General features: G+C 71.8%; 100 protein-coding genes and 1 pseudogene (2 of these 101 only partly in view). 60 read left to right on the top strand and 41 right to left on the bottom strand.

Going from position 1 to position 113553, the window contains the following annotated elements:
* From rho to ACGFT1_RS20060, 19 genes are all read left to right on the top strand, one after another.
* A protein-coding gene (gene rho / locus ACGFT1_RS20150; protein WP_373910302.1) for a transcription termination factor Rho crosses the window boundary here: on the top strand, positions 1-783 show its end. 1281 nt of this gene lie to the left of the window's left edge; 783 of the gene's 2064 nt are visible here — the last part of the coding sequence; the start codon falls outside the window, past its left edge; it ends in the stop codon at positions 781-783.
* A 355-nt stretch (positions 784-1138) separates the two neighbouring features.
* Positions 1139-2272, top strand: coding sequence for an LCP family protein (locus ACGFT1_RS20145; RefSeq protein WP_373910301.1), 1134 nt, complete (start codon positions 1139-1141; stop codon positions 2270-2272).
* A gap of 165 nt (positions 2273-2437) precedes the next feature.
* Positions 2438-2662, top strand: coding sequence for a 50S ribosomal protein L31 (gene rpmE, locus ACGFT1_RS20140; RefSeq protein ID WP_189919687.1), 225 nt, complete (start codon positions 2438-2440; stop codon positions 2660-2662).
* Positions 2663-2768: 106 nt separating this feature from the next.
* Positions 2769-3845, top strand: a complete 1077-nt coding sequence (gene prfA, locus ACGFT1_RS20135; RefSeq protein WP_373910300.1) for a peptide chain release factor 1 — start codon at positions 2769-2771, stop codon at positions 3843-3845.
* A 39-nt stretch (positions 3846-3884) separates the two neighbouring features.
* Positions 3885-4730 (top strand): peptide chain release factor N(5)-glutamine methyltransferase, encoded by an 846-nt coding sequence (gene prmC / locus ACGFT1_RS20130; RefSeq protein WP_356820113.1) that lies wholly within the window; start codon positions 3885-3887, stop codon positions 4728-4730.
* Positions 4731-4782: 52 nt separating this feature from the next.
* Entirely contained in the window at positions 4783-5430 is a 648-nt protein-coding gene (locus ACGFT1_RS20125) for an L-threonylcarbamoyladenylate synthase (protein WP_356820115.1), read from the top strand.
* Entirely contained in the window at positions 5427-6104 is a 678-nt protein-coding gene (locus tag ACGFT1_RS20120) for a protein-tyrosine-phosphatase (protein ID WP_356820117.1), read from the top strand. Before ACGFT1_RS20125 ends, ACGFT1_RS20120 begins: the two co-directional genes overlap by 4 nt.
* Positions 6105-6371: 267 nt before the next feature.
* Complete coding sequence (glyA, locus tag ACGFT1_RS20115; protein ID WP_373910299.1) at positions 6372-7610, top strand: serine hydroxymethyltransferase; 1239 nt, start codon at positions 6372-6374, stop codon at positions 7608-7610.
* Between the two features lie 161 nt (positions 7611-7771).
* The gene (locus tag ACGFT1_RS20110) at positions 7772-9127 is read left to right on the top strand and encodes an MraY family glycosyltransferase (protein WP_373910298.1); all 1356 of its coding nucleotides are present in this window, start codon (positions 7772-7774) and stop codon (positions 9125-9127) included.
* Positions 9128-9428: 301 nt separating this feature from the next.
* A complete protein-coding gene (locus ACGFT1_RS20105) occupies positions 9429-9875 on the top strand; it encodes a hypothetical protein (protein WP_373910297.1) in 447 nt (148 codons plus the stop codon).
* A gap of 225 nt (positions 9876-10100) precedes the next feature.
* Positions 10101-10922 (top strand): F0F1 ATP synthase subunit A, encoded by an 822-nt coding sequence (gene atpB / locus ACGFT1_RS20100; protein ID WP_373910296.1) that lies wholly within the window; start codon positions 10101-10103, stop codon positions 10920-10922.
* Positions 10923-10994: 72 nt separating this feature from the next.
* On the top strand, positions 10995-11225 hold the full coding sequence (gene atpE / locus ACGFT1_RS20095) for an ATP synthase F0 subunit C (protein ID WP_250967599.1): 231 nt from the start codon (positions 10995-10997) through the stop codon (positions 11223-11225).
* Between the two features lie 41 nt (positions 11226-11266).
* Complete coding sequence (locus ACGFT1_RS20090; RefSeq protein WP_373910295.1) at positions 11267-11812, top strand: F0F1 ATP synthase subunit B; 546 nt, start codon at positions 11267-11269, stop codon at positions 11810-11812.
* The gene (locus ACGFT1_RS20085) at positions 11809-12624 is read left to right on the top strand and encodes a F0F1 ATP synthase subunit delta (RefSeq protein WP_373910294.1); all 816 of its coding nucleotides are present in this window, start codon (positions 11809-11811) and stop codon (positions 12622-12624) included. The genes ACGFT1_RS20090 and ACGFT1_RS20085 overlap by 4 nt, the downstream gene beginning before the upstream one ends.
* 142 nt (positions 12625-12766) lie before the next feature.
* Positions 12767-14359: a F0F1 ATP synthase subunit alpha gene (gene atpA, locus ACGFT1_RS20080; RefSeq protein ID WP_373910293.1), complete on the top strand. Its 1593-nt coding sequence runs from the start codon at positions 12767-12769 to the stop codon at positions 14357-14359.
* A 21-nt stretch (positions 14360-14380) separates the two neighbouring features.
* The gene (locus ACGFT1_RS20075; protein ID WP_373910292.1) at positions 14381-15298 is read left to right on the top strand and encodes a F0F1 ATP synthase subunit gamma; all 918 of its coding nucleotides are present in this window, start codon (positions 14381-14383) and stop codon (positions 15296-15298) included.
* Positions 15299-16735, top strand: a complete 1437-nt coding sequence (gene atpD / locus ACGFT1_RS20070; RefSeq protein ID WP_373910291.1) for a F0F1 ATP synthase subunit beta — start codon at positions 15299-15301, stop codon at positions 16733-16735.
* A 110-nt stretch (positions 16736-16845) separates the two neighbouring features.
* Entirely contained in the window at positions 16846-17220 is a 375-nt protein-coding gene (locus tag ACGFT1_RS20065) for a F0F1 ATP synthase subunit epsilon (RefSeq protein WP_121786871.1), read from the top strand.
* A gap of 154 nt (positions 17221-17374) precedes the next feature.
* A complete protein-coding gene (locus ACGFT1_RS20060; protein WP_373910290.1) occupies positions 17375-17821 on the top strand; it encodes a DUF2550 domain-containing protein in 447 nt (148 codons plus the stop codon).
* Between the two features lie 75 nt (positions 17822-17896).
* Here ACGFT1_RS20060 and ACGFT1_RS20055 read toward each other — a convergent pair whose 3' ends face one another.
* On the bottom strand, positions 17897-19720 hold the full coding sequence (locus ACGFT1_RS20055; RefSeq protein ID WP_373910289.1) for a glycosyl hydrolase family 18 protein: 1824 nt from the start codon (positions 19718-19720) through the stop codon (positions 17897-17899).
* Positions 19721-19890: 170 nt separating this feature from the next.
* Positions 19891-20037, bottom strand: coding sequence for a LuxR C-terminal-related transcriptional regulator (locus ACGFT1_RS20050; protein ID WP_373910288.1), 147 nt, complete (start codon positions 20035-20037; stop codon positions 19891-19893).
* A gap of 119 nt (positions 20038-20156) precedes the next feature.
* Between ACGFT1_RS20050 and ACGFT1_RS20045 the strand changes: the two genes are divergently transcribed.
* Complete coding sequence (locus tag ACGFT1_RS20045; RefSeq protein WP_373910287.1) at positions 20157-20660, top strand: DinB family protein; 504 nt, start codon at positions 20157-20159, stop codon at positions 20658-20660.
* Positions 20661-20691: 31 nt separating this feature from the next.
* On the opposite strand, the gene ACGFT1_RS20040 is transcribed toward ACGFT1_RS20045, so the two are convergent.
* The 3 genes from ACGFT1_RS20040 to ACGFT1_RS20030 are packed head-to-tail and all read right to left on the bottom strand — an operon-like array spanning position 20692 to position 22836.
* Complete coding sequence (locus ACGFT1_RS20040; protein WP_373910286.1) at positions 20692-21264, bottom strand: cob(I)yrinic acid a,c-diamide adenosyltransferase; 573 nt, start codon at positions 21262-21264, stop codon at positions 20692-20694.
* 13 nt (positions 21265-21277) lie between these two features.
* On the bottom strand, positions 21278-22027 hold the full coding sequence (locus ACGFT1_RS20035; RefSeq protein ID WP_373910285.1) for an ABC transporter permease: 750 nt from the start codon (positions 22025-22027) through the stop codon (positions 21278-21280).
* Between the two features lie 20 nt (positions 22028-22047).
* The gene (locus ACGFT1_RS20030) at positions 22048-22836 is read right to left on the bottom strand and encodes an ABC transporter ATP-binding protein (RefSeq protein WP_373910284.1); all 789 of its coding nucleotides are present in this window, start codon (positions 22834-22836) and stop codon (positions 22048-22050) included.
* A gap of 89 nt (positions 22837-22925) precedes the next feature.
* Here ACGFT1_RS20030 and ACGFT1_RS20025 point away from each other — a divergent pair, with 89 nt between their 5' ends.
* The 4 genes from ACGFT1_RS20025 to ACGFT1_RS20010 all read left to right on the top strand — a co-directional run bounded on the left by ACGFT1_RS20025 (position 22926) and on the right by ACGFT1_RS20010 (position 27906).
* Positions 22926-23567, top strand: a complete 642-nt coding sequence (locus ACGFT1_RS20025) for a TetR/AcrR family transcriptional regulator (protein ID WP_373910283.1) — start codon at positions 22926-22928, stop codon at positions 23565-23567.
* A 125-nt stretch (positions 23568-23692) separates the two neighbouring features.
* Entirely contained in the window at positions 23693-24541 is an 849-nt protein-coding gene (locus tag ACGFT1_RS20020; RefSeq protein WP_356820138.1) for a 3-hydroxyacyl-CoA dehydrogenase family protein, read from the top strand.
* A gap of 156 nt (positions 24542-24697) precedes the next feature.
* A complete protein-coding gene (locus ACGFT1_RS20015; RefSeq protein ID WP_373910282.1) occupies positions 24698-25021 on the top strand; it encodes an STAS domain-containing protein in 324 nt (107 codons plus the stop codon).
* A 266-nt stretch (positions 25022-25287) separates the two neighbouring features.
* The gene (locus ACGFT1_RS20010) at positions 25288-27906 is read left to right on the top strand and encodes an ATP-binding protein (protein WP_373910281.1); all 2619 of its coding nucleotides are present in this window, start codon (positions 25288-25290) and stop codon (positions 27904-27906) included.
* 75 nt (positions 27907-27981) lie between these two features.
* On the opposite strand, the gene nucS is transcribed toward ACGFT1_RS20010, so the two are convergent.
* A complete protein-coding gene (gene nucS / locus ACGFT1_RS20005) occupies positions 27982-28653 on the bottom strand; it encodes an endonuclease NucS (protein WP_373910280.1) in 672 nt (223 codons plus the stop codon).
* A 276-nt stretch (positions 28654-28929) separates the two neighbouring features.
* Between nucS and ACGFT1_RS20000 the strand changes: the two genes are divergently transcribed.
* On the top strand, positions 28930-29322 hold the full coding sequence (locus ACGFT1_RS20000) for an SCO5389 family protein (protein ID WP_121786857.1): 393 nt from the start codon (positions 28930-28932) through the stop codon (positions 29320-29322).
* A gap of 119 nt (positions 29323-29441) precedes the next feature.
* On the opposite strand, the gene ACGFT1_RS19995 is transcribed toward ACGFT1_RS20000, so the two are convergent.
* Positions 29442-30470 carry an LLM class flavin-dependent oxidoreductase gene (locus ACGFT1_RS19995; protein ID WP_373910279.1) on the bottom strand — a complete coding sequence of 343 codons (1029 nt, stop codon included), beginning with the start codon at positions 30468-30470 and terminating at the stop codon, positions 29442-29444.
* Positions 30471-30692: 222 nt separating this feature from the next.
* Between ACGFT1_RS19995 and ACGFT1_RS19990 the strand changes: the two genes are divergently transcribed.
* Positions 30693-31025, top strand: coding sequence for an ATP/GTP-binding protein (locus ACGFT1_RS19990; protein WP_373910278.1), 333 nt, complete (start codon positions 30693-30695; stop codon positions 31023-31025).
* Between the two features lie 67 nt (positions 31026-31092).
* Here the strand turns inward: ACGFT1_RS19990 and ACGFT1_RS19985 are convergent, their stop codons facing one another.
* The 6 genes from ACGFT1_RS19985 to mce form a co-directional block, all read right to left on the bottom strand.
* A complete protein-coding gene (locus tag ACGFT1_RS19985; RefSeq protein WP_373910277.1) occupies positions 31093-31977 on the bottom strand; it encodes an ABC transporter permease in 885 nt (294 codons plus the stop codon).
* Positions 31974-33311 carry an ABC transporter ATP-binding protein gene (locus ACGFT1_RS19980; RefSeq protein ID WP_373910276.1) on the bottom strand — a complete coding sequence of 446 codons (1338 nt, stop codon included), beginning with the start codon at positions 33309-33311 and terminating at the stop codon, positions 31974-31976. Before ACGFT1_RS19980 ends, ACGFT1_RS19985 begins: the two co-directional genes overlap by 4 nt.
* Before the next feature lie 200 nt (positions 33312-33511).
* Entirely contained in the window at positions 33512-33772 is a 261-nt protein-coding gene (locus tag ACGFT1_RS19975; protein WP_373910275.1) for a DUF3253 domain-containing protein, read from the bottom strand.
* A 136-nt stretch (positions 33773-33908) separates the two neighbouring features.
* Entirely contained in the window at positions 33909-34844 is a 936-nt protein-coding gene (locus ACGFT1_RS19970) for a cellulose-binding protein (protein WP_373910274.1), read from the bottom strand.
* A 183-nt stretch (positions 34845-35027) separates the two neighbouring features.
* Positions 35028-39008, bottom strand: coding sequence for a polarized growth protein Scy (gene scy, locus ACGFT1_RS19965; protein WP_373910273.1), 3981 nt, complete (start codon positions 39006-39008; stop codon positions 35028-35030).
* A 207-nt stretch (positions 39009-39215) separates the two neighbouring features.
* Positions 39216-39656 carry a methylmalonyl-CoA epimerase gene (gene mce, locus ACGFT1_RS19960; protein WP_356820155.1) on the bottom strand — a complete coding sequence of 147 codons (441 nt, stop codon included), beginning with the start codon at positions 39654-39656 and terminating at the stop codon, positions 39216-39218.
* Positions 39657-39806: 150 nt separating this feature from the next.
* Here mce and ACGFT1_RS19955 point away from each other — a divergent pair, with 150 nt between their 5' ends.
* From ACGFT1_RS19955 to ACGFT1_RS19945, 3 genes are all read left to right on the top strand, one after another.
* On the top strand, positions 39807-41006 hold the full coding sequence (locus ACGFT1_RS19955) for an acetyl-CoA C-acetyltransferase (RefSeq protein ID WP_373910272.1): 1200 nt from the start codon (positions 39807-39809) through the stop codon (positions 41004-41006).
* Positions 41007-41056: 50 nt separating this feature from the next.
* On the top strand, positions 41057-42013 hold the full coding sequence (gene meaB, locus ACGFT1_RS19950) for a methylmalonyl Co-A mutase-associated GTPase MeaB (protein ID WP_356820159.1): 957 nt from the start codon (positions 41057-41059) through the stop codon (positions 42011-42013).
* A 147-nt stretch (positions 42014-42160) separates the two neighbouring features.
* Positions 42161-43405, top strand: coding sequence for an MFS transporter (locus ACGFT1_RS19945; protein ID WP_373910271.1), 1245 nt, complete (start codon positions 42161-42163; stop codon positions 43403-43405).
* 352 nt (positions 43406-43757) lie between these two features.
* On the opposite strand, the gene ACGFT1_RS19940 is transcribed toward ACGFT1_RS19945, so the two are convergent.
* The 4 genes from ACGFT1_RS19940 to ACGFT1_RS19925 form a co-directional block, all read right to left on the bottom strand.
* Positions 43758-44234: a MarR family transcriptional regulator gene (locus ACGFT1_RS19940; RefSeq protein WP_361996424.1), complete on the bottom strand. Its 477-nt coding sequence runs from the start codon at positions 44232-44234 to the stop codon at positions 43758-43760.
* Positions 44235-44326: 92 nt separating this feature from the next.
* Positions 44327-45121 carry an AIM24 family protein gene (locus ACGFT1_RS19935; protein WP_373910446.1) on the bottom strand — a complete coding sequence of 265 codons (795 nt, stop codon included), beginning with the start codon at positions 45119-45121 and terminating at the stop codon, positions 44327-44329.
* A gap of 11 nt (positions 45122-45132) precedes the next feature.
* Positions 45133-45783, bottom strand: coding sequence for an AIM24 family protein (locus ACGFT1_RS19930; protein WP_373910270.1), 651 nt, complete (start codon positions 45781-45783; stop codon positions 45133-45135).
* 1 nt (position 45784) lies between these two features.
* Positions 45785-46417 (bottom strand): AIM24 family protein, encoded by a 633-nt coding sequence (locus tag ACGFT1_RS19925; protein ID WP_373910445.1) that lies wholly within the window; start codon positions 46415-46417, stop codon positions 45785-45787.
* Between the two features lie 154 nt (positions 46418-46571).
* Between ACGFT1_RS19925 and ACGFT1_RS19920 the strand changes: the two genes are divergently transcribed.
* The 8 genes from ACGFT1_RS19920 to ACGFT1_RS19885 all read left to right on the top strand — a co-directional run bounded on the left by ACGFT1_RS19920 (position 46572) and on the right by ACGFT1_RS19885 (position 52237).
* Entirely contained in the window at positions 46572-46916 is a 345-nt protein-coding gene (locus ACGFT1_RS19920) for a DUF3817 domain-containing protein (RefSeq protein WP_373910269.1), read from the top strand.
* Complete coding sequence (locus ACGFT1_RS19915) at positions 46913-47206, top strand: MTH1187 family thiamine-binding protein (protein WP_361996430.1); 294 nt, start codon at positions 46913-46915, stop codon at positions 47204-47206. The genes ACGFT1_RS19920 and ACGFT1_RS19915 overlap by 4 nt, the downstream gene beginning before the upstream one ends.
* Positions 47207-47356: 150 nt before the next feature.
* Positions 47357-48109 (top strand): hypothetical protein, encoded by a 753-nt coding sequence (locus ACGFT1_RS19910; protein ID WP_373910444.1) that lies wholly within the window; start codon positions 47357-47359, stop codon positions 48107-48109.
* On the top strand, positions 48106-48786 hold the full coding sequence (locus ACGFT1_RS19905) for a DUF4166 domain-containing protein (RefSeq protein WP_373910268.1): 681 nt from the start codon (positions 48106-48108) through the stop codon (positions 48784-48786). Before ACGFT1_RS19910 ends, ACGFT1_RS19905 begins: the two co-directional genes overlap by 4 nt.
* Complete coding sequence (locus ACGFT1_RS19900; protein WP_373910267.1) at positions 48783-49430, top strand: TetR/AcrR family transcriptional regulator; 648 nt, start codon at positions 48783-48785, stop codon at positions 49428-49430. Before ACGFT1_RS19905 ends, ACGFT1_RS19900 begins: the two co-directional genes overlap by 4 nt.
* Before the next feature lie 84 nt (positions 49431-49514).
* Positions 49515-50024: a MarR family transcriptional regulator gene (locus ACGFT1_RS19895; protein ID WP_356820173.1), complete on the top strand. Its 510-nt coding sequence runs from the start codon at positions 49515-49517 to the stop codon at positions 50022-50024.
* A 43-nt stretch (positions 50025-50067) separates the two neighbouring features.
* Positions 50068-50406 carry a DUF3817 domain-containing protein gene (locus ACGFT1_RS19890; protein ID WP_356820175.1) on the top strand — a complete coding sequence of 113 codons (339 nt, stop codon included), beginning with the start codon at positions 50068-50070 and terminating at the stop codon, positions 50404-50406.
* Positions 50407-50536: 130 nt separating this feature from the next.
* Positions 50537-52237, top strand: a complete 1701-nt coding sequence (locus ACGFT1_RS19885; RefSeq protein WP_373910266.1) for a methylmalonyl-CoA mutase — start codon at positions 50537-50539, stop codon at positions 52235-52237.
* An 87-nt stretch (positions 52238-52324) separates the two neighbouring features.
* Here the strand turns inward: ACGFT1_RS19885 and ACGFT1_RS19880 are convergent, their stop codons facing one another.
* Positions 52325-52954: a TetR/AcrR family transcriptional regulator gene (locus ACGFT1_RS19880; RefSeq protein ID WP_373910265.1), complete on the bottom strand. Its 630-nt coding sequence runs from the start codon at positions 52952-52954 to the stop codon at positions 52325-52327.
* Positions 52955-53164: 210 nt separating this feature from the next.
* Between ACGFT1_RS19880 and ACGFT1_RS19875 the strand changes: the two genes are divergently transcribed.
* The 6 genes from ACGFT1_RS19875 (at position 53165) to ACGFT1_RS19850 (ending at position 58906) form a co-directional block, all read left to right on the top strand.
* Positions 53165-54136: a tetratricopeptide repeat protein gene (locus tag ACGFT1_RS19875; RefSeq protein WP_373910264.1), complete on the top strand. Its 972-nt coding sequence runs from the start codon at positions 53165-53167 to the stop codon at positions 54134-54136.
* A gap of 623 nt (positions 54137-54759) precedes the next feature.
* Positions 54760-55413 (top strand): DUF6230 family protein, encoded by a 654-nt coding sequence (locus ACGFT1_RS19870; protein WP_373910263.1) that lies wholly within the window; start codon positions 54760-54762, stop codon positions 55411-55413.
* A 120-nt stretch (positions 55414-55533) separates the two neighbouring features.
* Positions 55534-56097 carry a DUF6114 domain-containing protein gene (locus ACGFT1_RS19865; RefSeq protein ID WP_373910262.1) on the top strand — a complete coding sequence of 188 codons (564 nt, stop codon included), beginning with the start codon at positions 55534-55536 and terminating at the stop codon, positions 56095-56097.
* Entirely contained in the window at positions 56087-57514 is a 1428-nt protein-coding gene (locus ACGFT1_RS19860; protein WP_373910261.1) for a hypothetical protein, read from the top strand. Before ACGFT1_RS19865 ends, ACGFT1_RS19860 begins: the two co-directional genes overlap by 11 nt.
* A gap of 437 nt (positions 57515-57951) precedes the next feature.
* Positions 57952-58128, top strand: coding sequence for a hypothetical protein (locus ACGFT1_RS19855; RefSeq protein WP_373910260.1), 177 nt, complete (start codon positions 57952-57954; stop codon positions 58126-58128).
* A 313-nt stretch (positions 58129-58441) separates the two neighbouring features.
* Complete coding sequence (locus ACGFT1_RS19850) at positions 58442-58906, top strand: hypothetical protein (RefSeq protein WP_373910259.1); 465 nt, start codon at positions 58442-58444, stop codon at positions 58904-58906.
* Between the two features lie 91 nt (positions 58907-58997).
* On the opposite strand, the gene pyk is transcribed toward ACGFT1_RS19850, so the two are convergent.
* The 3 genes from pyk to pta form a co-directional block, all read right to left on the bottom strand.
* Positions 58998-60422, bottom strand: coding sequence for a pyruvate kinase (pyk, locus tag ACGFT1_RS19845; protein ID WP_373910258.1), 1425 nt, complete (start codon positions 60420-60422; stop codon positions 58998-59000).
* 84 nt (positions 60423-60506) lie between these two features.
* Positions 60507-61718, bottom strand: coding sequence for an acetate kinase (locus ACGFT1_RS19840; RefSeq protein WP_373910257.1), 1212 nt, complete (start codon positions 61716-61718; stop codon positions 60507-60509).
* Positions 61715-63805 (bottom strand): phosphate acetyltransferase, encoded by a 2091-nt coding sequence (gene pta / locus ACGFT1_RS19835; protein ID WP_373910256.1) that lies wholly within the window; start codon positions 63803-63805, stop codon positions 61715-61717. The genes ACGFT1_RS19840 and pta overlap by 4 nt, the downstream gene beginning before the upstream one ends.
* Positions 63806-64030: 225 nt before the next feature.
* Between pta and ACGFT1_RS19830 the strand changes: the two genes are divergently transcribed.
* Positions 64031-65056: an ATP-dependent 6-phosphofructokinase gene (locus tag ACGFT1_RS19830; protein WP_361996453.1), complete on the top strand. Its 1026-nt coding sequence runs from the start codon at positions 64031-64033 to the stop codon at positions 65054-65056.
* 15 nt (positions 65057-65071) lie between these two features.
* Here ACGFT1_RS19830 and ACGFT1_RS19825 read toward each other — a convergent pair whose 3' ends face one another.
* The 3 genes from ACGFT1_RS19825 to ACGFT1_RS19815 all read right to left on the bottom strand — a co-directional run bounded on the left by ACGFT1_RS19825 (position 65072) and on the right by ACGFT1_RS19815 (position 68277).
* Entirely contained in the window at positions 65072-65791 is a 720-nt protein-coding gene (locus ACGFT1_RS19825; RefSeq protein WP_373910255.1) for a helix-turn-helix domain-containing protein, read from the bottom strand.
* Positions 65792-65953: 162 nt separating this feature from the next.
* The gene (locus tag ACGFT1_RS19820; RefSeq protein ID WP_373910254.1) at positions 65954-66646 is read right to left on the bottom strand and encodes a response regulator; all 693 of its coding nucleotides are present in this window, start codon (positions 66644-66646) and stop codon (positions 65954-65956) included.
* Complete coding sequence (locus tag ACGFT1_RS19815; RefSeq protein ID WP_373910253.1) at positions 66643-68277, bottom strand: ATP-binding protein; 1635 nt, start codon at positions 68275-68277, stop codon at positions 66643-66645. Before ACGFT1_RS19815 ends, ACGFT1_RS19820 begins: the two co-directional genes overlap by 4 nt.
* A gap of 179 nt (positions 68278-68456) precedes the next feature.
* Between ACGFT1_RS19815 and ACGFT1_RS19810 the strand changes: the two genes are divergently transcribed.
* Positions 68457-69845 (top strand): cation:dicarboxylate symporter family transporter, encoded by a 1389-nt coding sequence (locus tag ACGFT1_RS19810; RefSeq protein ID WP_373910252.1) that lies wholly within the window; start codon positions 68457-68459, stop codon positions 69843-69845.
* A 134-nt stretch (positions 69846-69979) separates the two neighbouring features.
* Here ACGFT1_RS19810 and ACGFT1_RS19805 read toward each other — a convergent pair whose 3' ends face one another.
* On the bottom strand, positions 69980-70594 hold the full coding sequence (locus ACGFT1_RS19805; protein WP_361996463.1) for a TetR/AcrR family transcriptional regulator: 615 nt from the start codon (positions 70592-70594) through the stop codon (positions 69980-69982).
* A 139-nt stretch (positions 70595-70733) separates the two neighbouring features.
* Here ACGFT1_RS19805 and ACGFT1_RS19800 point away from each other — a divergent pair, with 139 nt between their 5' ends.
* From ACGFT1_RS19800 to ACGFT1_RS19780, 5 genes are all read left to right on the top strand, one after another.
* The gene (locus tag ACGFT1_RS19800) at positions 70734-72407 is read left to right on the top strand and encodes an MFS transporter (protein ID WP_373910251.1); all 1674 of its coding nucleotides are present in this window, start codon (positions 70734-70736) and stop codon (positions 72405-72407) included.
* A gap of 97 nt (positions 72408-72504) precedes the next feature.
* Positions 72505-73275 carry a DUF2127 domain-containing protein gene (locus tag ACGFT1_RS19795; protein WP_373910250.1) on the top strand — a complete coding sequence of 257 codons (771 nt, stop codon included), beginning with the start codon at positions 72505-72507 and terminating at the stop codon, positions 73273-73275.
* A gap of 29 nt (positions 73276-73304) precedes the next feature.
* Positions 73305-73733 carry a MerR family transcriptional regulator gene (locus ACGFT1_RS19790; RefSeq protein WP_373910249.1) on the top strand — a complete coding sequence of 143 codons (429 nt, stop codon included), beginning with the start codon at positions 73305-73307 and terminating at the stop codon, positions 73731-73733.
* Positions 73730-74062, top strand: a complete 333-nt coding sequence (trxA, locus tag ACGFT1_RS19785; protein ID WP_373910248.1) for a thioredoxin — start codon at positions 73730-73732, stop codon at positions 74060-74062. Before ACGFT1_RS19790 ends, trxA begins: the two co-directional genes overlap by 4 nt.
* Positions 74063-74184: 122 nt before the next feature.
* Positions 74185-76479, top strand: a complete 2295-nt coding sequence (locus tag ACGFT1_RS19780; protein WP_373910247.1) for an ATP-dependent DNA helicase — start codon at positions 74185-74187, stop codon at positions 76477-76479.
* Positions 76480-76518: 39 nt separating this feature from the next.
* Here ACGFT1_RS19780 and glgB read toward each other — a convergent pair whose 3' ends face one another.
* From glgB to ACGFT1_RS19760, 4 genes are all read right to left on the bottom strand, one after another.
* Positions 76519-78831, bottom strand: coding sequence for a 1,4-alpha-glucan branching enzyme (gene glgB, locus ACGFT1_RS19775; RefSeq protein WP_373910246.1), 2313 nt, complete (start codon positions 78829-78831; stop codon positions 76519-76521).
* Positions 78832-78858: 27 nt separating this feature from the next.
* A complete protein-coding gene (locus tag ACGFT1_RS19770) occupies positions 78859-80244 on the bottom strand; it encodes a maltokinase (RefSeq protein ID WP_373910245.1) in 1386 nt (461 codons plus the stop codon).
* Between the two features lie 104 nt (positions 80245-80348).
* Positions 80349-82067, bottom strand: coding sequence for a maltose alpha-D-glucosyltransferase (gene treS, locus ACGFT1_RS19765; RefSeq protein WP_373910244.1), 1719 nt, complete (start codon positions 82065-82067; stop codon positions 80349-80351).
* Complete coding sequence (locus ACGFT1_RS19760) at positions 82064-84184, bottom strand: maltotransferase domain-containing protein (protein ID WP_373910243.1); 2121 nt, start codon at positions 84182-84184, stop codon at positions 82064-82066. Before ACGFT1_RS19760 ends, treS begins: the two co-directional genes overlap by 4 nt.
* Before the next feature lie 333 nt (positions 84185-84517).
* Between ACGFT1_RS19760 and ACGFT1_RS19755 the strand changes: the two genes are divergently transcribed.
* Positions 84518-87136: a glycosyltransferase family 1 protein gene (locus ACGFT1_RS19755; protein WP_373910242.1), complete on the top strand. Its 2619-nt coding sequence runs from the start codon at positions 84518-84520 to the stop codon at positions 87134-87136.
* Positions 87137-87139: 3 nt separating this feature from the next.
* Here ACGFT1_RS19755 and ACGFT1_RS19750 read toward each other — a convergent pair whose 3' ends face one another.
* The 5 genes from ACGFT1_RS19750 to ACGFT1_RS19730 form a co-directional block, all read right to left on the bottom strand.
* Positions 87140-87661, bottom strand: coding sequence for a DUF1990 domain-containing protein (locus tag ACGFT1_RS19750; protein ID WP_373910241.1), 522 nt, complete (start codon positions 87659-87661; stop codon positions 87140-87142).
* 71 nt (positions 87662-87732) lie between these two features.
* Positions 87733-89385 carry a M4 family metallopeptidase gene (locus ACGFT1_RS19745; protein ID WP_373910240.1) on the bottom strand — a complete coding sequence of 551 codons (1653 nt, stop codon included), beginning with the start codon at positions 89383-89385 and terminating at the stop codon, positions 87733-87735.
* A gap of 249 nt (positions 89386-89634) precedes the next feature.
* Positions 89635-91689, bottom strand: a complete 2055-nt coding sequence (locus tag ACGFT1_RS19740; protein WP_373910239.1) for a M4 family metallopeptidase — start codon at positions 91687-91689, stop codon at positions 89635-89637.
* Positions 91690-91960: 271 nt separating this feature from the next.
* On the bottom strand, positions 91961-93724 hold the full coding sequence (locus ACGFT1_RS19735) for an ABC transporter ATP-binding protein (protein ID WP_373910238.1): 1764 nt from the start codon (positions 93722-93724) through the stop codon (positions 91961-91963).
* Entirely contained in the window at positions 93721-95490 is a 1770-nt protein-coding gene (locus tag ACGFT1_RS19730; RefSeq protein WP_373910237.1) for an ABC transporter ATP-binding protein, read from the bottom strand. Before ACGFT1_RS19730 ends, ACGFT1_RS19735 begins: the two co-directional genes overlap by 4 nt.
* 177 nt (positions 95491-95667) lie before the next feature.
* On the opposite strand from ACGFT1_RS19730, the gene ACGFT1_RS19725 reads away from it, so the two are divergent.
* Both ACGFT1_RS19725 and ACGFT1_RS19720 read left to right on the top strand, forming a co-directional pair.
* On the top strand, positions 95668-97488 hold the full coding sequence (locus ACGFT1_RS19725) for an ABC transporter ATP-binding protein (RefSeq protein WP_373910236.1): 1821 nt from the start codon (positions 95668-95670) through the stop codon (positions 97486-97488).
* The gene (locus ACGFT1_RS19720; RefSeq protein WP_373910235.1) at positions 97485-99335 is read left to right on the top strand and encodes an ABC transporter ATP-binding protein; all 1851 of its coding nucleotides are present in this window, start codon (positions 97485-97487) and stop codon (positions 99333-99335) included. Before ACGFT1_RS19725 ends, ACGFT1_RS19720 begins: the two co-directional genes overlap by 4 nt.
* A 192-nt stretch (positions 99336-99527) precedes the next feature.
* Here ACGFT1_RS19720 and ACGFT1_RS19715 read toward each other — a convergent pair whose 3' ends face one another.
* Both ACGFT1_RS19715 and ACGFT1_RS19710 read right to left on the bottom strand, forming a co-directional pair.
* On the bottom strand, positions 99528-100478 hold the full coding sequence (locus ACGFT1_RS19715; RefSeq protein ID WP_373910234.1) for a PaaX family transcriptional regulator C-terminal domain-containing protein: 951 nt from the start codon (positions 100476-100478) through the stop codon (positions 99528-99530).
* Positions 100478-101092: a GNAT family N-acetyltransferase gene (locus tag ACGFT1_RS19710; RefSeq protein WP_373910233.1), complete on the bottom strand. Its 615-nt coding sequence runs from the start codon at positions 101090-101092 to the stop codon at positions 100478-100480. Before ACGFT1_RS19710 ends, ACGFT1_RS19715 begins: the two co-directional genes overlap by 1 nt.
* A 146-nt stretch (positions 101093-101238) precedes the next feature.
* Between ACGFT1_RS19710 and ACGFT1_RS19705 the strand changes: the two genes are divergently transcribed.
* A complete protein-coding gene (locus tag ACGFT1_RS19705) occupies positions 101239-102264 on the top strand; it encodes an alpha/beta hydrolase family protein (protein ID WP_393733665.1) in 1026 nt (341 codons plus the stop codon).
* Between the two features lie 116 nt (positions 102265-102380).
* Here ACGFT1_RS19705 and ACGFT1_RS19700 read toward each other — a convergent pair whose 3' ends face one another.
* From ACGFT1_RS19700 to glgX, 5 genes and pseudogenes are all read right to left on the bottom strand, one after another.
* Positions 102381-103619 (bottom strand): hypothetical protein, encoded by a 1239-nt coding sequence (locus ACGFT1_RS19700; protein ID WP_373910231.1) that lies wholly within the window; start codon positions 103617-103619, stop codon positions 102381-102383.
* 23 nt (positions 103620-103642) lie between these two features.
* Positions 103643-104392, bottom strand: a pseudogene (locus tag ACGFT1_RS19695) (dolichyl-phosphate beta-glucosyltransferase); the annotation flags it as partial.
* A gap of 99 nt (positions 104393-104491) precedes the next feature.
* A complete protein-coding gene (locus tag ACGFT1_RS19690) occupies positions 104492-105142 on the bottom strand; it encodes a hypothetical protein (protein ID WP_373910230.1) in 651 nt (216 codons plus the stop codon).
* A gap of 10 nt (positions 105143-105152) precedes the next feature.
* Positions 105153-105659, bottom strand: a complete 507-nt coding sequence (locus ACGFT1_RS19685) for a SigE family RNA polymerase sigma factor (RefSeq protein ID WP_373910229.1) — start codon at positions 105657-105659, stop codon at positions 105153-105155.
* A gap of 147 nt (positions 105660-105806) precedes the next feature.
* Positions 105807-108047, bottom strand: coding sequence for a glycogen debranching protein GlgX (gene glgX, locus ACGFT1_RS19680; RefSeq protein ID WP_373910228.1), 2241 nt, complete (start codon positions 108045-108047; stop codon positions 105807-105809).
* Between the two features lie 151 nt (positions 108048-108198).
* Between glgX and ACGFT1_RS19675 the strand changes: the two genes are divergently transcribed.
* The 6 genes from ACGFT1_RS19675 to ACGFT1_RS19650 form a co-directional block, all read left to right on the top strand.
* The gene (locus ACGFT1_RS19675) at positions 108199-109422 is read left to right on the top strand and encodes an Ig-like domain-containing protein (RefSeq protein WP_373910227.1); all 1224 of its coding nucleotides are present in this window, start codon (positions 108199-108201) and stop codon (positions 109420-109422) included.
* 155 nt (positions 109423-109577) lie between these two features.
* Positions 109578-110807, top strand: a complete 1230-nt coding sequence (locus ACGFT1_RS19670; protein WP_373910226.1) for an Ig-like domain-containing protein — start codon at positions 109578-109580, stop codon at positions 110805-110807.
* Between the two features lie 78 nt (positions 110808-110885).
* A complete protein-coding gene (locus tag ACGFT1_RS19665) occupies positions 110886-111653 on the top strand; it encodes an enoyl-CoA hydratase/isomerase family protein (RefSeq protein ID WP_373910225.1) in 768 nt (255 codons plus the stop codon).
* Positions 111654-111845: 192 nt separating this feature from the next.
* Complete coding sequence (locus ACGFT1_RS19660; protein WP_373910224.1) at positions 111846-112454, top strand: ATP-binding protein; 609 nt, start codon at positions 111846-111848, stop codon at positions 112452-112454.
* 77 nt (positions 112455-112531) lie between these two features.
* Positions 112532-113326, top strand: coding sequence for a polysaccharide deacetylase family protein (locus ACGFT1_RS19655; RefSeq protein ID WP_373910223.1), 795 nt, complete (start codon positions 112532-112534; stop codon positions 113324-113326).
* Positions 113326-113553 carry the beginning of a beta-propeller fold lactonase family protein gene (locus ACGFT1_RS19650; protein WP_373910222.1) on the top strand. The gene runs 957 nt beyond the window's last position, so only the first 228 of its 1185 coding nucleotides appear in the window; the start codon lies at positions 113326-113328; its stop codon lies off the right edge, out of view. The genes ACGFT1_RS19655 and ACGFT1_RS19650 overlap by 1 nt, the downstream gene beginning before the upstream one ends.

The following is a 113553-nucleotide window of genomic DNA, read 5'->3' as shown; positions in this document are numbered from 1 at the left end:
ATCGGCAAGGGCCAGCGCGGTCTGATCGTGGCCCCGCCGAAGACCGGCAAGACCATGATCATGCAGGCGATCGCCAACGCGATCACGCACAACAACCCCGAGTGCCACCTGATGGTCGTCCTGGTCGACGAGCGTCCCGAAGAGGTCACCGACATGCAGCGGTCGGTGAAGGGCGAGGTCATCTCCTCGACCTTCGACCGCCCGGCCGAGGACCACACCACGGTCGCCGAGCTGGCCATCGAGCGCGCCAAGCGCCTGGTGGAGCTGGGTCACGACGTCGTCGTGCTGCTCGACTCGATCACGCGTCTGGGCCGTGCCTACAACCTGGCGGCCCCGGCCTCCGGCCGCATCCTGTCCGGTGGTGTCGACTCGACCGCGCTGTACCCGCCGAAGCGCTTCTTCGGCGCGGCGCGGAACATCGAGGACGGCGGCTCGCTCACCATCCTCGCCACCGCGCTGGTGGACACCGGGTCCCGCATGGACGAGGTGATCTTCGAGGAGTTCAAGGGCACCGGCAACGCGGAGCTCAAGCTGGACCGCAAGCTCGCCGACAAGCGCATCTTCCCGGCGGTGGACGTCGACGCGTCCGGTACCCGCAAGGAAGAGATCCTGCTCGGCAGCGAGGAGCTGGCCGTCACCTGGAAGCTGCGCCGGGTGCTGCACGCGCTCGACCAGCAGCAGGCCATCGAGCTGCTGCTGGACAAGATGAAGCAGACCAAGTCGAACGGCGAGTTCCTGATGCAGATCCAGAAGACGACGCCGACGCCGGGAAACGGTGACTGAACGTCCCCGCGTCCCTGAACCGCACGAGCCCGCCCCCCGTCCCCTCGTGGACGGGGGGCGGGCTCGTTGTGCCGGGGGAGGGGAGGGCGGGCGACCCGAGATCTTTGCCACAGGGAACCGGCCGGGCACCGAAGTCCGGACGCACGGCCTCCAGCGCCGAAACCGCAGGTGAGCGCGGTCGGCCGGAAACGGTCGACTACCCATCGTGGCCGGTTCCGCACGCGGCGGGCACTCTGCGTCGTGCAACCCTTTTCCCGGTTTCTCCGTCTGACCCGGCGGAGCGACGATGGAGCGGTGAGAACCGCGCCTGACCCTGACAGCAGGGGGTAGCCGACCGACGAGACCGAGGAGCGCTGTGGCCGCCGAGAGCACGCCCGAGCCCGCCATAACCGGGCAGGGCACGACCGGACCCCGCCGCGGGGGCAGGGGCCGCCGCCGCAAGGGCCGTAGCACGCATCGCAAGGCCCTGCTCGTGACGGCCTGGACGGCCGCGGGCGTGGTCGTGCTGGGGGGCGCCGGCGCCGGGCTCGTGTACGTCAAGCTCAACGGCAACATCCGCAGTGTCGACATCAACCAGGCCCTCGGCAGCGACCGTCCCACGAAGATCGACAACGGCTCCGAGAACATCCTGGTCCTCGGCTCGGACACCCGGGCCGGCAAGAACAAGAAGCTCGGCGGCGGCGCCGACGACGGCAGCGCCCGTTCCGACACGGCGATGATCGTCCACGTGTACGAGGGCCACCAGCGGGCCAGCGTGGTCTCCATCCCCCGGGACACCCTCGTCGACCGGCCCGAGTGCACCGACACCAAGGGCACCGCCCACCCCGTAGCGTCCGGTGTGATGTTCAACGAGGCGTACTCCACCGGGGGCGCGGCCTGCGCGGTGAAGACCGTCGAGTCGATCAGCGGCATCCGCATGGACCACTACCTGGAGGTCGACTTCGAGGGCTTCCAGAGACTCATCGACGACCTCGGCGGGGTCCGGGTGACGACCACCAAGGCCATCGACGACCCGCAGAGCCACCTGCGTCTCAAGGCCGGCGCGCACACCTTGGACGGCGAGCAGGCCCTCGGCCTGGTCCGCACCCGGCACGGCGTGGGCGACGGCTCCGACCTGGGCCGCATCCAGCTCCAGCAGGCCTTCATCAAGGCACTGCTCGACCAGGTCGAGCACGTCGGCGTCTTCTCGAACCCCAAGAAGCTGTTCGACCTCGCCGACACCGCCACCAAGGCCGTCACCACCGACTCCGACCTCGGCTCGGTCAACTCCCTGATGGATTTCGCGAGCGGCCTGAAGGGCATCGGCTCGTCGCACCTGAAGATGGTCACGATGCCCGTGCGGTACGACCCGGCCAACCCCAACCGGGTCCTCCTGGAGCGGAGCAAGGCCGCGCTGGTGTGGAACGCCCTGAGGAACGACCGGCCGATCCCCGGGGCGGCCACGGAAGGCACGGCGACGGGCGAGGCCACGGGCGTGGTGACCGGCTAGGCGCAGCGCCGCGGGGGGCTGTGCGGCGGCCCCCGGGAATAGAACAACCGCACCCCCGGTTTGGGTGGATGGCCCCAGTCCTGGCAGACTGGTACGTCGGCTCCGGTTCACGCTCCCGCATCCCGTGGCGGCGACCCGGCGCCCTCCCGATACCTAGGAGACACCTTGAAGCGCGACATCCACCCCGAGTACGTCGAGACGCAGGTCAGCTGCACCTGTGGCGCGTCGTTCACGACCCGCAGCACCATCGAGTCCGGCAGCATCCGGGCCGATGTCTGCTCCGAGTGCCACCCGTTCTACACGGGCAAGCAGAAGATCCTCGACACCGGTGGCCGTGTGGCCCGCTTCGAGGCCCGCTTCGGCAAGGCTGCCGCCGGCTCCAAGAAGTAGCGAGCCCCATTTCGCCGGTCCACGGTCACGCCCCCTCGCGGGGTGTGCCCGGGACCGGCGTTTTTGGTCGCCCGCCCTTTCCTTCACCGCAGTACAGGAGCCCAGAATGTTCGAGGCCGTCGAGGAACTCGTCGTCGAGCACGCCGACCTGGAGAAGAAGCTCGCCGACCCGTCGGTCCACTCCGACCAGGCGAACGCGCGCAAGCTGAACAAGCGCTACGCCGAGCTGACCCCGATCGTCGCGACGTACCGTTCCTGGAAGCAGATCGGCGAGGACGTGGAGACCGCGCGCGAGTACGTGGCCGCCGAGCCCGAGTTCGCCGCCGAGGTCAAGGACCTGGAGAAGCAGCGCGAGGAGCTGACCGAGAAGCTGCGGCTGCTTCTCGTCCCGCGTGACCCCAGTGACGACAAGGACGTCATTCTGGAGATCAAGGCGGGCGCCGGCGGTGACGAGTCGGCCCTGTTCGCCGGCGACCTGCTGCGCATGTACCTGCGCTACGCCGAGCGCGTCGGCTGGAAGACCGAGATCATCGACGCCACCGAGTCGGAGCTGGGCGGCTACAAGGACGTCCAGGTCGCGGTGAAGACCAAGGGCGGCCAGGGCGCGACCGAGCCCGGTCAGGGCGTGTGGGCCCGGCTGAAGTACGAGGGCGGGGTGCACCGCGTGCAGCGGGTGCCGGCCACCGAGTCCCAGGGCCGCATCCACACGTCCGCCGCCGGTGTGCTCGTCACGCCGGAGGCCGAGGAGGTCGACGTCGAGATCAACCCCAACGACCTCCGCATCGACGTGTACCGGTCCTCCGGCCCGGGCGGCCAGTCCGTCAACACCACCGACTCCGCGGTGCGGATCACGCACCTGCCGACCGGAGTCGTCGCCTCCTGCCAGAACGAGAAGAGCCAGCTCCAGAACAAGGAGCAGGCGCTGCGTATCCTGCGTTCCAGGCTGCTCGCGGCGGCGCAGGAGGAGGCCGAGCGGGAGGCCGCCGACGCCCGCCGCAGCCAGGTCCGCACCGTCGACCGCTCCGAGAAGATCCGCACCTACAACTTCCCGGAGAACCGGATCTCCGACCATCGCGTCGGCTTCAAGGCGTACAACCTGGACCAGGTCCTGGACGGCGACCTCGACGCGGTCATCCAGGCCTGCGTCGACGCAGACTCGGCGGCGAAGCTCGCCGCCGCGTAAGACCCGTACGCCCGCACGAGTACGACACGGAGGACTCGCGTGAACCTGCTGCTCGCAGAGGTGGCCCAGGCCACCCAGCGGCTGGCCGACGCCGGCGTGCCCTCGCCGCGCAACGACGCGGAGGAGCTGGCCGCCTTCGTGCACGGCGTGAAGCGCGGCGGACTCCACTCCGTGAAGGACACCGACTTCGACGCCCGGTACTGGGAGGTCATCGCCCGGCGCGAGCAGCGTGAGCCGCTCCAGCACATCACCGGGCGGGCGTACTTCCGGTATCTGGAGCTCCAGGTCGGGCCCGGAGTGTTCGTGCCCCGGCCCGAGACGGAGTCCGTGGTCGGCTGGGCCATAGACGCCGTACGCGCCATGGACGTCGTGGAGCCGTGCATCGTCGACCTGTGCACCGGCTCCGGCGCCATCGCGCTGGCCCTCGCCCAGGAGGTGCCGCGCTCCCGCGTCCACGCCGTGGAACTGTCCGAGGACGCCCTGGTGTGGACGCGCAAGAACGTGTCCGGGTCGCGGGTCGACCTGCGCCAGGGTGACGCCCTCACGGCCTTCCCCGACCTCGACGGCCAGGTCGACCTGGTCATCTCCAACCCGCCGTACATCCCGCTCACCGAATGGGAGTACGTCGCCCCGGAGGCCCGGGACTACGACCCGGAACTGGCCCTGTTCTCCGGTGAGGACGGACTCGACCTCATCCGGGGCATCGAACGCACCGCGCACCGGCTGCTGCGCCCCGGCGGTGTCGTCGTCATCGAGCACGCCGACACCCAGGGCGGCCAGGTGCCGTGGATCTTCACCGAGGAGCGGGGCTGGGCCGACGCGGCCGACCACCCCGACCTCAACAACCGCCCCCGCTTCGCGACGGCCCGCAAGGCGCTGCCGTGAGCACCCCGCAGACCCCCACCCCGCAGTACGTGTACGAGGAGGCCAGTTAGTCATGGCACGGCGATACGACACCAACGACGCGACCGACCGCGTGACGGGTCTGCGCGAGGCGGCGTCCGCCGTCCGCCGGGGCGAGCTGGTGGTGCTGCCGACCGACACGGTGTACGGGATCGGTGCCGACGCGTTCTCCTCGGAGGCCGTCAGCGACCTGCTCGCCGCCAAGGGCCGGGGCCGCAACATGCCCACCCCCGTCCTCATCGGCTCCCCGAACACCCTGCACGGCCTCGTCACGGACTTCTCCGAGCTGGCCTGGGAACTGGTCGACGCGTTCTGGCCGGGCGCCCTGACGCTCGTCGCCAGGCACCAGCCGTCCCTCCAGTGGGACCTCGGCGACACCCGCGGCACGGTGGCCGTGCGCATGCCGCTGCACCCGGTCGCCATCGAGCTGCTCACCGAGGTGGGTCCGATGGCCGTGTCCTCCGCCAACCTCACCGGTCACCCGGCGCCGGAGAACTGCGACGCCGCCCAGCAGATGCTCGGCGACTCCGTCTCCGTCTACCTCGACGGCGGCCCCACCCCGGGCATCGTGCCGTCGTCCATCGTGGACGTCTCCCGCGAGGTGCCGCTGCTGCTGCGCGAGGGCGCGATCTCCCCGGACGAGCTGCGCAAGGTGGTACCCGATCTCGAGGTGGCGAATTGACGGCCCCTGAAGCGGGGCGTGGCATAGGCGGCGGGGGTTACAGCGCGGAGGAGACGACGACGTTCGGGTTTCCGCGCGACACGTTCCGCATTCTCCACGTCAGCACGGGCAACGTGTGCCGCTCACCCATCACCGAGCGGCTGACCCGGCACTTCGTCGCGGAGCGGCTCGGCGTACTGGGCGGCGGGCTCATCGTGGAGAGCGCCGGCACCTGGGGCCACGAGGGCGCGTCCATGGAGTCCCACGCGGAGACCGTGCTGGCCGAGTTCGGCGCGGACACCTCCGGCTTCGTCGGCCGGGAGCTGCTGGACGAGCACGTGATCATGGCCGACCTGGTCCTGACCGCCACCCGCGACCACCGCGCCCAGGTCATCTCCATGGGCCATTCCGCGGGGCTGCGCACCTTCACCCTCAAGGAGTTCACCCGCCTGGTCCGCGCCATAGACCCCACCACGCTGCCGCCGCTGGAGGACGGGGTGGTGATGCGGGCGCGGGCGTTGGTGCGGGCGGCGGCGGCGCTGCGGGGCTGGCTGCTGGCCCCGACGGCGGAGGCGGACGAGGTCTACGACCCCTACGGCGCGCCCCTGACGTTCTTCCGTTCGATCGGCGACGAGATACGGGACGCCCTGGACCCGGTCGTCACCGCGCTGACGGGGGTACCGGCGCGCGCGTGACGGCCACGTGCGGTGACCCGGCGGACGGAGTGCGCCGCAGCGTCCCGGAGCCGGCAGGCCCGCCAGGGCGCAGCGCGGGCGGGACGCGTCGGGGAGGGGTCCCGCCGGCGTCGTGCGGGCGGCGGCGGCGCGCGGCCGGCCACCGATTGCGCTGACGGGAGTATCCGCTCGTACGAGGGAGGACCGTGCGGGCGTGACGGTCGCGCGTTCGCCGGGGGGCGGGCCTACATTGGGGATACGTCACCGTCGACCCGCCCGGAGTCCGTCATGTCGGTCACCACCGTCCATGAGACCGATGCCCTGCGGCGACAGGATCCGGCGATGGCCGAGATCCTGCTGGGGGAGCTCCAGCGGCAGTCGACGACGCTCCAGCTGATCGCCGCCGAGAACTTCTGCTCGCCGGCCGTGCTGGCCGCCCTCGGCTCGCCGCTCGCCAACAAGTACGCCGAGGGGTATCCCGGGGCCCGGCACCACGGCGGCTGCGAGATCGTCGATGTCGCCGAACGCGCCGCCGTCGACCGGGCCAGGGCCCTGTTCGGTGCCGAGCACGCCAATGTGCAGTCCCACTCCGGCTCGTCGGCCGTACTGGCCGCCTACGCGGCCCTGCTGCGCCCCGGTGACACCGTCCTCGCCCTGGGCCTGCCCCACGGTGGCCACCTCACCCACGGCTCACCGGCGAACTTCTCCGGCCGCTGGTTCGACTTCGTCGGCTACGGCGTCGACGCCGAGACCGGTCTGATCGACCACGACCAGGTGCGCCACCTGGCACGCAACCACCGCCCCAAGGCCATCGTGTGCGGTTCCATCGCCTACCCCCGCCACATCGACTACGCCTTCTTCCGCGAGGTCGCCGACGAGGTCGGGTCCTATCTGATCGCTGACGCCGCGCATCCGATCGGGCTGGTCGCCGGGGGCGCGGCGCCGAACCCGGTGCCGTACGCGGACATCGTGTGCGCGACCACCCACAAGGTGCTGCGCGGCCCGCGCGGCGGGATGCTGCTGTGCGGTGCCGAGCTGGCCCAGCGCGTGGACCGGGCCGTCTTCCCTTTCACCCAGGGCGGTGCCCAGATGCACACCATCGCCGCCAAGGCCGTCGCGTTCGGTGAGGCGGCGACCCCGGCGTTCGCGGCGTACGCCCGTCAGGTCGTCGCCAACGCGCGCGTGCTCGCCGGGCACCTGGCCGCGGAGGGGCTGGCCGTCACCACCGGCGGCACGGACACCCACCTGATCACCGCGGACCCGGCCCCGCTCGGCGTGGACGGCCGCTCCGCGCGTGGCCGCCTGCTGGCCGCCGGCCTGGTCCTGGACTGCTGCGCGCTGCCGCACGGCGACGGCCGCGGGCTGCGCCTGGGGACGGCCGCCGTGACCACGCAGGGCATGGGCGAGCCGGAGATGGTGCGGATCGCGGCGCTGCTGGCGGCCGTGCTGCGGGGGGTCGCGGAGCCGGCCGCGGCCCGGGAGGAGGTGCGGGCCCTCACCGGTGAGTTCCCGCCGTATCCCGGTTGAACGGGGCCCGGCGCAGTCCCGTACCTCCCGGTGTGGACCCCTGTGGACCGCGGCGCACAGCCACCCGTGCAACCATCGTCGCTACCCGGAAGTCTTCAACCGTATGCGTCCGTCGCTAGGGTGTGAGGCTGTGATGGCCAGCGAGACCTGTGGGGAAGCCCGTGCGTGAATACCTGCTGACGCTCTGCATCACGGCCGCGGTGACGTATCTGCTGACAGGGCCGGTACGGAAGTTCGCGATCGTGGCCGGGGCGATGCCGGAGATCCGGGCCCGTGACGTGCACCGGGAACCCACTCCGCGGCTCGGCGGTATCGCCATGTTCTTCGGGCTGTGCGCGGGCCTGCTGGTCGCGGACCACCTGACCAACCTCAACGAGGTCTTCGCCAAGTCGAACGAGCCACGGGCGCTGCTCTCCGGTGCCGCCCTGATCTGGCTGATCGGCGTCCTGGACGACAAGTTCGAGATCGACGCGCTGATCAAGCTGGGCGGGCAGATGATCGCCGCGGGCGTGATGGTCATGCAGGGTCTGACGATCCTGTGGCTGCCCATCCCGGGCGTCGGCAACGTCGCCCTGACCCAGTGGCAGGGCACGCTCCTGACGGTCGCGCTGGTCGTGATCACGATCAACGCGGTGAACTTCGTGGACGGCCTCGACGGTCTCGCGGCCGGCATGGTGTGCATCGCGGCGGCGGCGTTCTTCCTGTACGCCTACCGGATCTGGTACTCGTACGGCATCGAGTCGGCGGCACCGGCGACCCTCTTCGCGGCGATCCTGATGGGCATGTGCCTGGGCTTCATGCCGCACAACATGCACCCGGCGCGGATCTTCATGGGCGACTCCGGCTCGATGCTGATCGGCCTGGTGCTGTCGGCGGGCGCGATCTCGATCACCGGTCAGGTGGACCCGGACGCGTTGGCGCTCTTCACGGGGTCGGAGAAGGCGGCGGTCCACCAGACGGTCCCGGTCTACATCCCGCTCCTGCTGCCGCTGACGATCATCGCGGTGCCGGCCGCCGACCTGGTCCTGGCGATCGTCCGGCGCACCTGGCGCGGCCAGTCCCCGTTCGCCGCCGACCGCGGCCATCTGCACCACCGGTTGCTGGAGATCGGCCACTCGCACAGCCGGGCCGTGCTGATCATGTACTTCTGGTCGGCCCTGATCGGCTTCGGCGCGCTGGGCTACTCGGTCAACTCGGCTTCGATGTGGATCGTGCTGGGTGTGGTGTTCCTCAGCGCGATCGGGCTGGTCCTGCTGCTCCTCCCGCGCTTCACCCCGCGGGTGCCGGTGTGGGCCCAGCGGTTCGTGCCCCCGCGGTACCGCAGGCGCCGCCCGAGCGTGGAGCCGGCCGTGTCCGGACAGGAGGCGGAGGCGTCGCACGAGGCGTCGCGGGGGTCCGGCGACCCTGTGCGGGAGCCCGGGGAATCCGCGGAGCGGGACCCCGTCGTGGCCGGTGCCGCGGGCGTCAACGGGGCGACCGCGCTCGGTTCGCGGTCCCGTTTCGCCCACCGTCGCTGAGACGGCCAAGGTAAGAATCTGACTAGAGCATTGCCAAGTCGTGGGGGAGCAAAAACCCCAATACCAGGCAAGTCGGCTCGATTTTTGCACAGAAGGGCGCTGTCACTCTCATGTGTGACAGCAAGCACACCAACCAGGTAAAGACCTCATCAAATAGTTTGTGATACGGTTCACGAGAACCCCGGAGAGAGCCGAAGGACCCAGTGCGTTGGTCCGTCGGTGTGAGGTCTCGACCCCCTCGGCCCGGGACTACGCTCGTCCATGACGACACCTGCCCCCCTGTGAAAGCGGAGTTGCCGCCATGCCGTCCAATGACGCCCGGATCCTGGCCCAGGCCGCCGTGCCCACGGTTGCCGTCGGCGCGATCGCCGCCGTCGTCAGCGGTGTGGTCGCCGGTGGCAAGGGGGCGATCGGGGCCGTCGTCGCGACGGTGATCGTGATCCTCTTCATGGGTATCGGTCTGTACGTACTCCAGCGCACCGCCAAATCGCTTCCGCATCTGTTCCAGGCCATGGGCCTGATGCTCTACGCGGCACAGATCCTGCTGTTGTTCGTGTTCATGGCCGCGTTCAAGCACACGACGCTGTTCAATCCCCGGGCTTTCGCGCTCACGCTCCTCGCCGGCACCCTCGCGTGGATCGCCGCGCAGACGCGTGCGCACATGAAGTCCAAGATCCTGTACGTCGAACCCGAATCGACCGCTTCCATGAGCGACGGAAAGTCCCACAAGTCGGGGCACTCGTCGTGAGGGGTAGGGCCGGGATAAAGGCGCACGAGATCTCCTGCTATCGTCCGGTGCCAACTGCGGCATCGCGGGCGCGGGCATCTGAGCTGACGCCTGCTCAATCGCGAGGCGAGATGCCCCCAAGCCGCCCCCACATCCGTAACACCAGTCCCGTGCCGACCCGCGGTCGTACGCCGCGCCGACACAACGAGGTTGCCGTACCTATGCGCCACGCTGAAGGAGCCCGCGGTGAGTGCTGATCCGACGCAGGTGCTCGCCTTCGAGACCGACTGCCACATCTTCGACGGCTGTGGCTTCCCGGCTCCCGGCCTGCACTCGTTCCTGTTCCAGCCCCTCTGGGGCGACGGCGACAGCAACGTGTACTTCAACAAGACGATGCTGCTGGCGCTGCTCGGCTCGATCATCATCGTCGGCTTCTTCTGGGCCGCCTTCCGCAAGCCGAAGGTCGTCCCCGGCAAGCTCCAGATGGTCGCCGAGTCCGGCTACGACTTCATCCGCCGCGGTGTCGTCTACGAGACCATCGGCAAGAAGGAAGGCGAGAAGTACGTCCCGCTGGTCGTCTCGCTGTTCTTCTTCATCTGGATGATGAACCTCTGGTCGATCATTCCGGTCGCCCAGTTCCCGGTGACGTCGATCATTTCCTACCCGCTGGTCCTGGCGCTGATCGTCTACATCCTCTGGGTCTCGCTGACCTTCAAGCGCCACGGGTTCGTCGGCTTCTTCAAGAACGTCACGGGCTACGACAAGTCGCTCGGTGCGGTGCTGCCGCTCGCCATGGTCATCGAGTTCTTCTCGAACCTGCTGGTGCGCCCCTTCACCCACGCGGTGCGACTCTTCGCGAACATGTTCGCGGGCCACACCCTGCTGCTGCTCTTCACGATCGCCAGCTGGTACCTGCTGAACGGCATCGGCATCGCCTACGCCGGCGTCAGCTTCATCATGACCATCGTGATGACGGCCTTCGAACTCTTCATCCAGGCTCTTCAGGCGTACGTCTTCGTTCTTCTGACGTGCACCTACATCCAGGGCGCCCTGGCCGAGCACCACTGAGCGCCTCGTCCCACACCCCCATCGTCCGGTGGCCAACCCCCACCGGTCCGTAAAGAAGAAGGAAGAACTGGCATGTCCCAGACCCTTGCCGCTGTTACCGGCTCGCTCGGCTCCATCGGTTACGGCCTCGCTGCCATCGGCCCCGGCGTCGGCGTCGGCATCATCTTCGGTAACGGCACCCAGGCCCTGGCCCGTCAGCCCGAGGCCGCCGGCCTGATCCGCGCCAACCAGATCCTCGGCTTCGCCTTCTGTGAGGCACTGGCACTGATCGGTCTGGTCATGCCGTTCGTCTACGGCCAGTGATCAACTGATCAGCGAACGCCACCTAGACGGAAGGCACTGACATGAGCCAGCTGCTCACACTGGCGGCCGAGAGCGGGGAGAACCCCCTCGTCCCGCCGGTCCCCGAGCTCGTCATCGGCCTGCTCGCCTTCGTCATCGTCTTCGGCTTCCTCGCCAAGAAGCTTCTCCCGAACATCAACAAGGTTCTGGAAGAGCGTCGCGAGGCCATCGAGGGCGGTATCGAAAAGGCTGAGGCCGCACAGACCGAGGCCAAGAGCGTCCTCGAGCAGTACAAGGCCCAGCTCGCGGAGGCCCGGCACGAGGCCGCGCGTCTGCGCCAGGAGGCGCAGGAGCAGGGTGCCGTGCTCATCGCCGAGATGCGGGCCGAGGGCCAGCGTCAGCGCGAGGAGATCGTCGCCGCCGGTCACGCGCAGATCGAGGCCGACCGCAAGGCCGCCGCGTCCGCGCTGCGCCAGGACGTCGGCAAGCTCGCCACTGACCTGGCCGGCAAGCTCGTCGGCGAGTCCCTCGAGGACCACGCCCGGCAGAGCCGTGTGATCGACCGCTTCCTCGACCAGCTCGAGGAGAAGGCCGAGGCCACGCGATGAACGGAGCGAGCCGCGAGGCCCTGGCAGCCGCCCGTGGGCGTCTCGACGCGCTGACGGACTCCACGGCCGTGGACGCCGCGCAGCTCGCCGACGAGCTGGCGGCCGTCACCGCGCTGCTCGACCGCGAGGCCGGCGTGCGCCGGGCCCTCACCGACCCGGGCAAGGCCGGCGAGGCGAAGGCGCAGCTGGTCCAGCGTCTGATCGGGGGCCAGGTCAGCGGCAGCACCGCCGACCTGGTGTCCGGGCTGGCCCGGTCCCGCTGGTCGCAGTCCCGCGACCTGGTGGACGCGGTCGAGGAGCTGGCGAACATCGCCGACCTCACTGCCGCGGAGAAGTCCGGCACCCTCGACGACGTCGAGGACGAGCTGTTCCGGTTCGGCCGGATCGTCTCCTCCGCCACCGGGCTGCGTGCCGCGCTCACCGACCGCGCTGCCGGCGCCCCGGCCAAGACCGAGCTGCTGCACCGGCTCCTCGGCGGCCGGGCCAAGCCGGTCACCGAGCGTCTGGTGACGCGCCTCGCCACCGCGCCGCGTGGACGTAGCCTGGAGGCGGGACTGGAGTCCCTGTCCAGGCTTGCCGCCGAGCGGCGGAACCGCATGGTCGCCGTCGTCACCTCGGCGGTGCCCCTGAGCGACGGCCAGAAGGAGCGCCTCGGCGCCGCCCTGACCAAGCTCTACGGGCGTCGGATGCACCTGAACCTCGACGTCGACCCCGAGGTCGTCGGAGGTATCCGGGTGCAGGTCGGTGACGAGCTCATCAACGGCTCGATCGCGGACCGGCTGGACGAGGCCGCCCGCCGCATGGCGAGCTAGCAGCACCTCGGCACCACGTCGAGAAAAACAGAACGTAATTACGGCCCTGGTTGGGCCGTGCAGAGGATTCACCTCCTGTCGGGGGGAGTCCCCACCCCCCAAAGTGAAACTTCGGGCCCAACAAGGAGAGCAGGGAACCCAGATGGCGGAGCTCACGATCCGGCCGGAGGAGATCCGGGACGCGCTGGAGAACTTCGTCCAGTCGTACAAGCCGGACGCGGCCTCGCGCGAGGAGGTCGGTACGGTCACCGTCGCCGGCGACGGCATCGCCAAGATCGAGGGCCTGCCCTCGGCCATGGCGAACGAACTGCTGAAGTTCGAGGACGGATCCCTCGGTCTCGCGCTGAACCTGGAAGAGCGCGAGATCGGTGCGGTCGTCCTCGGCGAGTTCAGCGGTATCGAGGAGGGTCAGCCGGTGCACCGCACCGGTGAGGTCCTCTCCGTGGCGGTCGGCGAGGGCTACCTCGGCCGCGTCGTCGACCCGCTCGGCAACCCGATCGACGGCCTCGGCGAGATCGAGACCGACGGCCGCCGCGCGCTCGAGCTGCAGGCCCCCACGGTCATGCAGCGCAAGTCGGTGCACGAGCCGATGGAGACGGGCTACAAGGCCGTCGACGCGATGACCCCGATCGGCCGTGGTCAGCGTCAGCTGATCATCGGCGACCGCCAGACCGGCAAGACCGCCCTGGCCGTCGACACGATCATCAACCAGCGCGACAACTGGCGCACGGGCGACCCGAAGAAGCAGGTCCGCTGCATCTACGTCGCCATCGGCCAGAAGGGCTCCACCATCGCCGGCGTGCGCCGCGCGCTGGAGGAGAACGGCGCGCTGGAGTACACGACCATCGTCGCCGCTCCGGCGTCCGACCCGGCCGGCTTCAAGTACCTGGCGCCGTACACCGGTTCGGCCATCGGCCAGCACTGGATGTACCAGGGCAAGCACGTCCTGATCATCTTCGACGACCTGTCGAAGCAGGCCGACGCCTACCGCGCCGTGTCGCTGCTGCTGCGCCGCCCGCCGGGCCGTGAGGCCTACCCGGGTGACGTCTTCTACCTGCACTCGCGTCTGCTGGAGCGCTGCGCCAAGCTCTCCGACGACGAGGGCGCCGGCTCGATGACCGGTCTGCCGATCGTCGAGACGAAGGCCAACGACGTCTCGGCGTTCATCCCGACCAACGTCATCTCCATCACCGACGGCCAGTGCTTCCTGGAGTCGGACCTCTTCAACGCCGGTCAGCGCCCCGCGCTGAACGTCGGTATCTCCGTCTCCCGAGTCGGTGGTTCCGCGCAGCACAAGGCGATGAGGCAGGTCTCCGGCCGACTGCGCGTCGACCTCGCCCAGTTCCGTGAGCTGGAGGCGTTCGCCGCCTTCGGTTCCGACCTGGACGCGGCCTCGAAGTCGCAGCTGGAGCGCGGCCAGCGCATGGTCGAGCTGCTGAAGCAGGACCAGTACCAGCCGATGTCCACCGAGGACCAGGTCGTCTCCGTGTGGGCCGGCACCACCGGCCGGATGGACGAGGTGCCGGTCGCCGACATCCGCCGCTTCGAGAAGGAGCTGCTGGAGTACCTGCACCGCAAGGAGCAGGGCCTCATGACCTCCATCCGCGAGGGCGCCAAGATGTCCGACGACACGCTCACGGCCATCGCGGACGCCATCGCCGAGTTCAAGAAGCAGTTCGAGACCTCGGACGGCAAGCTGCTCGGCGAGGACACTCCTGCCGCTGCCGCCAAGTGACGTAAGGAAGGGACCTGACTCATGGGAGCCCAGCTCCGGGTCTACAAGCGTCGCATCCGATCCGTCAGCGCGACCAAGAAGATCACCAAGGCGATGGAGATGATCGCCGCCTCGCGCGTCGTCAAGGCGCAGCGCAAGGTGGCGGCCTCCACGCCGTACGCGACCGAGCTGACGCGCGCGGTCACGGCGGTCGGTACGGGTTCGAACACCAGGCACCCGCTCACCACGGAGGCGGAGAACCCGGCCCGCGCCGCGGTCCTCCTCCTCACGAGTGACCGCGGTCTCGCCGGCGCCTTCAACTCCAACGCCATCAAGGCGGCGGAGCAGCTGACCGAGCGCCTGGAGCGCGAGGGCAAGCAGGTCGACACGTACATCGTCGGCCGGCGCGGTGCCGCCCACTACAACTTCCGTGAGCGCAAGATCGCGGAGTCGTGGAGCGGGTTCACCGACGAGCCGACGTACGCGGACGCCAAGAAGGTGGCGGCGCCTCTGATCGAGGCGATCGAGAAGGACACGGCCGAGGGTGGTGTGGACGAACTCCACATCGTCTTCACCGAGTTCGTCTCGATGATGACGCAGACGGCGCTCGACGCCCGGCTGCTGCCGCTGCGTCTCGACGAGGTCGCGCAGGAGAGCGCCCCCCAGGGCGAGATCCTGCCGCTGTACGACTTCGAGCCGTCGGCGGAGGACGTCCTCGACGCCCTGCTGCCGCGGTACGTCGAGAGCCGCATCTACAACGCGCTGCTCCAGTCGGCCGCTTCGAAGCACGCCGCCACGCGGCGCGCGATGAAGTCGGCCACCGACAACGCGGGCGAGCTGATCAACACGCTCTCCCGCCTTGCCAACGCGGCCCGCCAGGCCGAAATCACCCAGGAAATCAGCGAGATCGTCGGTGGCGCCAGTGCCCTGGCCGACGCGACCGCGGGGAGTGACCGATAAATGACCACCACTGTTGAGACCGCGACGGCTACGGGCCGCGTCGCCCGGGTCATCGGCCCGGTCGTCGACGTGGAGTTCCCCGTCGACGCGATGCCGGACATCTACCAGGCGCTGCACGTCGAGGTGGCCGACCCGGCCAACGCCGGCGAGAAGAAGACGCTGACCCTGGAGGTCGCCCAGCACCTGGGTGACGGCCTGGTCCGCACCATCTCCATGCAGCCGACCGACGGTCTGGTCCGCCAGGCCCCGGTCATCGACACCGGCGCCCCCATCTCGGTGCCGGTCGGCGACTTCACCAAGGGCAAGGTGTTCAACACCCTCGGTGAGGTGCTGAACGTCGACGAGACCTACACCGGCGAGCGCTGGCCGATCCACCGCAAGGCCCCGAACTTCGACGAGCTCGAGTCGAAGACCGAGATGTTCGAGACGGGCGTCAAGGTCATCGACCTGCTCACCCCGTACGTCAAGGGCGGCAAGATCGGCCTGTTCGGCGGTGCCGGCGTCGGCAAGACGGTGCTCATCCAGGAGATGATCTACCGCGTCGCCAACAACCACGACGGTGTCTCCGTGTTCGCCGGTGTCGGTGAGCGCACCCGTGAGGGCAACGACCTCATCGAGGAGATGTCCGACTCGGGCGTCATCGACAAGACCGCGCTGGTCTTCGGTCAGATGGACGAGCCCCCGGGCACCCGTCTGCGCGTCGCGCTGGCCGGCCTGACCATGGCCGAGTACTTCCGCGACGTCCAGAAGCAGGACGTGCTGTTCTTCATCGACAACATCTTCCGCTTCACGCAGGCCGGATCCGAGGTCTCCACGCTGCTCGGCCGCATGCCGTCCGCGGTGGGCTACCAGCCGAACCTGGCCGACGAGATGGGTCTCCTCCAGGAGCGCATCACCTCGACCCGCGGTCACTCGATCACCTCGATGCAGGCGATCTACGTCCCCGCGGACGACCTGACCGACCCGGCCCCGGCCACCACCTTCGCCCACCTCGACGCGACGACGGTTCTCTCCCGTCCGATCTCGGAGAAGGGCATCTACCCGGCCGTGGACCCGCTGGACTCCACGTCCCGGATCCTGGACCCGCGCTACATCACGGCGGATCACTACAACGCGGCCATGCGCGTGAAGACGATCCTCCAGAAGTACAAGGATCTCCAGGACATCATCGCGATCCTCGGTATCGACGAGCTGGGCGAGGAGGACAAGCTCGTCGTCCACCGTGCCCGTCGTGTGGAGCGCTTCCTGTCCCAGAACACCCACGTCGCCAAGCAGTTCACCGGCGTGGACGGCTCCGACGTGCCGCTCGACGAGTCGATCGCCGCGTTCAACGCGATCTGCGACGGCGATTACGACCACTTCCCCGAGCAGGCGTTCTTCATGTGCGGTGGCCTCGAGGACCTCAAGGCCAACGCCAAGGAGCTCGGCGTCTCCTGAGCCTCGTGCTCGGGTGAGGGGGCGGGCGCGTCCCGCCCCCTCACCCACGCCTACTAGAATTGACCCCAACACCCGGCACTACCGCCGGGTGGTGACCCGAGGAGCCACCCTTGGCTGCTGAGCTGCATGTCGAGCTGGTCGCCGCCGACCGCCAGGTCTGGTCCGGCGAGGCCACCCTGGTCGTCGCGCGCACCACGTCCGGCGACATCGGCGTCATGCCCGGTCACCAGCCGCTGCTCGGTGTGCTGGAATCGGGCCCGGTGACCATCCGTACGAGTGAAGGCGGAACGGTCGTCGCCGCGGTGCACGGCGGTTTCATCTCGTTCGCGGACGACAAGCTGTCGCTGCTGGCCGAGATCGCCGAGCTGTCGGACGAGATCGATGTCCAGCGCACGGAGCGGGAGCTGGAGCGCGCGAAGGCGGAGGGCGACGCCGGTGCCGAGCGCCGCGCGGACGTCCGACTGCGCGCGGCGGCGGCGCGCTGAACCAGCCGCGCTGTACGTTGACGTCACTCAGCCGCGGCCGGCCCGGAGCAATCCGGTGCCGGTCGCGGCTGAGGCAGATGTGGGTGTTTTTTCCGTTTCATTACTCAGTGACACCAGCGGTGCCACTGCCTGAGAGACGAGGAGGTCGGTGCCGATGGTCCTCGCTCTGACTGTGTGCGGAATCGTGGTCGCGCTCGTGGCGGTGGGACTGTTCCTGTTCGGGCTGCGCCGCAGGCTGATCCAGCGGTCCGGCGGTACGTTCGACTGTTCGCTGCGCTGGGGCGTACCCGAGAAACCGGACGGGGCCGGCAAGGGCTGGAGCTACGGAGTCGCCCGCTACAACGGTGACCGCATCGAGTGGTACCGGGTCTTCTCCTACGCGGTCCGCCCCCGTCGCGTCCTGGAGCGCGCGCAGATCGAGGTGGCCGGCCGCCGGCTGCCCGAGGGCGAGGAGGAACTGGCGCTGCTGTCCGACGCGGTGGTGCTGGCCTGTGCGCACCGGGACGCGCATCTCGAACTCGCCATGAGCGAAGACGCGCTGACCGGGTTCCTCGCGTGGCTGGAGGCCGCCCCGCCCGGACAGCGGGTGAACGTGGCGTAGCCGCGTCCACCCGCTCCCGGACGAGGTCCGGGGGAGGCTGAACGCGGCTTCGTGCGCGGTGCGCGGTCCTGCCGGTTACAGGTTGCTGCTGATGGCGCTCACCAGTTCACCGTCGCTGGTGTCGCCGCTGAACTCCCAGAAGAACGCGCCGCCGAGGCCCTGGCTGTTGGCCCAGGCCATCTTCGCCTTGATGGTGGCCGGGGTGTCGTACGACCACCAGTTGCTGCCGCAGTGGGCGTAGGCCGTGCCGGCGATGGTGCCGGTGGCGGGGCAGGACGACTTCAGGACCTTGTAGTCCTCGATGCCCTGCTCGTAGGTGCCGGCCGCCGGGCCCGTGGCCGTGCCGCCCGGGGCGTCCTGGGTGACGCCGGTCCAGCCGCGGCCGTAGAAGCCGATGCCGATGAGCAGTTTCTTCGCGGGCACGCCGATCGCCTTGAACTTGGCCAGCGCGTCGGCGGTGGTGAAGCCCTCCTTCGGGATGCCGTTGTACGAGGTGAGCGGGGAGTGCGGGGCGGTGGGGCCCTTGGCGTCCCAGGCACCGAAGAAGTCGTACGTCATCACGTTGTACCAGTCGACGTACTGGGCGGCGCCCGCGTAGTCGGCCGCCTCGATCTTGCCGCCGGCGGAACCGTCGGCGGTGGTGGCGGCGGTGATCAGGTTGTTCGAGCCGAACTTGGCGCGCAGGGCGGCCATCAGGTTCTTGTAGGCCGCCGCCCCGCTGGTGTCGCAGGTCAGACCGCAGGCGTTCGGGTACTCCCAGTCGATGTCGATGCCGTCGAAGACATCGGCCCAGCGCGGGTCCTCGACCAGGTCGTAGCAGGACTGGGCGAAGGCGGCCGGGTTCTTGGCCGCGTCCGCGAAGCCGCCGGACCAGGTCCAGCCGCCGAAGGACCACAGCACCTTGATGTTGGGGTACTTGGCCTTCAGCTCGCGCAGCTGGTTGAAGTTGCCGCGCAGCGGCTGGTCCCAGTTGTCGGCGACGCCGCTGACCGACTGGTCGGCGGTGAAGGCCTTGTCGTAGTCGGCGTAGGAGTCGCCGATCGCGCACTTGCCGCCGGTCACGTTGCCGAAGGCGTAGTTGATGTGCGTGATCTTGGACGCGGAGCCGGACGTCACCAGGTTCTTGACGTTGTAGTTCCGGCCGTAGATGCCCCACTCGGTGAAGTAGCCGAGCTTGACCTTGTCGCCGGTGGGCGGCGGGGGAGTGGTGCCGCCGCCGGTGGTGTGCACCTTGACGGCGCCGCTGACCGGACCGGTCTGGTTCGCGGTGTCGCGGGCCTGCACGGTGTAGGAGTAGTCGGTGCCGGCGGTCAGACCGGTGTCGGTGTACGACGTGGTGGTGACCGTGCCGACGACCTTGCCGTCGCGCAGGACGTCGTAGTTCTTGACGCCCTTGTCGTCGGTGGCCGCGCTCCATCCGAGCTTCACCGAGGTGTCGGTGACGGAGGAGGCGGTGGGGGTGCCGGGCGCGGAGGGTGCCGCGTCACCGGGGACCGTCGTGCCGTCGCAGCTGTCGCCGTTCAGCTTGCAGTTGGACGGCGAGCCGGAGCCCGCGCCGTTGAAGCCGAAGGAGAGCGACGCGCCGGGGGCGATGGTGCCGTTGTAGGACTTGTTCTTCGCGGTCCAGTGGGTTCCGGAGTTGGTGACGTCCGCGTCCCAGGAGGAGGTGACGGACGTACCGGAGGGGAAGTCCCACTCGACGGTCCAGGAGCTGATGCTGGAGCTGCCGGTGTTCTTGATGGTCCACTGACCACCGAAGCCGGTGCCCCAGTCGCTGGTTTTGGTGTAGGTGGCGGTGGCGTTGCTCGCGGCCTGGGCGGGGCTCGCGAGGCCGACCAGGCCGGCCAGCGGGAGCAACAGGGTCGCGAACCCTGCCGCGGCTCTGTGTCTGAAGCGCATGCTGCGCCTCCCTCGTCGTCGGGGGTGTCAGGGGCATGGCTGAGCCTCCATGCCCGAGTGCTGCGAGAGTAGAAAGGTCTGGACCACTCGTCAATAGGTCTGGACCATTCTGGAAATGTCCCGCTGGAGCCCCAACTCACCTGCCGGAACCGCCGCTTGCAACCGGCCGCTCAGCCCCGGTTCGCCGGCGACCGGCTGACGTGCGTCTTCACCGTGCCCTCCGCCATGTCGTGCCGGGCCCCGATCCAGGCGTTCGGCAGGCCCTCGCCGAGACGGCCCCGCACCTCCCGCTCCCGCCGGGTGAGCCCCGTCGGCACCGCGGGGTCGCCCCGGTCATCGCCGTCAGCCGTCCGTTTCTCCCGAAGCGGGAGCCCCGGGCCGGTGGCGCCGGAAACCCTGTCGACATGGACAAGGGCGCCGGTGGATCATTGCCGCGATGACACGCACCGACACGCCTCCCGCCTGGGACGAGCGCACCCAGCTGACCACCTTCCTCGACTACGTCCGCGCCACCGCGCGCGCCAAGTGCGAGGAACTCTCCGAGGAGGACGCGCGCACGGCTCCTCTCCCCGGCTCGCCGCTGATGACCGTGAGCGGGGTGATCAACCATCTGCGCTGGGTCGAGTACTACTGGTTCCGGGTCATCTTCCTCGGGGAGGAGGACGAGGGCCCCTGGACCGACGAGGACCCCGACCGCGAGATGCGCATCGCCGTCGACTTCCCGCTGTCCCGGCTGCTGGACGAGTACGCCGAGGAATCCGCGCGGCACAACGAGCTGATCGCCGCGCACGACCTGGGCGCCAAGGCGCGGCGCAAGCGGGACGACGGCAGCGTGTTCGACCTGCGCTGGATCGTGCTGCACCTCATCGAGGAGACGGCCCGGCACAACGGCCACCTCGACATCCTGCGCGAGCTGGCCGACGGCCGGACCGGCTCCTGACCGCACCGGCACGCGGCCGGGCCACGGGGGGCTAGCGCTCCCCGCCCGGCACCCACAGCACGTCGCCGACCTCCCGGTTGGCGCTGCGGGCCAGGATGAACAGCAGGTCCGAGAGCCGGTTCAGGTAGGTCGCGGTGAGCGGGTTCATCGTCTCGCCGTGCGCCTCCAGGGCCGCCCAGGTGGAGCGCTCGGCCCGCCGTACGACCGTGCACGCCTGGTGGAGCAGGGCGGCACCAGCGGTGCCTCCGGGGAGGATGAAGGACCGCAGCTTCTCCAGCCGCTCGTTGAAGCGGTCGCAGTCCGCCTCCAGCTTGTCGACGTAGAACTGCTCCACCCTGAGCGGCGGGAACGCGGGGTTCTCCACGACCGGTGTCGACAGGTCCGCGCCCACGTCGAACAGGTCGTTCTGGACACGGGTGAGGACGGTGACGATCTCCTCGTGCAGCCCGCCCAGTGCGATCGCGGTGCCGATGACCGCGTTGGCCTCGTTGGTGTCCGCGTACGCGGAGATGCGGAGGTCCGTCTTGGGCACCCGGCTCATGTCGCCGAGGCTGGTGGTGCCCTGGTCGCCGGTCCTGGTGTAGATGCGTGTCAGATTGACCATGCGGCCAGCGTAGTTACGCCCCCGCCGTCCGGAACACCCGTGTGCCCACCGTCACGGCCAGCACCGAGAACCCGACGGCGACCAGGACGCCGTAGAGCATGTGCGCGGTGCCGTACCGGCCGACGTAGGCGTCGCGGACCGCGTCCACCAGATAGCGGAACGGCATGAAGTGCGACAGCACGTCCAGCCAGCCGGGTGCCAGGGACATCGGGAGCATCAGCCCGGACAGCAGCATCGACGGCATCGACACCGCGTTGATCAGCGGCCCGAACTCCTGCGGGGTGCGGACCTTCATGCCGAGCGCGTACGACAGCGAGGCCAGCGAGACCGTCAGCAGGGCGACGAACGCGAAGCCGATCAGTACGCCGGCCAGCGGCGCGCGCAGGCCCATCACCAGCGCGGCCAGTACCAGCAGCACCGCCTGGAGGACGAAGACCGTGGCGTCGCGCAGCACCCGGCCGAGCAGCAGGGCGAGCCGGCTGACCGGGGTCACCCGCATCCGCTCCACCACCCCCTGCCCCTTCTCCAGGATGACCGCGAACCCTGCGAACAGGGCGCCGAACAAGCCGAGTTGCAGCAGCAGGCCGGGCACCAGCAGCTGCCAGGAGCTGCCTCGCCCGCCGAGCGGGAGTCCGGTGAGCAGCGGGCCGAAGAAGAGCAGGTAGAGCAAAGGGGTGAGCACGCCGAAGAGCAGGGCGAAGCGGGAGCGCAGCGACTGGCGCAGATAGCGGCCGTAGACGAGGGCCGTGTCGTGAAGGAGCATCGGGCGGGTCCCTGTCGGTCTCATACGGCTACGGGAGAGGTGCCGGCCGCCGGTGCGGGGCCGCGGCCGGTCACGGCGAGGAAGGTGTCCTGGAGCGTGGCGTCCACCGAACCGCCGTAGCGCAGCCTGAGCGCGCCCGGGGTGCCCTCGGCGGCGACCGTGCCCCGGTCGACGATCACCAGGCGGTCGGCGAGGGCGTCGGCCTCGTCCAGATAGTGCGTGGTCAGGAAGACGGTCGTGCCGTGCCGGTCGCGCAGCCGGCGGACCAGGTCCCACAGGTCGGCGCGGCTGCCGGGGTCCAGGCCGGTCGTCGGCTCGTCCAGGAAGAGCACCTCGGGGCGGTGGGTGAGGGCCATGGCGATGTCCAGGCGGCGCCGCTGGCCGCCCGAGAGTGTGCCGGTCCGCCGGTCCAGGAGCGCCGTGAGATCCAGCTCCGCGGCCAGTTCCCCGGCGCGCGCCACCGCCTCCGCCTTCGGCAGGCGGTACAGCCGGCCCTGGGTGACCAGTTCCTCCCGCACGGTGATCTGCGGGTCGACCCCGCCGGACTGGGCGACGTAACCGCTGGCCAGGCGCACCCCGGCCGGATCGGTCGCCAAGTCGTGCCCGGCGACGGCGGCGGCACCGCCGGTGGGTCTCAGGAGGGTGGTGAGCATCCGCAGGGTGGTGGTCTTCCCCGCGCCGTTGGGGCCGAGGAACCCGAGGATCTCGCCCGCGTGGACGGTGAGGTCGATGCCGCGGACGGCGTCGACGGGTCCGGCTTTCGTCCGGAAGGTGCGGGCGAGGCCCGCCGTACTGATGACTGCTGCCATGACCGAAGGAAAACAGACTCCCTCCAATTTTGCAACGTCACCAAAATTGTTGAATCCCCATGAACCTTCGGGCGTCCTACGATGACGGCATGGCAGAGGGGCTCAGGGAGCGGAAGAAGCGCGAGACCAGGCAGCGGATCTCGGACATCGCCACCGGACTGTTCGTGGAGCGCGGCTTCATGGCGGTGACCATGGCGGACGTGGCCGAGGCGGCCGACGTCTCCGTCAACACCGTCTACAACTACTTCCCCGCCAAGGAGGACCTCTTCTTCGACCGCTCCGCCGGCGTGGTCGACCGGCTGGCCCGCTGGGTGCGGGGCCGGGACGCGGGCGAGTCCGCCGCCCGGGCCGTGCTGCGCGAACTGCGCCAGGAGGTCGAGGCCGTCTCGCCGCGGGTCGGCCTGATGGAGGGCTACGACCGCTTCATGCGCGTCATCCAGGAGGCCCCGCCCCTGCGCTCCCGGCTGTGGAGCCTCCAGCAGGAGATCCACGACAATCTGGAGACGGTCCTGCGCGAGGAGACCGGCGCCGACGGCGACGACCCGCTGCCCGACCTGATCGCCGGTCAGATCTGCTGGATCCACCGGACGGTCTTCGAGGTGATCGGCCGCCGCATGGTCGCCGGTCACAAACCGGCCGAAGTGTCGCGAGACGTACTCGTCCTCCTGGGCGACATCGAGGACCTGTTGGGCGAGAAGGTCCTCAACTACGCCGTCCGTGGGCCGTCCTGACCCCTGCCGGTGTGATGTCCGTCAAATGAGACGTGACCCGCGTTACTTACTGGTCACACAGCGGCGTCGGAGCGCTATGGTCCGCCGGAGAGAGGCAGAACCACAGCGCGTTCGAAGGAGTCGGAGTGGCACGGAAGCTCGCCGTCATCGGGGCCGGTCTCATGGGATCGGGCATCGCTCAGGTCGCCGCACAGGCGGGCTGGGACGTCGTCCTGCGGGACGTCACCGACGAGGCACTGAGGCGTGGCACCGACGGCATCAAGGCCTCATACGACAAGTTCGTCGGCAAGGGCAAGCTGGCGGCACAGGACGCCGAGGCCGCCCTGGCCCGCATCACCGCGACCACCGACCTGGACGCCGCCGCCGACGCCGACATCGTCGTCGAGGCCGTCTTCGAGAAGCTGGAGGTCAAGCACGAGATCTTCCGCGCGCTCGACAAGATCGTGCGCGAGGACACCGTGCTCGCCTCCAACACCTCCGCCATCCCGATCACCAAGATCGCGGCGGCCACGGAGCACCCCGAGCGGGTCGTCGGCGTCCACTTCTTCTCGCCGGTGCCGATGATGCAGCTCGTCGAACTCGTCCGCGGCTACAAGACCAGCGACGAAACCCTGGCCACCGCCCGTGAGTTCGCCGAGTCCGTCGGCAAGACCTGCATCGTCGTCAACCGGGACGTCGCCGGCTTCGTCACCACCCGGCTGATCTCCGCCCTCGTCGTGGAGGCGACCAAGCTCTACGAGTCCGGCGTCGCCACCGCCGAGGACATCGACCTCGCCTGCAAGCTGGGCTTCGGTCACGCCATGGGCCCGCTCGCCACCGCCGACCTCACCGGTGTGGACATCCTGCTGCACGCCACGAGCAACATCTACACCGAGTCCCAGGACGAGAAGTTCGCCCCGCCGGAGCTGATGCGCCGGATGGTGGATGCCGGTGACATCGGCCGCAAGAGCGGGCAGGGCTTCTACACGTACTGATTCACCCGCCCACGCACAGCCGCCCGGGAGTATCACTCCCCGGGGTGAATTCGGTATCGGTTCGCTTACAAACAGCAACCGCACCGCCATCCACGCAGTCAGACGTTGCACAGCACCGTCACGAAGTACGCCAACCGCAGCCAACGGGGAGCGCATATGTTCATCAGGGGCGACCACGCCGAGCTGGTCGTCGGGGGCCGCCTCGACGTCCGCAGCGCGGCGGACGCCCGTACGGTCCTGCACTCGGCCGTCGACGACGGAGTCGGCGACCTGGTGCTCGACCTGTCCGAACTGGACTCCTGGGACGCCACCGGACTCGGGGTGATCATGGGCGCCCACCGGCGGGCCGGCCGCTGCGGGCGCCGCCTGGTGCTGCGGGAGGTACCTCCGCAGATGCAGCGCCTGCTGGTGGCCACCCGGCTGCACCGCATCCTCGCCATCGAGGGCGGCATCGGAGTGGAGTCGCTTCCCCGCGTGTGAGGCGCGCACGGGATTGAACCGGTCGACGGGGGACACCCGGACACAGCCGCCGCGGCACTCGTCGGGGGGCAATCCTCACGAGACCGTGACGTCTCGGACCGCACGGCACCCCGCCCTGTCTAAGACACCGGGTGACGGTTTAGGGTTCGGTCGCCCGCTGCCTCGCGACACTCGGCCGAGCGGGCCCGGACCAGAGCGACAGCGCGGTGTGCGACACGGCCGGGAGGGCCGGACACGTGCACGACGCTACTGGGGGGCTTGAACCCATGGACCCGACGAACCCCGGACCCGAGGAGCACGGACCGGCGCACAGCCGCCGCCCGCCCCGGGAATCCCTCACCGCCGACTTCGCCCCGGGCGCACCGGCACCCGCCCGGATGGCCCAACTCGTCACCGGCGACCTCCAGCTGACCGTCAACCCCGTCGACGGCAGTGAGATAGAGCCCTGCCCGCCGGCCGACCGGCCCGGCCGGCCCCGCAAACGCACCGCCGACGAGCGCGCCGGCACCGAACGCGCGGCCCGGCCGCCGGCCCCGCCCGGCCCCGCCGAGCCGCCCCTCTCCCTGCTGGAACGCCAGGACGAACGTGAACGCCTGGTCCGCCTCCTGGCCCGCGGCCGCTCCGTCCGCCTCACCGGCCCGGCCGGCTCCGGCCGCACCGCCCTGCTCGACCTGGTCGCAGAGGACTGCCTGGACCTCGCCCCTGACGGCGTGGTGCGCCTGAACGGCCACCACCGCACGGCCGGCGACCTTCTCCACGACCTGTTCCACGCCGTCCACCACGCCCCGCGCCACCGCCCCGACCAGGACGAACTGCTCGCCTGCATCGCTGAGATCGGCGCGGTCGTCGTCCTGGACGACCTCGAGTTCGGCGGCTCCGCCCTCGACGAACTGCTCGACGCCACCCCCGAGTGCGCGTTCCTGTTCGGCGCCACCCCGGACGTGCCCGCGCCCTCCGCCGAGTCGGACATCGAGGAGGTCTTCCTCACCGGCCTCGACCGCGCCGGCGGCGTGGAGATCCTCGAGCGGGCCGTCGGCCGTGTCCTCACCGAGGAGGAGGCCAACTGGGCCGGCGACCTCTGGTTCGAGTCCGAGGGGCTGCCCCTGCGCTTCGTGCAGGCGGGCGCCCTCCTCCGGCAGCGCGACCAGCTGCGGGCCGCCGCCGGAGCGGTCGACGAGTACGGCGTCTTCGAGGACGTACGGGCCACCGCCGACCCGGAGCCGGACACGGAGCGGGAGCACATACCCCTGCCGTCCCTCGGCGAGGCCGCGGCGCCCGCCCCGCTGCTCGCCTCCCGGCTCGGCACCTCCGCCCGCGCCGCCCTCCGCTTCGCCGTGGCCCTCGGCGGCGAGGTACCGCACCAGGCACACCTGCCCGCCCTGGTCGGTGACACCCACGCGGACGCCGCCCTCGCCGAACTGGCCGCCTGCGGCCTGGTCTCCCCGGCCGGCTCCCGCTACCGCCTCGCGGCCGGCGTACAGGCCCAGCTGGAAGCCGCCGGATACGCCGACGACGCCGCCGAGCGGGTCGTCACCGCCGCCCAGCACTACGCCTGGTGGGCCGGGCACCCCTCGGTCACCCCGGAGCGGGTGTGCGCGGAGGCCGACGCGGTGCTGGCCGCGCTCGCCGCCGTCGTACCCCAGACGTCCCCGCCCGCCGAGGAGGAGGAGAGCACCGCCGTACGGCTCGCCCGCACCGCCGCGCCCGCCTTCGCCGCCGGACTGCACTGGAGCGCCTGGGAACGGGCCCTGCGGTCCGGTGCGGAAGCCTCCCGGATGGCCGGCGAGGTGTCCGAACAAGCCTATTTCCACCACGAACTGGGCATCCTCGCGCTCTGCACCGGACAGTTCGACCGGGCCCGCGCCGAACTGGAGGCCTCCGGCGGGCTCCGCGGCGCCCTCGCCGACAAGCGGGGCGCGGTCGCCGGTCGCCGGGCGCTGGCGCTGCTCGCCGACCGCACGGGCGACGTGCCCGGACCGCCGGCGCCGGAGCCCTCGGAGACGGAGCACGGGGAGCCGGCCTGGCCGCCGTACGGCCCCGTCGGCGCCGCACCGGCCACCCAGCGGCTCGCGCTGCCCGCGCCGCTGCCCGCGCCGCTGCCCGCGCCGCTGCCCGCGCCGCAGCCCGCGCCGCGGGGCGGCCGTCTCAAGCGAGTGGCCCGCCGCAACATGGTCGCGGCCGGCTCCGGCGCACTCCTCGCCGCCGTCCTCGGCACGGTCGTCACCCTCGGCATGACGTCCCCCGACGACACCGGGCGCGACCCGGCCGGCAGGGGCGGTGCCAACCCGTCCGCGAGTCAGGGCGCCGACGACGGCGGGGTCGTCGCGGACCCGGTGGACACCGACGGGAACGGCGGCACCGGCCGCACCGGCTCGGCCGGCGGCCGGCCCACGTCACCGGGTCCCGACGGCACGTACGGCACCGCCGACGACCCCGCGCGGCCGGCGGACACTCCCCGGCCGTCGGAGAGCGCCGAGCCGACCGGCTCCGGCACCCCCTCCGGCACCCCGTCCAAGTCCCCCGGGCCGGGCGGCGGCTCGAGCGCCCCGTCCTCCGGCGGGACGACAGGGGGTACGACCGGCGGTACGACGGGGAGCACGTCCGGTGGCCCCACGGGCGGTACGTCCACGGGAGGCACGCCCACCGGCGGCTCGACCGGCTCGACCGGCACGACCGGCACGACCGGTTCCACCGGCACCGGAGGCTCCACCGGTACGACGGGCACCGACGGCGGTACGAGCAGCGGTGGCTCGACGGACGGGTCCACCGGGGGCGGCACGACGGGCGGCGACGGCGGCGGCACGACGGGCGGCTCCGCCGGGGGGACGCCGAGCAGCGCGTCGGCGCCGGAAAGCGCACCGGAAACGACCGGCACCATGATCTGACGCAGCGCGTTCCGGCGCGGTCGCCGTTACCCCCGCGGGGGTGCCCGGTGGCCCGCCGGTGCGGGCCGGGGCGGGTCAGAAGAGGCGGAGTTTGTCGTCCTCGATGCCGCGCAGGGCGTTGTAGTCCAGGATCTTGCAGTTGATGCCGCGGTCGGTGGCGAGGACGCGGGCCTGGGGCTTGATCTCCTGGGCGGCGAAGACACCGCGGACCGGGGCGAGGTGCGGGTCGCGGTTCAACAGCTCCAGGTACCGCGTGAGTTGCTCCACGCCGTCGATCTCGCCCCGCCGCTTGATCTCGACGGCGACGGTCTGCCCGTCCGCGTCCCGGCAGAGGATGTCCACCGGGCCGATCGCGGTCATGTACTCACGGCGGATGAGCGAATAGCCCTCGCCGAGCGTCTCGATGCGGTCGGCGAGCAGCTCCTGGAGGTGCGCTTCCACGCCGTCCTTGATCAGCCCCGGGTCCACGCCGAGTTCGTGCGAGGAGTCGTGGAGGATCTCCTCCATCGTGATGATCAGTTTCTCGCCCGCCTTGTTGACGACGGTCCACACGCCCTCGTCCTCGCCCTTCCCCTCCTTCAGGGCGCAGGGCGGCGACATCCAGTTGAGCGGCTTGTAGGCCCGGTCGTCGGCGTGGATGGAGACGCTGCCGTCCGCCTTGACCAGGATGAGTCGGGGCGCCGAGGGCAGATGGGCGGTGAGCCGGCCGGCGTAGTCGACCGAGCATCGGGCAATGACGAGACGCATGGTCGGCAACGCTACTCGACACCCGCGGGTGCTCGCGATCCACCCGCCCCGCTCCCTGTGGATCGCCCCCTTTGTCCCTGGAAACTCTTGTTCATCCCTGGCCGATTGTGGGCGCAACGGGACCGCTCCATATACGCATTCTGCTGGTGTGGTCACCGACCGTTGCCTACCGTAGGGAACGGGAGGTCGCGACGCATGCACTGAGCGTGTTCCGGATCGCGAGCTCCCTTACCTGTCCGGCAACCCCTGCTCTTCGGGGGTGCGAGAGGAGAACCCATGTCGCTCGACGTCTCACCGGCCCTACTCGAACAGGCCGAGCGAGGCGAGGTCGACGAAGCAGCATTCGTCGACTGCGTCCGGACCTCCCTGCCCTACGCATGGGAGATGATCAGCTCCCTGGTGGCCCAGCTGAAGGTGGACGGTGGCTCCTTCGCCGACAACCAGACGCCTCCGCCGGACGAGCGGGCACGCGGTCAGCTGCTGCGTGCGCTCGCGAGTGACGCCATACGCGGCGCGCTCCAGCGGCACTTCGGTGTGCGGCTGGCCTTCCAGAACTGCCACCGGGTGGCGGTGTTCCCGCTGGACGCCTCGGTGGACGAGACGTTGGCCCGCTTCACGTCGGTACGCAGCCAGTTGCTGAACCAGTCGCCGGAGTTCCGGGACTGCTGACGCACGACTCCGGTACGGCCGCGCCGGTGAGCCGTCCGCTTGCCGCTCCACCCGCGGGAGCACCCTTTCCGTCCCGGGGCGGCAAGCCCCCCAAGGTGGCCCGGCGCGTGCGAAGCGGCTCAGCGCACCTGGGGCAGCACCTCGGCACCGAGGCGCCGCAGGTTCTCCTCCGTGGCCGCGAGATCGCCGGAACCCTCCGTCAGGAGGGCGAAGCGGGAGATGCCGGTGCGTTCCGAGGTGGCCGCGAGCCGGTCGGCGGCGAGCCGGGGGGTGCCGACCGGGTGCAGCCCGCAGAGCAGTTCGGTGTAGGCGTGCGGGTCGCGCATCGCGCGCGCCCGTCCGTCCACCGTCACGTGCGCCTGGAGGCCCTGTCTCAGCCAGTCCGGCATCGCCTTCGTCAGGGTCTCCACCGCGTCCGTGCGCCGGTCGGCGAGCTGGCAGACGCCGGCCGACACATGGGCGGCGCCCGCGATCTCCTCGCCCGGCCGTCCGGCCGCGCGGGCGCAGCGCTGCCACAGGGCGACCATCTCGGCCTTCTCCTCGTCGCCGATGTGCATGCCGAGGAGCATCGGCAGCCCGCGCTCGGCGGCCAGCCGTACGCTCCCCGGTGAGGTGCAGGCGAGGACGACCTCGGGGCCGGGGGTGTCCGTCAGGGCCTCGCAGGGGCGGGGGACGACCGGCACCTCGCGGAAGGAGAACCGTGCGCCCGAGGCCCCGACCGACGGCTCGGCCAGCCAGCGCAGCAGCAGATCGAGGGACTCCGGGAACCCGTGTTCGTACGCCTGGAGACCCGTGCCGAACACCTCCAGGTCCACCCAGGGGCCGCCGCGTCCGACGCCGAGCGTGAACCGTCCGCCGCTCGTCAGGTGCAGCAGTGCCGTCTGTTCGCCGAGGGCGACGGGGTGGGCGGTGGGCAGTACGCTGACCGCCGTGCCGACCTGGATGCGGTGGGTGCGGCCGAGCAGCAGCGCGGCCAGGGTGACGGCGGACGGGCATGTGCCGTAGGGCACGAAGTGGTGCTCGGCCAGCCAGACCGCGTCCAGCCCGGCCTGCTCGGCGACCTCCGCGGAACGGACCGCCCGGTGCAGGGCCTCCCCGGGGCCCTGGCCCGGGAACTGGGCCGCCAGCACAAAACTTCCTACGCGCATCGCATTTCCTGCTTCCTTGGCTCCGACCCGGAGCTCCCCCGCCCGGCACAACCATCTGACACGTGCCCAGGACACGGCCTCGCGGAGAGATTTGCCGATTGTCTTGAGAATGGGTGGCCTCGGAGGGGGACTTGTACGGGTTGGTTCCCTACGCGTACCCGGCCCGGCGGCGCGTAGGCTGGAGGCGGCCCGTGCTTCCTGTATAGCCCCGAGAGGTGTCCTGTGTCTCCGCGTCGTAACCGACCGAACGCAGCCGGATCACCGGGCCGGAGCGCCGAGGAGGACCGCGCCGGCCGGTACGGCGGCTGGCAGTCCACCGAGGACTGGCAGGGCGAGCAGTGGAGCGTGCGGCATGTCGCCGGGGCGAGCGCGCAAGGCAAGACGTACCGCTGCCCGGGTTGTGACCAGCTGATCCCCTCCGCGGTACCGCATGTGGTGGCCTGGCCGGAGTACTCGGGCGTCGACGAACGCCGGCACTGGCACAAGGCGTGCTGGAACGCGAAGGACCGCCGCACCACGCGGGTGCAGCGGTCCCGTAACGCACCGAGGTTCTAGGCCGGGGCGCCGGCCGGGGATCTCGGACCCCCGAGTCCCGGACCCCTCGATCTCGGATACCGGCGGCTCACACGTCCCGGCTCCGCAGCAGCGCGTACGCGCCCGCGTACAGCACCGCGGTCAGGCCCAGCATGATCCACAGCGGGTCCCAGCCCGAGGGGCCGGAGTCGGTCAGGGAGTTGGCGTAGAAGACGCTCAGCTGGTTCGGGATCGAGTACTCGAAGAGCCACTCGCGCACCTTGCTGAGGGACTCCGTCGCCATGAACAGCGCGAGCACCAGCGGCGCGAGCAGCACGCCGAGCATCAGGGTGACGGCGCCCGCGGAGTGCCGGATGACCGAGCCGACGAGCAGCGAGAACAGCCCCAGCAGAGCGATGTAGAGGCTGATGCCGACGGTGGCCTTGAACCACTCGCCGCCGGAGGGGGACCGGGCGCCGGTGTCCGCCAGCATGGACGCCTGGACCATGGCCACGAAGCCGGACGACACCAGGGTGACGACGAACGCGACCGTGAAGAACACGATCGACTTGGCGGCGAGCACCCGGGCCCGGCTGGGGCAGGCGGTCATCGTCGTACGGATCATGCCGGTGCCGTACTCGGAGGCCGTGGTCAGCACGCCGAGCGTCATGATGCAGATGCTGCCGAGGAGCAGGCCGAAGAAGCCGAAGGACAACGGGTTCTCACCGGACATGCTCGAGGAGTCGGAGTGGGCGTCGACCAGGGCGCCGGCCAGCAGACCGACACCGAGGACGAGCAGCACGAAGACGCCGAGCGTCCACATGGTCGACCGCACCGACCTGATCTTCGTCCACTCGGAGGCCAGCGCGTGCCCGAGGTGGGTGCGCACGACCGGGATGGGCGAGGTGTAGCCGGGGTACGGCCCACCGGGCGCCGCCTGCCAGTGGGGCGCGGCGGCGGGGGCCTGTGGCATCGGGGGCTGCGGGGTGCTCATCGGGCGTCCTCGGGCTGGGTCGGGTCGGCGGTGACGGAGGCGGCCGGCGCGGCGGCGGGGGCCGCCTCCGCGGCCGGGGCCTGCGGGGTGGCCGGGGCGGCATCGGCGGGGGCCTGCCGGGGCGCGGGCGAGCCGGCCGGGGTCTGCGGGGCCGCCGGAGCCGGGACCGGCGCGGACGGCTGCGCCTGCGCCGCCTGCGGGGCCTGGGCGGGCTGCTGGGCGTAGGGGTTCGCGGTGCCCGGGCCCGGAGCGCCGTACGCGCCCGCCGACGCGCCGCCGTACGGTGCCTGCGCGAACGGCTGGCCGCCCTGCTGGGGCGGCGGCGGGGCGTACCAGCCGGGCTGGCCCTGGCCGGGGACCGGCATGGGCGGCTGGGCGCCGGGCGGCAGCGGCTGCTGGAGGCCCGCCTTCTGGTCGATGGTGGAGCGGTAGTCCACCGCGCCCTGCGTCATCCGCATGTACGCCTCCTCCAGCGAGGCCTGGTGCGGCGACAGCTCCCACAGCCGTACGTCCGTCTCGTGGGCCAGGTCGCTGATGCGGGGCAGCGGCAGCCCGGTGACGCGCAGCGCGCCGTCCTGCTCGGGCATGACGTGCCCGCCCGCCTCGGTGAGCGCGGAGGTCAGCTTCTCGCGCAACTGGGGGTCCGTGTCAGGGGTGCGTACGCGCGCGAAGTCGGCGGAATTGGCCGAGATGAAGTCCCGCACGCTCATGTCGGCGAGCAGCTGTCCGCGCCCGATGACGATGAGGTGATCGGCGGTCAGCGCCATCTCGCTCATCAGATGGGAGGAGACGAAGACCGTACGGCCCTCGGCGGCGAGCGCTCTCATCAGGTTGCGCACCCAGAGGATGCCCTCGGGGTCGAGGCCGTTGACCGGCTCGTCGAAGAGCAGCACCTGGGGGTCGCCGAGCAGTGCGGCGGCGATGCCGAGGCGCTGGCCCATGCCGAGCGAGAAGCCCTTGGAGCGCCGCTTGGCCACGTCCTGGAGGCCGACGACCCCGAGCACCTCGTCCACCCGGCGGGCCGGGATGCCCGACAGCTGGGCGAGGCTCAGCAGGTGGTTGCGGGCGCTGCGGCCACCGTGTACGGCCTTGGCGTCGAGCAGCGCGCCGACCTGCCGGGGGGCGTTGGGCAGCCTGCGGTAGGGATGGCCGCCGATCGTCACCGACCCGGACGTGGGGTTGTCCAGACCGAGGATCATCCGCATCGTCGTGGACTTGCCCGAGCCGTTGGGGCCGAGGAAGCCGGTGACGGCGCCGGGCCGCACCTGGAAGGAAAGGTTGTACACGGCGGTCTTGTCGCCGTAGCGCTTGGTCAGGCCGACAGCCTCGATCATGCTCCGCACCCATCAAAGGTTCAGGACAGCGGGGCACACGCCCCCGTAAGGGTTAGGAGGATATCGGGGCGCTGACGGTTCCGCTCAAGAGCGGGTAAAGCCGGGACGTCACGCCGGGTGCCTGTGCGTCCACCGGGAGTCCCGGCGGCCGGGGGGCGGCGCGGGGACGGAGGGGACGCGGAAGCCGTCCCCGAGTTCCGTCAGGCGGGACGGCGGATGCGGACGGGGCCGCGGGCGCGGGCGGGGTCGACGGGTGTGCCGTGCTGGGTGATCTCCACCTCTCCCCGGGCGGCGAGCCGGGCCGCGGCGCGGCGGACGGGCTCCATCAGCTCCCGCCATCCCTCGTCCGCGCGCGGGTGGACCGCGCGGGCCACGTCCGAGGGACATACGGACGCCCCCGGGGCCCTGCGGTCGAGGAGGCCGAGGACGGCGTCCTCGAGGTCGCGGTCACTGACCGCCATACCGCCGCCCCCTTCCGCGAGACCCGGTTCACATGCTCCAGGCTACGCGCGCGACGGCGCGTGGGAGGGCGAAAGGGGCGGTGGGATGGTCCCCACCGCCCCTCACGACCTCACTGTGCCGTACGGCACCCGGGACTCAACGGGACTGCTGCGCCGGCACACCCCGGGAGACCGGCTCGTCGTCGGTGGACGTGCCGGCCGCGGCCACCGCGGCGCCGGTCAGCGTGGCGAGCATCTCGCGGACGTTCGTCAGCTGGGCGTTGATGCTGTCGCGGCGGTTGGTGAGCGCCGCCAGCTCCCGCTCGGACTCCGAACGGATGCGGTCGGCCTTGGCGTTGGCGTCGGCCACGATGTCCTCGGCCTGGCGCTGGGCCGTCTCCACCGTCTGGCGGGCGCGGCGCTCGGCGTCGGTGCGCAGCTTCTCCGCCTCCAGGCGGAGCTGCTCGGCGCGGTGCTCGATCTCGGCGAGGCGCTTCTCGGCCTTCTGCTGACGGGAGGCCAGATCGCGCTCGGACTGCTCGCGGCGCTTGGCCAGGTTCGTCTCGAAGTCGGCGGCGGCCTGCGCGGCCTTGGCGCGGGTCTCCTCGAAGAGGGCGTCCGCCTCCTCCCGCTTGGACTGCGCGTCCTTCTGCGCGTCGGAACGCAGCTGGGAGGCGTCGGACTTGGCCTTCTCGACGATCCGGACGCCCTCGTCCTCGGCCTTGGCCTTGCGCTCGGAGGCGTAGGACTCGGCGTCGTTGCGGACCTGCTGGGCCGCCGACTCGGCGAGGTCGCGGTGCTGCTCGGCCGCGCGCCGGGCCTCCTCACGCAGCTCCTTGGCCTCTTCCTCGGCCAGGCGCAGGATCTTCTCGACCCGCGCGCCGAGACCCGCGTACGACGGCTCCGCGTCGCTGACCTGGGCCTGGGCGTTCTGCGTTTCGAGGTGGAGCTCCTCGATGCGCTTCTCCAGGGCGGTGATACGGGAGAGAGCGCTGTCACGGTCGGAGACGAGCTTGGAGATACGTTCGTCCACCTGAGCGCGGTCGTACCCACGCCGCACAAGCTCGAAGCCGTAGGGGGAAGTGTCGCTCATGGGGTTCCTGTCGAATGAGACCGGTGAGGTGATAAGGGGAATCCTAGGGGCCGAAGCGGTGTGTCATCGAGCGGATACGGTTTTGATCTGGAGAATGGCACCACTTTCGGGTGGCTGACCGGCGTACGGCCGGCCCGGGACCCGGGCAAAGCCGTTGGAAGACACCGGAATCCACCCTTCCCGCTAGCCGTCCGACGACTTGCCACCCGATCGGGGGGCACCCACGGTGGCGCCCGCCTTGACTCCGCCGTCCTTGCCGGCCACCGGGGCCTCGAAGGCCTCCAGCGCCTCCAGGACGTCCTGGACGCGGGAGATCTCGGTGTTGATGTCCTCGCGCCGGCGCACCAGGATCTCCAGCTCGCGCTTTCCCTCTTCCACCGTGCGCCGGGCCTCGCGGATCGCCTCCGCCTTCAGCTCCTCGGCCTCCTTGATGAGGCTGGCCTTCTTCTGCTCGGCCTCCTTGAGCAGCCCCTCCGCCTTCCTGACCGCGGCGATGCGCACCTTGCCCGCCTCGGAATCCGCGTCCGACACCAGCTGCTTGGCCTTCGCCTCGGCCTTCGCCAGCTGCTCCTCGGCGGCCTTGATGAGCGCGTCGCAGCGGTCGCCGGTCGACTTCATCGTCTCGGCGGCCTCGCGCCGGGCCCGCTCGTGCAGCTCCTCGATCTCGGTGGTGACGCGGTCGCGCAGCTCCTCCGCGCGCTCCCTGATCGCGGTGGCGTCCCGGCGGGCGCCGACCAGCAGCTCGTCCGCGTCCGTACGGGCCTTCTCCACCAGCGAGTTGCCCTCGACGGTCGCCGTGGAGACGATCCGCTCGGCCTCGCTGCGGGCCGCCCCGACCATCGTGTCGGCCTGCGACTCGGCGTCCGTGGTCGCCTTCAGCGCCTGCTGCTGCGCCTCGGTGAGCAGCTTGTCGGCCTCGGCCGCGGTCTCCGTGATGAGCGTGTCGACCTGCTCCGCCGCCTCCGAACGCCGCTTGTTGGCCTCCTTGCGGGCCTCGTCCAGGGTCCGTTCGGACTCCTGGCGCGCGGAGTTGACGAGCCGTTCGGCCTCGGTCTCCGCGTCCGCCCTGAGCCGCTCGGCCTCCGCCCGCAGCCGCTCGGCGTGCGCCTGCGCGGAACCGACGGTCTCGGCGGCCTCGGCGCGCAGCCGCTCGGCGTCGCCGGTGGCGTCCCCGACGAGCTGCTCGGCGCCCGCGACGGCCTCGGACCGGACCCGGTCGGCCTCGGCGAGGGCCTCGGCGCGCAGCCGCTCCGCCTCCGTGAGCGCCTCCGCGCGCACCCGCTCCGCCTCGGCTGCCGTCTCGGTGCGGAGCCGCTCGGCCTCGGTCAGCGCCTCGGTGCGCACCCGGTCGGCCTCGGCGGCCGTCTCGGTCTGGAGCCGTTCGGCCTCGCTGCGGACCTCGGTGATGAGCGTGTCCGCCTGGGTGGCCGCGTCCGAACGGATGCGGTTGGCGTCCTCGCGGGCGTCCGCCCGGGTACGGGCCGCCGCCTGGTCGGCCTCGGCCAGGGCGTCCGACGCCTCGGTGCGCGCCCGCTGGGCGTACTCGCCCGCGTCCGAGCGCAGCCGCTCGGCCTCCGCGATCGCCTCCGCGACCGTCCGCTCGGCCAGCGCCTTCGCGGCCTGGGTCTCCTCGTGCGCCTCGCGCCGCACCCGGGAGGCGTCCTCGCCGGCCCGCTCCCGCTCGGCGTAGGCGTCGGCGCGGACCCGGTCCGCCTCCTCCTCGGCCTCCCGCTTCGTACGGTCCGCCACGTGCTCGGCGGCCGAACGCAGCCCGGCGATCTCCTCCTGCGCCTGCTCGTGCAGCCCGGCGACGGAGTCCCGTACCTGCTGGGCGTGCTGTTCGGCGGCGGTGACCATCTCGGTGGCGCGCCGGTCGGCCTCCTCGACCAGCCGGATCGCCTCCGCCTGGGCCTCCTCGACCCGCGTGCGCGCCGACGCGAGCAGCTCCTCGCTCTGCTCGCGGGCCCGCTGCCGCTCCTGGCCGGCCTCCTCGCGGGCCGCGCCGAGGAGCTCCTCGGCCTCGCGGCGGCGCCGGGCGGCCTCCTCCTGGGCGGCGGCCAGCGTCTCGGACGCCTCGGTGCCGAGCCGCTCGGCGGCGGCCTGCGCCTCCGCGCGCACCCGGTCGGCGGTGTCCTGGGCCTCCACCTTCAGCCGCTCGGCCTCGGCGGCGGCCTCGGAACGCAGCCGAACGGCGATGGCCTCGCCCTCGGCGCGGGAGGCGGACGCGTCGGACGCGGCCTCGTCGCGCAGCCGGTCCGCCTCCGCCTCGGCCTGCTGCCGCAGCGTACGGATCCGCTCGGCGGACTCCGTACGCAGGCGCTCGGCCTCCTCGGCGGCCTCCCGGCGGATCCGGGCGGCCTCCTCGCGGGCGTCGGCCAGCGCCGTCTCGGCCGACGCCAGCCGCTCCTGCGCCTCCGTCTGGAGGCGGCCCAGCTCCTCGGCGGCCTCGGTACGGCGGGCCTCCAGGGCCTTCTCGGTCTCCTCGCGCAGCTCGCGGGCGGCCTTCTCGGCGTCCGCGCCGACCGTCTCGGCCTGCTCGGCGGCCTCGGCGCGCAGCCGCTCGGCCTCCTTGCGGGCACGCTCCAGCGTCTCCTCGGCCTGCCGGCGCAGTGCCGTGGCACGCTCGATGGCCTCGGTGCGGACCTTCTCGCTGTCCGCGGTCGCGGACTGCCGCAGCTCGTCGGCGTCCGCCTTGGCCTTGGCCAGCAGTTCCTCGGCGGTCCTGGCCGCCTCCTCGATCTGCGTGACCGCCTCGCGGCGGGCCTCGGCGCGGATCGACTCGCCCTCGGTCACCGCGTCGGCGCGCAGCTGCTCGGCCTCGCCGCGCAGCCGGCGGGCCTCCTCCTGGAGACCGACCGTCTTGGCGCGGTACTCCTTGGTGTCGTCCTTCGCCGCGCCCTTGAGCTGCTCGGCGATGTCGTGCGCCTCGGCGCGCAGCCGGTCCGCCTCGGCCTCGGCCTCGCCGCGGATCCGCTCGGCCTCCTCGGCGGCGGCCCTGGTGGTCCTCCGGGCGTCCTCCGAGGCCTTGTTCAGGACGTCCTCGGCGGTCCTGGCCGCCTTGGACAGCTGGGTGGCGGTCTCCTCGGCGGTGATCGAGCGGGCCTTCTCGGCGGCCTCGGCGACGAGCTTCTCGGCCTCGGCCCGCGCGTCGGCGACCAGCTGCTCGGCCTCGGACCGGGTGTGCTCGGCCTCCTTGGTGGCCTCCTCGACCAGCCGGGCGACCTGCTCCTTCGCGGTGCGCGTACGCGTCTCGTTGGCGGCCTCGGCGCTCGCCAGGGCCTTGGCGGCGGCCTCCTTCGCCTCCGTGACCACCTTGTCGGCCTCGGTCTGCGCCTTGCGCAGCGCCTCCTCGGCCGCCGTCATCCGCTCCTCGGCGGCCCGGCTCAGCTCGGCGGCCTGCCGGCGGGCGCTGTCCGACTCGGTGACCGTGGCGGTGCGCAGCTGCTCGGCGTGCTCGGTGGCCTCCTGGGCCTGGGTGGAGGCGGCGTTCAGCAGCCGCTCGGCGTCCGCGCGGGCGCGGCGCAGGATCTGCTCGGCCTCCGCCCGGGCGCTCTCGGCGTCGCTCTGGAGCCGCTCCCGGGCCTCCCGGGTCAGCCGTTCGGCCTCCGCGCGGGCGCTCGCCATGGCCTGCTCGGCCTCCGCGCGGGACTCGTCGAGCAGCCGGCGGGCCTGCGCCTCGGTCCGGGCCCGCAACTGCTCGGCCCAGGCCACGTTCTCGTTGACGTGCGACTCGACGGTGGCCCTGCGTTCGGCCAGCTCCTGGTCGAGCTGCTGGCGCCGGGTCACCGCCTCCTGGTGCAGCTCGGCCTGGAGCCGGGCGGCCTGCTCGGCGTGCTCCTGGAGGATGCGCTGGGTCTGCGCGCGGGCCTGGCTCAGCTCCCGCTCGGCGTCCTGGCGCAGCTGCTCGGCCTGCATCTGGGCATTGCGGAGCAACTGCTCGGCCTGGTAGCCGAGGTCGCCCGTGTCGTAGGCGGGCCGGGTCATGAGGGTGCGGCGCGCCTCATGCAGCTTGGCGCGCAGCACCTCGACCTGGTAGCCGAGGTCCTCGGCGTGCTGGATCGCCTTTTCCCGCTCGGTCCTCAGCCGCTTCATCTCGGCCTCGAACCGAGAGAGGTGGTCGACGTCAGCCGCCGGCTCTCGCTCCTGGCTCTCGTAGCCCCGCACTGCGCGGTCCCATCCGTCCCCTGGTCAGCTTCTGCAACGAGCCCCGTCCATCGGCCGGACGGGACCCCCGGGGAATGGTGTCAGATCAACGGCGGAGCACGGGCTGCCGCCCCGACGCTCGTCCCCCGAAACCCGGACCCCGGCATGCGGTCGCCCCCGGGTGCGGGGACGACCGCCCCCAACCCTACCGGCCCTTATGTACGGGGGTCAGTGCTCGGGCGACTCAACAGGGGCCGAAGTGACCAGTTCTGTCAGGACACCGTGGCAGTCCTTGGGGTGCAGGAAGGTGATCCGGGACCCCATGGAGCCGCGTCGTGGCTCCTCGTACAGCACGCGTACGCCCTTGCCGCGGATGTCGGCGGCGTCGCCGTCCACATCCGCCGTACCGAAAGCGATGTGGTGGACGCCCTCCCCGTTCTTGGCGAGCCACTTGCCGACCGCGGAGTCCTCGCGGGTCGGCTCCAGCAGCTGGAGGTAGGAGGCGCCGCCGTCGGACGTCTCGTTGATCTTGAGCATGGCCTCGCGCACGCCCTGCTCCTCGTTGACCTCGGTGTGGAACACCTCGAAGCCGTACGTGGCCCGGTAGAACTCGACAGTCGTGTCGAGGTCGTGGCAGGCGATCCCGATGTGGTCGATTCGCGTCAGCATGGATTCAGTGCAGCGCTCCCGGGGTGGTTACGCAACGTGCGCGCGATCACACCGACAGGCCGGTGACGGCGTGCTCACCGGCTCAGTACATTCGAAGTAAACCCTCGTTCACTCCTCGGCTGCTCGTCAGCTGGAAGGGGATCGCACCTCATGTCTTCTGGAACGACCAGCTCGGTGATCGTCGCGGGCGCACGTACGCCCATGGGGCGGCTGCTGGGCTCGCTGAAGTCCTTCTCCGGAGCCGACCTGGGCGGCTTCGCGATCAAGGCCGCCCTCGACCGTGCGGGGATCGGCGGCGACCAGGTGCAGTACGTGATCATGGGCCAGGTGCTGCAGGCCGGCGCGGGCCAGATCCCGGCCCGCCAGGCGGCGGTCAAGGCCGGCATCCCGATGAACGTCCCGGCGCTCACCATCAACAAGGTGTGCCTGTCCGGTCTCGACGCGATCGCGCTGGCCGACCAGCTGATCCGCGCCGGGGAGTTCGACATCGTGGTCGCCGGCGGCCAGGAGTCCATGACCAACGCCCCGCACCTGCTGCCGAACTCCCGCGAGGGCTTCAAGTACGGCGCCGTCGAGATGCTCGACGCGATGGCCCACGACGGTCTGACCGACTCCTTCGAGGGAATCGCCATGGGCGAGTCCACCGAGAAGCACAACACCCGGCTCGGCATCGGCCGCGCCGAACAGGACGAGATCGCCGCCCTGTCCCACCAGCGGGCCGCCGCCGCGCAGAAGAACGGCCTGTACGAGGCCGAGATCACACCGGTGGAGATCCCGCAGCGCAAGGGCGACCCGGTGCTGTTCAGCAAGGACGAGGGCATCCGCGGCGACACCACCGCGGAGTCCCTGGGCAGGCTGCGTCCGGCCTTCGCCAAGGACGGCACCATCACCGCCGGTTCCGCCTCGCAGATCTCCGACGGTGCGGCGGCCGTGGTCGTGATGAGCAAGGCCAAGGCCCAGGAGCTGGGCCTGACGTGGCTCGCCGAGATCGGCGCCCACGGCAACGTGGCCGGCCCGGACAACTCCCTGCAGTCCCAGCCGTCCAACGCCATCCGGCACGCCCTGAAGAAGGAGGGCCTGGACGTCTCCGACCTCGACCTCATCGAGATCAACGAGGCCTTCGCCGCGGTCGCCGTGCAGTCAATGAAGGACCTCGGCGTTTCCACGGAAAAGGTGAACGTCAACGGCGGCGCCATCGCGCTCGGTCACCCGATCGGCATGTCGGGCGCCCGTCTCGTGCTCCACTTGGCGCTGGAGCTGAAGCGCCGCGGCGGCGGCGTCGGCGCGGCGGCGCTGTGCGGCGGCGGCGGCCAGGGTGACGCGCTGATCGTGCGGGTACCGAGGGCCTGAGGTCCCGTAGGGCCGTGATCCGGTACGTCGGTGAAGTGAACGGAGCTGTGATGCAGGACGTCGCCACGCTGGTCGCCCAGGCGAGAGAGGGCCGGCCGCGGGCCGTGGCCCGGCTGATCTCGCTGGTGGAGGGGGCGTCCCCGCAGCTCAGGGAGGTCATGGCGGCCCTGGCGCCGCTGACCGGCAACGCCTATGTGGTGGGCCTGACGGGCTCACCGGGCGTCGGAAAGTCGACCTCCACCTCCGCGCTCGTCACCGCGTACCGCAAGCAGGGCAGGCGGGTCGGCGTCCTGGCCGTCGACCCGTCCTCGCCGTTCTCCGGCGGCGCGCTGCTCGGCGACCGGGTCCGCATGTCGGAGCACGCCTCCGACCCCGGCGTCTACATCCGCTCGATGGCGACCCGCGGCCATCTCGGCGGCCTGGCCTGGGCGGCGCCCCAGGCCATCCGGGTGCTGGACGCGGCGGGCTGCGACGTGGTCCTGGTCGAGACGGTCGGCGTCGGCCAGTCGGAGGTCGAGATCGCCTCCCAGGCGGACACCTCCGTCGTGCTGCTGGCGCCCGGCATGGGCGACGGCATCCAGGCGGCGAAGGCCGGCATCCTGGAGATCGGCGACGTGTACGTCGTCAACAAGGCCGACCGGGACGGCGCCGACGCCACCGCCCGCGAGCTCAACCACATGCTGGGCCTCGGCGAGTCCCGTGGCCCCGGCGACTGGCGCCCGCCGATCGTCAAGACGGTCGCGGCCCGCGCCGAGGGCGTCGACGAGGTCGTGCAGGCCCTGGAGAAGCACCGGGCGTGGATGGAGGAACGCGGTGTCCTCGGCGAGCGCCGCCGGGCCCGCGCGGCCCACGAGGTGGAGACCATCGCCGTCACGGCACTGCGGGAACGCATCGGCGACCTGCACGGCGACCGCCGCCTCAGTGCCCTCGCCGAGCGGATCGTCACCGGCGAACTGGACCCGTACCGGGCCGCGGACGAGCTGGTCGCGGGCCTGACGCAGGGCTGAGCCCTGCCGCTCCTGCCCCCGTACCGCTAGCCTGCTCCCCATGTCGTTCCTCTTCCTGGCGTAGAGCGCACCGGATGCGCGGTGACCGGCCACCGGTCACCGCCCCTTCGGTGTCCCCTCTTCCGCCTCTCCCAGAGGAACGTCAGCGTGTCCACGCACCCCCCGCGGCCCTCGTACGCCGCCGTCCTGCGCGTCCCCCATGCGCGCCGCGCCTTCACCGCCGCCCTGACCGCCCGCCTGTCCTACGGCACGGTCGGCCTGGCGCTCCTGCTGTCCGTCACCCGGGCCACCGGGTCCTACGCCGTCTCCGGCGCCGTGCTCTCCCTGTTCGGCGTCACGACCGTCTTCGTCATGCCGCTGCGGGCCGCGCTGATCGACCGCCACGGCCCGCGCCGGGCCCTGCTGCCCATGTCGGCGCTCTACTCCGCCCTGCTGTGCGTCCTCGCGGTCCTCACCTGGCGGCCCGGCGCACCGGCGTCCCTCATCGCCGTCTCCGTGGCCCTGGCGGGTGCGTGCGCGCCCCCGCTCGGTCCGACCATGCGCGCGCTGTGGTCCGGGCTGGTCGAGGACCGGGACCTGTTGCGGCGGGCCTACAGCCTCGACGGAGTGGCCGAGGAACTGCTGTTCGTCTCCGGCCCGGCACTGGTCGGCGTCCTCGTGGGCTTCGCCCCGCCGGCCGCCGGCATTCTGCTCAGCGCGGTGCTGAACGTGGCCGGCACCTGCGTCTTCGTCAGGTCCCCGGCCCTGCCGGGCCCACGTCCCGCTCCCGGCCGGCGCCGGCGTGGGGGTCTGCGCCAGGTGCGGCCCCCGGTCGTCGTCGCCCTGGGCACGGGTCTGTCCCTGAGCGCAGTGGAACTGCTGGTGATGGCCTTCGCCACGGAACGCTCGTACGACAGCGCACTCGTCCCCTGGGTGCTGGGCGCGCTCTCCGCGGGAAGCGCGCTGGGCGGACTGGCCCACGGGGCGGTGCGGTGGCGCGTGTCCACCCGTGCCCGCATGTGCCTGTTCGCGGCGGGCCTCGGCCTGGTGCTCGTCCCGGCCGGTTCGGCGCCGGGCCTGTGGACACTCACCGGGGCCATGTTCGTCGCGGGCGCGTTCGTCGCCCCGGCCCTGACGACGGCGTACCTCCTGGCCGACGAGTCGGCCCCCGAGGGCGCCCGCACCCAGGCCGGGGCATGGGTGAACATGGGTGTCAACGCCGGCAGTTCGGCGGGGGCGCTGGTGGCCGGACTGCTGGCCGGCCGGCTGTCCTCGCCAGTGTGCTTCGCCCTGGCGGGCGGCATCGCCCTCCTGTCCGCCCTGGCCGCGACCGGCCGCGCCACCTGGGCGGCGGGAGCGGGCGCGGACTGCGCGAAGGAGAGCCCGGTGGAGGAGAGCCCGGTAGGGGCGTAGACCGGTTCGGCCGGGACGCATCCGGCTGAGGCGGGTTCCACGGAAGCGGAACCCGTGGAAGCGTGCTGCGCAGGGGCGCCTCCGGCACGAGCGAGCCACGCGAAGGCGTCTACGGCGGGCGCGGGATCGGCGGGGCCGGGGTCAGCGCAGGCGCGTCCGGCCGGAACGGGATCGGCGGCAGCGGGTCCGGTGGAGTGAGCCGCACGGATACGCGTCCGGGGGAAGCGGGATCAGCGGGTGCGCCCGCGCCATCCGCGGGTGCGGCGGGAGCGGGTGCGACGGCACCGCGATAGGAACGGGCCGCGCGCCCCACCCTCTGCCCTGCTGTGCCCCCCTGAGTTCCCCGGGAGACTCAGGGGCGTCCCCGCTGCCCTCTCAGGTGCTCGGCGATCGGCCGGAGCGCCTTGTCCAGGTCGATCAGGGCATCCTGGGACAGCAGATCGATGAAGTGCCGCCGTACGGACGACACATGGTGCGGTGCGACCTTCTGCATCGTCTCCATGCCGTGCTCGGTCAGCACGGCGTACAGTCCCCGCCGGTCGGACTCGCAGTTCTCCCGGCGCACCAGATTCGCGTTCTCCATCCGCGTGATCTGGTGCGAGAGCCGGCTCTTGGACTGGAGGGTCGCGGAGGCGAGGTCGCTCATCCGCATCCGTACGTCTTCGGACTCGGACAGGTTCACGAGGATCTCGTAGTCGTTCATTGTCAGGCCGAACGGTTGGAGATCCTTCTCGAGCTGGTACGTCAACAGCCTGTTGACCTCCAGGTGGGTGCGCCAGGCGCACTGCTCCGCATCGGTCAGCCAGCGCGTGGCCGTCTCGGTCTCCATGAATGAAGTCTACCTAAGAAGTTGAATGGCGAACTAATTCCGGTGGTGTGACTGTGCGCACGCGTTCGATGTCACACTCCGCAGACTACCGCTCACAGCCCGAAGCGACGCTGGAGGTCTCCGAGCTGTCCGGGAAGGCGCGGTGCGACCGACGGTTGCGGACCGTGTCCGGACGGTGCCGCTGCGCCACCTCCGGGGACCCCCGGATCGGGCGGAACCGATCCCGTGGCCGCCTCCGCCATGAGGGTCTCCGTCGACTGCAGCAACACGGTCCCCGCGCCGGCGAACTCGAACTGGTGCTCCTCGCCGGAGACCCCGCCGAAGCCCGTCATCGCACGTAGACCGCCCAGTACGCCCGTCAGGTAGCCGTGGTCGTAGTGATGGCACGGAGACGGGCAGTCGGCCCACCCGACGAGCGCCTGAGGGTCGACCCGGATCGGAGGTTCCATGAACACCACCGGCCCGTTAGATGCGGCCACGAACTTGCCGGTTCCGATAAGGGTCAGAAAACCCGGCACGATCGATTGTTTGAGCGCGAGACTTGGCTGAAAAGCAAGCAGATTGCCCGCGCGAATGGTCAAGTTCCCGTCGTCCAGGTCGAAGGAGTTGACGTCGAAGGCCCGGTCGGCCAGCAGCATCTTCCCCGAGCCCGCCGCCACGACCCAGTCGCTCGCGTGCAGTGGCGAATGAAACGACGTACGGACAAGCCGGTCGAGTCGCCCGTGCCCGATGCCGTCGAACTCGATCGCCCCGTAGTAGGCGATCATCTTCCCCTTCTGGAGGAACCACCGGCCGCTCCTCAGCTCGACACAGAAGGTGTACGCGTTCACGTTGTCGTCGGCGGGCAGCGTCATCGGGTCGTACACGACCGGTCCGCCGCCCGCCATCGCGTGGGTGCTCACAGCTTCTCCTCCGACGCCTGGACGTAGACCGTGCCGCTGCCGCTCAGCTCCAGCTGGAAGGCCTCACCGGAACCACGGCCCACCATGTCGCGCCAGCCGAGCGCGGTGGACAGTCTGTTGCGGACCTCGCCGTGGTGGGCGACGTAGGCCTGCGGGTCCACATGGACCGGGTGCCCGGGGGTGACCGGGAGCGCGAAGACGCCGCCGTGCGCCATCACGGCCACCGAGCCGTGCCCCTGGAGGGTCGTCGTGAACAGGCCCTGCCCGGTGACCTGGCCGCGCACCAGGCCCATCACCCCGCCCTGCGCGCCCATGAACATCGTGCCCTGCCGCAGCGTGCCCTCGAAGGCGAGCAGCCGGTCGGCCTCCACGTACAGCGTGTCGCCGGTGAGGCCGATGACGTGCACGTGATGACCGCCATGCCCGAAGAACACCGTGCCGCTGCCCTCCACGGTCATCAGCGGGGTCGCCTCGCCGGCCACCCGGCGCCCGATCATGGACATCACCCCGCCCTGGCCGCCCTGGACGCTGGGCGTGAAGGCCACGTCCCCCTTGTAGGCGAGCATCGCCCCGCGCTGGCTGAACAGCCGCTGCCCCGGCAGCACGGTCGCCTCGACCATCTTTGAGTTGATCTCCCGGAACGTCATCTCACAGGTCCCCCGCGATCGTGTTCCGCTCGCTCGGCTGCACGTACACCAGGCCGTCGCCCTCGAAGCGGATCTGGAAGGCCTCGCCGCCGCCCTCCCCGACAAGGGTGCGGAACGTCACACCGGACTGGAAGGACTGCCGCACCTCACCCTGATGGGCGACGTAGGCGCCCGGGTCCACGGTGAGCGGGTACTGCGGGGTGACCCGGAGCACGACCGCCGGCCCGTCGGAGAGGATCGCCGCCTGGCCGTGCCCCTCCACGGTCGTCGTGAACAGCCCGGTGCCCTGCGAGGCGCCGCGCAGGCCCGTGAAGGTCGTGCCCGTCCGCAGCCGGCTGTCCGTCGCCAGCAGGTTGCCCGACTCGACGTACAGCTTGTCGCCCCGCAGGGCGACCAGGTTGATCTCGGCTGCCCGGTCCGCCAGCCAGCAGGTCCCGCGCCCTCTCACCTCCATCACCGTCATCTGCTCACCGGTGAGCCGACGGGTCACCATCCCGCGCAGCCCCTCGCCGCCACCACTCAGCTTCTTGAAGGTCATCCGCCCGTCGTACGCGACCATCGAGCCGTTCTTCGCCTTCACGGCGTCATCGGTCATGTCGACGGCGAGCACCTTGCTCCCCTGGAGCCGGAACATCGCCACGCTGCGAAAGTAGCCGCCGGGCGGGTGGACCGGACAGGGCCCACGGGTGGACACCCACCCTGGCCGGACCCCTAGGGGCGCCGTTTGCCACAATGGGGGGACGCTTGTGCGTGCGTTCACAAACGATTACTCCCATCGAAGGTGACCTGTGGACATCAAGACCGCCACCGCCCTCCGCCGTCTCCGCCTGGTCTCGGCCCCGGAGGCCGTGTCCTTCCTCGTCCTGCTCCTGTGCTCGGTGCTGAAGCGGACCACGGACTTCAACACGGTCCCCGTCATGGGCGCGATCCACGGCGTCCTCTTCGTGCTGTACGTCCTCTTCTGGGCGGACGCCTGGAACCGCGCCAAGTGGCCGCTCGGGACCGCTGCCCTCTACTTCGTCCTCTCGGTGCTGCCCACCGGCGGCTTCTTCGCCGAGCGCAAGCTGCGCCGCGAGGCCGAGGACGCCGTCATCGCCGCCCGCGCCCGCCGCGAAGGAGCCGTGAACGCATGATCGTCGCCTTCTCCGTGACGCCCCTCGGTGTCGGCGAGGACGTGGGGGAGTACGTCGCCGACGCCGTCCGCGTGGTCCGCGCCTCGGGCCTGCCCCATCGCACCGACGCCATGTTCACCTCCGTCGAGGGGGAGTGGGACGAGGTGATGGACGTCGTCAGGCGCGCCGTCGCCGCCGTCGAGCAGCGCGCGCCGCGCGTCTCGCTCGTCCTCAAGGCAGACATCCGGCCCGGTGTGACCGACGGGCTGACGTCCAAGGTCGAGACAGTCGAGCGGCACCTGGCGCAGTGAGCGCGCCGCTCCGGCGCACGCCCCACCCCGGCCCACCTCGGCCGGGGTTTTTTCGTGCACGGGGGTTTGAGCGATCGCTCAAAGAGCGGTACGTTCAGCGGCAGACGGTTTGAGCGTTCGCTCAAACACCATGCTGACGTGGGGGAACACATGGGTCTGTACGTGGAGACACACATCCGCGCCGATCTCGACGAGCTGTGGACCCGCACCCAGGACCCGGCGTGTCACCAGCGCTGGGACCTGCGCTTCACCGAGATCCACCACCTCCCGCGCGCGGAGGGCGAGCCGCAGCGCTTCCGCTACGCCACCCGCGTGCTGCCGTTCCTCACCGTCTTCGGCAGCGGGGTCGCGGCCGGCGAACGGGAACGCCCCGACGGCACCCGGACCTCCGCCCTGCGCTTCTCCTCCCCGCACCCCCTGTCACTCATCGCCGAGGGCAGCGGCTACTGGCGCTACGTGCCCGACGCCCACGGCGTCCGCTTCCTCACCGGCTACGACTACCGCCCCCGCTGGGGAGCGCTGGGCACTCTCGCCGACCGCCTGGTCCTGCGTCCGCTCATGGGCTGGGCGACCGCCTGGTCCTTCGACCGGCTCCGGCTCTGGCTGGAGCGGGGCATCACCCCCGAGCGCGCCCTCGTCCACTGGCTCTCCGAGCTGACCCTCCGCACGCTGCTGCTCGCCCTGTGCCTGACCGGACTCGGGCAGGGCGCCCTCCCCGGCCCGCTCGGCCCCCTCACGGACGCCATGGCCTACCTGTGCCCGCTGCTGCTGGTCGTCGGCGTCTCCCTCGCCCTGTTCAAGGCCCCGCTCGCCGGGACCCCGGCCGCCCGGCGCTGCCTGCGCGCCCCCGCCACCCGCACCCGGGCACCCCGTCTCCTGCGCACCCTGGAGAAGCACGGATGACATCGATCTTCCAGAGCGTGATGGGCGCCGACTTCGACCGCCTCCACCCCGCGCTGCGCCGCCGCTTCTCGGTGGGCCTGGCGAGCGGTGAGGCCTGCACGGGCCGGGGCGTGATGGATCGGATCTGGCACGGTCCGGCCTTCGTGCGGCCGTTCCTGGCCCTGGGCGCCGTACGCAACATCCTGGTCCCCCGGGCCGGCCGGAACATCCCGTTCGTCATCGAGAACGTGCCCTACGCCGACACCTTCGGCCGTGAGACGGTGAGCTTCGTGCGCACCTTCGACCTGCCCGGCCGCAGCCGCCGCTTCGACGCGCAGATGGTGCTGAGCCCCCGGGGCGACCGGATCCTCGACTACCTCGGCACGCACCAGCACCTCGCCAGCGACCTGCACCTGCGTGCCGAACCCGACGGCTCGCTGCTCATCCGCTCCGGCGAGCACCGGTTCCGGGAGGGGCCGGTGGACGTCCGCGTCCCCGAGTTCATCGGCGCCACGGCCGAGGTGCGGGAGTCCTACGACGAGGCGGCCGGCCGCTTCCGCATCCGGGTCCGGGTGGTGAACCGGTACGCCGGGCCGCTCTTCGGCTACGAGGGCTCCTTCACGGCGTCGTACACGGATGTACGCGTCCACGGGGTGCGGCCCGGGCTGCGGCCGGTGCGGGAGGAGGCACGCGCATGAGCCCGGAGACGGCGAAGGCCCAGGAGACCAAGACGAAGCTGCTGGAGGGCGCCCTGCGGACGCTCACCGAGCAGGGCATCGCCAGGACGTCGGCGCGGACGGTGGCGGCGGCGGCCGGAGTCAATCAGGCGCTGGTCTTCTACCACTTCGGATCGGTGGACGAGCTGCTCGCCGCGGCGTGCCGGTACGGGGCGGAGAAGGCCGTGGCCGGCTACCGGGAACGGCTCGCCGGTGTCTCCTCCCTGTCCGAGCTGCTCACTCTGGGGCGGGAGATCCACGAGCGGGAGCGGGCCGGGGGACATGTGGCCCTGCTCGGCCAGCTGCTGGCCGGGGCGCCGACGCACCCCGCGCTGGGGCCGGCCACCGCCGACGGGCTGCGGCTGTGGATCACCGAGATCGAGCGGGTGCTCACACGTCTGCTCGCTCCGACGCCGTTAGGCGAGTTCGTCGACCCGGCGGGGCTGGCGCGGGCGGTCGCGGCGTCCTTCGTCGGGATAGAGCTGTACGAGGGGGTCGACGACGAAGGCGCCCACGCGGCGCTCGGCGCGCTGGAGCAGCTCGGCGCGCTGGTGGCCGCGCTGGAGGACCTCGGGCCGGTGGCGCAGCGGGCGGTGCGGCACCGCCTGCGCCGGGCCGGACACTGAGGCGCGGGCGGCTTCGCGGGCCCGGGTGACCGAAAGCCGAGACGGAGCTGACCGGCATATGACCGGCCGGTAGGGTCTGAAAACGTGCCGAAGCCTCTCAGCCTTCCGTTCGACCCCATCGACCGCGCCGACCAGCTCTGGAAGCAGCGCTGGGGAAACGTGCCGTCCATGGCCGCGATCACCTCGATCATGCGGGCCCAGCAGATCCTGCTCGCCGAGGTGGACGCGGTGGTCAAGCCGTACGGGCTGACGTTCGCCCGGTACGAGGCGCTGGTGCTGCTCACCTTCTCCAAGGCCGGTGAGCTGCCGATGTCCAAGATCGGCGAGCGGCTGATGGTGCACCCCACGTCGGTGACGAACACCGTGGACCGGCTGGTGCGGTCGGGGCTGGTCGCCAAGCGGCCCAACCCCAACGACGGCCGCGGCACCCTCGCCGTCATCACCGACAAGGGCCGCGAGGTGGTCGACGCGGCCACCCGCGACCTGATGGCCATGGACTTCGGACTCGGCGTGTACGACGCCGAGGAGTGCCAGGAGATCTTCGCCATGCTCCGGCCGCTGCGGATCGCGGCGCGCGACTTCGACGAGGAGTGACCCGGGGCAAGATCTCCCGGAACGGGTGGTTACGCTCGGCTCCATGAAAAAGAGCGTGCTGACCCGCTACCGCGTCATGGCCTACACCACCGGCGTCCTGCTGGTGCTGCTGTGCCTGAGCATGATCGCGAAGTACGGGCTGGGCGTCGACGGTGCCGCCGACTTCACCCGGGTCGTCGCCATCGCCCACGGCTGGCTGTACGTCGTCTACCTGATCTTCGCCTTCGACCTGGGCTCCAAGGCGAAGTGGCCGGTCGGCAAGCAGCTGTGGGTGCTGCTCGCGGGCACCATTCCGACGGCCGCCTTCTTCGTCGAGCGGAAGATCAGCCGCGAGCTGGACGCGCAGGTCGGCGACCGCGCCCCGGCCGTCGCCAAGGCGTAGCGCACCGCGCGCCGAGGCGGGGTGCGACCCGCACCGGGACGCGGCGCACGCCGCCGTACGGCTGCCGTACCACTGCCGTACGGCGGCCGGCCATCGACATTTACTAGGACGTCCTAGTAAATTCAAGGGTATGGACGCTCACGCCATCGAGGAGGGCCGCCGTCGCTGGCAGGCCCGCTACGACGCCGCGCGCAAGCGCGACGCGGACTTCACCACGCTCTCCGGCGACCCCGTGGAGCCGGTGTACGGGCCGCGCCCGGGCGACACGTACGAGGGATTCGACCGGATCGGCTGGCCCGGGGAATACCCCTTCACGCGCGGGCTCCACCCGACCGGCTACCGCGGCCGTACGTGGACGATCCGCCAGTTCGCCGGGTTCGGCAACGCCGAGCAGACCAACGAGCGGTACAAGATGATCCTCGCCGCCGGCGGCGGGGGCCTGTCCGTCGCCTTCGACATGCCGACGCTGATGGGCCGCGACTCCGACGACCCGCGCTCGCTCGGCGAGGTCGGGCACTGCGGGGTCGCCATCGACTCGGCCGCCGACATGGAGGTGCTGTTCAAGGACATCCCGCTCGGGGACGTCACGACCTCCATGACCATCAGCGGGCCCGCCGTGCCCGTCTTCTGCATGTACCTGGTCGCCGCCGAGCGCCAGGGCGTCGATCCGGGCGTGCTCAACGGAACGCTCCAGACCGACATCTTCAAGGAGTACATCGCCCAGAAGGAGTGGCTCTTCCAGCCGGAGCCCCATCTGCGGCTGATCGGCGACCTGATGGAGCACTGCGCGGCGGGCATCCCGGCGTACAAGCCGCTGTCCGTCTCCGGCTACCACATCAGGGAGGCCGGGGCCACGGCCGCGCAGGAGCTGGCGTACACGCTCGCGGACGGCTTCGGGTACGTCGAACTGGGCCTCAGCCGCGGACTGGACGTCGACGTCTTCGCACCCGGCCTGTCCTTCTTCTTCGACGCGCACGTCGACTTCTTCGAGGAGATCGCCAAGTTCCGGGCCGCCCGGCGCATCTGGGCGCGATGGATGCGCGACGTGTACGGCGCGAAGAGCGACAAGGCGCAGTGGCTGCGCTTCCACACCCAGACCGCAGGGGTCTCGCTGACCGCGCAGCAGCCCTACAACAACGTGGTGCGTACGGCCGTGGAGGCGCTGGCCGCGGTGCTCGGCGGGACCAACTCGCTGCACACCAACGCCCTGGACGAGACCCTGGCCCTGCCCAGCGAGCAGGCGGCCGAGATCGCCCTGCGCACGCAGCAGGTGCTGATGGAGGAGACCGGGGTCGCGAATGTGGCCGACCCGCTGGGCGGCTCCTGGTACGTCGAGCAGCTGACCGACCGGATCGAGGCGGACGCGGAGAAGATCTTCGAGCAGATCAGGGAGCGCGGCCTGCGGGCCCACCCGGACGGGCGGCACCCGATCGGCCCGATCACCTCCGGCATCCTGCGCGGGATCGAGGACGGCTGGTTCACCGGTGAGATCGCCGAGTCGGCGTTCCGCTACCAGCAGTCCCTGGAGAAGGGCGACAAGCGGGTCGTCGGCGTCAACGTCGCCACCGGCTCGGTGACCGGAGACCTGGAGATCCTGCGCGTCAGCCACGAGGTGGAGCGGGAGCAGGTGCGGGCGCTCGCCGGACGCAAGGCCGCGCGCGACGAGGCTGCGGTGCGCGGCGCCCTGGACGGCATGCTGGCCGCCGCCCGCTCCGGGGCCAACATGATCGCGCCGATGCTGGACGCCGTACGCGCGGAGGCGACACTGGGCGAGATCTGCGGCGTGCTGCGCGACGAGTGGGGCGTGTACACGGAGCCCCCGGGCTTCTGACGAACCCCTTCCCGCCTCATCGCCCGCCGGCCCGGTAGCCGGCGGGCGATGTCGTCCCGCGGGAGCCGCCCGAGGCGACGGGAGGTCCTAGGGTCCTTCGTCCGGGGCTTCCGCCAGCCCGTGGAGCAGGACCCGGGTGAAGCTGTGGACCCATTCCCCGTCCGCCGGTTTGCCGCTCACCAGGGTGCGGTGGACGACCGCGCCGGCCACCACGTCGAAGATCAGGTCGACGGTGCGGGCGGACTCCTGCGGATCGGGTTCCGGGGGAAGTTCGCCGCGCCGCTGCGCCCGGGCGCGGCCCTCCAGGACCAGGCGCATCTGGCGGTCCACGATGGAGGCGCGGATGCGTTCGCGCAGGGCGTCGTCGCGGGTGGACTCGGCGATCACCGCCATCAGACCGCTCTTCGCCTCGGGCCGGGCGAGGATGGCCGCGAACTGGAGGACGACGCCCTCGATGTCGTCGGCGAGGCTGCCGCAGTCGGGCAGCCGCAGTTCGTCGAAGAGTTCCGCGACGGCGTCCACGACGAGTTCGTTCTTGCCGGCCCAGCGGCGGTAGAGCGTGGTCTTCGCGACCCCCGCGCGCGTGGCGACGTCCCCCAGGGTGAGCTTGGACCAGCCGAGATCGACGAGAGCCTCCCGGGTCGCGGCCAGGATCGCGGCGTCCGCGGTGGCGCTGCGCGGGCGTCCGGGACGGCCGGCGGGGATGCGGCTCTGCATGCCATCGACCATAACCGGCGGATCCTGTGGTGCCGTGAGGGAGATCACCGGGGCGGGGTGTCGCGGGCTGCCCCGATGGCATTACGCTACGGGTCGTAGCGAAAGCTCGTGCGGGACGTACACGGGCGACGACCACGGGCGTGGGGTGGGGACCCGGCGCCGCTACGACGCATTTTTCGTTCCGGCGCGGGATCGGGGGAGGATAGACGCATGCAGCCACGGAACATGTCCATGAGCGGAGTCGTCGACCTCGCCGCGGTGAAGGCGGCCCAAGAGGCCAAGGCCAAGGCCGAGCAGGCGCGCGCCGAAGCCGCCCGACGGGGCGGGACGGGGGCCGTCTCGCCGGCCGACCTCGTCATCGACGTCGATGAGGCGGGCTTCGAGCGCGACGTCCTCCAGCGCTCCGCCGAAGTACCCGTCGTCATCGACTTCTGGGCCGAGTGGTGTCAGCCCTGCAAGCAGCTGAGCCCGGTCCTGGAGCGGCTGGCCGTCGAGTACGACGGGCGCTTCCTCCTCGCCCGCATCGACGTCGACGCCAACCAGATGCTGATGCAGCAGTTCGGGATCCAGGGTGTCCCGGCCGTCTTCGCGGTCGTCGCCGGGCAGGCGCTGCCGCTGTTCCAGGGCGCGGCCGACGAGCAGCAGATCCGGCAGACGCTGGACCAGCTGGTGGCGGTCGCCGAGGAGCGCTTCGGCCTGACCGGTCTGACCGTCGACCCGGACGCCGAGCCGGGCGGTGCCCCGCAGACCGCTCCGGCGGCGGGGCCGTACGACGCGGCCCTGAACGCCGCCGCGCTGGCGCTGGACGCCGGCGACCTGGGCGGGGCCGTCCAGGCCTACCGCAACGTACTGGCCGACGACCCGGCCCACCCCGAGGCCCTGCTGGGTCTCGCGCAGGCCGAGTTGTTGCAGCGGGTGCAGGGTATGGATCCGCAGAAGGTGCGTCAGGAGGCGGCCGAGAAGCCGTCGGACGTACAGGCGCAGATCGCCGCCGCCGACCTGGACCTGGTCGGCGGACACGTCGAGGACGCCTTCGGCCGGCTGATCCAGACCGTGCAGCGCACGGCGGGTGACGACCGGGACGCGGTACGGGTCCGGCTGCTCGAGCTGTTCGAGGTGGTGGGCCCGGAGGACCCGCGGGTGATCGGGGCGCGCCGCGCGCTGGCGCGTGCGCTGTTCTGACCAGTCGCTAAACGCCACGGCGTGTGATGCCGGGGTCAAAGGTTCGCCGACGAGGCGCCACAGTGACCGTGCTTTGCCAAAACTTGGCAATCGCGGTCACTGTTACTCCGAGTAAATCAAAGCCGTTGATCTGTCTGGGTTCGTCCAGGGATCAACGGTTTTTCTCATCCCCCGGCCGCCACCGAGTGTCGCGGTCCGAGACCGGTCGGTCGTCCTCCGGTTATCCAGCCGTTACTAGCCGGTAACGAACCCCCTTGTGTCCGGGCCGAGAATGCACCACGATCAGCGACGCTCGGTCCATTCCCGCACCCCGGCATCCGGCCGGGACACGGGAGACTCTGGGTCCCCACCGAGCAGAGCCGGCGGCAGTGGCGCCGGCTCTCGGGCAGGGGGGTCTTCGCCGGCCGGCGAAGCCTGTCCAGCAGGGTTGTGCGTGATGCGTTTCAGGCGCGACCAGTGGTTGTCGCTCGGGGGTGATCGCCGGTGATTCGGGCGCGGTTCGCGCCTCCGAGTGCGGGCGCTCTCCTTCCCGAGGACGTAGCACTTCTCCCATCCCTGCCCGGCTGAGCCGCCGTCCGGGGGCGATTCCGGGCCAGGAGATGTACGTCCGAGAAGGAGGAAATATGGAGTCCCAGGTGCGTGGCGGGACCAGATGGAAGCGGTTCGCTGTGGTCATGGTGCCCAGCGTCGCCGCTACGGCAGCGATAGGCGTCGCCCTCGCGCAGGGTGCGCTGGCTGCGTCGTTCAGTGTGTCGGGCCAGGAATTCAAGGTGAGCGCCGGCAAGCTGGTCGGCCAGAACTTCACCCAGTACGGCTCGCTCGACACGGGCAAGGGCCTCGACGGCAAGGACGCGGCGCACCCGGTGGCGGTCTCGGCGTTCGAGACGGCGACCATCACCAAGATGTGCCAGTCCGTCGTCACCCCGGTGCCGTTCCTGAACAAGCAGATCACCCTCAAGCTGACCGCGGGTGACCAGGGTAAGGACGTCGAGGCGTCGAAGCTCTACATCGATGTCTCCAACCTCGACGCCAAGCAGGCCGTGTTCGACAACATGGACATCGGCGTCGCGGCGGGCAGCGTCAAGGGCCCGAAGCCCAGGGCCGAAGAGTACGACCAGAAGAAGGCCAGCCCCTTCGGGTTCGCGCAGCAGGCCGACACGGCCACGCTGACGGATGTGCACCAGACGGCGTGGGCGACCACCGCCGGCACCTTCAAGCTGGCCAACCTGCACATGGGACTGCAGTGGGGCAGCGGCGAAGGAATCGAGTGCTACTAGGCGCTTGACGACGGGCGGGGGAGCCACCGGTTTCCCCGCCCGGCTTCTGGGCCCGTACCACCGACCGCTCCACCCAGCACCACATCACCAGAGCAACGCCGCACCAGGGAGCTGTTTTCCATGAGCGCCGAGACTTCTGCCGCCCCCGGCCAGTTCACCCGCCGTAGGTCGCAGTTCCGCGCCTGGCGGGGCAACCGCCCGTTCTGGGCGGGCCTGTACGTCTTGCTCGGCGGCCTGCCGATCATGTACTTCCCGTACGCGCACCTCAAGCTGGGCGGGCTCACGGTGGCGATGTCCACCACCGCGGGAGCCGGGTCCCTGATCATCGGCGTGCTCCTTGTCGTCCTGGGTCTGACCCTGTGGTTCCAGCAGCACGTACGGGTGTTCGCCGGTGTCGCCGCGATCCTGCTGGCACTGGTGTCGCTCCCGGTCTCCAACTTCGGCGGTTTCATCGTCGGCTTCCTGCTCGCCCTGTTCGGCGGGGCCATGGCGGTGGCCTGGGCGCCGGCCAAGTCCGGGTCGCGGCCCACGGCGCAGGCCCTGGCGGACGACGACGCTCCCGTGGAGACGGCGCCGGAGGTGGCCCACGGGTCGCCCGAGACGGCCTACGGGTTCGGCGAGGCGAACGACCTGTCAGGAACGAGCCCGGCCAACGGGGCGAACGGGAGGCACAGTGCCGGCTGACGAGGTGATCCGCGGGACCGACGTGGACGGGCCCCGCGAGAGAACCGGGCCACGCCACGCGGCCCCCAGAAGGACGCTGTTCACCAGGTTCCACATGCCTGCCGGCAAGGCGATAGCGTCCGTGGCGATGCCGACCGCGGTGCTCATGGGATTCGGATACACGTCCTCGCTCGCCCTCGCCGCCAACGGCCATCCGTCCCCGTCCACCAGCCAGCAGGCCGAGGACTACAAGGACTGCCTGAAGGCCCTGGGCGACTCCAAGGACGCGTCCGCATCGCCGTCGCCGTCCGCGTCGCCGTCCGCATCGGCCTCGGAGAGTACGTCCGCGACGCCGTCCCCCACCGCGAGCGCCGACACCGGCAAGGCGGACACGAAGACGCCGGACGACACGAACGCCCCGGGCACGACCTCTTCGCCGGATTCAGGTTCCGGCGACAAGGCCACACCCGAGCCGACCGCGTCCTCCGGTTCCGGTACGGGTTCCGGGTCCGGTTCCGGCGCAGACACGGCCACGCCGAAGCCGACGCCGACCCCGTCGCAGACGCAGAGCGGCGTCGGCGGTGTCCTGGACACCATCGGCGACACGGTCGGTGACATCCTCACCGGCGGTCACAAGGACTCCGGCCCGTCGACCGCGACCGCGACCCCCGCGCCCTCCGCGTCACCGTCGTCGTCCGCGCCTTCCCCCTCGTCCGCCGCGGACACCCCTTCGTCGGGCTCCGGTTCGTCCTCCCGAGGCGGTACCGGCGTCTCCGACACGGTGAAGGGCGCGGCCGACAAGGCCACCGACACGGTCAAGGGCACGGTCGACAAGGCCACCGAGAAGGCCGGGGACACCGCCGAGAAGACCACGGACAAGGCCGGGGAGACCGCTGAGAAGGCCGCAGACGCCACGCCGTCGGCCACGCCCAGCCCGTCCGCCAGCTCCAGCGCGTCCCCGGATGACTGCCCGGCGGCCACCGACAAGGTCGGCGGTGTCGACAACGGCACTCTGGTGGCGGACGATCCCTGGTACCTGGAGGCCAGTTCCCTGACGCTGAACGGTGCCGACTACCAGGGCGTCGTGGAGGTGAAGACGGCGAGCGGCACCACGAAGAAGGTGCTCAAGTACGTCATCTCCGGCGGCACCAAGATCGTGGACCTTCACCAGATCGTGAAGGACAAGCAGTCGGGCAAGACGTACCACGTGCAGAGTGCCAAGGGTGGCGAGTCCACCATCGAGGGCGGCAAGACCACGATGTACACCGAGAGCATCTCGGGGAACCTGCTCGGCCTGATCCCCGTGACGTTCACCCCCGACAACCCGCCGCCGCTGAACATCCCGTGGATCCTCTTCACCCACGTCAAGGTGGTCCAGGCGGCCCAGTTCGGCGGCACCCTGACCATCCCGGGCATGCGCCAGTACACGACCGACTGACCGTCGTCGTACCCCACGAACCCTTCCGGGAGCCGCGACCGTGCCCCGCCGGATGTCTCACCCGGCGGGGCACGGTCCTGTGCGGCTCCCGCCCTTGAGGCAAGGGCGATTGAGGGATCGTAAAGATTGCGACCCTGTCATGATGATCGACGTCCCATGGGACCGCACGCGGCACAGACGGGGATCTTCTTCACTTCCTGGTAACTCGCCGACGCTTCAGCCTGCCTTCCTTCCGTGCGGACGACGACCGACCGTCCGGACTGACCATCCAGGTAAGCATTCACATGCGAGCGACACGAAGAAGAAGCAGGCGTGGGCGGCCTGTGACAGCGCCAATCCGATCGACCACTACCGCGCGCTGTCCGGGGTGGTCGTACAGGAGTACGGGGAGTGGGAGGCCGAGTACGCCGGCCAGGCCGAGCAGCGCAAGCAGATCCTTGTCGCCGCAGGACAAGGCCCACCAGGCCCGTACGGAGGCGGAGACCGCGGGTTCGACGGCCGCCACCGAGCTCGCAGCGGCCGAGGACGCCGAACTCCGTGCGTACAAGGCGCGCAACGAAGCGGTGAAGGCGATCAGGAGAAGAACGCCACCGCGTCCCGGGCGGCGGCCCTGAGGTCCGCGGCAGCCGCCGCAGAGGGGAACGAGGCCGCGGCCGAGACCCGGCAGGCGGCCACCGACGCTCGTGCGGCGGCAGACGACGCGGCGGGAGCGCCGACCGAGCCCATGCGGCGGCCGATGACCCGACCACGGCGGCGGTCGGTGCCCGGGCGGCGGCGACCCGTGCGGAAGGCGCGGCCAAACGTTCCCGTGCCGCCGCCGACTCGGCCGAGTCCGCGGCCGGAACGGAATTCGTCTCGTCGTCGACGCGAATGGCAACCTTGACACTGCCATGCCCAAGAACGTCTGGTAGTTGGAGCGCGATACCGGTGATCGACTTCTCTTTCGAGCCCCGCCCGGACGACGACTCGTGGTCGTCGGACTGGCGGCCGGAGCGTCCGGATCTGAACTCCTCGGACTTCTGCCTCAAGTACTTCAAGGCGGATCTGCGGCTCGTCATCCACGGCGTGGACCTCAGTGTGCGCCTGCTGGGAGAGCCTGTGGTCGACATCGCGTTGATGCTGGAGTTCGCGAAGAACGAGCTGGAGACCGCGAGTGACGTCACGGTTGAGGCCAGCCTCACCCAACACGCGTACTGCTTCCGCCGCGAAGGAACCACGGTCACCCTCGCAACGCAGTGGCCGCCGGCCAGAGCCGAGCTGACCTGGTCCGAGCTTCAGCGGCTCACCGACCGGGCCAAGGCCGAGGCGTTCCGGTTGATCACCGCCGCCCATCCGGCACTGCGGGAGAACGCGTGGTTGCGGGAGACGGTGGGAGGCCCGCCGGCCGCGTGATACGGCAGCCGTCCGTCGGCCACCGCAAGAGCCGAGGGCGCTCCCTGGAACAGGGAGCGCCCTCGGTGCCGTACGAACCCTTGCGGGGTGGTCAGTTGGTGCCGCCGATGTGGTGGACGCGGATCATGTTGGTGGTGCCGGGGACCCCGGGGGGCGAGCCGGCGGTGATGATGACCGTCTGGCCCGCGTCGAAGCGGCCGAGCCGGGCGATCTCCTGGTCCACCAGGTCGACCATCTCGTCGGTGGTGTTGACGAACGGCACGACGTGCGACTCGACGCCCCAGCTGAGGGTGAGCTGGTTGCGGGTGCCCTCGTCGGTGGTGAAGGCGATGATCGGCTGGCTGGCGCGGTAGCGGGACAGCCGGCGCGCGGTGTCACCGGACTGGGTGAAGGCGATCAGGCCCCGGCCGCCGAGGAAGTCGGCGATCTCGGCGGCCGCGCGGGCCACCGAACCGCCCTGCGTGCGCGGCTTCTTGCCCGGCACCAGCGGCTGGAGGCCCTTGGAGAGCAGCTCCTGCTCGGCCGCGGTGACGATCTTCGACATGGTCTTGACCGTCTCGACCGGGTACGCGCCCACGCTGGACTCGGCGGACAGCATGACCGCGTCGGCGCCGTCCAGGATCGCGTTGGCCACGTCGGAGGCCTCGGCGCGGGTCGGACGGGAGTTGGTGATCATCGACTCCATCATCTGGGTCGCCACGATCACCGGCTTGGCGTTGCGCCGGCACAGCTCGATCAGGCGCTTCTGCACCATGGGGACCTTCTCGAGCGGGTACTCGACGGCGAGGTCACCACGGGCGACCATCACGGCGTCGAACGCCGCGACGACGTCCTCCATGTTCTCGACCGCCTGCGGCTTCTCCACCTTGGCGATGACGGGGACGCGGCGGCCCTCCTCGTCCATGACGCGGTGGACGTCCTGGATGTCCTTGGCGTCCCGGACGAAGGACAGGGCGACCATGTCGCAGCCCATGCGGAGGGCGAAGCGCAGGTCCTCGACGTCCTTCTCGCTCAGCGCGGGCACGTTGACGGCCGTGCCGGGCAGGTTGATGCCCTTGTGGTCGGAGACGACGCCGCCCTCGATGACGATCGTCCGGACCCGGGGGCCCTCGACGTCCAGGACCTTCAGCTCGACGTTGCCGTCGTTGATCAGGACCTGATCGCCGCGCGAGACGTCGCCCGGCAGCCCCTTGTACGTCGTGCCGCACAGGTGCTTGTCGCCCGGCACGTCCTCGGTCGTGATGACGAACTCGTCGCCGCGCTCCAGCTCGACCGGGCCCTCGGCGAAGGTCTCCAGACGGATCTTGGGGCCCTGGAGGTCGGCGAGGACGCCGATGGGGCGGCCGGTCTCCTTGGACGCGGCCCGGACGCGGTCGTACCGCGCCTGGTGCTCGGCCTGGGAGCCGTGGCTGAAGTTGAACCGGGCCACGTTCATGCCCGCCTCGATCATGGCGACGAGCATCTCGTGGGAGTCGACCGCGGGGCCGAGAGTACAGACGATTTTCGAACGGCGCATGGAGCGATCCTATCGGTTTGTTTCGCTACGGAATATTCCGTCTGGTGGAAGATACAAATGAGTGGGGCACCGCTCAGGTGCTATTCAGTTGTGCTTTCCGACCAGTGCGTAGGTCTGCGTCGCGATCTCCAGTTCCTCGTCGGTCGGGACCACGGCCACCGCCACCCGGGCGGACTCCGGCGAGATCAGCCGCGGCCCGTCGCCGCGGACGGCGTTGCGCTCCGGGTCGACGGCCAGGCCCAGACCTTCCAGGCCCGCCAGCGCCGCCGCGCGCACCGGTGCCGCGTTCTCGCCGACCCCGGCGGTGAACGCCACCGCGTCCACCGTGCCGAGGACGGCGTAATAGGCGCCGATGTACTTCTTGAGCCGGTGAATGTAAATGTCGAAGGCGAGAGCGGCCTCTTCGTCGCCCTCGTCGATCCGGCGGCGGATCTCCCGCATGTCGTTGTCCCCGCACAGACCGAACAGACCGCTTCTCTTGTTCAGAAGAGTGTCGATCTCCTCCATGGACATTTTGCCGACACGCGCCAAATGGAAGATGACGGCCGGGTCCAGATCACCGGATCGCGTACCCATCACGAGCCCCTCCAAGGGCGTCAGTCCCATGGAGGTGTCCACGCAGCGGCCCTTCTCGACCGCGGACGCCGAGGCGCCGTTGCCCAGGTGCAGCACGATCACGTTGACCTCGGACGGGTCCTTGCCCAGCAGCCGTGCCGTCTCCCGGGAGACATAGGCGTGGGAGGTGCCGTGGAAGCCGTAGCGGCGGATGCGGTGCCGGTCGGCGATCCTCGGGTCGATGGCGTAGCGCGCCGCCGACTCCGGCATCGTCGTGTGGAACGCGGTGTCGAACACGGCGACCTGGGGCAGGTCGGGGCGCAGGGCCCGCGCGGTGCGGATGCCGGTGAGGTTGGCCGGGTTGTGCAGCGGGGCGACCGGGATGAGCCGCTCGATCTCGGTGAGCACCTCGTCGTCGATGACGGTGGGCTCGGTGAAGAACAGGCCGCCGTGCACCACCCGGTGCCCGATCGCGGCCAGCTCGGGGGAGTCCAGGCCGAGGCCGTCCCGGCTCAGCTCCTCGGCGACGGCCTTGAGGGCGGCGTCGTGGTCGGCGATCGGGCCGCTGTGCTCGCGGGTGTCGCCGGTGCCGAGGCAGGTGTGCCGGAGCCGGGAGGTCTGCTCGCCGATGCGCTCGACCAGACCCGCCGCGAGCCGGCTGCTGTCCCGCATGTCCAGCAGCTGGTACTTCACCGAGGACGAGCCGGAGTTCAGGACGAGGACGCGGGTGGGGTTGCTCACTGCTCGGGTGCCTTCTCGTCGAGGTTCTGGGCCTGGATGGCGGTGATGGCGACGGTCGTGACGATGTCCTGGACGAGGGCGCCCCGGGACAGGTCGTTGACCGGCTTGCGCAGGCCCTGGAGCACCGGGCCGACGGCGATCGCGCCGGCCGAGCGCTGCACGGCCTTGTAGGTGTTGTTGCCGGTGTTGAGGTCGGGGAAGATCAGCACGCTGGCCTGCCCGGCGACCTCGGAACCCGGCAGCTTGGTGGCCGCGACGGACGGCTCCACGGCCGCGTCGTACTGGATCGGCCCCTCGGTCTTCAGGTCGGGCCGCCTGCCGCGGACCAGCTCGGTGGCCGCGCGGACCTTGTCGACGTCGGCGCCCGAACCGGACGTACCGGTGGAGTACGACAGCATCGCGATCCGCGGCTCCACGCCGAACTGGGCGGCTGTGGCGGCCGACTGGACGGCGATGTCCGCGAGCTGCTCGGCGTCCGGGTCCGGGTTGACCGCGCAGTCGCCGTAGACCAGCACCTTGTCGGCCAGGCACATGAAGAACACCGACGAGACGATGGACGCGTCCGGCCGGGTCTTGATGATCTCGAAGGCCGGCCGGATGGTGGCCGCGGTGGAGTGCACCGAGCCGGACACCATGCCGTCGGCCAGGCCCTCCTGGACCATGAGGGTGCCGAAGTAGTTGACGTCGGAAACGACGTCGTGGGCCAGTTCGACCGTGACGCCCTTGTGGGCGCGCAGCGCCGCGTACTTCTCGGCGAAGGCGTCGCGCAGCTCGGAGGTGGCCGGGTCGATCAGCTGGGTGTCGCCGAGGTCGATGCCGAGGTCGGCGGCCTTCTTGCGGATCTGCTCGACCGGGCCGAGCAGGGTCAGCTCGCACACGCCCCGGCGCAGCAGCACCTCGGCCGCGTGCAGCACCCGCTCCTCGGTGCCCTCGGGCAGGACGACCCGCCGCTTGTCGGAGCGGGCCTGCTCCAGGAGCTTGTGTTCGAACATCATCGGGGTGACCCGGTCGCTGCTGGGTGCCGACACCCGGCGGGCCAGGTCGGCGGTGTCGGCGTAGCGTTCGAACAGGCCGAGCGCGGTCTCCGCCTTGCGCGGGGTGGCCGCGTTCAGCTTGCCCTCCAGGGAGAACAGCTGCTCGGCGGTGGGGAAGCTGTTGCCGGCGACCGAGATCACCGGGGTGCCCGGGGCGAGGCGGGCGGCGAGGGTGAGGATCTCGTCGCTCGGCACCTCGTTCAGGGTGAGCAGCACGCCGGCTATCGGCGGGGTGCCGGCGCTGTGCGCGGCCAGCGAGCCGACGACCAGGTCGGCGCGGTCCCCGGGGGTGACGACCAGGCAGCCCGGGGTCAGGGCGCCCAGGAAGTTGGGCAGCATCGCGCCGCCGAAGACGAAGCCCAGCGCATCCCGGGCCAGGCCGGAGTCGTCACCGAGCAGCACCCGGGCGCCGAGGGACTGGGCGATCTGCGCGACCGTCGGCGCGGACAGCGCCGGCTCGTCGGGGAGCACGTACGTGGGGACCGGCAGCCGATCGGCGAGCCGTTCGGCGATCCTGTCGCGGTCCTCCCGGCTCACCCGGTTGGCGACCATGGCCAGGACGTCGCAGCCGAGGCCGTCGTAGGCGCGGAAGGCGTTGCGGGTCTCGGCCAGCACGGACTCGGCCGGCTGCCGGCGGCCGCCCACCACCGGGATCACCGACGCGCCGAACTCGTTGGCGAGCCGGGCGTTCAGGGACAGTTCGTCCGGCAGCTGGGTGTCGGCGTAGTCGGTGCCGAGGACCAGGACGACGTCGTAGTCCCGGGCCACCAGGTGGAAGCGGTCGACGAGGGCGGAGACCAGCTCGTCGGTGCCCTGTTCGGCCAGGAGCGCGGACGCCTGGTGGTAGTCCATGCCGTAGACGGTCGCGGGGTCCTGAGTAAGGCGGTAGCGCGCCCGCAGCAGCTCGAAGAGACGGTCGGGACCGTCGTGGACGAGCGGACGGAACACGCCCACCCGGTCGACCTGCCGGGTCAGCAGCTCCATGACCCCCAGTTCCACGACCTGACGGCCGTCACCCCGGTCGATCCCGGTCACGTACACGCTGCGCGTCACGTGTCCACTCCGTTCCTTCTGTCGTGTCTGTCGTGCCTGCCGTGCCTGTCACGTCGTCGGCATAAAAGCCGGCGGCATAAAAATCGCTCACCGAGGTGAGCAGGACCCTCTTGACAATACCCCCGCTGCCGGATAAGGCGCCCGTCAAGACCTCTCCTGCCCCGCGGACGTGAAAGAATCGGTATCGGCTCCCCGGTACCGACAGTGAGCAGGAGACACAGCACGATGCGCATCGGAGTTCTCACCGCAGGCGGCGACTGCCCCGGCCTGAACGCCGTGATCCGGTCGGTCGTGCACCGGGCGGTGGCGCAGTACGGCGACGAGGTCATCGGTTTCGAGGACGGTTACCGGGGTCTGCTGGACCGCCACTACCGCGCCCTCGACCTGGACGCGGTCAGCGGCATCCTGGTCCGCGGCGGCACCATCCTCGGCTCCTCCCGCCTGGAGCGCGACCGGCTGCGCGAGGCCTGCGAGCGGGCCACCGACATGGTCGAGGAGTTCGGCATCGACGCGCTGATCCCCATCGGCGGCGAGGGCACCCTGACGGCGGCCCGCATGCTCTCCGACGCCGGCCTCCCGGTCGTCGGCGTGCCCAAGACCATCGACAACGACATCTCCTCCACCGACCGCACCTTCGGCTTCGACACCGCCGTCGGCGTGGCCACGGAGGCGATGGACCGGCTCAAGACCACCGCCGAGTCCCACCAGCGGGTGATGGTCGTCGAGGTCATGGGCCGGCACGCCGGCTGGATCGCGCTGGAGTCCGGCATGGCCGCCGGCGCCCACGGCATCTGCCTGCCCGAGCGGCCCTTCGACCCGGCCGACCTGGTCAAGATGGTCGAGGAGCGGTTCGCCCGCGGCAAGAAGTTCGCCGTCATCTGCGTCGCCGAGGGCGCGCACCCAGCCGAGGGCACCATGGACTACGGCAAGGGCGCCATCGACCAGTACGGCCACGAGCGCTTCCAGGGCATCGGCACCGCCCTCGCCTACGAGCTGGAGCGGCGCCTGGGCAAGGAGTCCAAGCCCGTCATCCTCGGCCACGTCCAGCGCGGCGGTGTCCCCACCGCGTACGACCGCGTCCTCGCCACCCGGTTCGGCTGGCACGCCGTCGAGGCCGCGCACCGCGGTGACTTCGGGCGGATGACCGCGCTGCGCGGCACCGACATCGTCATGGTGCCGCTCGCGGAGGCGGTCACCGAGCTGAAGACGGTGCCGAAGGACCGCATGGACGAGGCCGAGTCGGTCTTCTAGAGCCGTTCGCCGCGCTCAGCCGGTGCCGGTGGCCCCGGTGCGGTCCCAGAAGTGCTCCACGATCCGGTCGAGGAAGTCCCGGCCGGACTCACTGGCGCCCGTGCCGCCGCCGCCCCAGCTGAGCGTGGCGGCCATGTGCCCCTGGTAGTCCTGGTGCAGCCCTTGCAGCACCGCCTCCACGACGCCCCGCTCCAGGGGCGCCAGCCGCAGCACCGGCGCCACATAGGCCTGCCAGCGGGTGGTCACCGCGCTCTGCAGCAGTTCGGCGAGCCTCGTCCCGCGGCCGGTGACGGCGACGAAGTCGGGCAGGGCGAGGTCGAGGATCCGGGCCAGCGCGGCCGACTGCCGCTCGTCGCCACGCCACTGCCCGCTCTCCTCCGTGCGCAGGTACGCGCGCAGGTCCATGCCGACGGCGCGGGCGACGTCCTCGGGTGCCACGCCCCGGGCGACGCGATGCTCGCGCAGGGTCCGCGGGCGGCCGATGAGTTCGCCCGGGGAACACCACAACGCGCCCGCCAGCGCGGTGAGTTCGGGGTTGCTGGGAATGATCGTGCCGCGCTCCCAGGCGATCACGAGGTCGGGGGTGACGTACGGCAGCCCGTACGAGGCACGCATCCCGTGGGCGACGTGCTCGGGCCCCATGCCCAGCGCGGCACGGAGCCTGCGGGCGGCCGGGGCGTCGAACGGGGGAGCCGGGGGGTTCGGTCGGGCTGAGGGTTGGCGCACCCGGCACAACGTAGGCCCGGTGGGCGCGGTTGACCACGGTCGGTTCCACCGAGATCACGGATCGTACGAACGTACGGGGTGATCACGCACGGTGGTCAGGCACCCCGTGCCACCTGCCCGTGACCGGCCCGGCCGGCGAACACCCTTGGGGTCTTGCGGCCGCCGGCGCGCTCACCGGCCCGGCGTGCCCCATCGGTACACCAGCTCCGGCCGTCCGACCTGCCCGTACAGCGGACTCCGTCCAGCCCGGCCCGCCTCCACCAGGTGCTCCAGGTACCGGCGGGCGGTGATCCGGGAGATGCCCACGGCCTCGGCGACCCCCGCCGCCGTGAGCCCCCGCGGCGCCTCCCGCAGCGCGCCCGTCACCCGCTCCAGCGTCGGTCCGCTCAGCCCCTTCGGCAGCGCCGCGGGCGAGGGTGCCCGCAGGCTTGCCAGTGCCCGGTCCACCTCGTCCTGTCCGCTCGCCTCGCCCACCGCCGCGCGGAATTCGGCGTACCGGACCAGCCGGTCCCGGAGCGTCGCGAACGTGAACGGCTTCAGGACGTACTGGACGACCCCCAGCGAGACCCCCTCCCGCACCACCGCCAGGTCCCGTGCCGACGTCACCGCTATCACGTCCGCGTGATGCCCGGCCGCCCGCAGGGACCGGGCGAACTGGAGACCGTGCACGTCCGGGAGGTGAAGATCCAGCAGCAGCAGGTCCACGGGCGTACGGTCCAGGACGCGCCGCGCCTCCGCTCCCGTATGCGCCTTCCCGACCGCGACGAACCCGGGCACCCGGCCGACGTACAGCACATGGGCGTCGGCGGCCACCGGGTCGTCCTCGACGACGAGCACGCGGATGGGCCGCTGTCCGCTGGTCATCCGCCACCGCCCGGGGCCGTGCGCAACGGCAACCGCACCTCGAACACCGCTCCGCCCTCGCCCTCCTCGTCGGACTCCACCGCCGTCAGCGTGCCCCCGTGGCGGTTCACCGCCTGCCGGACCAGGGCCAGTCCGAGCCCCCGTCCGCCGGGCCCGGCCGGCTTGGTGGAGAACCCGCGCTGGAACACCAGGCCGGCGTGGGCGGGGTCGACACCGGGACCGGTGTCCGACACGCGCAGCACGACTTCGGCGGCCGAAGCGTACGCCGTCACCGTCACCCGCGCCCGCGCCGTCCCCTGCGCCGCGTCCACCGCGTTGTCGATCAGGTTGCCGAGGATGGTGACGAGGTCCCGCGCCGACAGTTCGGCCGGGAGCAGGCCGTCGTCCAGCCGGCTGTCGGGGGACACCACCAGCTCCACGCCCCGCTCGTTCGCCTGAGCCGTCTTGCCCAGCAGCAGCGCGGCGAGGACCGGTTCGCTCACCGCCGCGACCACCTGGTCGGTGAGGGCCTGGGCCAGCTCCAGCTCGGCCGTCGCGAACTCCACCGCCTCCTCGGCCCGGCCCAGCTCGATCAGGGAGACGACGGTGTGCAGCCGGTTCGCCGCCTCGTGCGCCTGCGAGCGCAGGGCCTGGGTGAAGCCGCGCTCCGAGTCCAGTTCGCCCATCAGGGACTGGAGTTCGGTCACGTCGCGCAGGGTGACGACCGTGCCCCGGCGCTCACCGCCGGACACCGGGGAGGTGTTCACCACCAGCACCCGGGACGCCGTCAGGTGCACCTCGTCCACCCGGGGCTCGGAGGACAGCAGGGCGCCGGTCAGCGGGGCGGGCAGCCCCAGCCCGGCCACCGAGCGGCCGATCAGGTCCGGGTCGCCGGTGCCGCCCACGCCCAGCAGCTCCCGGCCGCCGTCGTTGATCAGGGCCACCCGGTACTGGGCGTCCAGCATCAGCAGGCCCTCGCGGACCGCGTGCAGCGCCGCCTGGTGGTAGTCGTGCACGTGGCTCAGCTCGGTGGCGTTCATGCCGTGGGTGTGGCGGCGCAGCCGCGCGTTGATCACGTAGGTGCCGACCGCGCCCAGCAGCAGGACGCCGCCGGCGACCCCGAGCAGGGCGGTGAGCTGGTCCTGGACCCGGGCGCTGATCGTCTGCACGGTGATGCCGGCGCTGACCAGCCCGATGACCCGGCCGTGGTCGGTGATGGGGGTCACCGCGCGGACGGACGGGCCGAGCGTGCCGGTGTAGGTCTCGGTGAAGGTGCGGCCGCGCCGGGCGGGGCCGATGGTGCCGAGGAAGCGTCTGCCGATCTGCCGCCGGTCGGGGTGGGTCCAGCGGATGCCGGAGGGGTTCATGATCGTGACGAAGTCGACGTCGGTGTGCCGCATGACCTGGAGGGCGTACGGCTCCAGCCGGCCGCTGGGGTCCGGGGCGCGGATCGCCGTGCGGACCGAGGGGGAGTCGGCGATCGAGCGGGCCACCGCCGTCGCCTGCCGGGCGGCGGCGTCCTCGGCCTGCCGCTGGTCGCTGACGTAGGTGAACAGCGCGTACCCGGCCACGACCACCGCGACCAGCACGGCCTGCATGGCGAACAGCTGACCCGCCAGGCTGCGGGGTCGCGGAAGGGTGGGGAGGCGCATGCCAGCAGTGTGCCTCGCGGACCGGGGGCGGCGGGAACGAGCGGCCGGGCGCGAACTCAATGAACACAAGGGTGACCGCCTTCACACGGCCGGGAGATAGTCACGGCGTTCCCCCAACAACGCCCGGACGTGAGCCGCACGCCGGTTGTTCACCGACGAAGACGTCAAGGAGGGCAGTCGTGGCCGCCAGCACCCCCGATACGGCACCTGCCGCACCCCGCGCGCAGCGGGACCGGACCCACTACCTGTACATCGCCGTCATCGCGGCGGTCGCGCTCGGCATCGCCGTGGGGCTGATCTGGCCCGACGCGGCGGTGCAGCTGAAGCCGCTGGGCACCGGATTCGTGAACCTGATCAAGATGATGATCTCGCCGATCATCTTCTGCACGATCGTGCTCGGCATCGGATCCGTGCGCAAGGCGGCCAAGGTCGGCGCCGTCGGCGGTATCGCCCTCGGCTACTTCCTGGTGATGTCGCTCGTCGCGCTCGCCATCGGCCTCGTCGTCGGCAACGTGCTGCACCCGGGGGCGGGGCTGCACCTGACCGAGGCGCTGCGGCAGACCGGGCACGCCCAGGTGTCCAGCGACGCGCTGCCGCCGGTGGACTTCGTCCTGTCGATCATCCCGACGACGTTCGTGTCCGCGTTCACCGAGGGCCAGGTCCTCCAGACGCTGCTGGTAGCCCTGCTCGCAGGGTTCGCGCTCCAGGCCATGGGTCGGGCCGGGCAGCCGGTGCTCCGGGGCGTCGAGCACATCCAGCGGCTGGTCTTCCGCATCCTGTCCATGGTGATGTGGGCCGCGCCGGTCGGCGCGTTCGGGGCGATCGCGGCCGTGGTCGGCTCCGCGGGCGTCGACGCGCTCAAGAGCCTCGCCGTGCTGATGCTGGGCTTCTACGTCACCTGCTTCCTGTTCGTGTTCGTCGTGCTCGGTACCGTGCTACGGCTCGTCGCGGGGCTGAACATCCTTTCCCTGTTCAAGTACCTGGCGCGGGAGTTCCTGCTGATCCTGTCCACCTCCTCCTCCGAGTCCGCGCTGCCGCGGCTGATCGCGAAGATGGAGCACCTGGGCGTCAGCCGGCCGGTCGTCGGCATCACCGTCCCGACCGGGTACTCGTTCAACCTCGACGGCACGATGATCTACATGACCATGGCGTCGCTGTACATCGCGGACGCGCTGGGCACGCCGATGTCGGTGGGCGAGCAGATCCCGCTGCTGCTGTTCCTGCTGCTGGCGTCGAAGGGCGCGGCCGGTGTCAGCGGGGCCGGCCTGGCGACCCTGGCCGGCGGTCTGCAGTCGCACAAGCCGGCGCTGGTCGACGGGGTCGGGCTGATCGTGGGCATCGACCGGTTCATGAGCGAGGCGCGTGCGCTGACGAACTTCGCGGGCAACGCCGTGGCGACCGTGCTCGTGGGCACGTGGACCAAGGAGATCGACAAGGCCCGGGTGCGGCGGGTGCTGGCCGGCGAGCTGCCGTTCGACGAGACGACGCTGCCGGACGAGGGGCGGCCGGCGGTGAGCGACGTCCCCGCGCCGCGCGAGGACGGCGAGAAGGAGCTGGCCAAGGCCTGATCCGCCCAGAGTTCCGGACGTCCGGCCCCGCCTGAACCCGGGCCGGGCGTCCGGTCACCGCCGCCGGGCGGCCGAGTCTCCCCCGTACCTCGGCCGCCCGGCTCCCGGCGCCCCTTCTTTCCCCTACGGGATCTCTACGACACCTCGGCCACCAGCTCGGTGGCCCGTGAGGCGGGTACGCCCGCCGCGGTCAGCACGGCGACCGTGGCCGCGCGGCCCGCCTCCTGCGCTGCCAGGAGACCGTCGTTCACCGCCTCCGTCACGGCGAACAGCATCTGCTCCACGACATAGGCGAGGGCCGGCGCGGGCAGCGGGGAGACGAACACGCCCTCGTCCAGTCCGCGCTGGAGCAGGCGGATCTTGTCGTCGCGCACGGGCGCGAGGCGCTCCCGGATGCCCTGCACGGTGACCGTCCGCTGGGCCAGGGCGATCAGCAGCCGGTAGCGGTCGGCCACCGGCCACAGGGCCAGCACCGAGCGGGCCACCGCCTCCGCCGGGTCGGCCACACCGGCGCGGGCGTGCGAGTCGGCGTCCGCCAGGGCCTCCACGGCTCCGTCCACGAGGGTGCTGATCAGTGCTTCCCGGTTGGGGAAGTGGCCGTACACCGTGCGCCGTACGACCCCCGCGGCGCGCGCGATCTGGTCCATGGAGGCGTCGGGATCGCGGAGCAGTTCGGTGAGGGCGACGTCGAGGATGCGGCGCCGGTTGGCGTCGGCGCGGCTGGTGTTACCCGTGGTCATGGCGGACATTCTGCCTCCCCGGCTCGACTTGCACGGCGCTGTGCAACCACGTACATTGCACATGGTTGTGCAATTGCACGCCCTTGTGCAAGTCGTGACGGTACACCGATGTGCGCGTCCGCCGCTCCGGAAAGGAGACCCCCCTGCCATGCGACTCGTCATGACCGAACCGGTCGACACGACGGAGCGCCCCTACGCCCGGCGCTGGTGGGCGCTGCTGGTGCTGTGCCTCAGCCTGCTGATCATCGTGATGGCGAACACCGCGCTCACGGTCGCCGCGCCCGACATGACCCGGGACCTCGGGCTGTCCAGCGCCGACCTGCAGTGGGTCATCGACGGCTACACCGTCCCCTACGCGGCGCTGATGCTGCTGCTCGGCGCGATCGGCGACAAGTACAGCCGGCGCGGGGCGCTCGTCCTCGGGCTGGTCGTCTTCGGTGGCGGCGCCGTCTTCGGCTATCTCGCCGACAGCTCCACGACCGTCATCGCGGCCCGGGCCGTGATGGGCGTCGGCGCGGCCCTCATCATGCCGGCCACGCTCTCGCTGCTCGCCGCCACCTTCCCGCGCGCCGAGCGGGCCAAGGCGATCACGCTGTGGACCGCCACCGCCGGGCTCGCCATCGCCGCCGGCCCGGTCGTCGCCGGCGCCCTGCTGCGCGACCACGGCTGGTCCTCGACGTTCCTGATCAACGTGCCCATCGCGGCCGTGGCCGTCGTCGGCGCCCTGGTCCTCGTCCCGCCGTCCAAGGCCGGCCACCACGACCGCATCGACTACGTCGGCGGACTGCTCTCGGTGCTGTGGACCGGCGCCCTCGTCTACATGATCATCGAGGGTCCGCACTTCGGCTGGCACGCCAAGGCCGTCGGGGCGGCGGTGCTCGCGGGCGTCGGCCTGGTCGCCTTCGTCCTGTGGGAGCTGCGGCACCCGCGCCCCATCCTGGACGTGCGCCGCTTCGCCGGCCGCCGGTTCGCGGGCTCCAACCTCGCCGTCGCCCTGTTCTTCCTGGCCGTCTTCGGCGCCTTCTACTACCTCACCCAGCACCTCCAGTTCGTCCTCGGCTACGACGCCCTCCAGACCGGTGTGCGCATGCTGCCCCTGGCCGGTGCCGTCTTCGCCGGCTCCGCCCTGACCGGCTGGCTCACCCCGCGGGTCGGCATGAAGTGGACCGTCAGCGCCGGCATGGTCGGCGGCACGACCGCCCTCGCCCTGCTGACCCGTGTGGACGCGGGCTCCGGCTACGGCGACTTCGTGGCCCCCCTGATCATCCTGGGCCTCGCCATCGGCCTCGCGCTCTCGCCCTGCACCGACGCCATCATGGGCGCTTTCCCGGAGTCCGAACTGGGCGTCGGCGGCGCCGTTAACGACACCTCGCTGGAGCTGGGCGGCTCGCTCGGCATCGCCCTCCTCGGCTCGCTGCTCGCCACCTCGTACGGCGACCACCTCTCCGACGCCACCGCCGGCAGCAAGCTCCCGGCGAGCGCCCTGGACACCGCGCGGGACTCGGTCGGCGCCGGGTACGCCGTCGCGCAGGGCATCGGCGAGAAGGCACACGGGCTGGCCGAGCGGGCGGCGGCCGCGAAGGACCCGCAGCAGGCCGCGCAGCTCAAGCAGCAGGCCGCCGAGCTGGCCGCCGGCGCCCGGCAGATGGCCGACGCGGTGGGCTCGTCCTTCTCCGACGCGGTCGCCCGTACCAGTCTGGTCGGCGCGGTGATCCTCGGCGTCGGCACGGTCCTGGTGGCTGTCCTGCTGCCCCGGCGCGAGTCCGCCGCGCCGCAGGCGGAGACCGAGGAGCGGGAACCGGCGGACAGCCGGGCGGCCTGACCGCTTCCCGCCCCCGCCACGCGCGGACGCTGCCGTTCCGGTGAATCCGGAACGGCACGTCCGCGCGTAGCGTCTGTACGCGTATGGAGGCACGTGGATGACGATCGACTGGGACCGGCGGACCTGCGCGCGCAAGGGGCATGTGACCTACGCGCCCGACGACCCCCGGCTGCGGGTACGGCTGCACGCCCGGACCGCGCTCGGGGACGTGTGGCGCTGTCTGCGCTGCGGAGACTTCGCGCTCGGCGAGCCGACGGGCTCCGGGCCGGCCGACGAGGCGCCGCTGGTGCCGCGCGGCAAGGTGCTGCGGGACCTGTTCGTCCTGCGCTTCCTGGCCGTCGAGCGGGCCGTGCGCGGGGTGTTCATCGTGCTGGTCGCGGTCGCGGTCTGGAAGTTCAGCAACAGCCGGGACGCGGTGCGCCGGCTCTTCGACGAGTACCTGAACGTCTTCCGTCCGGTGTTCCGGCACTTCCACTACGACCTCGACCACTCACCGGTCGTCGGCTCCGTCCAGAAGGCCTTCGGCTACCGGCACTCCACGCTGCTGCTGGTGGCCGCCCTGCTGCTGGCCTACGCGCTGATCGAACTGGTCGAGGCGGTCGGCCTGTGGTACGCCAAGCGCTGGGCGGAATACCTGACGGTGGTCGCGACGGCCGCGTTCCTGCCGCTGGAGATCTACGAACTCACCGAGCACGTCAGCTGGGTGAAGATCGCCACGCTCGTCCTGAACATCCTCGCGGTCCTCTACATCGCTCTGGCCAAGCGCCTGTTCGGCCTGCGCGGCGGGCGCCGCCGGTTCGAGGAGGAACGGCACAGCGCCTCCCTCCTGGAGGTGGCGGAATCGGCGGGGGTTCCCGCCTTGCCTTGACGCCGACGTCAACCCGTACCGTCGTGGACATGCGAATCGGCGAGCTGGCCGCGCGGGCCGGGACCACGACACGCACCCTGCGCTACTACGAGGCGCGGGGACTGCTGCCGGCCCGGCGCGACGGCAAGGGGCACCGCACGTACGACGAGGGCGACCTCAGGCTGCTCCGGCAGATCCGCACCCTCCAGGACTTCGGGTTCGACCTGGAGGAGACGCGGCCGTTCGTGGAGTGCCTGCGGGCCGGGCACCCGGACGGCGACTCCTGCCCGGCCTCGCTCATGGTGTACCGGCGCAAGCTGGCCGAGCTGGACGCGCTGATCGGGCAGCTGACGGGGGTGCGTGAGACGGTCGCCGGGCAGCTGGAGCGGGCCGAGCGGGCCCGGGACGCGCTGGCCGCCGAGGCGCTGGTTCCGGGGGGCCCGGAACCCGTGTGCGAACTGGGAGGGCTGACGCGATGAGCTTGGTCAGCGGACTGGCGGAAGTGACGGACGCCGATTTCGAGGCAGAGGTGATCGGTTCGGACCTGCCGGTGCTGGTGCAGTTCACGGCCGAGTGGTGCGGGCCGTGCCGGCAGCTCGCGCCGGTGCTGAAGGACATCGCGTTCGAGGAGGGCGACCGCCTGAAGGTCATGCAGATCGACGTGGACCGCAATCCGCGGACGACCATCTCCTACGGCGTGATGGCCACGCCCACCCTCCTGCTCTTCCGGGACGGTGAGCCGGTGCGCTCGATCGTGGGTGCGCGGCCCAAGCGCAAGCTGCTGGCGGACCTGGCGGACGCGCTGTAGAGACGCCCCGGAGTACGAAAAAATCCCCCGAGGAATTGCGCTCGGGGGATTTCGCTGCGTATATTCAATGGTTCGCGACTTTCATCGGAACAGGTCGCGGAGAAGTCCAGTGGGCACAGTATATGCGGGCGGGAGCGGAATTGTCAAACGCGGATCTGTCGAACAGCGAATTTCCCGACGATGAATTGCGGAACGAGCAGGAATTCATCGACGGACTGTACGCGCGCGTGGACGTGCTGAGCGGCGAGGCCGAGACCTCCGTGGCCGACGCGCTCGCCCAGGGCGACAAGCCCATGCAGGCCCGGCTGGAGCGGGACATCCTGGTCGCCGAGCGCTCGGGGCTCCTCGCCGCGCTGAACGCCGTGGACGGCTCGCTCTGCTTCGGCCGGATCGACCTCACCGACGGACACAAGCACCACATCGGCCGGATCGGGCTGCGCGAGGACGACGCCGAACGCACCCCGGTCCTCGTCGACTGGCGCGCCGACGTCGCCCGCCCCTTCTACCTGGCCACCGGCCACACCCCGATGGGCCTGCGCCGTCGCCGCCACATCGCCACCGAGGGCCGGACCGTCACCGCCCTGCACGACGAGATACTCGACCTCGGCGACGCCACCCGCACCGGCCACGAGGACCCCCACGGGGACGCCGTCCTGCTCGCCGCGCTGAACTCGGCCCGCACCGGCCGCATGAGCGACATCGTGCAGACGATCCAGGCCGAGCAGGACGAGATCATCCGGGCACCCCACCGCGGCGTACTGGTCGTGGAGGGCGGCCCCGGCACCGGCAAGACCGCGGTCGCCCTGCACCGGGCGGCCTATCTGCTCTACGAGTACCGGGAACTGCTGGCCCGCCGGGCCGTGCTCATCGTCGGCCCGAACCCGGCCTTCCTCGGCTACATCGGCGAGGTGCTGCCCTCCCTCGGCGAGACCGGGGTGCTGCTGGCCACGGTCGGCGAGCTGTTCCCCGGCGTGCGGGCCACCGCCACCGACACACCCGCGGCGGCCGCGGTGAAGGGCCGGGCCGGCATGGCCGATGTGCTCGCCGCCGTCGTACGCGACCGGCAGACGCTGCCCGACCCGGTCGTCGCCATCGAGCACGACCGCGAGGTCCTGATGCTGGACGACGGCCTGGTGAGCGTCGCCAGGGAGCGGACCCGCGCCGCGAAACTGCCGCACAACGCGGCCCGCGAGTACTTCGAGGGCCACATCCTCAACACCCTCACCGACCTGTACGCCGAACGCGTGGGCACCGACCCCTACGACGGCAGCAGCCTGCTCGACGCCTCCGACATCACCCAGATCCGCGACGAGCTCGCCGAGAACCCCGGCGTCCGGTCCGCCATCGACCGGCTGTGGCCCCGGATCACCCCGCGGCGGCTGCTCGCAGACTTCCTCGCGGAACCGGACGGCTACCTCGCCAAGGAGGACGCGGACGCGGTCCGCCGCCCGGTGACCCGCGCCTGGACCGTCGCCGACGTCCCCCTGCTGGACGAGGCGGCCGAACTCCTCGGCGAGGACGACCGCCTGGCGCGGGTCCGGGCGGACCGCGAGCGCGAGACGCAGATCGCCTACGCGCAGGGCGTGCTGGACGTCTCGTACGCCTCGCGGACCTACGAGTTCGAGGACAAGGAGGACAGCGACCCCGAGGCCTCGGAGGTGCTGTCGGCGCACGACATCATCGACGCCGAGCGGTTCGCCGAGCGGCAGGAGGAGGCGGACCACCGCAGCGCCGCCGAGCGGGCCGCCGCCGACCGGACCTGGGCGTTCGGGCACATCATCGTGGACGAGGCGCAGGAGCTGTCGCCGATGGCCTGGCGGCTGCTGATGCGGCGCAGCCCGACCCGCTCGATGACGCTGGTCGGCGACCCCGCCCAGACCGCGGAGGCGGCCGGCGTCGGGTCCTGGGCGGACATCCTCGCCCCCTACGTGGAGGACCGCTGGGAACACACCCGCCTCGGCGTCAACTACCGCACCCCGGCCGAGATCATGGACCTGGCCGCGGCCGTGGTCCGTGCCCGGGAGCCCGGCTTCGAGCCGCCCAGCTCCGTCCGGTCGACCGGAGTACGGCCCTGGGTGCGGCGGGCCGCCGGCGACCTGCCCGGCGCGGTCGCTCGGGCGGCCGCGGAGCTCGCCCCCGCCGAGGGCCGCCTCGCGGTGATCGCCCCGCGCGCGCTGCACCGCTCCCTGGCCGCCCGGCTGGACGGGGTCACGGCCGGCGCGGAACCCGACCTGACGCACAGGACCGTCCTGCTCGACCCGCGCCAGGCCAAGGGACTGGAGTTCGACTCGGTCCTCGTGGTGGAGCCGGCCGCCTACGGCACGAGCGACCTGTACGTGGCGCTGACCCGGGCCACCCAGCGGCTCGGCGTCCTGCACACGGGCTCGCTGCCGCCGGGCCTGGCCGACGGGGAGTGACGCGGCGGGCCCGGGGCGGCCGGCCCCGGGCCCCGCACGTCAGGCAGGGCGCAGCCACACCGTCGCGAGCGGGGGCAGCGTCAGGCGGATGCTCGCCGGGCGGCCGTGCCAGGGGTGGGCCTCGGGCTTGACGGCGTCCGGGGTGGTGACGTCGCCGCCGCCGTAGCGGGCCGCGTCGGTGTTCAGCACCTCCACCCAGGCCGGCACGTCCTCCGGGACCCCGATCCGGTAGTCGGGACGGATCACCGGGGCCAGGTGGGAGATCGCGAGGAGCGGGGTGCCGTCGGCGTCGTACCGCAGGAACGCGAAGACGTTGTCCTCCGCCGAGTCACCGGTGACCCACGCGAAGCCCGCCGGGTCGGTGTCGCGCTGCCACAGCGCCGGAGTCGCCCGGTACTGCGTGTTGAGGTCCGCCACGAGGTCCCGTACGCCCTGGTGCTCGGCCGCCGCGCCGTAGGACGGGTCGAGCAGCCACCAGTCGGGGCCGTGCACCTCGGACCACTCGGCGCCCTGCGCGAACTCCTGTCCCATGAACAGCAGCTGCTTGCCCGGGTGGGCCCACATGAGGCCGAGGTAGGCGCGGTGGTTGGCGCGCCGCTGCCACCAGTCGCCCGGCATCTTCGACACCAGCGACCCCTTGCCGTGCACCACCTCGTCGTGGGAGATCGGCAGGACGTAGTTCTCGCTGTAGGCGTACACCATCGAGAACGTCATCTCGTGGTGGTGGTGCTTGCGGTGCACGGGGTCGTGGCTCATGTACGCCAGCGAGTCGTGCATCCAGCCCATGTTCCACTTCAGACCGAAACCGAGCCCGCCGAAACCGCTCGGGCCCGTGAGGTGGGTGGGCCGGGTGACGCCGTCCCAGGCCGTGGACTCCTCGGCGATGGTCACCACTCCCGGGCAGCGCCGGTACACGGTGGCGTTCATCTCCTGGAGGAAGGCGACCGCGTCCAGGTTCTCCCGGCCGCCGTGCTCGTTCGGCTCCCACTGGCCCGGCTCGCGCGAGTAGTCCAGGTAGAGCATCGAGGCGACCGCGTCCACGCGCAGCCCGTCGATGTGGAACTCCTCGCACCAGTAGACCGCGTTCGCCACCAGGAAGTTGCGGACCTCACGCCGGCCGAAGTCGAACTCCAGCGTTCCCCAGTCGGGATGGGCGGCCCGCCGCGGGTCGTGGTGCTCGTACAGCGGGCGCCCGTCGAAGGCGGCCAGCGCCCACTCGTCCCGCGGGAAGTGCGCGGGCACCCAGTCCATCAGGACGCCGATGCCGGCCTGGTGCAGCCGGTCCACCAGGTACTTGAAGTCGTCCGGGGTGCCCAGCCGGGCGGTCGGCGCGTAGAAACCGGTGACCTGGTAGCCCCAGGAGCCGCCGAAGGGATGCTCGGCGACCGGCATCAGCTCGACGTGCGTGAAGCCCGTCTCGGTCAGGTACGCCGGCAGCTGCTCGGCGAGCTGCCGGTAGGTCAGTCCCGGCCGCCAGGACGGCAGGTGCACCTCGTAGACGGAGAAGGGCGCCTCGTGGACCGGGGTGTCCGCCCGGTGGGCCATCCACTCGGCGTCACCCCACTCGTGGTGGGAGACGTGCACCACCGAGGAGGTGGCGGGCGGCGCCTCGGTACGCCGGGCCAGCGGGTCGGCGCGCTGGGTGCGCGAGCCGTCGGGGCGGGTGATCTCGAACTTGTACAGCTCGCCCTCGCCGATCCCCGGCACGAACAGCTCCCAGACCCCGGTGCCGCCGAGCGAGCGCATCGGGAAGGCGGTGCCGTCCCAGAAGTTGAAGGTGCCCGTGACCCGCACGCCGAGCGCGTTGGGCGCCCACACCGCGAACCGGGTGCCGGTGACCCCCTGGTGGGTGGTGACGTGCGCGCCGAGCGCCTGCCACAGCTGCTCGTGCCGGCCCTCGCCGATCAGGTGCAGGTCCAGCTCGCCGAGCGCGGGCAGGAAGCGGTAGGCGTCCTCGGTCTCCTGGACCGTGCCGTCGTACGCCACCAGCAGCCGGTACCCGGGGACCTCCGCGAGCGGCACCAGGCCGGAGAAGAATCCGTCGCCGTCGTCGTGCAGCTCGGTCCGCAGCTCGTCCGAGACCACGGTGACCGCCCGCGCGTACGGGCGGAACGCGCGGAAGGCGATCCCGCCCGGCACCGGATGCGCGCCCAGCACGGAGTGCGGGGCGTGATGGGTGCCGTGCAGCAGCCGCTCGCGGTCACCGGCGTCCAGGGCCGGGGAGACGGCGGCCTCCAGCACGGGCACCGGTGCCTGCGGGGGCACCCGCGTCTCCTTGGGCCCCTTCGCGGCCCTGCTCCTGCCGGACTTGTTCTTCGCGTTCTTCGGCGTGGCCGACTTCTTGGACGTCACGAGCGGGTCTCCCGGGCGAGATTCGGGTCAGGTCGGGTCGGACGCGGCGAGGCGACGGATCGCCGACAGGGGGACGGGGAGCCAGTCGGGGCGGTGCCGGGCCTCGTAGACGACCTCGTACACCGCCTTGTCGGTCTCGTAGGCCCGCAGCAGCACCGGGTCGGTGCGCGGGTCGAGGCCGGTCACCTCCGCGTACCCGGAGCAGTAGGCGGCCCGGCAGGCGTGCGCCCAGTCCGGGTCGGGCACGTTCGCCGAGTGGGCCGCGTAGTCGAAGGAGCGGAGCATGCCCGCGATGTCCCGCACCGGCGGCTGCGGCATGCGGCGTTCGGCCAGCGGCCGGGCCGGCTCACCCTCGAAGTCGATCAGCGACCACTCGCCGGCCGGCGAGCGCAGGCACTGCCCGAGGTGCAGATCGCCGTGGACGCGCTGGGCGGTCCAGGTACGGCCCTCGGCGGCCAGGGCGGCCAGTGCCTCGTAGGCCGAGCACAGGCCGCGCTCGTACGGCCGCAGTGCCGGCACCGCCTGCACGGCCGCTGCCAGCCGTTCCTTCATGCCGTCCACCAGCGACTGGAGCTGGGTGTGGCCGAGGGTGACCGTCGGCAGGGCGCGGGCGAGCGCGGTGTGCACCTCGGCGGTGGCCCGGCCCAGCGCCCGCGCCCCGGCGGTGAAGTCCTCGCCCTTGGCCAGCTCGCGCAGCGCCAGCTCCCAGCCGTCGGCGGCGCCGCTCACATACGGCTGGAGCACGGCCAGCACGTACGCGTCCGTGTCCACGTCGGCGTGCAGCCAGGCCGTCGGCGCGGGGACCCGGGGGCAGCCCTCGCCGGCCAGGGCGAGCGGGATCTCCAGATCCGGGTTGACGCCGGGCACGACCCGGCGCAGCAGCTTGAGGATGAACGTATCTCCGTAGACGACCGAAGAGTTGGACTGCTCGGCGGTCATCATCCGGGCCACCAGGCCCGACCGGATGTCCTGCCGCGGATCCCGCTCGAAGCGCAGCCCGCCGACGCGGGCCTGGCTGCGCAGGGCCTCCAGCAGCACCTCGGCGGGCCGGGCGTCGTAGAGGGCCTCGTACACCGTGCGCCCGGCGAGCGGCCCCTCCTCCACGTGTCCGATCAGCGCGGGCGCCAGCCGGGGCGGCAGCGCCTCGCGCACGCCTATCAGGAGCTGGTAGCAGTCGCCGGGGTGCGGCGGCGCGCCCGGCGCGGACGGCTGGTGGACGCGCAGGAGCAGGTGATACAGGCCCAGCCGTCCTTCGGGCGGCAGGAGTTCGGTGACGGCCACGGCCGTGAAGCCCGTGACCGGGCGTCCCTTGCCGGCGAACCAGCGCTGGCGCGGCAGCCAGGTGCGCAACAAGGGGTCGAGCGAGGAGAGGAGGGAATCGGTGGTACCAGAGAGGGTGACCGTTTCCGCCATGGGCGTCACGTCCTTTCCCCGGGTCGTCGGGGTGTTACTACTGCGTGCCCCGGGCGGGGCGGTGGAAACGCCCCCGTCACCCCACCCGGGCCGGGCCGGCCGCGTCACGCGGCGTCCCGGCGCAGCCGGAACCAGTAGAAGCCGTGGCCCGCGAGGGTGAGCAGGTACGGCAGCTCACCGATCGCCGGGAACCGGACCCCGCCGAACAGCTCGATGGGATGCCGCCCTTCGTACCGGCTCAGGTCCAGCTCCGTGGGCTGGGCGAAGCGGGAGAAGTTGTGCACGCACAGCACGATGTCGTCGCCCTCCTCCTCCGACAGGGGCGCCTCGCGCAGGAAGGCGAGCACCGCCGGGTTGGAGGACGGCAGTTCGGTGTAGGACCCCAGTCCGAAGGCGGGGTTCTGCTTGCGGATCTCGATCATGCGGCGGGTCCAGTGCAGCAGGCTGGACGGCGAGGCCATGGAGGCCTCCACGTTGGTGACCTGGTAGCCGTGGACCGGGTCCATGATCGCGGGCAGGAAGAGGCGTCCCGGGTCGCAGGAGGAGAAGCCGGCGTTGCGGTCGGGGGTCCACTGCATGGGGGTGCGCACCGCGTCGCGGTCACCGAGCCAGATGTTGTCGCCCATGCCGATCTCGTCTCCGTAGTACAGGATCGGCGAGCCGGGCAGGGACAGCAGCAGGGCGGTGAACAGCTCGATCTGGTTGCGGTCGTTGTCGAGCAGGGGCGCGAGGCGGCGGCGGATGCCGATGTTGGCGCGCATCCGCGGGTCCTTGGCGTACTCGGCCCACATGTAGTCGCGTTCCTCGTCGGTGACCATCTCCAGGGTCAGCTCGTCGTGGTTGCGCAGGAAGATGCCCCACTGGCAGCCCGAGGGGATCGCGGGGGTCTTGGCGAGGATCTCGGAGACCGGGTAGCGCGACTCGCGCCGTACGGCCATGAAGATGCGCGGCATGACGGGGAAGTGGAACGCCATGTGGCACTCGTCGCCGCCGGCCCCGTAGTCACCGAAGTAGTCGACGACGTCCTCGGGCCACTGGTTCGCCTCGGCGAGGAGCACCTTGTCCGCGTACTGCTCGTCGATCTCCCTGCGCACGCGCCGCAGGAACGCGTGGGTGGCCGGCAGGTTCTCGCAGTTGGTGCCCTCCTGCTGGTACAGGTACGGCACGGCGTCCAGGCGGAGCCCGTCGATGCCGAGGTCCAGCCAGAACTTCAGCGCGGAGATCATCTCCTCCTGCACGGCCGGGTTCTCGTAGTTGAGGTCCGGCTGGTGCGAGAAGAAGCGGTGCCAGTAGTACTGCTTGCGTACGGGGTCGTACGTCCAGTTGGAGGCCTCGGTGTCGACGAAGATGATGCGGGCGTCCTGGTACTGCTTGTCGTCGTCGGCCCAGACGTAGTAGTCGCCGTACGGACCGTCCGGGTCCCGCCTCGACTCCTGGAACCACGGGTGCTGGTCGCTGGTGTGGTTCATGACGAAGTCGATGATGACGCGCATGCCGCGCTGGTGGGCGGCGTCCACGAACTCCACGAAGTCCGCGAGGTCACCGAACTCGGGCAGCACGGCGGTGTAGTCCGAGACGTCGTAACCGCCGTCCCGGAGAGGTGACTTGAAGAAGGGCGGCAGCCACAGGCAGTCCACGCCGAGCCACTGGAGGTAGTCGAGCTTGGCGGTCAGTCCCTTCAGGTCGCCGACGCCGTCGCCGTTGCTGTCCTGGAAGGAGCGGACCAGCACCTCGTAGAAGACGGCGCGCTTGAACCACTCGGGGTCCCGGTCCTTGGCTGGAGTGTCCTCGAAGGTGTCCAGGACGGGCTCGTTGACGCTCATATGGTGGCTGACCCTCCGATCTGCGGGGTGGACGGTCGCAGGACGGTGAAGACGTGCGCGGGCCGGTGCCCCGGCTCCAGACGCACGTAGTTGGTCCTGCCCCAGTAGTAGGTCTCACCGGTGAGCTCGTCGCGCACCGGCACGGACTCGTGCCAGTCCAGCCCGAGTTGCGGCATGTCCAACGAGACCGTCGCCTCCTGGGTGTCGTGGGGGTCGAGGTTGGCGACCACCAGAACCGTGTTCGATCCGCTCCGCTTCGAGTAGGCGATCACCGCGTCCTTGTCGACGTGGTGGAAGTGCAGGTCGCGCAGCTGCCGCAGGGCCGGGCTCCGCCGCCGGACGGCATTGAGGCGGGTGATGAGGGGGGCGATGGTGCGGCCCTCGCGTGCGGCGGCGTCCCAGTCGCGGGGGCGCAGCTGGTACTTCTCGGAGTGCTGGTACTCCTCGCTGCCCTCGCGTACGGCGGTGTTCTCGCACAGTTCGTAGCCGCTGTAGATGCCCCAGGCGGGGGAGAGGGTGGCGGCCAGGACGGCGCGGACCTCGAAGGCGGGGCGTCCGCCGTGCTGGAGGTAGGCGTGCAGGATGTCGGGGGTGTTGGGGAAGAGGTTGGGCCGCATGTAGGCCGCCGCCTCTCCGGACAGTTCGGTGAGGTACTCGGTCAGTTCCTGCTTGGTGTTGCGCCAGGTGAAGTAGGTGTAGGACTGCTGGAAGCCGATCTGCGCCAGGGTGTGCATCATCGCCGGGCGGGTGAAGGCCTCCGCGAGGAAGATCACGTCGGGGTCCTTGCGGTTGACCTCGGCGATGACCCGTTCCCAGAACACCACCGGTTTGGTGTGGGGGTTGTCCACCCGGAAGATCCGCACGCCGTGTGCCATCCAGTGCCGCAGGACGCGGACCGTCTCACCGACGAGGCCGTCCATGTCGGTGTCGAAGGCGATGGGGTAGATGTCCTGGTATTTCTTGGGCGGGTTCTCGGCGTAGGCGATGGAGCCGTCGGGGCGGTGGTGGAACCACTCGGGGTGCTTGTCCACCCAGGGGTGGTCGGGGGAGCACTGGAGGGCGAAGTCCAGGGCGATCTCCAGGCCCAGTTCCCGGGCGCGGGCGACGAAGAGGTCGAAGTCCTCCAGGGTGCCCAGGGCGGGGTGGACGGCGTCGTGGCCGCCCTCGGGGGAACCGATCGCCCAGGGCACGCCGACGTCGTCGGGGCCGGCGGTGAGGGTGTTGTCGGGGCCCTTGCGGAACGTCGTGCCGATCGGGTGGACCGGTGGGAGGTAGACCACGTCGAAGCCCATGTCCGCGATCGCCTCCAGGCGGCGCGCGGCCGTGCGGAACGTGCCGTGGGGCTGCTCGGCGGTGCCCTCGGAGCGGGGGAAGAACTCGTACCACGAGCCGTACAGGGCCCGTTCCCGCTCCACCAGCAGCGGCATCGCCTCCGAGGCCGTGACCAGCTCCCGCAGCGGATACCGGCCCAGCAACGCCTCCACCTCCGGCGACAGCGCCGACGCGAGCCGCCAGGCGGCCGGACGGTCCTCGTCCCGCAGGGCCGCCGCGGCGTCCAGCACGGCCTGCCGCAGGTCCTCGGGCATCCCGGCCGCCGCCCGCTCGTACAGCTCGGCGCCCTCGGCCAGGACCAGGCCGGTGTCGATGCCGGCCGGGATCTTGATCCGGGCGGTGTGCCGCCAGGTGGCGAGCGGGTCCGACCAGGCTTCCACCGTGTAGGTCCAGTGCCCCGGTTCGCCGGCGGTGACGGTGGCACCCCAGCGGTCGGTGCCCGGGGCGAGTTCCCGCATCGGCGTCCAGGGCCCGGGCCGGCCCGCCGGGTCCCGCAGCACCACGTTCGCCGAGACGGCGTCGTGGCCCTCGCGGAACACGGTGGCCGACACCTCGAACGACTCCCCGGTGACGGCCTTCGCGGGCCTGCGGCCGTGCTGGACCACCGGGCGCACGTCGAGGACGGGGATGCGGCCCATGGTGGTGGCCGCGGCGGGGGAGGGCCGCTCCCCGGCGGACGCGCCGGCGCCGGTGGGCGCCGCGCTCTTCTTGCCCGTCGTCTTCCTTGCTGCTCCCGGGGACTTGCTGGTGGACGGAGGTGCTGACGAGTGGTGCCTGGCAGGCATGACCGCTCCTGTCCGCGTCAACGTGGGTATGGGCGGATGGGTGTGGGGAGGTGGGTCCTGCGGGTGGTGCCGCACGACGCCTGTGGGACGTGTACCGGATGGAGCCTGCCCACCCTGTTCGGGCGGTCAATCCGGCACTCTGTTGACTACTCACGCGTACGTCCACACACAAGACCGCCCCCCTTTTCTCCGAGTGCCCGGTGACCGGCTCTTGACGCCCCCCGACACCGAGCCGGTACGTCCCCACCGACCGCGCGGTAACCACTACCGTCGAAGGCGACGACGAGACGCACAGCGCCGTGCGTCTCACCCCGCAACGCGCCCGAGGTGAATGTGAAGGCGATCCGTCGGTTCACCGTCCGTCCCGTTCTCCCCGACCCCCTGCGGCCACTGAGCGACCTGGCGCGCAATCTGCGCTGGTCCTGGCACGCGGAAACGCGCGACCTGTTCCAGTCGGTCGACTCCGCGGCGTGGTCCGCCGCCGGAGGCGACCCGGTAAGGCTGCTGGGCAGCGTGCGCCCGGCCCGGCTGGCCGAACTGGCCGGTGACCGGCGGTTCCTGCGCCGTCTCACCGCGGTCGCGGACGACCTCGACGACTACCTGACCGGCGACCGCTGGTACCAGGCCCAGTCGGACGGCCTGCCCGCGGCCGTCGCCTACTTCTCCCCGGAGTTCGGCATCACGGCCGCGCTCCCGCAGTACTCCGGCGGGCTCGGCATCCTCGCCGGCGACCATCTCAAGGCGGCCAGCGACCTCGGCGTACCGCTGATCGGGGTCGGACTGCTGTACCGGCACGGGTACTTCCGGCAGACCCTCTCCCGGGACGGCTGGCAGCAGGAGCACTATCCGGTCCTCGACCCCAACGAACTGCCCCTCACCCAGCTGAAGGAACCCGACGGCACCCTGGCGCAGATCTCCCTCGCCCTGCCCGGCGGCACCGCGCTGCACGCCCGCGTCTGGGTCGCGCAGGTCGGCCGGGTGCCGCTGCTGCTGCTCGACTCCGACGTGGAGGAGAACGACCTCGGCGAACGCGGGGTCACCGACCGGCTCTACGGCGGCGGCAGCGAACACCGGCTGCTCCAGGAAATGCTGCTCGGCATAGGAGGTGTGCGGGCCGTACGCATGTACTGCCGGCTGACCGGGCACCCGGAGCCGGAGGTGTTCCACACCAACGAGGGCCACGCCGGTTTCCTGGGACTGGAACGGATCGCCGAACTGTGCGCCGCGGGACTCGACTTCGACGCGGCGCTGGAAGCCGTGCGCGGCGGCACGGTGTTCACCACGCACACCCCGGTGCCGGCCGGCATCGACCGCTTCGACCGGGAGCTGCTCGCCCGGCACTTCGGCCCGGACGCCGAACTCCCCGGCATCGACGTCCAGCGGATCCTGGCGCTGGGCATGGAGACCTACCCGGGCGGTGAGCCCAACCTGTTCAACATGGCCGTCATGGGGCTCCGGCTGGCCCAGCGGGCCAACGGGGTCTCGCTGCTGCACGGGCAGGTCAGCCGGAACATGTTCGCCGGACTGTGGCCGGGATTCGACGCCGAGGAGGTGCCGATCACCTCCGTGACCAACGGGGTGCACGCGCCGACCTGGGTGGCACCCGAGGTGCTGCGGCTCGGCGCCCGGCAGATCGGCGCTCAGCGGACCGAGGACGCGCTCAGCGTCGGCGGCTCCGAACGCTGGGACTCGGTCGCGGACATCCCCGACCAGGAGGTCTGGGAGCTGCGCCGCACCCTGCGCGAGCAGCTGGTGCAGGAGGTACGGGAGCGGCTGCGGGCGTCGTGGCGGCAGCGCGGCGCCGGGAACGCCGAGCTGGGCTGGATCGACGGGGTCCTGGACCCGGACGTCCTCACGATCGGGTTCGCGCGCCGGGTGCCGTCGTACAAGCGGCTGACGCTGATGCTGCGCGACCCCGACCGCCTGACGGAGCTGCTGCTGCACCCCGAGCGGCCGGTGCAGATCGTGGTCGCGGGCAAGGCGCACCCGGCGGACGACGGCGGCAAGCGCCTGGTGCAGGAGCTGGTGCGGTTCGCGGACGACCCGCGCTTCCGCCACCGTCTCGTCTTCCTCCCCGACTACGGCATGGCGATGGCCCAGAAGCTCTACCCGGGCTGTGACGTCTGGCTGAACAACCCCCTGCGGCCGCTGGAGGCCTGCGGCACCTCCGGCATGAAGGCGGCACTGAACGGCTGCCTCAACCTGTCCGTGCTGGACGGCTGGTGGGACGAGTGGTTCCAGCCGGACTTCGGCTGGGCCATCCCCACGGCGGACGGCGCCTGCACCGACCCCGACCGCCGTGACGACATCGAGGCGGCGGCCCTGTACGACCTGCTCGAACAGCGGGTCGCACCGCGCTTCTACGAGCGCGGGCGGGGCGGCCTGCCCGACCGCTGGATCGAGATGGTCCGCCGGACCCTCTCCCAGCTCGGCCCGAAGGTGCTGGCCGGCCGCATGGTCCGCGAGTACGTCGACCGGCTCTACACCCCCGCCGCGCAGTCGCACCGCGCGCTGACCCCGGACACCGCCCGGGATCTCGCCGCCTGGAAGACCCGGGTGCGGGCGGCGTGGCCGGGGGTGACCGTGGACCACGTCGAGACGACCGCGACGACGGCCACCGCGGAGCTGGGCACGGCCGTCGGACTGCGGGTCCGGGTGCAACTGGGCGAGCTGGGCCCGGACGACGTGGAGGTGCAGGCGGTGTCCGGCCGGGTGGACGCGGAGGACCGCATCACCGACGCCACGGTGGTCCCGCTGAAGCCGGCCGGCTCCCCCGACCTGGAGGGCCGCCTCCTGTACGAGGGCCCGCTCTCCCTGGATCGCACCGGCCCGTACGGCTACACGGTCCGCATCCTCCCCGCCCACCGCCTCCTCGCCTCCGCCGCGGAACCGGGCCTGGTGGCGGTGCCGTCGCAGGAGGTGGTGGAGGGAGCGGGGGTGCTGCTGCGGTGACCGTCAGTCCTCGAGGCCCCGGCCGGCCAGGTTCCTGAGCACGGTGCCGCACCGGCGGGCGTACGCGTGCTGGAGGCTGCGGGTCGCCGGACCGCCCGCGCGGGCGTACCACTTGGCGGCCCGGCTGAACGCGGCGACGGTGAGCCACACCGTGCCGTCGCCGGTGCGGTCGACCACGAAGGCCTCCTCGCCGCACTCGGGGTGGCCTTCGAGGGTGCCGTAGGCCCAGCCGGCCCGGCGGGGTTCCTCGGCCGTCCAGACGATGCGGCAGGGGGCCCGCACGAGGCCGGCCAGGGTGACCGTGACGTCGACGCCGGGGGCCGCGCGGGCTGCCGAGGCGTCGATGCCGACGCCGAGCGCGCGGTGCATCTCCCAGGTCAGGACGGCCTCGGCGGCCCGGTCGAACACCTCCTGGCCCTCGCCGAGCCGGGTGCGGACGAACAGGGGGTGGAAGCCGGGCGGGCAGACGGCCAGGTCGTCGCGCGTCGCGCCGACCGGCTCGTAGGTGAAGGGCGCCGAGGACATGGGTCACAAGGGTAGGGCGGCACCCGGGACGCTCGCGTCCCGGGTGCCGCCCTGGCGTGGCGCGGTGGTGACTAGCTGACGTTCACGCCGGTCCAGGCCGCGGCGACGGCCTTGTACTCGGTGCTGGTGGAGCCGTACAGCGCGGACGCCGCGTTCAGGGTCGCCGTACGGGCGGCCTTGTAGTTGGTCGTCGACGTCATGTACGTGGTCAGCGCCTTGTACCAGATCTGGAGCGCCTTGGCGCGGCCGATGCCGGTGACCGCGGCGCCGTTGTACGTCGGCGAGTTGTAGCTGACGCCGTTGATCGTCTTCGCGCCGCTGCCCTCGGACAGCAGGTAGAAGAAGTGGTTGGCGACACCGGACGAGTAGTGGACGTCCTTGTTGCCGACGGAGGAGGACCAGTAGTCCGCCGAGCCGCCGTCCTTGCTGGGCTTGTCCATGTAGCGCAGCGGCGAGCCGTCGCCGTTGATGTCGATCTTCTCGCCGATGAGGTAGTCACCGGGGTCGGAGGCGTTGTTCGCGTAGAACTCCACACCCGTGCCGAAGATGTCCGAGGTGGCCTCGTTCAGACCGCCGGACTCACCGGAGTAGTCCAGACCGGCGGTGTTCGAGGTGACGCCGTGGCTCATCTCGTGGCCGGCCACGTCGAGCGAGGTCAGCGGGTCGACGTTGCCGGAGCCGTCGCCGTAGGTCATGCAGAAGCAGCTGTCGTCCCAGAACGCGTTGACGTACGCGTTGCCGTAGTGGACGCGGGAGTAGGCGCCGACGCCGTTGTTCTTGATGCCGTTGCGGCCGAAGGTGTTCTTGTAGAAGTCCCAGGTCTCCGCCGCACCGTAGGCGGCGTCGGCGGCCGCGGTCTGGTCCGAGGAGGAGCTGGAGGCGGTGCCGGTGCCGAAGACGTTGGTCGAGCTGGCCACCAGGGTGCCCGTGCCGGATGTCTTGCGGGCCAGGTTGTAGGTCTTGTGACCGCCCCGGGCGCCGTCGGTGAGCTGGTACGTCGAGCCCGACTGCGTGCTGTTGAGGGTGACCGTGCCGGAGTACAGCGTCTTGCCGGTCGCGTTCTCGATGCCCTGGTACTCGAAGAGCTTCTTGCCCGTGGCCGCGTCGGTGATGACGTGCAGCTGGTTGGGGGTGCCGTCGTCCTGGAGGCCGCCGACGACCGTCTCGTAGGCGAGGACGGGCTTGCCGGAGCCGGCCCAGATCACCTTGCGGGCGCCGTCCGCGGTGGTCTTGGCGGAGCCGAGGGTTCTGGCGGCGGACACCGCCTGCTTCTCGGCCTTGGCGGCGGTGATCTGCGGCTTGAGCGAAGCCGGCTTGATCGCCGACTTGTTCGCCTTGGTGACGCCCTCGGTCCGGCCCGACTTGGCGGTGTGGACGATCAGGTCGCCGCCGAGCACCGGGAGGCCCGCGTAGGTGCGCTCGTAGCGGGTGTGGACGGTGCCGTCGGTGTCCTTGACGACGTCCTTGGCGACCAGCTTCTCCTTGGCGCCGAGGCCTATGTGCTGCGCGGTCTCGGCGGCGCCGGCCTGAGCCTTCTGGAGCAGGGAGGTGCGGGCCGCGGTGGACAGCGCGGTCGGGGCGGCTGCCAGGGGCTTGGCGGCGGCGGATCCGGCCGGGGCGGCGCTGGCACCGGTGGTCAGACCGGTGGTGAGGAGGGCTCCGGCGGCCACGGCGGTGGCGACGGCCAGAGTGGTGCGCTTGTGACGCGCGTAGAGGGGGCTCACAGAAGCTCCTTCGTGGGGGAGTCCGGTCAGCGTGGGGTTACTGGCCGGAGAGTGTGGCGTTGTGAAGTTGCTGTGCTACTGCGGCGGGTGGAGAGAGAGTGACATCAGGGCCGCGTACATGTCAGGACCCTGAAGTGATGTTGGCCGAAAATCGACTGCCAGGTGAATGTTGCAACAAGATGAACCGGTGCCGTTCGGGGGCGCCACGCCCCCGAACGGCCTTGCGCTACCGGGCTCGTGTCCTGCGATTTACGGGAAGGTCAGCTTCCAGCTGTTGATCGTTCCCGTGTCGTACGTGGCTTGATCCTGTACCCGCAACTTCCACGTGCCGTTGGCCGGTTCCGCCGAGGCGTTGACCGTGTAGGTTTCGGTCACGTTGTCCGCCGAGTCCGAGGAGCTGAAGTCCTTCAGCCGGTAGGCGGTGCCGGACGGCCCGACGAGGTCGATCACCAGGTCACCCCGCCAGGTGTGCGAGATGTCCACGCCCACCTGGAGATTGCTCGGCGCGTTCCCGGTCCGGCCGGAGACGGTGATGTCCGAGGTGACGGCCGGCCCGTTGTCCGGGACCGCCACCGGGGAGGTGTTCTCGTACGACGTGCCGCCGCCACCCCCGCCGCCGGAGCGTGAGCCGACCGCGACGCCCGCCCAGGCGTCCTGCACCGCCTTGTACTCGGCGCTGGTGGTGCCGTACAGCTCGCCGGCCGCCGCGAGGGTGCCGGTGCGGGCGCCCGCGTAGTTGGTGGTCGAGGTGAACTTCGTGGTCAGCGCCCGGTACCAGATCTGGAGCGCCTTGTCCCGGCCGATGCCGGTGACCGGAAGGCCGTCCGCCGTCGGCGAGTTGTAGCTGACGCCGTTGATGACCTTGGCGCCGCTGCCCTCGCTGAGCAGGTAGAAGAAGTGGTTGGCGGGGCCCGACGAGTAGTGCACGTCCACGCCGCCGATGCCGGAGTACCAGCTGTCCTTGGACGAGCCGTCCTTGCTCGGCTTGTCCATGTAGCGCAGCGGACTGCCGTTGCCGTTGATGTCGATCTTCTCGCCGATGAGGTAGTCACCGACGTCGGACGTGTTGTTCGCGAAGAACTCCACGCCGGTGCCGAAGATGTCCGAGGTGGCCTCGTTCAGACCGCCGGACTCCCCGCTGTAGTTGAGGCCCGCGGTGTTGGAGGTGACGCCGTGGCTCATCTCGTGGCCGGCCACGTCGATCGCCGTCAGCGGCTTGGCGTTGCCGGAGCCGTCGCCGTAGGTCATGCAGAAGCAGCCGTCGTCCCAGAACGCGTTGACGTACGAGTTGCCGTAGTGCACCCGCGAGTAGGCGCCGACGCCGTTGTTCTTGATGCCGCTGCGGCCGAAGGTGTTCTTGTAGAAGTCCCAGGTCTCCTGCGCGCCGTAGTGGGCGTCCGCGCCCGCGGTGGCGGCGTTGGAGTTGGTCCCGTTGCCCCAGGTGTCGCTGGTCTGCGAGAACAGCGTTCCGGTGCCGGAGGTGCCGTGGTTCAGGTTGTACGTCTTGTGGCCGCCGCGCGCGCCGTCGGTGAGCGTGTACGTCGAGCCGGACTGGGTCGTGGTCAGCGTGACCTGCCCGCTGTACTGCGTGTTGCCGACGCCCGTCTCGATGCCCTGGTACTCGTACAGCTTCTTGCCGGTGGCGGCGTCGGTGACGACGTGCAGCCGGTTCGGGGTGCCGTCGTCCTGGAGTCCGCCGACGACCGTCTCGTACGCCAGCACGGGCTTGCCGGACGCCGCCCAGACCACCGTGCGGACGCTGTCCGCGGCCGTCCTCGTCCCGCCGAGCGCCTTCGCCCGCCGCACCGCCTGCCGCTCGGCGGCGGCCTTCGGCACGGCCGGGGTGAGGCGGGCGACCTTCAGTGAGGCGCTGCCGGCCCGGATGACGTCCATGGTCTTGCCGGACCGGGCGGACTCCACGACGAGGTCGCCGCCGAGCACCGGCAGGCCCGCGTAGGTGCGTTCGTAGCGGGTGTGCAGCGTGCCGTCGGCGTCCTTGACGACGTCCCGCACGACCAGCTTCTCCTTGCCGTCCAGGCCTATCCGCCGGGCGGTGGCGGCCTTGGAGGCGTCCGCGTGCCGGATCAGTTCGGCGCGCTGCGAGGGGGTGAGCCTGAGGGCCGTGTGCGCGGGGTTCGCCCCGCCGGCCTGCGGCCTCGCCGGAGCGGCGCCGGCCGCGCCCGACTGGACTGCGGCGGCGATCAGGGCGGTGACGCCGACGAGGGCGACGGTGGCGGTGCGGCGGGGCGCCGAGGCGCGCGGTGCTGTGTGGGAGGTGCGTCCGCGAGAGGAATTGCTTCTCAACACTGACTCCTTCTGCATGGCCGCGGGTCGCGCGGCCAGGGGAGACCGGACGCTGCGTTCTGACGTCCGGGCAGAACAGGCGTTACGCGGAACCAGGTGCAGGTGCTGAGCCGGCTCACGCCGGAGCGCAGGAGCTGTGGGGTGGCTGTGAGTCGGTCTGGGAAGAGTGGCAGGAATGCCGCGACATGTCAGGAGCGCGTCACAAAGTTGGCCGGAAACGGTTCGTTGAACGGAGGGTCATGTTCGGTATGCGAACCGTCGGGGTGGCGGATCAGCGGCCGGGCGGTGCCCCGTGCCAGGTCCGCCACAGGGCCGCGTACGCCCCGCCGGCCGCCACCAGCTCCTCGTGCGTGCCCAGTTCGCTCAGCCGGCCGTCCTCCATGACCGCCACGCGGTCCGCGTCGTGGGCCGTGTGCAGACGGTGGGCGATGGCGATGACGGTACGGCCCGCGAGGACCGCGGCGAGGGCGCGCTCGGTGTGCCGGGCCGTGGCCGGGTCCAGCAGGGCCGTCGCCTCGTCGAGGATCAGTGTGTGCGGGTCGGCCAGCACCACGCGGGCCAGGGCCAGCTGCTGGGCCTGCGAGCCGTCCGTCGGCCGGCCGCCCGCGCCCAGCCGGGTGCCGAGGCCGTCCGGCAGGCCGCGCACCCAGTCGCCGGCGCCCACCGCCTCCAGCGCCGCCCACAACTCGGCGTCCCCGGCGCGCGGTTCGGCGATCAAGAGGTTGTCCCGTACGGTCCCCAGGAAGACGTGGTGTTCCTGTGTGACCAGAACCACCTGCCGGCGCAGCAGTTCCGGTGCCAGTTCGGCCACCGGCACCCCGCCCACCGTCACGGTGCCGGACCCCGGCCGGTCGATGCCCGCGAGCAGCCGGCTGAGCGTCGTCTTCCCGGCGCCGGACGGCCCCACCACCGCGAGCCGTTCCCCCGGCCGTACCGTCAGGTCCACCCCGCGCAGCACCTCGCCCCCGCGCTCGTAGGCGTACCGGACCCCGCGCACGTCGATCCGGTCGTTCGCCGGCACCCCGGACGGGTCCCCGCCCGGGCCGCGGGGCGCCCGCGCCAGCCCCTCCACGCGCGCGAACGAGGCACCGCTGCTCTGCAACTGCTCCACCCGCATCAGGACCTGGTCCAGCGGCTCGGTGAACTGCCGCAGATACAGCGCCGCCGCCACCACCTCGCCCACCCCCGCCGCGCCCCGCGCCTGCAGCCACCCGCCGAACAGCAGCACCCCGGCCACGGGAACGGTGTACGTCGCATCCACCGCCGGGAAGAACACCGAGCGCAGGCGGAGTGTGTACAGGCGGGTACGGCGGGACGCCTCCAGCGCGTCCCGGCTCGCCTCCGTCCGCCGCTCCCGGAGCCGGAACGCCTCCACGGTCCGTGCCCCGGCCGCCGTCGACGTGATGACCTCCGCGACCTCCGAGGTGGCCGCGCCCTCGGCGAGGTAGGCGTCCCGCGCCCGCCGCAGATACCAGCGCAGGGCCAGCCAGACCGGGGTCAGGCCCAGTGCCCCGAACACGCCCAGCAGCGGGTTCAATGCGCACACCGCGCCCAGCACGAACACCGCCTGCACGGAGTTGACCAGCAGGTCGGGGCCGACGTCCCGCAGCGTGGTGCCGACGGTCGCCACGTCCGCGGTGCCCCGCGCGGTCAGGTCGCCGGTGCCGGCCCGCTCCACCACGGACGCGGGCAGCGCCAGCACCCGGTCGACGTACTCCTCGCGCACCCGGGCCAGCGTCCGCTCCCCCACCCGGTGCCCCGCGTACCGCGCCCAGCGGGCCAGCAGCAGCTGCGCCGGCGCGCACAGGACGATCCACAGCGCCAGCCGGTCCACCGCGCCGACGCCGTGCCCGGCGCGCACCTCGTCGACGATCCGGCCGACCAGCCAGGGCCCGGCGGCCCCCGCCCCCGCCGCCAGCAGGTTCAGCGCCAGCACGGCGGCGAACGCCCGCCCGTCGGCCCGCACCAGCCGCACCACGGCCCGGCGCACGGCGGCCCGGTCCGCGACGGGCAGCGTCGTCTCTCCCGCCGTCATCGCGTGACTCCCTCGCGCAGCCCGGGCACCGCACCGCCCCCGGTGTCCCTTCTGTCCCCCTCGTCCCCGTCATCCCCGGTGTCCCGGGCGACCAGCGCCCTGTAGCCCGGTTCCGCCGCCAGCAGCCGGCGGTGCGGGCCGCTCGCCGCGACCTTGCCGTCGACCAGGAACACGACCGTGTCCACGTGGTCCAGCACCAGCGGGGAGGTCGTCGTCACCACGGTCGTACGGCCCTGCCGCGCCTCCCGCAGCCGTGCGGCGACCGTCGCCTCGGTGTGCGCGTCCAGCGCCGAGGCCGGCTCCACGGCGAGCAGCACCTCCGGATCGGCCAGCAGTGCCCGCACCAGCCGCAGCCGCTGGCGCTGCCCGCCGGACAGGCTGCGGCCCTGCCCGGAGACCACCGAGTCAAGGCCGTCCGGCAGGCCGCGGACGACGTCCTCGGCCGCCGCCGTGTGCACCGCCCGGCGCAGCGCCGCCTCGTCCACCGGGTCCGCGGCGGCCACGACCTCCCGCACCGGTCCCGCGAACAGGTCCGCCTCGTTGTCCGCGACGAGGATGCGCCGCCGTACGTCCGTCAGCGGGACCGCGTCGAGGCGTACCCCGCCCCAGGTGACGTCGGTCGGCCCGTACCGGCCCAGCCGGTCCGCCACCTCGGCGGCCTCGGCGGGCCGGGCGGCGGCCAACGCCGTCAGCCGGCCCGGCACCACCCGCACCCCGGACACCGGATCGTGCAGCACGGCCGGACCCGCGGGCGCCGGCAGCGTGCCGGTGTCCGGCTCCGGCGCCAGCCGCAGCAGGTCGACGACGCGGCGCGCGGCCACCACGCCCCGGTTCAGGTCGTAGGCCATCTGCACGAAGAACGCCACCGGCCCGACCAGGACGGCCACATAGCCGTACACCGACACCAACTCACCCACGGTCAGCGTCCCCTGGGCGGTGAGGCGGGCCGCGAGCCAGGTCACCACGGCCAGGAACAGGGTCGGCAGGCCGATGCCGAGCGCCTGCACCCAGCCGGCCACCGCGCCCACCCGGTACCCCTGGGCCCGCAGCCGATCCGAGTCCCGGCGGAACGCGTCCGCGAACAGCCCCTTGCCGCCCAGCCCGTTCAGGACCCGCAGCCCGCCCGCGAGGTCACCGATGCGCGCGGCGAGCACGCCCTGCCGCTCCCGGTACTCGCTCTCCGCGCCCTGGAGCCGCAGTGTCAGCGGCCCGGTGAGCAGCGCGATCACCGGCGCCCCGAGCAGCACCACCGCGGCGATCGGCACGGAGACCGACAGCAGCAGTCCGGCCACCACCGCGTACACCACGATCGCACCGACGCCCGGCCCGATCACGGTCAGCGCCTGCGCGAGGGTCTGCGCGTCCCCGACCCCGATGGTGACGACCTCCCCGGCCCCCGCCCGGCGCGGCAGCGCCGCCCCCAGCCGCACCACATGCCCCACGACCACCTTCACCGTGCGGAAGTTGGCGTCCATCCGGACCCGGGTCAGCGTGCGGTGCCGCAGCGTACCCACCCAGGCGTTCACCGATCCGGCCACGAAGATCACCGCGGTCCAGCCGGCCAGCACCCCGAGCCGCCCCGGCACCAGCCCCTCGTCCACGGCCCGCGCCATCAGATACGGCTGCGCGGCCAGCAGCACCATCCAGAGACTGCCCAGCAGCGCCCCGGCCACCGACCGCCCCGGCTGACACCGCACCAGCCACCATAGATACCACCAGCCGCCCCGGTCGTCGGGCGTGCCCGGATCCTCGTACGCGTCGATCATCCATCCCCCGGTCTCCCCGGCCCGCCTGCGCGCACGGCCCGGACGGCGAACCCGGAACGTACCGGCTCCGGCGAGAGCGGTTCCAGCGAATAACGGACGGCGCCCCGCCGGTGTCCGCCCCGCGCCCGCCCGAAACCCGGTGGGCGATGTCCGTGGCGGTCCGTAGGCTCGCACGTGATGCCCACGACACCCGCAACCACCGAGGACCGGTCCGCCGTCCGCACCCTCCTGCGCCTGTGGCCGTACGTCCGCCCCGTGCGCGCCCGGCTGTTCACCGCCGCGTTCGTCGCCGTCGTCGCCTCCTGTACGGGGCTGGTGATCCCGCTCGTCCTGAAGTGGCTGGTCGACGGGCCGGTGTCCGGCCGGGACCCGGCGGGTGTCTGGCTCGGCGCGCTGTACCTGCTGCTGCTCGGCATCGCCGAGGCCGTCCTGTTCGGCGTCAGACGGTGGCTGGTGGCCCGCCCGTTGTCGCACGTCGAGGCGGAGCTGCGCGCGGACCTCTACCACCGGCTGCAACGCCTGCCCGTCGCCTTCCACGACCGCTGGGCGTCCGGCCAGATGCTCTCCCGCGGCACGACCGACCTGATGCTGCTCCGTCAGTTCCTCGCCTTCCCGCTGACGTTCCTGCTGGTCAACGGCGTGACCATCGCCGTCGGGCTGGTCATCATGCTGGTGCAGGACTGGCAGCTGGGCCTGGTCATCCTCGGACCCACCCTCCCCGTGATGTGGACCTGCGCCGTCTTCGAACGCCGGTACGCGCAGGTCGCGCGGCGCGCCCAGGACCAGGTCGGGGACCTGACCACGGTGGTCGAGGAGAGCGTGCTCGGCATCCGTGTCATCAAGGGCTTCGGCCGGCACCGCAGCCAGGCCCGGGCGTTCCGCGTCCTCTCGGGCACCCTGCGCGGCACCGAGCTGCGCAAGGCGCGGCTGCTGGCCACCATCTGGGCTGTCATCGTCACGCTGCCCGAACTGGCGATCGGGGCCGCGCTGGTACTGGGGGCCGTGCGGGTCGCCGACGGGGGACTCAGCACGGGCACGCTGGTCGCCTTCCTGAGCACGGCACTCGCGCTGCGCTGGCCCGTGGACTCGATCGGGTTCCTGCTGGCGATGAGCCAGGAGGCCGCCTCCGCCACGGAGCGGTACTTCGAGGTGATGGACCAGGCGCCGGAGGACCCCTCCGACGGGGCCGGGGACGCCGCCACGCCCATCCGTCCCCGGGTGTGCGAGACGTCGGGCGAGGTACCCGCGACCGTGCGCGGCCTGCGGTTCGAGAACGTCGCGTTCCGCTATCCCGACGCGCCCCCCGACTCCCCGCCCCTCCTCACCCGTGTCGATCTCCACATCCGGCCCGGCGAGTCCATGGCCCTGGTCGGAGCCACCGGCAGCGGGAAGACGACCCTCACCGCGCTGGTGCCCCGGCTGCACGAGGTCACCTCCGGGCGGATCACCCTCGACGGCGTGGACATCACCGCGATGTCCCGCGAGGAACTGCGCACCAGGGTCGCCGTCGCCTTCGAGGAACCCACCCTGTTCTCCGCCACGGTGGGCGAGAACGTCCTGATGGGGGCCCCGGACGGGGCGGGGGACGCCGACCTCGGCCGGGCACTCGCCATCGCCCGGGCCGACTTCGCGCACGCGCTCCCGCACGGCACCGCCACCCGCGTCGGCGAGCAGGGACTCAGCCTGTCCGGCGGCCAGCGCCAGCGCCTCGCGCTGGCCCGCGCGGTGGTCGGCCGGCCGGAGTACCTGGTGCTGGACGACCCGCTGTCCGCCCTGGACGTGCACACGGAGGCCGCCGTGGAGGCCGCGCTGCGACGGGTCCTCGCCGACACCACCGCCCTGATCGTGGCCCACCGCCCGTCCACCGTGCTGCTCGCCGACCGGGTCGCCCTGCTCTCGGGCGGCCGGATCGCCGCCGTCGGCACCCACCACGAACTGCTGCGCGGCAACGCCGAGTACGCCCGCCTGATGTCCGCGGAACCGGAGGACCAGCGATGACGACGACCGCCTCCGCCCCCGCCACGGGCAGTGACGACCACAGCGCCCCGGACCCCGGCGACCCCTTCGACCAGGACGTCCTGTCCGCCCCGCCCGGCGCGACCGGCGCCCTGCTGCGCTCGCTGCTCGCTCCGCTCAAGGGCCGGACCGTGTTCACCGCTCTCCTGCTGCTGCTCCAGCAGGCGGCGACGCAGGTGGGCCCGCTGCTGGTGGCGTACGCCATCGACACCGCCGTACCCGCGTTCCGGGACGACCGGCACGGCCCGCTGATCGCGGTGGCCGTCGGTGCCGCGCTGAGCGCCCTCGCCTCGGGCGTGTTGCAGTTCGGCTTCATCGAGTACAGCGCGCGGGTCAGCCAGGACGTGCTGCTGGACCTCCGGGGCCGAATCTTCCGGCACGCGCAGGCGCTGAGCCTGGACTTCCACGAGCGGTACACCTCGGGCCGGCTGATCTCCCGTGCGACCACGGACGTCGAGTCGCTGCGCGAACTCCTCGACGACGGCATCCAGGAACTGGTGACCGTCGTGCTGTCCTTCGTGTACATCGCGGCGATGCTGCTCTGGCTGGACCTCGGCCTGGGCGCGGTCGCGGTGGCCTCCTTCGTGCCGCTGTACCTGCTCGTCCGGCTCTACCAGCGGCGGGTGGGCCGGGTGTACCGGGCGCGGTCCACGGCGATCGCCTCGGTGATCGTGCGGTTCGTGGAGACGATGAACGGCATCCGGCCGGTGCGCGCGTTCCGGCGGGAGGCCGCGAACGACGCCGAGTTCGCCGTGCTGAACCGGCGGCACGAGCGGACCAACGGGGACGCGCTGCTGGAGATGGCCCGCTATGTGGTCGGCTCCCGGCTGGTGGCCAACACCTCGGTCGCGGCGATCGTGCTGTGGGGCGCCTACCGGGTGGCGTCCGGCTCGCTGGACCTGGGGGTGCTGGCGGCGGCGGTGCTGTATCTGCGCCGGCTGTACGACCCGATCGACCGGCTCGGCATGTTCCTGAACTCCTACCAGTCGGCCGCCGCCTCCCTGGAGAAGATCGCCGGGCTGCTGGCGCAGACGCCGTCCGTACCGGAGCCCGCGGAGCCGCGCGCACTTCCGCCGCTGACGGGCGGCCTCCCGGGCCGCGAGGTCGTCTTCGACGGCGTGCGGTTCGCCTACCGCACCGGCGGCGAGGTGCTGCCCCGTTTCGGCCTGACCCTGCCGGCCGGGCAGACCGTCGCGGTCGTCGGCTCGACCGGCGCGGGCAAGTCCACCCTGGCCAAGCTGCTCGCCCGCTTCTACGACCCCTCCGACGGGCGGGTCCTGCTGGACGGGGTGGACCTGCGCGACCTGGCCGCGCCGGAGCTGCGGCGCGGGGTGGTCATGGTGACGCAGGAGGCGTTCCTGTTCTCCGGCACGGTCGCCGACAACATCGCGATCGGCCGGCCCGACGCCGGCCGGGACGAGATCGAGCGGGCCGCGAAGGCGATCGGCGCGCACGAGTTCATCAGCGCGCTGCCCGACGGCTACGACACGGACGTCCGCAAGCGCGGGGGGCGCATCTCCGCCGGACAGCGCCAGCTGGTCGCCTTCGCCCGGGCGCTGCTCGCCGACCCGGCGGTGCTCATCCTGGACGAGGCGACCAGCTCGCTGGACATCCCGGGGGAGCGGGCGGTGCAGCGGGCGATGTCGACGGTGCTGCGGGGCCGTACCGCCGTGGTGATCGCGCACCGGCTGTCCACCGTGGAGATCGCGGACCGGGTGCTGGTGATGGAGCACGGCCGGATCGTCGAGGACGGCCGCCCGCAGGACCTCATCGCCGGCACCGGCCGGTTCGCGGACCTGCACAGGGCCTGGCGGGACAGCCTGGCCTAGGCCGTTGCCCCGGATCGCCCCGCCGACCCGGTGAGGACGGCGGCGAGGTGGGCGGCCGCCGACCGCGAGCGGGGGCGGCCGCCCCGGTACCGCCCTCCCGTGGCGCGCGGCCCACCGGAGCCGACCCGTTGACGACCGGGCCGCACGGGTCAGCGGCGCCACCCGCGGTGCCCGGGGTTCGCCGGTCGCCCCTCACCCCTGGTCCGGTATGGCGGTGTCACTCTCGGCCCCGGTGCCCAGGGCGTCGTGGTAGAGCCGGAACAGGCTCAGATCCCCGTGTTCCGCGGCCCCGGCGGGCCCGGCCGCGCGCAGGCGCTGCCAGCACTCGGCGGCAAGGCGGCGGGCGGCCGCACCGGGCCAGGGCCGGGGAAGCAGTTCCGGCGGCAGGAACGGATCGGGTTCCATGGCCCGGGTGAACTCGGCGGCGAGTTCCACTGCCATGGTCAGCCGGCCCTCGGGGGACCCGTGCGCGGCGCTTTCCCGCGCGGCCCCCAGCTCGTCGAGGCACCGTCGTGTGAAGGCGGCGAGCCGTTCATGGCCGGCGGCGACGTCCTCCAGCGGCCACAGCGCGGCGGCCAGGGCCGGCGGGTCGGTGAGCGTTCCGACCCGTAGATCGGTGCTCGTGAGGAAGGTGACGCAGGAGAGCACGCCGAGGTGCCGGGCGTGTGCTTCGACGAGGTCGGTGACCGGGTTCGCGGTGACGTACAGCCCGCCCTGGAGCGGTGCGGCGCCGAGGTGGAGCAACCTGTCGCGCAGGACGTCACGGGCGCTTCGGCAGGATTCCGGGATGGCGAACGCGAACAGGTGCCAGGTGCCGTCCCAGGGAGCGAGTCCGGCGTCCTGGCGGTAGGCGTGGCGTACGTGGTCCGCGTCCGGCGCCAGGGTTCCGGAACAGTCGGAGACGGCGCGCAACAGGGCTTTGCGGCCGCGGCCGTCCTGGGTGAACCGGCGTTCTTCGACCAGGCGCCGGACGCAGAGCCGCACCTGCTGGTCGCTCATGCCCAAGGTGCCCGCGACGGCGTAGAGCTGCCCGGCGTCGACGGTGCCGTCCTCGCGGACGAGCGCGTGCACCAGCAGGCGGGTGGGAATCTCGGGCCGGGCAGCCGATGCGGGCTCCCCGCTCGTGGGGGTCCGGGGGGTCATCAGGCCGTGCCCCCGTCCAGCCGGTCCGCGGCGGTGAGCGGGCGGTGCATGGTGGTCACGGCGCCGAACCCCAGCGGACGGCGCAGCCAGGGCGTCTGCTCGGTGCGCCGGGCGGTGAAGCCGTGCCGCTCGTACAGCGCGCGGGCGCGGGGGTTGGTGTCGATGACGTCCAGGCGGATGCGCCGGCAGCCGTTCTCGGCTCCTATGGCGGCGATCTCCCTCAGCAGCAGGGTGCCGATGCCCGAGCCCCGGTGGCGCGCGTCGACGGCGATGCCGTCCATGACGAGGTCGCCCTCGCCCGGGGTGCGCCGGAACAGAGCCAGGACCGCCAGGCGGGGCAGCAGCCCCTTCAGCAGCCCGTAGGCGGACAGCACGTCGGCCGCGCTGCCCCCGGTCAGCCCGCGGCCACCGGCCTGGTACCCCGCCACCCCGACCACCTCCCCGTCGACGAGCGCCGTGACGCCCCGGTCGCGGTTCAGGTGCCGGGCGAGGAATGCCCGCCCCGCGTCCGGCGGGTCGAGCGCCGGGCCGAGTTTGCGGCCGAAGGCCTCCCAGTAGAGCGCGGCCACCTGCCGCTCGCTGCCTTCGGGCACGCCACGCCGACACACCACCATGGGGCTTCTCCTCCGAAAGGGTTGACTCCTGTGTGATCCAATCTAGTACGTTCGTTCTTGAAACGAGCGTTTTTACTTCGATCGATCGGGGGAGTTTCATGCCGGGACGACGCGAGAGGACCACCGGGCCGCGCCGTAGGCGGTGGGTGCGCGGGGTCGTGTGGTCGGTGGCCGGCGTCCTCGTGACGGCCGCCGGTCTCGGCGGGGTGGTGGTGTGGCAGAACACGTACGCCCTGCGTGAGGAGCGGGTGGTCCTGCGGCACGACGGGCACCGGCTGGAAGGGGTGCTCGCCCGCCCCGAGACAGGGCACGGGCCGTACGGGCTGGTCGTCTTCGTCCACGGTGACGGGCCGACGGACGCCACGCACGACACGTTCTACCGGCCGTTGTGGGAGTCCTTCGCCCGCGCGGGCTACGCGTCGCTGTCGTTCAGCAAACCGGGCGTGGCGGGCTCCGGGGGCGACTGGCTGGAGCAGAGCATGGCCGATCGCGCGCGGGAGACCCTGGCCGCGGTCGCCTGGGCCCGCGGCCGCACCGACATCGACGGCCGCCGCATCGGGTTGTGGGGCGCGAGCCAAGCGGGATGGGTGCTGCCCAAGGTCGCCGCCGCGGACCGCGGGATCCGGTTCGTCATCGCCGTCGCCCCGGCCGTCAACTGGCTCCGGCAGGGCCGCTACGACCTCCTCACCCAGCTCCGGCGGGACGGCGCCGGCCCCCGGGAGACCGCGCGGGCGCTGCGGCGCAGTGACACCACCCTCGCCCTGTTGCGCCGGGGCGCGTCGTACGACGAGTACCGCGCCGCGCTCGGGCGCGACGCCGACATGACCCGCAGACGGTGGCGGTTCGTGACCCGGAACCACACCGCCGACGCGGTCGCCGATCTGCGCGCCATGCGGGGCACTCCCGTCCTGCTCGTCCTGGCCGGTCACGACGTGCATGTGGACGCCGCCGAGACGGAGAGCGTCTACCGCGGCGTCCTGCCCTCCTCCACACTCCAGGTCGCGCACTATCCCGGCGCCACACACTCGCTCGTCGACCACGACCTGGAGAGCCGCGAGCCGCTGCTCACGGCCACCGCGATCCTGCTGCCGAGAAGGCTGTACACGGCCGGCTTCCTCGCCGACCAGGCCCGTTACGTCAGGCGGTTCGACTCAGGCAGGGGGACGCGATGAGCGAGGAGCCGGCTCATGACCCGCTCGAAAGGCGGTGCGTCCCCGGCCTGCCCCGGCGGGGGACGGAAGGCGAGCGGCCGGCGGCATCTGTCGGCGGCGGACAGCACCCCCAGCTCCTAGGGCACCCCCAGCTCGAAGAGCGCGTACCCGGCGTACGACCCGGAGGCCAGCGCCGCGATGCCCAGCAGCGTGCACTGCACGGGCAGGCTCAGCCGGCGCATCGCGACCGCGAGCGGCAGGAACAGCGGGAAGCAGGGCAGCAGATAGCGGGAGATGTTGGCGACGATCTGCTGGCTGCCGAGCACCAGGGCCAGCGTCAGGATGGTGTAGACGACCAGCACCGGCGGCGGGCGCAGCCGCAGCAGCAGCGGCAGCAGCGCGCAGGCGAGCAGGATCACGCCGACGGAGATGACGTCCGCGAAGGGGTACGCGAAGAGGTAGGTGAACTTGCCCACGGGCACGGACGTCAGCACGTCCAGGGTCTGCTTGCCGTAGTCGAAGCGGTGCGCCCAGGCGCCCGACTGGAGCTTGAAGTAGCCGCCCAGGTCGCCCATCCGGTTGCCGACCCAGAGCAGATAGCCGAGCAGTCCGAGCGGGGCCAGGGCCATGGCGAGCAGCGGGCGCAGCGGGCCCTCCTCGCGGCGGCGCAGCGCGAGCAGCGCGGCCACGCCGAGCGCGGCGATCAGCGCGGCGGCCGTGGGCCGGTTGAGGCCGGCCGCGAAGGTGAGCAGCCCGGCGGTGAGCCAGCGGCGGGTGATGACGGCGTGACAGGCCCATACGGCGAGGGCCACGTAGAGCGAGTCGGAGTAGACCGCCCACTCCACGCCCGAGCCCGGCCACACCGCCCACAGTCCGGCCGCCGCGAACCCGGCACGCCGGCCGCCGAACCGCTCGGCGACGGCGTACACGCCGAGGGCGGCGGCGAATGAGGCGGCGATCGAGACCAGCAGCCCGGCGCCGTACGAGCCGAGCCCGGTGACCGTCGAGGTCAGCCGGATCAGGGCCGGGTACAGCGGGAAGAACGCCGCCGAGTTGCCCTCCAGCGTGATCAGGCCGGTGGCCCCCGGGACCGGGACGAGTCTCGGGTCGTAGCCGTGCAGCGCGATCTGCTGGTACCACCAGCCGTCCCAGGTGGCCAGCACGTCCCAGGCGTGCGCGCCGCCGCCGAACCGGGGGTGCCTGGTGCGGTAGTCCCCGGTGGCCGACAGCAGGTACATGAACGAGCAGAAACCGGCCAGCTTCAGCGTGCCGAACACGGCGAGGACCGGCCCGTGACGGCGGCCGGCGGCCCGGAACCGGGCGCCGGGCGCGGTCCGGGACGCGGGCGCCGCCGTCCCGGCCAGGGTCGCGGTCACCGGGTCACCGGCCCGGGGCGGCGGCGGGCCAGGGTGCGCCGCATCCGGACGATCCCCCGCAGATCGGCCAGCGCGGTGGCGAGGAGGTCGACGCTGCTGTCGGGGTCGTCCACCCAGTCCACCGGGACCTCGTGGATCCTCAGGCCCGCCCGCTCGGCGAGCACCAGCAGTTCGGTGTCGAAGAACCACTCCCCGTCCCGCACCAGCGGCAGCAGCCGCTCCGCGGTCTCCCGCCGCACCGCCTTGAAGCCGCACTGGGCGTCGGAGAACCCGACGGCGAGCGTGCAGCGCAGCAGCGCGTTGTAGCAGCGGGATATGACCTCGCGTTTGGCACCGCGCACCACCTGGGCGCCCGGGGCGAGCCGGGTCCCGATGGCCACGTCGGAGTGGCCCGAGATCAGCGGGGCGACCAGCGGCAGCAGCGCGGCGAGCCCGGTGGACAGGTCCACGTCGAGATACGCCAGCACGGGCGCCCGGGAACCCGACCAGGCCGCCCGCAGCGCCCGGCCGCGGCCCTTCTCCGGCAGCCGCAGCGAGGTCACCTCCGGGAGTTCGCCGGCGAGCGAGGTGGCGATGGCCGGGGTGCGGTCGGTGCTCGCGTTGTCGGCGATGGTGATCCGGAACGCGTAGGGGAAGGTGTCCCGCAGGTGTGCGTGCAGCCGCCGGACGTTCGGCTCCAGGTCCTTCTCCTCGTTGAACACCGGTACGGCCACGTCCAGGACGGGCTCGTCGGGGTCCGCCGGCAGGGGCGCGCGCCGGGGTGCCGGGGACACCGCCGGTGGCCGGCTCGGTCGTATGTGTGTCACGTCATTCCCTGAGGTCAGGTGTATCGGGCGCACCGGGGCACGCGGGGGCGGAGGGCGGAGCGGGGGCTAGCCGGCCGGGCCGGCCGTGGAGGAGGGCCGGTCCGACGGCACGGCGGGTGCGCGCGCCGGTGCCGTGGCCGGTGCTGTGGTGCTGCCGCCGGCCCGGGAGCCGGCCGTGGCCGACGGCGGCCGGGACGTGGCGGTGGCCGTGCTCCGGCCGGGGTCCGGGCCGGCCGTGGCCGTTGCGGTCGCGGTCGCGGTCGCGGTGGCGGTCGCGGTGCTCGGCGGTGTGGGCGGGACCGTCGCGGGGAACGACGTGGACGGCGGAGCGCCCGGTGACCGGGACGACGACGGTGACGACGACGGTGACGGTGACGGTGACGTGCTGGGGCCGGGTGCCGGGCTGGTCAGGGGCCGGGGGCGCGGTGCGCTGGGCCGGTCGTCGGTGTGGCCGTGCGGCCACAGCAGCAGCCCCAGGCCGAGGCCGGCCACGGCCAGCGCGGAGCCGGCGGCCCGGCGCGCCGTGCGCGCCCGGTGCCGGGCGCGCACGCCGGCGCGGAGCGCCTCCCGGTGCCGGGCCTCGAACGGCGCCGGCTGCCGGGCCTGGTGCATGAGCTGTGCCAGCTGCCGCTCGAAGCGATCCGCGCGGTCCGTGCCGTCCATGCGGTCCGTCCCGTCCATACCGTCGAAGCCGTCCATGCCCCTCCCGCGGTCCATGGGTCCTCCCTCACCCCACCGGCTCGATGACGTCGGCCAGCAGGCGGCGCAGCCGGGCCACCCCGCGTGCGGCATGGGACCGGGCCGTGCCCACCGGGCAGCCCAGGACCTCCGCCACCTGCCGGTCGGGCAGGTCCTGGTAGTAGCGCAGCACCACCGCGGCCCGTTGCCTGGGGGTCAGCCGGGCGAGCGCCGCCTCCAGCCGGGAGCGCTCGGCCACGGTCGCCGACACGTCGCCGGCCGCCATCACCTCGGGCAGCTCCTCCACGGGCCGCTCGCCCCACCAGCGGCGGCGCGCCGACCGGGCCGCGGCCCGCGCCAGCACCTTGCGCACATACGCCTCCGGCGCCTCGTCGGCGACCTTCGGCCAGACGAACCACAACTTGACCAAGGAGTCCTGCAGCAGGTCCTCGGCCCGGTACCGGTCCCCTCCGGTGAGCAGACGGGCGAGATGCAACAACACCGACCAGCGGGCCGCCACGAACGCGTCGTACTCACCGGCCCTGGTCTGCTCCATCCCCGCGGTCCCCGTTCTCGCCGGCTGTTCACACCAGGAGAAAGGCCCTGGACCCCCGCCCGCGCTGCATCCGGCGAGCGTGATCCGCGTCACGCACAGCCGGGGCACGGGCTCCGGGGAGTCTCTCGCACCGCCGTCCGGGCCGGTTCAGGCCACTCGCAGGAGCAGGACCGCCCGCGCCGGCACGGTGATCTCCGCCCCCGCCGGGTGGACCGTGTCCGGCGCCCCGGCCTGTTCCTCCCGCGAGGTGTCCACCACGACCTCGTACCGCTCGGCCCACGGCGGGCCGGGCAGCAGGAAGTCCGTCGGCCGGTCCCCGGCGTGCAGCACCGCGAGGAAGCTGTCGTCCACCACCGGCGCGCCGCGCTCGTCGCGGCCCGGGATGTCCCGCCCTGAGAGGTACATGCCGAGCGTGGCCGCGGGGGCGTACCAGTCGTCCTCGGTCATCTCCGCGCCCCGCGCGGTGAACCAGGCCAGGTCGCGCAGCCCGTCCGCGGTCTGGGCCCGGCCGGAGAAGAAGGCGCGCCGGCGCAGCACCGGGTGGCGGTGGCGCAGCGCGATCAGCCGGGACGTCAGGTCGTACAGCGCCCGCCAGCCGGGGTCCTCCAGCAGCGACCAGTCCAGCCAGCTGATCTCGTTGTCCTGGCAGTAGGCGTTGTTGTTGCCGCGCTGGGTGCGGCCCAGCTCGTCACCGGCCACCAGCATGGGCACGCCGGTGGACAGCAGCAGGGTGGTGAGGAGGTTGCGCAGCTGCCGGCGCCGCAGCGCCCGCACCCGCTCGTCGTCCGTCTCGCCCTCGGTCCCGCAGTTCCAGGAGCGGTTGTCGTCCGTGCCGTCCCGGTTGTTCTCCCCGTTGGCCTCGTTGTGCTTGGTCTCGTACGACACCAGGTCGCGCAGGGTGAAGCCGTCGTGCGCGGTGACGAAGTTGACCGAGGCGTACGGGCGCCGGCCGCCCCAGGCGTACAGGTCGCTGGAGCCGGAGAGGCGGTAGCCCATCTCGCGCACGTCCGGCAGGGCGTGCCGCCAGAAGTCCCGGACCGCGTTGCGGTAGCGGTCGTTCCACTCGGCCCACAGGGGTGGGAAGGCGCCCACCTGGTAGCCGCCGGAGCCGATGTCCCACGGTTCGGCGATCAGCTTCACCCGGCGCAGCACCGGGTCCTGGGCGATGACCGCCAGGAACGGCGAGAGCATGTCGACGTCGTGCATCGAGCGGGCCAGTGCCGCCGCGAGGTCGAAGCGGAAGCCGTCCACGCCCATCTCGGTCACCCAGTAGCGCAGCGAGTCGGTGATCAGGCGCAGCACCTGCGGCTGGACGACGTGGAGGGTGTTGCCGCAGCCGGTGTAGTCGGCGTACCGGCGGGCGTCGTCCTGGAGCCGGTAGTAGCCGCGGTTGTCGATGCCCTTCAGCGACAGCGTCGGCCCCAGCTCGCCCGCCTCCGCCGTGTGGTTGTAGACCACGTCGAGGATGACCTCGATGCCGGCCGCGTGCAGCGCGCGCACCATCCGCTTGAACTCGCCGACCTGCGCTCCCGTCGTACCGGAGGCCGCGTAGGCCGCGTGGGGGGCGAAGTAGCCGATCGAGTTGTAGCCCCAGTGGTTCCGCAGGCCCCGGCGCAGCAGGTGGTCCTCGTGCGCGAACTGGTGGACGGGGAGCAGTTCGACGGCCGTGACGCCGAGGCGCACCAGGTGCTCGACCGCGGCCGGATGCGCCAGCCCGGCGTACGTGCCGCGCAGTTCCTCGGGGATGTCCGGGTGCAGCCGGGTGAAACCGCGCACGTGCAGCTCGTAGATGACCGAGTCCGCCCACGGTGTCTTGGGGCGGTGGTCGTCGGACCAGTCGTCGTCGTCGTGGACGACGACGCCCTTCGGGACGTACGGCGCCGAGTCCCGCTCGTCGCGCACGGTGTCCGCGACATGCTGCTCCGGCCAGTCCCGGACGTGTCCGTACACCTGCGGCGGCAGGCCGAACTCGCCGTCCACGGCCCGCGCGTACGGGTCCAGCAGCAGTTTCGCCGGGTTCCAGCGGGCGCCGGTCCACGGGTCCCAGCGGCCGTCCACCCGGTAGCCGTACCGCTGTCCGGGCAGCACGCCGGGCACGAAGCCGTGCCATATCTCGTGCGTCAGCTCGGTCAGCGGTATCCGTGTCTCCCGGCCGCCCTCGTCGAACAGGCACAACCGCACCGCCTCGGCCCCGGCCGCCCACAGGGCGAAGTTGGTGCCGGCCACCCCGTCCGGACCGGCCCGGAACCGGGCCCCCAGCGGGGTCGGCGCCCCCGGCCACGCGGCCGGGACGGGCGGTACGGCACGCCGGGTGCCGCTCACCGCCGCCGGTTGCCCGCTCCCGGCCGGATCCCCGGCCGGTGCCCGCTGCTCGGCTGCGCTCGTCACAGTCGGTCCCTCTTCCCAGTGGCTCCGGCCGGGTCGGGGGTGCCCCCCCGTCCCGGGGGAGGCACCCCCACGTGTCGTCCTTCCCTCTGTTCTGCCCAGCGCGTGGCTCGCACTCACGTTTCCCCGGGGCGGGCCCGTCGTTGGGATTCCTGTGAGGCACGTACAACGACGCGCACGGCGCGTGGGGGCCGCGCTGGCCGCCGTACTGACATGGGCGGGGCTGCTGTCGGGCTGCTCCTCGGACGGCTCCGGGCCGCTGGGCATGGGCGGGGACCCGGGCAGACCCCCGGCCGCCGAGGACGTCATCAAGGTCACCCCCGGCGACGGCGGCAAGGCCGTGCGCCCCGGCGAGCGGCTGCGGGTGCGGGTGCCCGGCGGCCGCCTGGAGAAGGTGACGGTGGTCAGGGAGCAGGACGCGCAGAGCTCGCCGGTCCCAGGACGCGTCAGCGAAGACGGGCTGACCTGGCGGCCCGACGAGGACCGGCTGGCGCTCGCCGCCCGGTACACCGTGGACGCGGTCGCGCTGGACTCCCACGGCCGCCGCGCCGCCCGGCACACCACCTTCACCACCTACGTCCCCGACGCGCGGTTCATCGGCTACGTCACCCCCGAGAACCGCGCCACCGTGGGCACAGGCATGATCGTCTCCCTCTCCTTCAGCCGGGACATCGTCGACCGGGCCGCCGTCGAGCGCGCCGTCCGCGTCAGCGCCCGGCCCCCGGCGGAGATCCGGCCGCACTGGTTCGGCAGGAACCGCCTGGACTTCCGTCCCGAGCGCTACTGGAAACCCGGCACCGAGGTCACCGTCGACCTGCACCTGCGGGACGTGCAGGGTGCGCCCGGCGTCTACGGGCTCCAGGACCGGACGTTCGCGTTCACCGTCGGCCGCAGCCAGGTCTCCCTGGTCGACGCCGCGAAGCACACCATGGACGTACGGCGCGACGGGCAGCTCCTGGCCACCGTCCCCATCACCGCGGGCGCCCCGAAACACCCGACGTACAACGGGAAGATGGTGGTGATGGACATGCTGGAGGTGACCCGCATGAACAGCCGCACGGTCGGCTTCGGCGGCGAGTACGACATCCCGGACGTCCCGCACGCCATGAAGCTCACCGACTCCGGCACCTTCCTGCACGGCAACTACTGGGCCACGGACGCCCCGGGAGAAGCCAACGTCAGCCATGGCTGTGTGGGGCTCGTGGACGTCAAGGGCGGCAGCTCGGACACCCCGGCCGGCTGGTTCTTCGACCGCAGTCTCGTCGGGGACGTCATCGAGGTCGTGCACAGCCGGGACAGGACGGTCGCGCCCGACAACGGCCTCGGCGGGTGGAACATGGGCTGGAAGGAGTGGAAAGCGGGCAGCGCGGTGAAGTAACCGGGTGAGGGGCGGGGTCGCGGTGGGGTGCCGGGTGCGAGTTGCGACGGAACGGTGACATCTGCCTGACACCCCGCTGAAAACCAGGCGGTTAATATGCGCGCACCGATGTGGTGGGGAGCGGGCCTGAGCGGGTCCGGCGAGGGGAGAACAAGGTGGACGTGCGGCCTGTGGCGGGGGCGTCGGTTCGGGGGCGGCGGGGCCGTGGGGGGCTGGCACTCATAGCCGGCGCCCTGGTGCTGTCGCTCGCCGCGTGCGGCGGAGGCGGGGACTCCGGTTCCGCGAACGGAAAGGGCAAGGACCGGGGCAGCGGGCGGGGCGCGCAGTCCACGGCCGCCGTCAGCATCGTCCCCGCGTCCGGTGCCACCGGCGTCGACACCAGCGGCGCGCTGAAGGTGGGCGTCGCCAAGGGCACACTGACCCGGGTCACCGTCAAGGACGCCAAGGGCGGCGAGATAGCCGGGTCCATCACCGGGGGCGGCGCCTCCTGGACCCCGTCGACCCATCTGGCCGCGGCCACCAAGTACACCGTGCACGCGGTCGCCAAGGACTCCGAGGGCCGCGAGGCCGCCGAGGACGCCACCTTCACCACCCTCACGCCGAAGAACACCTTCGTCGGCTGGTTCACCCCCGAGGACGGCTCCACCGTCGGTGTCGGGATGCCGTTCTCCATACGCTTCACCCGGGGCATCACCCGGCCGGCCGCGGTCGAGAAGGCCATCCGGATCAGGACCGAGCCGGCCGTCGACGTCGAGGGCCACTGGTTCGGCAACGACCGCCTGGACTTCCGCCCCGAGACGTACTGGAAGACCGGCACCAAGGTCACCGTCGACCTCGACCTGGACGGCGTCGAGGGCCGCGCCGGCGTCTACGGCAAGCAGCACAAGACCGTGAAGTTCACCATCGGCCGCAACCAGGTCTCCGTCGTGGACGCCAAGAAGCACACGATGCGGGTCACCCAGGACGGCAGGACCGTCAAGACACTCCCCGTCACGACCGGCAAGGCCGGGTACGAGACCTGGAACGGCCAGATGGTCATGAGCGAGAAGCTCTCCGTGACCCGGATGAACGGCGAGACCGTCGGCTACGGCGGCGAGTACGACATCAAGGACGTCCCCCACGCCATCCGCCTCACCACCTCCGGCACCTTCATCCACGGCAACTACTGGGGCGGCGGCGCCTTCGGCCACTACAACGCCAGCCACGGCTGCGTGGGCCTGCGCGACGTGCGCGGCGGTTCCGACGGCTCCGTCCCGGCGGCCTGGTTCTTCAGCCACTCGATCATCGGTGACGTGGTGGTCGTGAAGAACTCCCACGACCGCACGGTGGACCCGGCCAACGGCCTGAACGGCTGGAACATGTCCTGGGCCGACTGGAAGAAGTGAGCCCACCCGCCCCACCCGCCCGGTGCTGTGACCTACGGCACCGGGCCGTCCGGCGTTAGTGGCCGTTAACCTGCCTGCATGACCGTCTCTCTCGAAGTCGCCGAAGGCGTCGGCACGCTGCGTCTGGACCGGCCGCCGATGAACGCGCTGGACATCGCCACCCAGGACCGGCTGAAGGAACTCGCCGAGGAGGCCACGCGCCGCGACGACGTGCGCGCCGTGGTGATCTACGGCGGCGAGCGGGTGTTCGCGGCGGGCGCGGACATCAAGGAGATGCAGAACATGGACCACGCGGGGATGGTCCTGCGGTCCCGCGCGCTCCAGGACTCCTTCACCGCCGTGGCCCGCATCCCCAAGCCCGTGGTCGCCGCCGTCACCGGCTACGCGCTCGGCGGCGGCTGCGAACTGGCGCTGTGCGCCGACTACCGCATCGCCGCCGACAACGCCAAGCTCGGTCAGCCCGAGATCCTGCTCGGGCTGATCCCGGGCGCGGGCGGCACCCAGCGGCTGGCCCGGCTGGTCGGCCCCTCCCGGGCCAAGGACCTGATCTTCACGGGCCGTCAGGTGCGAGCCGAGGAGGCCCTCGCGATCGGCCTGGTGGACCGGGTCGTGCCGGCCGCCGAGGTGTACGAGCAGGCGCACGCCTGGGCCGCCGGGCTCGCCAAGGGACCGGCGATCGCGCTGCGCGCGGCCAAGGAGTCCGTCGACACCGGTCTGGAGACCGACATCGACACCGGGCTCGCCGTGGAACGGAACTGGTTCGCGGGGCTGTTCGCCACCGAGGACCGCGAGCGCGGCATGCGCAGCTTCGTGGAGGAGGGGCCGGGCAAGGCCAAGTTCCGCTAGGCGTCAGCAGCTGGGCCGTCCCGTAACTCCCGCGAGGGACGGCGCAGTTGACGCAGCGTCCGGTGTGGTCCCTCGATGGGGCGGTTTATGGGAGTCTTAAGGCAACCTTAAGTCTGTCGCGTCGAGGGAGCCCGACGATTGCCCGGTTGTGAGCCGTCGCCGCAGGTCGGACAGGTTGTACCGGACGTCGCCATGCCGACGGCATATGCCGGTCGCACGGGGTGGAACGGGGGCGTGCGGGGGGCGTATTCCTCCGGAACGGCCCCCAAGGGCGCACCGGACGGCCATCATGGGGGCATGGCGGGGCTGGAGGGCATCGAGCAGCCGCGGGGACAAGGCCGCACAGCCGCGGCACGCTGGTCGCCCGCGGTCGAGGACGAACAGGCGCTCAAGGCGCTCGAACTGTTCGGGAACCCCACGGAGGCGGAAGTACCGCTGCCGTCCCGCCCCGAATCCGCGGCCACCGCCCGCCGCCTCGCCCAGGTCGTCGTCCTGCGCACCTGGCGGCTCACCCCGAAGCTGGCCGAGGACGCCGTCCTGCTCGTCTCCGAACTCGTCGGCAACGCCGTACGGCACACCGGCGCCCGCGTCTTCGGCCTGCGGATGCGCCGCCGCCCCGGCTGGGTCCGGGTCGAGGTCCGCGATCCCTCGCGCGGGCTGCCCTGTCTGATGCCGGTCCAGGAACTGGACGTCAGCGGACGCGGCCTGTTCCTCGTGGACAAACTCTCCGACCGCTGGGGCGTCGACCTGCTGCCGCGCGGCAAGACGACCTGGTTCGAGATGCGGGTCACCGACCGCTGACACCGCTCCCGGCGCCGCGACCCGAAACCGCCCCCCGATCGGGCTAATCGGCCGTTTTTCCGGCCATCACGCCTTAAATGGTGCGAGTGACCTCCACCAACCGACGCGGAGTGCTGCGCGCGAGCGCGGGGCTCGTCGCCGGCGGCGCGCTCGCCGCCGGTTGCGGCACCGGCCGGGCCGCCCCGCCCACCGCCCCGGCCTCCCCCTCCCCGACGACCGCCGCCCCCGCCGCGCGCCCCGCGACGGCCCCCGCCCCCCGCGCCTACCCCGGCCTGCCCGCCCAGCTCACCCACGGCCCGCGCACCCGCCCCCAGGTGGCCCTCACCTTCCACGGCCAGGGCGACCCCGCCCTCGCCCACTCCCTGTTCACCGAGGCCGAGCAGCGCGGCGCCCGGCTCACCGTGCTCGCCGTCGGCACCTGGCTGGACGAGCACCCGGACCTCGCCCGCCGCATCCTCGACGGGGGCCACGACCTCGGCAACCACACCCAGCGGCACATCTCCGTCAACGCGATGTCCGAGGCCGACGCCCGCCGTGAGATCACCGACTGCGCCGAACGGCTGCGGCGGCTCACCGGCTCCATCGGCACCTGGTTCCGGCCCTCCCGCGCCCCCACCGCCACCCCGCTCGTCACCCGGCTGGCCCATGCGGCGGGCTACCCGCACGTGCTGTCGTACGACGTGGACTCCCTCGACTACACCCGCCCCGGCGCCGCCGCCGTCACCCGCACCGTCCTCGACACCGTGCGCAACGGCTCGGTGGTGAGCCTGCACCTCGGATATCCGGACACGGTCGCCGCCCTCCCCGACCTCCTGACCGAACTCGGCCGCCGCGGACTGCGCGCGGTCACCACCACGGAGCTGCTGAGCTGATGCGAACCACGAAAGCCGCCCGCCTGCTGGCCGCCGGTGCCGCCGTCACCGCCCTGACCCTGCTGTCCGCGTGCGACGGCGGGACCGGGTCCCACGCGGCCCCCGTCAGCGAGGCCCCGGTCCGGCCGGAGGCGCGCAGGCAGCCCCGGGTGAACGTGCTGCCCGGGATGCCGCCGGTGGAGGACCCGGCCGACCTGTACGCCGCCGACCGGCCCGGCCGGCTCTCG

Origin of the sequence: Streptomyces sp. Y20 (assembly GCF_043195475.1) — a bacterium.
Classification (GTDB): Bacteria; Actinomycetota; Actinomycetes; order Streptomycetales; family Streptomycetaceae; genus Streptomyces.
This window is presented reverse-complemented; position numbering and strand designations above follow the sequence as displayed.

Bases quoted from the DNA above. Each gene is read 5' to 3' on its own strand.
- prfA (WP_373910300.1), top strand. From the start codon at position 2,769: ATGTTCGAGGCCGTCGAGGAACTCGTCGTCGAGCACGCCGACCTGGAG.
- ACGFT1_RS20125 (WP_356820115.1), top strand. From the start codon at position 4,783: ATGGCACGGCGATACGACACCAACGACGCGACCGACCGCGTGACGGGT.
- glyA (WP_373910299.1), top strand. From the start codon at position 6,372: ATGTCGGTCACCACCGTCCATGAGACCGATGCCCTGCGGCGACAGGAT.
- ACGFT1_RS20105 (WP_373910297.1), top strand. From the start codon at position 9,429: ATGCCGTCCAATGACGCCCGGATCCTGGCCCAGGCCGCCGTGCCCACG.
- atpE (WP_250967599.1), top strand. From the start codon at position 10,995: ATGTCCCAGACCCTTGCCGCTGTTACCGGCTCGCTCGGCTCCATCGGT.
- ACGFT1_RS20090 (WP_373910295.1), top strand. From the start codon at position 11,267: ATGAGCCAGCTGCTCACACTGGCGGCCGAGAGCGGGGAGAACCCCCTC.
- ACGFT1_RS20085 (WP_373910294.1), top strand. From the start codon at position 11,809: ATGAACGGAGCGAGCCGCGAGGCCCTGGCAGCCGCCCGTGGGCGTCTC.
- atpA (WP_373910293.1), top strand. From the start codon at position 12,767: ATGGCGGAGCTCACGATCCGGCCGGAGGAGATCCGGGACGCGCTGGAG.
- ACGFT1_RS20075 (WP_373910292.1), top strand. From the start codon at position 14,381: ATGGGAGCCCAGCTCCGGGTCTACAAGCGTCGCATCCGATCCGTCAGC.
- atpD (WP_373910291.1), top strand. From the start codon at position 15,299: ATGACCACCACTGTTGAGACCGCGACGGCTACGGGCCGCGTCGCCCGG.
- ACGFT1_RS20060 (WP_373910290.1), top strand. From the start codon at position 17,375: ATGGTCCTCGCTCTGACTGTGTGCGGAATCGTGGTCGCGCTCGTGGCG.
- ACGFT1_RS20055 (WP_373910289.1), bottom strand. From the start codon at position 19,720: ATGCGCTTCAGACACAGAGCCGCGGCAGGGTTCGCGACCCTGTTGCTC.
- ACGFT1_RS20045 (WP_373910287.1), top strand. From the start codon at position 20,157: ATGACACGCACCGACACGCCTCCCGCCTGGGACGAGCGCACCCAGCTG.
- ACGFT1_RS20040 (WP_373910286.1), bottom strand. From the start codon at position 21,264: ATGGTCAATCTGACACGCATCTACACCAGGACCGGCGACCAGGGCACC.
- ACGFT1_RS20035 (WP_373910285.1), bottom strand. From the start codon at position 22,027: ATGCTCCTTCACGACACGGCCCTCGTCTACGGCCGCTATCTGCGCCAG.
- ACGFT1_RS20030 (WP_373910284.1), bottom strand. From the start codon at position 22,836: ATGGCAGCAGTCATCAGTACGGCGGGCCTCGCCCGCACCTTCCGGACG.
- ACGFT1_RS20025 (WP_373910283.1), top strand. From the start codon at position 22,926: ATGGCAGAGGGGCTCAGGGAGCGGAAGAAGCGCGAGACCAGGCAGCGG.
- ACGFT1_RS20015 (WP_373910282.1), top strand. From the start codon at position 24,698: ATGTTCATCAGGGGCGACCACGCCGAGCTGGTCGTCGGGGGCCGCCTC.
- ACGFT1_RS20010 (WP_373910281.1), top strand. From the start codon at position 25,288: ATGGACCCGACGAACCCCGGACCCGAGGAGCACGGACCGGCGCACAGC.
- nucS (WP_373910280.1), bottom strand. From the start codon at position 28,653: ATGCGTCTCGTCATTGCCCGATGCTCGGTCGACTACGCCGGCCGGCTC.
- ACGFT1_RS20000 (WP_121786857.1), top strand. From the start codon at position 28,930: ATGTCGCTCGACGTCTCACCGGCCCTACTCGAACAGGCCGAGCGAGGC.
- ACGFT1_RS19995 (WP_373910279.1), bottom strand. From the start codon at position 30,470: ATGCGCGTAGGAAGTTTTGTGCTGGCGGCCCAGTTCCCGGGCCAGGGC.
- ACGFT1_RS19985 (WP_373910277.1), bottom strand. From the start codon at position 31,977: ATGAGCACCCCGCAGCCCCCGATGCCACAGGCCCCCGCCGCCGCGCCC.
- ACGFT1_RS19980 (WP_373910276.1), bottom strand. From the start codon at position 33,311: ATGATCGAGGCTGTCGGCCTGACCAAGCGCTACGGCGACAAGACCGCC.
- ACGFT1_RS19975 (WP_373910275.1), bottom strand. From the start codon at position 33,772: ATGGCGGTCAGTGACCGCGACCTCGAGGACGCCGTCCTCGGCCTCCTC.
- ACGFT1_RS19970 (WP_373910274.1), bottom strand. From the start codon at position 34,844: ATGAGCGACACTTCCCCCTACGGCTTCGAGCTTGTGCGGCGTGGGTAC.
- mce (WP_356820155.1), bottom strand. From the start codon at position 39,656: ATGCTGACGCGAATCGACCACATCGGGATCGCCTGCCACGACCTCGAC.
- ACGFT1_RS19955 (WP_373910272.1), top strand. From the start codon at position 39,807: ATGTCTTCTGGAACGACCAGCTCGGTGATCGTCGCGGGCGCACGTACG.
- meaB (WP_356820159.1), top strand. From the start codon at position 41,057: ATGCAGGACGTCGCCACGCTGGTCGCCCAGGCGAGAGAGGGCCGGCCG.
- ACGFT1_RS19940 (WP_361996424.1), bottom strand. From the start codon at position 44,234: ATGGAGACCGAGACGGCCACGCGCTGGCTGACCGATGCGGAGCAGTGC.
- ACGFT1_RS19935 (WP_373910446.1), bottom strand. From the start codon at position 45,121: ATGGCGGGCGGCGGACCGGTCGTGTACGACCCGATGACGCTGCCCGCC.
- ACGFT1_RS19930 (WP_373910270.1), bottom strand. From the start codon at position 45,783: ATGACGTTCCGGGAGATCAACTCAAAGATGGTCGAGGCGACCGTGCTG.
- ACGFT1_RS19925 (WP_373910445.1), bottom strand. From the start codon at position 46,417: ATGTTCCGGCTCCAGGGGAGCAAGGTGCTCGCCGTCGACATGACCGAT.
- ACGFT1_RS19915 (WP_361996430.1), top strand. From the start codon at position 46,913: ATGATCGTCGCCTTCTCCGTGACGCCCCTCGGTGTCGGCGAGGACGTG.
- ACGFT1_RS19910 (WP_373910444.1), top strand. From the start codon at position 47,357: ATGGGTCTGTACGTGGAGACACACATCCGCGCCGATCTCGACGAGCTG.
- ACGFT1_RS19905 (WP_373910268.1), top strand. From the start codon at position 48,106: ATGACATCGATCTTCCAGAGCGTGATGGGCGCCGACTTCGACCGCCTC.
- ACGFT1_RS19900 (WP_373910267.1), top strand. From the start codon at position 48,783: ATGAGCCCGGAGACGGCGAAGGCCCAGGAGACCAAGACGAAGCTGCTG.
- ACGFT1_RS19890 (WP_356820175.1), top strand. From the start codon at position 50,068: ATGAAAAAGAGCGTGCTGACCCGCTACCGCGTCATGGCCTACACCACC.
- ACGFT1_RS19885 (WP_373910266.1), top strand. From the start codon at position 50,537: ATGGACGCTCACGCCATCGAGGAGGGCCGCCGTCGCTGGCAGGCCCGC.
- ACGFT1_RS19880 (WP_373910265.1), bottom strand. From the start codon at position 52,954: ATGCAGAGCCGCATCCCCGCCGGCCGTCCCGGACGCCCGCGCAGCGCC.
- ACGFT1_RS19875 (WP_373910264.1), top strand. From the start codon at position 53,165: ATGCAGCCACGGAACATGTCCATGAGCGGAGTCGTCGACCTCGCCGCG.
- ACGFT1_RS19870 (WP_373910263.1), top strand. From the start codon at position 54,760: ATGGAGTCCCAGGTGCGTGGCGGGACCAGATGGAAGCGGTTCGCTGTG.
- ACGFT1_RS19865 (WP_373910262.1), top strand. From the start codon at position 55,534: ATGAGCGCCGAGACTTCTGCCGCCCCCGGCCAGTTCACCCGCCGTAGG.
- pyk (WP_373910258.1), bottom strand. From the start codon at position 60,422: ATGCGCCGTTCGAAAATCGTCTGTACTCTCGGCCCCGCGGTCGACTCC.
- ACGFT1_RS19830 (WP_361996453.1), top strand. From the start codon at position 64,031: ATGCGCATCGGAGTTCTCACCGCAGGCGGCGACTGCCCCGGCCTGAAC.
- ACGFT1_RS19820 (WP_373910254.1), bottom strand. From the start codon at position 66,646: ATGACCAGCGGACAGCGGCCCATCCGCGTGCTCGTCGTCGAGGACGAC.
- ACGFT1_RS19815 (WP_373910253.1), bottom strand. From the start codon at position 68,277: ATGCGCCTCCCCACCCTTCCGCGACCCCGCAGCCTGGCGGGTCAGCTG.
- ACGFT1_RS19805 (WP_361996463.1), bottom strand. From the start codon at position 70,594: ATGTCCGCCATGACCACGGGTAACACCAGCCGCGCCGACGCCAACCGG.
- ACGFT1_RS19800 (WP_373910251.1), top strand. From the start codon at position 70,734: ATGCGACTCGTCATGACCGAACCGGTCGACACGACGGAGCGCCCCTAC.
- ACGFT1_RS19795 (WP_373910250.1), top strand. From the start codon at position 72,505: ATGACGATCGACTGGGACCGGCGGACCTGCGCGCGCAAGGGGCATGTG.
- ACGFT1_RS19790 (WP_373910249.1), top strand. From the start codon at position 73,305: ATGCGAATCGGCGAGCTGGCCGCGCGGGCCGGGACCACGACACGCACC.
- trxA (WP_373910248.1), top strand. From the start codon at position 73,730: ATGAGCTTGGTCAGCGGACTGGCGGAAGTGACGGACGCCGATTTCGAG.
- ACGFT1_RS19780 (WP_373910247.1), top strand. From the start codon at position 74,185: ATGCGGGCGGGAGCGGAATTGTCAAACGCGGATCTGTCGAACAGCGAA.
- ACGFT1_RS19770 (WP_373910245.1), bottom strand. From the start codon at position 80,244: ATGGCGGAAACGGTCACCCTCTCTGGTACCACCGATTCCCTCCTCTCC.
- treS (WP_373910244.1), bottom strand. From the start codon at position 82,067: ATGAGCGTCAACGAGCCCGTCCTGGACACCTTCGAGGACACTCCAGCC.
- ACGFT1_RS19760 (WP_373910243.1), bottom strand. From the start codon at position 84,184: ATGCCTGCCAGGCACCACTCGTCAGCACCTCCGTCCACCAGCAAGTCC.
- ACGFT1_RS19750 (WP_373910241.1), bottom strand. From the start codon at position 87,661: ATGTCCTCGGCGCCCTTCACCTACGAGCCGGTCGGCGCGACGCGCGAC.
- ACGFT1_RS19735 (WP_373910238.1), bottom strand. From the start codon at position 93,724: ATGACGGCGGGAGAGACGACGCTGCCCGTCGCGGACCGGGCCGCCGTG.
- ACGFT1_RS19730 (WP_373910237.1), bottom strand. From the start codon at position 95,490: ATGATCGACGCGTACGAGGATCCGGGCACGCCCGACGACCGGGGCGGC.
- ACGFT1_RS19725 (WP_373910236.1), top strand. From the start codon at position 95,668: ATGCCCACGACACCCGCAACCACCGAGGACCGGTCCGCCGTCCGCACC.
- ACGFT1_RS19720 (WP_373910235.1), top strand. From the start codon at position 97,485: ATGACGACGACCGCCTCCGCCCCCGCCACGGGCAGTGACGACCACAGC.
- ACGFT1_RS19715 (WP_373910234.1), bottom strand. From the start codon at position 100,478: ATGACCCCCCGGACCCCCACGAGCGGGGAGCCCGCATCGGCTGCCCGG.
- ACGFT1_RS19710 (WP_373910233.1), bottom strand. From the start codon at position 101,092: ATGGTGGTGTGTCGGCGTGGCGTGCCCGAAGGCAGCGAGCGGCAGGTG.
- ACGFT1_RS19690 (WP_373910230.1), bottom strand. From the start codon at position 105,142: ATGGACCGCGGGAGGGGCATGGACGGCTTCGACGGTATGGACGGGACG.
- ACGFT1_RS19685 (WP_373910229.1), bottom strand. From the start codon at position 105,659: ATGGAGCAGACCAGGGCCGGTGAGTACGACGCGTTCGTGGCGGCCCGC.
- ACGFT1_RS19665 (WP_373910225.1), top strand. From the start codon at position 110,886: ATGACCGTCTCTCTCGAAGTCGCCGAAGGCGTCGGCACGCTGCGTCTG.
- ACGFT1_RS19660 (WP_373910224.1), top strand. From the start codon at position 111,846: ATGCCGACGGCATATGCCGGTCGCACGGGGTGGAACGGGGGCGTGCGG.
- ACGFT1_RS19655 (WP_373910223.1), top strand. From the start codon at position 112,532: ATGGTGCGAGTGACCTCCACCAACCGACGCGGAGTGCTGCGCGCGAGC.